Source organism: Thermodesulfobium sp. 4217-1, from assembly GCF_039822205.1.
GTDB lineage: Bacteria > Thermodesulfobiota > Thermodesulfobiia > Thermodesulfobiales > Thermodesulfobiaceae > Thermodesulfobium.
The window spans coordinates 1-111,982 of the sequence record NZ_JBAGBW010000003.1; the positions used below are offsets into that span (position 1 = coordinate 1).

Here is a 111,982-nt window from a genome sequence, read left to right on the forward strand (position 1 = left end):
GTTGGTGATAATGATGCGTCAAAAAATAAGAGTTAAAATAAAATCTTACGACCACAGAACTTTGGATCAATCAGTGAAGAGAATTGTTGATACCGTTCAAAGAACAGGCGCTGTAGTACAGGGCCCTATTCCTCTTCCGACAAGACGTGAGCTGTTTTGTGTTATCAGATCGCCTCACATAGATAAAGATTCACAGGAACACTTTGAGGTTTTAACCCACAAAAGGTTGATTGATATAGTTGATCCTACACCGAGAACTATGGATGCTTTAAGAGACCTTGATTTACCTGCAGGAGTTGACATAGAGGTAAAGGTGTAAGAGAGGAGGAAAACTTGTAATGGGCAAGATGTTTATGGGATTAATTGGAAAAAAATTAGGAATGACAAACTACATTACACCATCTGGTGTAGTGCCTGTCACAGTTATACAGGCTATCAAAGGAACTGTTGCTGATAAAAGAACAATAGAGAGAGACGGATATAGTTCAATTAGAGTAGCCTTTCAGGAATGCCCTGAGAAGAAATTGAACAGACCTCAATTAGGGCTATTTAAAAAATCTTCTTTAAAGCCACACAAGAAGATTGTTGAATTCCAAAATGATAGCTTGAATGTGGGAGATACATTGGATCTTTCAATGTTTTCTGTTGGCGAGAGCTTAAATATTTCTGGTGTAACAAGAGGTTTTGGGACGGCTGGAACTATTAAAAGGTGGAAATTCCATAGAGGACCAATGAGCCACGGCTCAAAGAATATCAGAAAAGTTGGTTCAACAGGAGTAGGTACAGGAATGAGCAAGATTATAAAAGGGAAAAAGATGCCAGGACATATGGGTAACACCAAAATAACAGTAAAAAATGTAGCTGTTATGGATCTTATGCCTGAGGATTACCTTATAGTTTTGAGAGGTTCTGTCCCTGGCCATAAAAATTCCTTTGTTGTCCTGTACAAAGGAGGAAATGTATGATTTCTGTATATGACTTAGAAGGGAACAAGCTTAGAGAGCTCGATTCATATTTGAGTGAAACTAAGGATAACTCGCATGTAGTTTATATGCAGGTTATTAGAGAACTTTCTGGAATGAGATCTGGCAGCGCATGCACGAAAACTCGTGGAGAAGTAAGCGGAGGCGGCAAAAAGCCATACGCCCAAAAGCACACCGGTAGAGCCAGACATGGATCAATTCGTTCTCCTATCTGGAGAAAGGGTGGCATAACATTTGGTCCAAAGCCAAGAAAATACAATTTCGATCTTCCTAAAAAGGTGAAAAAGCTTTCGAGAAATATTGCAATTAAAAATCTCATAGATCAAGACAGATTTATCGTGGTAGAAAACTTTTCCACAATCGAACCTAAAGTTAAAAATGCTTTTAGTTTTTCGACGAAGCTTCCTGGAGAAAATTGTAAAAGTTTGATCGTTATAGATGACTATTTTGAGAATGTTATACGTGCTTTTACGAACCTCCCAAATTTTAGGATTGTCGATGTGAATAATTTGAAGGTAGCTGATATTCTTTGGTCACAAAGGGTTATTATGACCCCAGAGGCTTTAGAGTGTTTGCAGACCTGGAGGTGATTGGGAATGTTTGATCCATATCGTTACGTAATTAAACCTGTAGTTACTGAAAAGAGTACAGATTTGGCTGGAAAGTTTAATCAATATACTTTTATTGTAAGTAAAGATGCAAATAAGACTTCTATTAGATTGTCTATTGAAGAGATCTTTAAAGTAAAAGTTAAGGATTTAAAGGTAATTAACGTTAAAGGTAAACCTAAAAGAATGGGAAAAAATGCTGGTCTAACCTCTTCTTTTAAGAAGGCCGTAATAACTCTAATGCCTGGAAACAAGATTGAGATTTTTGAAGGCGTTCAATAGGGAGGTTATAGAATATGCCTGTTAAAAGTTATAAACCATATACTGCAAGTAGAAGATTTATGACTGTTTCTTCTTTCGATGATCTATCTAAAGATAAGCCAGAAAAATCACTTGTAAAAGGGTTGACGAAAACTGGCGGAAGAAACAATTTCGGAAGAGTGACATCAAGATTTCGTGGCGGTGGACACAAGCGTTTGTATCGCGAAATAGATTTTAAAAGAGATAAAGATGGCATAGACGCAAAAGTTGTTTCCATCGAATACGATCCAAATCGTAGCGCTAGAATTGCTCTTTTAAGTTATAAAGATGGCGAAAAGAGATATATCATATCACCCGATGGTCTTAAGATTGGCCAAATCTTACTTTCTGGACCAGAGGCTGATATAACGGTAGGCTCTTGTTTACAACTTAAATATATTCCTTTAGGCACTGTTGTTCACAATGTTGAGCTTTATCCTGGTAAAGGGGCTCAGTTAATAAGAGCTGCCGGAGTAGGGGCTCAAATTATGTCTAAGGAAGGAAACCTTGTGAGTTTAAGGATGCCTTCTGGCGAGGTAAGACTTATTAATAGCAGTTGTAAGGCTACAATTGGTCAAGTGGGCAACTTAGATCACGAAAACGTTACCTTGGGCAAAGCTGGAAGAAAAAGATGGGTTGGCAAAAGACCTCACAATAGAGGCTCAGTAATGAACCCTGTAGATCACCCACACGGCGGCGGTGAAGGTAGGTCTCCTATCGGGCATCCAGGTCCTTTGACCCCTTGGGGAAAGCCAACTTTGGGTTATAAGACAAGGAAAAAACATAAGTCTTCTGATAAATATATTATTCGAAGAAGGAATAAATAATGATTTGCATAAGGAGAGGATAGTTTATGGGGCGTTCAAGTAAAAAAGGTCCTTATGTCCATCCAAAGCTTTTGAAGAAAGTGGATGCGATGAATAAAACAGGAGAAAAAAAAGTTATTAAAGTTTGGGCAAGAGCATCTGTGATTATTCCTGAGATGGTTGGCCATACTTTTGCAATACATAATGGGAAAAAACACGTTCCAATTTATCTGACTGAGGCTATGGTTGGCCACCGTTTGGGAGAATTTGTTCCAACAAGGACTTTTAAGGGTCATCCTGGCCATAGCACAGAGCGTTCTTGATATTTAGGTATAGGAGGAAACTATGGAAGTTCGAGCTGTATCAAAATATGTTCGAATATCACCAAAAAAGGTGCAAGAAATTATTCGTTTGCTTCCTGGTAAGCAGGTTGACGTAGCTTTAAATAGTTTAAGCGTTATGCCTCATAAGGCAGCGCGCATTCTTTATAAAGTTACGAAATCAGCCGTATCCAACGCAGAAAACAATTTTAATCTCGATAGAAAAGAGCTTGTTGTTTTGAAAGCTGTAGCTGATAAGGGACCAAGTATGAAGAGGTTTACGCCAAGAGCATATGGTCGTGCCTTTCCAATTTTAAAGAGAACTTCCCACATTACCGTAGTTGTGTCTAATGCTGATTCTAAGCAAAAAGGAGGTAAAAAATAAGTGGGTCAAAAAGTACATCCAAATGGATTAAGAGTTGGTATAACCAAAGATCATATAACTCATTGGTTTGCCCCAAAATCAAAGTTTGGTCCTGAACTTGTGCAGGATTATAAAATTAGAAAATTTGTGAAAAAAGAACTTAGCAATGCCTTCGTCTCAAAAGTTTTAATTGAGAGAAGAGGATCAAAAGGAACTGATAAAGTCAAAGTAATTGTAAAGACCGCAAGACCAGGAATGGTTATTGGTCGTGGTGGCCAAGGCAGAGAAGTATTGAGGAAAAAACTTGTAGATGAATTTAAGACAAATATTGATGTTGATGTTGAGGATATTCCAATGCCAGATCTCGACGCACAATTAATTGCTGAAAACGTAGCCGCTCAGATAGAGAGACGTGTTACATTTAGAAGGGCTATGAAGCAGGCAATATTTAGATCTAGACGTTCTGGCGCTAAAGGTATAAAGATTATGGTTGGCGGCAGACTTGGCGGAGCTGAAGTTGCAAGGAGCGAATGGTTAAGAGAGGGAAGAGTTCCTCTTCAAACATTGAGAGCCGATATAGATTATGGATTTGCTGAGGCACATACCATATATGGTCTAATTGGCGTAAAAGTTTGGCTTTATGTTAATGATTTTGCAGAGCATGCAAAGTTCGCTGCTTCAATCCTACCTTCTCCTGCTACCGCGAAACAAGCTAATTTACCCTTAGAGGAAGGAGAAATTAGTCATGTTGATGCCTAAAAGGACAAAGTGGAGAAAACCTCATCTTTTTCATCCAAGGAGAGTAGCTAAAAGAGGTACAGAACTGTTACACGGAGATTATGGTTTGGTCGCTATGGAAGGTGGATTTATCTCTGCCAATCAAATAGAGGCAACTCGTAGGGTCTTAGCAAGGAGTTTTAAAAAGGTTGGCAAAGTTTGGATTAGAATCTTTCCTCAGTTAGCAGTTACATCAAAACCAGAAGAGGTTAGGATGGGCGGAGGAAAAGGATCTCCAGAAACATGGATGGCAGTAGTGGATCCTGGCAAGATTATGTACGAAGTTGGCGGAGGCGTCGAACCATCTGTAGCAAGAGAAGCCCTTAAACAAGCACAATATAAGATTTCTATCAAGACAAAGATAATAGAGGCGAACAAAGGTGGTGACAACTCATGAGCTATAAAGATTCTGAAGAAGTGAAAGAATTATCTTCTATGGATGTCGAAAATTTAGAAAAAAAACTTTTAGAGGCTAGGCGTGAGTTGTTTAACTTTAGGTTTCAACAGGCAACCAGACAGTTAACTAATACTTCCAATATTAGTGATGTAAAAATAAGGATTGCTAGAATCTTAACCCTCTTAGCCGAAAAGAAGAGAGGTATCAGATAATGAAAAAGCGTTTAAAAGGCGATGTAATTTCTACTAAAATGAATAAAACTGTATTGGTAAGAGTCGTTGAAAATGAAAAACATGCGCTTTACAAGAAAACAATTAGAGTTTTTGCTAAATTTAAAGCTCATGATGAATTAAACGAATGTAAAGTCGGAGATACAGTTATAATTGAGGAGTGTAAGCCAATTAGCAAGGAGAAAAATTGGCGTCTGGTAGAAATTGTTTCAAGCAAGGAGGAAGATAAAGATGCTTTGCGTTCAATCGAGACTTAATGTTGCTGATAATACAGGTGCTAAAAAGGCAATGGTAATTAGAGTCATGGGAAAGAGTTTGGGCAAATATGCTGGCGTTGGCGATGTAGTTGTTGCTGTCGTAAAAGTGGCTCAACCTCATGGAATGGTCAAAAAATCAGATGTAGTTAAGGCTGTTATAGTTAGGACCCATAAAGAAATCAAAAGGGCAGATGGGTCTGTAATTAGATTTGATGATAATGCTGCTGTGATAATTGACAACCAAGGAAACCCCAGGGGTACCAGGGTGTTTGGTCCGGTAGCAAGAGAGCTTAGAGACAGAAATTATATGAAAATTATTTCTTTGGCTCCGGAGGTCTTATGAAAAACAATATAATTTCAAAAATTAAGCCAAGCGTTGTAAACGGTGACACTGTCCTCATACGGTCTGGCAAGGACAAAGGAAAACAGGGCAAGGTAATAAGGTCTATTCCTGTTAAAAATATGATTGTCGTTGAAGGTATGAATATTGTGACGAAACATGCAAAGCCTAATGCTAAAGGTCGCGGCGGTATTCAAAAAATTCCTGCTCCTCTTGCAATCTGTAAAGTAATGTTAATTTGTCCTAAGTGCAAGAAACCAACAAGAATCAAACACAAAATTGATTCTGAGGGCAATAAGCATCGTTACTGTTCACATTGTAATGAAGTGTTCGGTTAGGAGGCATTTATGAATTCAAGGTTAAAAGATCTATATGATTCAAAGGTAACTACCTACCTTAAGGACAAGTTCTCATATAATAATATTATGGAGGTCCCAAAGCCAGTTAAGGTAGTTATCAATATTGGTTTGGGTGAGGCTGTACAGAACGCTAAGGCAGTCGACGCAGCAACAAACGATCTAAAGATTATTAGTGGTCAAAAACCTATTATTAGAAGGGCAAAGAAATCTATTGCTGCTTTTAAAATTAGGGAAGGTATGCCAATTGGTCTTAAGGTTACAATGCGCGGTCAAAGAATGTACTATTTTCTTGACAAACTCTTTAATATTGCTTTTCCGAGAATAAGAGATTTTAAAGGGTATTCTGATGATCACTTTGATGGCAGAGGCAACTTAACTATTGGTTTAAATGAGCAACTTGTTTTTCCCGAAATTGAATATGATAAGATTGACAAGGTTAGAGGGATGAATATCACCATTGTAACTACTGCTAATACTGATAAGGAAGCTAAGGAATTGCTTAGCGCGCTTGGCTTTCCATTTAGAAAGAGCTAATCAAAAAATGATTTCATTTTTAAAAGTTTATCTTAGAGAAGGAGTGAAATAGTTGGCAAGAAAGGGTCTGTTAGAAACTTGGAAAAAGCCACCAAAATTTTCAACTCGAGAAAAAAATCGTTGTCTTTTGTGTGGGAGACCGCATGCATATTATCGTAAATTTGGTTTATGCAGGGTTTGTCTAAGGAAAATGGCTTATGAAGGTGTAATACCTGGTCTTAGGAAAGCGAGCTGGTAAGGAGGTTTATATGCATACTGATCCGATATCCGATATGTTAATAAGGTTAAAAAATGCAAATAATGCAAAACAAGATGTTTTTAGTTTTCCTGCTTCTAAAGAGAAAGAGGCTATTTTACTCATCTTAAAACAGGAGAATTTTATTGAGGGTTTTGAAAGAATTAAATCTAATCCGCAGGATATTTTAAGAGTAAAACTTAAATATATTAACGGTAAAAGAGTTATTAGAGACGTAAAAAAGGTTAGTAAACCAGGACTCAGGATTTACGTTGGCAAAAATGACATTCCAAGAGTCTTGGGCGGTTTTGGTCTGGCAATTCTTTCTACTCCACAAGGCATAATGAGCGATAACAGAGCAAGAAAAGAAGGAATTGGCGGAGAATTGCTTTGCATGGTTTGGTAAATAAAAGTTTTGCGATGAATGAGATTAATAGTTTCCAATCTTATTTTAGTTTTATTTTTCATAAGAAGGTAGGTGATTGACTTTGTCTCGAATCGGAAAAAAATTGATTGTTATCCCAAAAGGGGTTAACGTTAATATCAATGTGAATTTAGTAGAAGTAAGTGGACCTCTGGGTGAATTAAGTCAAATTTTACCACCAGAATTAGAGGTTAAGATCGATGATAATCAACTCGAAGTTCTAAGGAAAAGCGATTCTAAAAGAGCAAGAGCTTTTCATGGACTTTTTAGAAGTTTAATAGCAAATATGGTTACAGGTGTATCTGAGGGATTCAAAAAAGGTCTTGAATTGGTGGGAACTGGTTATAAGGCCCAGCTGCAAGGTAGCAAGCTTGTAATGCAACTGAGACATTCGCACCCTGTGGAATTTGTTCCTCCTCAAGAAATTAAATTTGAGCTTGAGGGAAATAATAAAATTTGGGTGAAGGGTAATAGCAAAGCGCTTGTGGGCCAAATTGCAGCAAATGTTCGAAAATCTCTTCCTCCTGATGCTTATAAGGGCAAGGGTATTCGCTATATTGGCGAGATTCTACATCTGAAGCCCGGTAAAGCTGGATCGAAGAAATAAAGGAGGCATATTGTGATAAAAGAGAAAACAAGATTAGTCGGTAAAAAATTAAGACAAAAAAGAACTCGTAAAACTGTTTTTGGCACTAAAGAAAGGCCAAGGCTTTCTGTTTTTAGAAGTCTAAATCATATTTATGCACAGATTATTGATGATGTTGATGGCAAAACTCTTGTGTGCGCTTCATCATTAGATCCTGAGATAAAAAATTCTTTATCTGGTGATAAAAAAGAGAAATCAAAGTCCATTGGATTGCTTATTGCCAAAAGGGCCCTTGAAAAAGGTATAGATAAAGTAGTTTTTGATAGAGCAGGATATAAATATCATGGTCGTGTTGCTATGTTAGCAGGCGCTGCAAGGGAAGCAGGATTAAAGTTCTAATGAGGAGGGAAATATGTTAAATAAATCTCAACACTCTTTAGAAGATGTAACTCTTCAAGAGCGTGTTATTGAAGTAAGAAGAGTAGCCAGAGTCGTTGCTGGCGGTAAAAGATTAAGATTTCGAGTTATTGTCATAGTTGGCAACGGTGATGGCAAGGTTGGAATTGGTATAGGTAAAGCCCAAGAAGTTCCTTCTGCTGTAAGGAAGGCTGTAGAGAAGGCTAAGAAGAATCTTATAGATGTTCCTATGAGAGGTCAAACTATACCTGTTTTCATACAGTCTAGATTTGGTTCATCTAATGTAATATTAAGACCTGCAGTTCCTGGAACGGGAATTATTGCAGGCGCAACTGTTCGTGCAATCCTTGAACTTGCTGGATATAAGGATGTGCTTACAAAAGTTATAGGTTCTACCAATGCTCTTAATACCGTTATGGCGACCATTAAGGGCTTGGAAGATATTAACAGTTCAATTCTCTTCTCAAAAATGAGAAGGGGGGTCGCAATAAATGAATAGTTTGTCAAATCTTAAACCAAATTTTGGCTCTACAAAAGAACCTAAGAGGTTGGGCAGAGGTAGGAGCTCAGGGCACGGCAGGACTTCTGGAAAGGGTCAGGCTGGCCAAAATTCTCGCTCAGGTGGAGGAGTAAGACCTGGTTTTGAGGGCGGTCAAATTCCTATATATAGGCGTCTTCCAAAATGGAAAGGTTTTAAGAATCTTTTATTTAAGAAGAATTATGAAGTGATAAATATCTCAAGATTTGCTGACTTTGAACCTGGAACTGTTATAACCCCTGAGCTTTTGTATGAAAAAGGCTGGGTAGGCAAAAATGCCTTGATAAAAATTTTAGGTGATGGCGAAATAAATGTTCCTTTAAATCTTAAAGCACATAAGTTTAGTTCTTCCGCCAAAGAGAAAATTGAAAAATCTGGTGGAACCGTAGAGGTGTTGTCGTGTTAGATAGTTTTATGGGAGCAATGAACTTTGGGGATCTACGTAATAAAGTAATTTTTACGATATTAATGATTGTTTTATTTAGGTTTGGAACCCATATTCCTGTTCCCGGAGTTAACCACGAATTGCTATCCAGGATAATAGAGCAATCAGGAATCTTAGGTTTTCTGGACCTGTTTTCTGGTGGTGCACTTGCCAAGTTTTCAATTTTTGCAATGGGTATAACTCCATATATTAACGCATCAATTATTGTTCAACTTTTGACACCTATTGTTCCAAAAATGCAGGCTATGCAAAAAGAAAGCGAGTCTGGTAGAAAGGCTTTGGCACAGTACACAAGGTATTTAACTGTGGTACTTGCAGCCCTTCAAGCTATCGGTATGAGCTATGTTCTTTCTTCCGCTATTCCTGTATTTACAATGTTTAACACGATAACTACTATCATAGTAATAACAGCTGGCTCTGTTTTTCTAATGTGGATGGGTGAGTTGATAACTGAAAGAGGTATTGGAAATGGTGCGTCACTTTTAATTTTTATAGGCATTATCTCAAGATTGCCTTTGTATTTTGGTCAAACCTTTTCTCTCTTAATGATCGGCGACATAAATCTGATTCAAGTTATCGCATTATTTGCAATCTTTTGTTTGGCAATAGTTGCAATTGTCTGGATTCAATTGGCTGAAAGAAAGGTTCCAATCCATTATGCCAAAAAAGTTGTAGGCAGAAAAGTTTATGGAGGGCAGACATCTTATCTGCCATTAAGAATAAATACCGCAGGCGTATTGCCAATCATATTTGCTGTTTCTATATTGATGCTGCCTAATACTATTTTTGGTTTTTTGAGAGGAGTTCCATCAGTACAGAATCTTGCGATTTACCTGTCAACTTTGTTTTCTCCAGATTCAATCTTGTATAATTTCATTGAATTTCTCTTAATTATATTTTTTGCGTTTTTCTACACAGCAATTATTTATAATCCAGTTGAGCTTGCAGGAAACTTAAAAAAGTATGGAGGCTTTATCCCTGGTATCAGACCAGGCAAGCCGACTTCTGAGTATTTTGATAAGGTTTTAACAAGGATTACTACTCTTGGCGGCTTATTCTTAGGCTTGATAGCGTTAATTCCTGCTTTATCTGAACTTTTGACAAAAGTAACTACATTTAGGGGTTTAGGGGCGACTGCTCTTCTTATTGTGGTCGGTGTAGCACTTGACACAATAAGACAAATTCAAGCGCAGTTGATGGCCAAACAATATGAGCATCTTGTTAAATAGAAAGAATTTAATCAAGTCAAAAGATGAAATAAAGGCATTAAAAAAAGCTGGCAGAGTTGTTGGCAAAATTTTATGTGAAATATCTAACATTGTTAAACCAGGTATTTCTACATATGAGCTCGAAGCGTTTGCCGAGGTCTTTTTTGAAAGAGAAGGAGCTCTTCCAGCTTTTAAGAATTATAAGCCAAATTTCTCAGCAAAACCTTTTCCTGCTATACTTTGTACGTCAATTAACGACGAAGTTGTACACGGCATCCCTTCTAAGAAGAGGATACTTAAAGAAGGAGATATTTTGAAAATTGATGTCGGTTCTATTGTTGATGGATGGTGCGGAGATAGTGCGAAAACCTATCCAGTTGGGAACATTTCAAGCGATGCCAAACTTCTTTTAGATGTGACTGAAAAATCTCTTTATGCGGGGATAAATCAAGCTGTTATTGGAGGTCATATCTCTGACATTGGCGCGGCAGTCCAAAGATATGTAGAAGCATTTGGATTTTCTCCTGTTAGAGAGCTTTCTGGTCATGGAATTGGTAGGAGTGTCCATGAGGATCCATGTGTCCCGAACTTTGGGACTTACGGTCACGGGCTTAAATTGGTCGATGGGATGACAATCTGTATTGAACCAATGATTAACATAGGCACCTATGAAGTTATTCTCTCAAGGGATGGTTGGACTGTGTCCACGAAAGACAAATCCCTTTCTGCTCACTTTGAACATATGGTTGCTGTCACTGAAGATGGACCAGCAATCCTTTCCTCTTGGGGGGGTGATGAAACTGGCTAAAGAAGAGGCTATTGAGGTTGAAGGCATAATTTTGGAAGCTTTGCCAAATGCAATGTTTAGAGTAGAGCTTGAGACTGGGCATAGAGTTTTGGCTTATGTTTCTGGAAAAATGAGGATGAATTTTATTAAAATTGTTTCTGGCGATCGTGTTAAAATAGAGCTTTCTCCTTACGATCTTACAAGAGGTCGTATTATTTATAGAATGAAATAGAATTTTGCTATAGGAGGCCGATATGAAGGTTCGTGCATCAGTAAAGAAGATATGTGAAAAGTGTAAGATTATTAAGCGCAAGGGAATAGTAAGAGTAATCTGTGAAAATCCTCGCCATAAACAGCGACAAGGATAAGGAGGTTAGTTAATGGCTAGAATTGCTGGAGTTGACCTAGCTGAGAACAAAAAGGCCTGGGTTGCATTAACCTATATTTTTGGGATAGGCAGACCGCTCGCTTTTAAAATTCTTAACGTAACAGGTGTAGATCCCGAAAAGAGAATAAAAGAGCTGACTGAAGAGGAACTCATAAAGCTCAGAGATGAAGTAGAGAAAAATTATAAAGTAGAAGGCGATCTTAGAAGAGACGTAGCCCAAGACATAAGAAGATTGATCGATCTTGGAGCGTTTAGAGGCCTTAGGCACAGGAGAGGTTTGCCAGTCCGCGGTCAAAGAACCAGGACAAATGCAAGGACTAGAAAAGGTCCAAAGCGTTTAATCGGAGCAAAGAAGAAAAAATAGATATATGTTTAATTGTCTAAATTTTGAAATTCGCTAATTAAAAAAGGAGGTATTGAGTTGGCAAGAAAGGGTAAAGTACAAACCCGAGTAAGAAAAAAGGAAAAGAAGAATATTCTATATGGGATAGCTCATATTCATTCAACTTTCAACAATACTATTATCGCAATCTCAGATAAACAGGGTGCATTAATATCCTGGGGCAGTGGAGGAACTGCTGGCTTTAAAGGAACCAAAAAAGGAACTCCTTACGCTGCTCAGCTGGCATCAGAAGTTGTAGCTAAAAAGGCAATGGATCATGGAATGAAACAGATCGACGTATATGTAAAAGGTCCTGGTCCTGGCAGAGAAACTGCTATTCGTTCCTTGTTGGCTGCTGGTCTGTCAATTGAGATGATTAAGGATGTCACACCTATTCCTCACAATGGGTGTCGTCCACCTAAGCGTAGAAGGGTATAGGAGGTAAAAATAATGAGCAGATATACTGGCCCTGTTTGTAGGCTTTGCAGAAGAGAGGGCATGAAACTATTTTTAAAGGGTGATAGGTGTTTATCTGAAAAGTGTGCTTTTGATAAGCGTCCAACTCCTCCGGGCATGCATATTAACACCCGTGTAAAAACCTCAGAGTATGGTTTGCGTTTAAGAGAAAAACAGAGGATGAAGCGTTATTACGGTTTAATCGGCGAAAGACAATTTAGAAGATATGTTGAGTTTGCAGAACAAATGGGTGGCGTGACAGGAGACAATCTTTACTTCTTGTTAGAGAGAAGGCTAGACAATGTTTTATTTAGGGCTGGATTTGCATCAAGTCGTCAGGAAGCAAGACAAATGGCTTCTCATGGTCACTTCAACGTTAACGGTCATCGCGTAAATATACCTTCTTATCGTGTGAAACCTGGAGATATTGTTTCTGCGAGGGAAAATAGTAAAGAACTTTTTGGTTCAGAATTTGTTGAGGTCATAAAGGAAAGAACTCCTGCCCCATGGATATTTGTAGATTATGATAAATTAGAAATCAAATTTGATCGACTTCCTCAACGTGAAGAACTTGATGCACCTATCAGAGAAAATCTAATTATCGAGTTCTATTCTCGATAGAAGAGGAGGCGTCCTTTGTTCGGATCAAAGGAAAATTATAAGCTTGAAATAAAAGAACAATTTGAAACTGACAATGGCGGTAAATATGGTAAATTTGTTTTGGAACCCCTTTCACCTGGTTATGGAGCCACCATTGGCAACGCAATCAGAAGAGTTCTTTTAACATCTATTCCAGGTAGTGCGGTAATTGGTATAAGGGTGGATGATGCTCCTCATGAATATATGACTTTGCCTGGGATGGTTGAAGACATATTGGAGTTTCATTTAAATATAAAAAAATTGGCTATTATTATTTCACCCGATGTCCCTGAGGAGGAAACAAGGAAGCTAATTCTTGATGTGAAAGGTCCCAAGATAGTCAAGGCATCTGATATCCAACCAAACGCTGAGGTAGAAATTGTTAACAAGGATCTATATTTAGCTACTTTGGAAGAGAATGGTGAATTGAAGGTTGAAATTACCGTTAAAAAAGGCAAGGGATATATCTCTATTGAGAAAATGAGAGAAAATTCTCGTTGGCTATCTCCTGGAAGCATTCCTTTAGATGCAAACTTTTTGCCTGTTACAAGAGTAAATTATTCTGTTGAATCTACACGTGTTGGACAAGAGACCGATTGGGATAAACTAATATTTGAGATTTGGACCAATGGAACCATTGAGCCTATTAATGCATTGAAAATTTCAGCAGAAGAGCTCATATCTCATTTTAGAATATTTGTAGAGTACGGCACATTTTTTGACTCAGAAAAGCCTGGTGCCGAGTATAAAGAGCCAAAAAGAGACTCTTATTTAAAATCGCAATCTAGAGTGGACTTAGAGCAATCTATTGAGGAGATTGGATTACAAACGAGAATTGCAAATGTTCTTAAGAGATCTGGCATTTCTACGTTGAACGATTTGATTTCAAGAACGCGTGAAGACATATTAAATGTACCAAGTTTTGGCAAGAAATCATTGGATGAGCTTGAAGAAATTTTGCTTTCCAAAGGCTTTCGACTTAAAGCTAGTGATGAAAATGGAGGTGATTAATATGAGGCATAGAATGGCACACAGAAAACTAAACATGCCAATTTCTAACAGAAAATCGTTGTTAAAAGGCTTGGCTTGTAGCCTCTTTATTAACAAAAGAATCACAACAACTATGGCTCGCGCTAAGGAAGCCCAGAAGATCATTGAACACATTATAACCATTTCAAAAAAAGATATTATGCCAAACAGAAGGCTGGCCTTTTCTTACTTGCAGTCTAAAGAGGCTTTAAAATCGCTATTTAGCGAAGAGTTGAACCCTGTTAGAGAAAGAAATGGCGGTTATACTAGAATTGTCAAGATCGGACCGAGAAAAGGCGATGGCGCTGAAATGGCAGTTCTGGAACTTGTTTTTTAACCTAAATTGAATATTTTGACAATTGGTTTTTTTGTGGGTCGGGGCTTTTTTGCCTCGATCTTTGTTTTTTTATCATGAATGTTGCAGCAATAATTTCCTATGATGGAACTAATTTTCACGGCTTTCAAATGCAAGAGGAATCTAGAACAGTACAGATGGTTATTGAACAAAAACTTAGAGAAATTTTTGGAGAGAGAATCTGTGTTAATCCTGCTGGAAGGACTGATGCTGGAGTTCATGCTCTTGGACAAGTTATCTCTTTTAAGTTAAAAGAATGTCCATTTAGTATTGAAAAGTTGCATAATATTTTGAATTTCCACTTGCCGAATGATATAAGAATTAATGAGTTAAAGATAATGCCTGAGGATTTCAACAGTAGATTTTCTGCAAAGTCAAGGGTTTATGTTTATGCTGTTTGTGCAAAGGGGAAAATACCTGCGCACTTGTCAAGATATTTTTGGCATTTAGATATATCCTCAGATGAGTTGCAGGTTCCCTTGTCACTAATATCTGATAGATTTTGTTTTAAATCGTTTTCGAGGTTTTCTTCAGACAGAAAATTGAATTTTGGAACAGTCATTTTCTCTAACACAATAGTAATTGGGAATTTTTTGTATTTTATAATAGAAGCACCGTCTTTTTTGTGGCATACAGTTAGATTTTTGTTTGGAGAAGCAGTTGCGGTTGCTCAAGGCAAGCGTCTTTTGAATGACTATAAAGAAGCCCTGGAAGGTGAAAAAAGATTGGTGCTGCATAAAGCTCCTCCAAGAGGTTTACATCTATGGGGAGTAAGTTATTTTGAACAAGTGCTTGGTGCTTTGTGCACAAAAAATATTGTTACGAATGGCTTGGACGGTTTTTTTAAAGGGCCATCATTCGTTGACATTGTAAAATGTGCATAATATAATGAATTTTCTAAAAAAGTATCTAGGAGGAAGGATATGAAAACTGAATTTCCGAATATATCTAATTCGAATAAGCAATGGTGGTTGATTGACGCAAATGGTCATACATTGGGTCGTTTAGCTACCAAGATCGCCATGATTTTAAGAGGAAAGCATAAACCCAGTTATGTTCCTCATTTTGATAATGGGGACTTTGTGGTTTTAATTAACGCCAGTAAGATTGTCGTTACTGGTAACAAAGAAAATGATAAAATGTATTACAGGCATTCACAATACCTTGGTAATTTAAAAACAGTAAACCTTAAAAAATTAAGGATTCAAAAACCTGAGTTTATTTTATTTCATGCCGTTAAAGGAATGCTGCCAAAGGGAACGCTTGGAAGAATAATGCTAAGCAAGCTGAAAATTTATAAGGACGAAAATTATAAAGAAGTTGCACAGAAACCTGTCTATTTGAAGATCGAGGCATAAGTTAAGCAATAAATAATTACACATAAATTAGTGAATTTTGATTTCTAAAATATTTTTATTTCTATTCATTAATTAACAATTAAGGAGGAACTTGATGAAGCTTAAGGAACAAGCTTTTGTTTGGGGATTGGGCAGAAGAAAAACTTCTGTTGCAAGAGTGAGAATATACCCTACTGATAACGGCAAGATTACAGTTAATGGCAAAGATTATCTTGAGTATTTCCCAAGAAAAACCCTACAGATAATCGTAGATGAGCCGCTTTTAACTGCTGGAATCTTAGGAAGAGTTGAAGTTAGGGCTAAAATTGTTGGCGGAGGCGTGTCTTCCCAGGCAGGAGCACTTTCACACGGAATTGCAAGGGCTTTGTATCTTTTTAATCCAGAGCTTAGGGCTGTACTTAAGGCCAAAGGGCTTCTAACGAGAGATTCAAGGATGAAAGAGAGAAGAAAATACGGCTTACAGAAAGCAAGAAAAGCACCTCAATACTCTAAGAGATAATTTGGGAGGAATAGATGGATCGTTTTTTAAATGATAATCATATGTTAATGATTCCTGGGCCAATTACTGTTCCACCTCGTATTCTGAGAGCTAACTCAAGACCTATGGTAAATCATAGAGGACCAATTTTTCAAAAGATTCATGAGTACTGCGTTGACGGCTTGAAAAAGATTTTTAAAACTGATGAGGGTGAAGTATATATATTTGCTTCAGTTGGAACTGGTGCTATGGAAGCATGCGTTTCTAACTTTTTCAGTAGAGATGATAGAGTTTTGATTTTGGTCAACGGCAATTTTGGTCAGAGATTCGTGCAAATTGCAAACATATATGGACTAAATGTTGATGTATTGGAATTCGTTTGGGGTCAATATTCTGATCCTGAAAAAGTAAGAGAGTATCTTTCAAAATATCCAAAGGGCACATACAAAGGAGTTCTTGTCCAACACAACGAAACTTCTACTGCCATATTAAACGATCTTGAAAAACTTTCTCCAATCATAAAAGAACACGGAGCCCTGTTCGTAGTAGATTCAATTAGCGGTATGGTAGCTGCCCCTTTTGAGATGGATAAGTGGAAGGTTGATGTGGTTGCGGCAGCTTCTCAAAAGGCGTTTGGGTGTCCTCCTGGCATTAGTCTCCTTGGAGTATCTAAAGAGGCTCTTAACAGGGCAAACAATGCCAATCTGCCCAGATTTTATTTTGATGTTAGAAAATATCACGAATCATATAAAAAAGGACAGCCTCCTTTTACTGCGCCTATCTCGTTGTATTTTTCATTGGAAGAATCCTTAAAGATGATTTTTGAAGAGGGGCTTGAGAATTTTCAAAAGAGGCATATTGTTCTCAGAGATTCAGTTAGAAGCGCTGTTAGGGCTCTTGGATTGAAACTTGTCTCAGATGACAATTGTGCAAGTCCTGTCGTTACGGGTGTTTTTGTGCCTGAGGGTATCAATCCTCAAGATATTATAAATATTATGAGAAAAGATTTTGGTATTGTTCTTGCTGGAGGTCAATCTCAGTTTAAAGGAAAAATATTTAGAATTGGCCATTTAGGATTTATAGGGGCAACAGAAATATTTGCAACTTTTGCTGCTCTTGAATTAACTCTTGATAAATTAGGCTATAAATTTGAAAAAGGCATATCAGTTAAGGCTGCACAGAAAGTTATTGAGGAGAGTATGTAAATGAATGAAAAAATATTGGTGGCTGATGAAGTTTCTCAACTCGGTATAAGAAGGTTAGAATCCGCTGGCTTTCAGGTGGATATAAAAACTGGGCTTACAGAAGATGAACTTTCAGAAATTATTGTTGATTATAATGCTATTATTATTAGATCCTCGACGAGGATTACGGAAAAGGTTCTATCTAATGCAAAAAATCTTAAGATTATAGGTAGAGCTGGTGTAGGTGTTGACAACATAAACGTCGAGGCTGCTACAAAGTATGGTGTTGTGGTTGTAAATTCTCCTGAGGGAAACATTATTTCAGCTGCCGAACATACATTCGGGTTACTCATATCTCTTCTTCGAAATATTCCTCAATCTGACAGATCTATTAGAAACCTTGAATGGAAAAGAAATAAATTTACGGGGCATGAACTGTATAGGAAAACGATAGGCATTATTGGCCTTGGTAAGGTTGGAAGTAACGTAGCAAAATACTCTAAGGCTTTTGGAATGAAAGTTATTGGATTCGACCCTTATATATCTTTCGATAGGGCAAAAGAAATGGGCATTTCTCTAATGTCTCTTGATGATGTTTTTAAAGAAGCAGATGTAATAACTGTTCATGTGCCAAAAACAAAAGAGACCTATCACTTGGTCAATAAAGAAAGAATTAGTTTAATGAAAAAAGGCTCATATATAGTAAATGCTGCTCGAGGCGGCGTAGTGGATGAAGCTGCTGTGGCTGATGCTTTGAAATCTGGATACTTAGCTGGTGTTGCTTCTGATGTGTTTGAGGTAGAACCTGTTACAAATGACAATCCTTATATTTCAATTGAAAATACAGTTCTGACTTCTCACATTGGCGCAGCTACAACGGAAGCCCAGGTTAACGTTATTCTTGACGTGGTAGAACAGGTAATCACTTTTTTTGAGGGAAGAGTTCCTCACGGAGCTGTTAATTTGCCTGCTTTTAGGGGAGTTTCTGACGATCTTTTACCGTGGATTGACCTTGCCGAAAGACTTGGAAAATTTATTAAAGATATGGTCTCACAAAGAGTCAATAAGATCGAAATCATATACTACGGCGATATTGCAAAGAAAAATATTAATCCTGTTTCAGTGAGCGTTCTTAAAGGATACTTAAGAAAAATAAAGGGCGATTATGTAAGTTTTGTTAATGCGCTGCCATTGGCAAATGACCTTGGCATTAAATATACCGAATCTAAAGAGTCAGAGGATGTTGATTTTAAGAGTGTAATAACTGTTAAAGTTATAACCGATAGCGGTGTAAGATCTGTTTCAGGGACAATATTGTCTGATCAGAAACCAAGAATAATCGGCATTGACGATTACCGTGTTGATACCTTTCCAGAAGGTTACCTTTTGATATCAAGACACAAGGATAAGCCTGGAATTATAGGAAGATTTGGAACTGTTTTGGGAGAAAACAAGATTAATATAGCTGGCATGCAGCTTGGAAGAAATTCCAAAAGCGGTCTTGCAGTTATGATTCTTAGCGTAGATTCTGATGTTCATGATGGCGTGTTAGAGAAATTAATAAGCGGAGGAGATATAGAAGAGCTCAGGTTAATTTATCTTTCATGAAAATATATTTAATAAGGCATGGCGAAACCGATTGGAATAAAGAAAGCAGATATCAAGGCGTAAAAGATATAGAGCTTTCTGCAAAAGGTATTGAGCAAGTAAGAAAGCTTGGAAAATATTTTTCTAGCATACCTCTTGATATCCTGGTTTCCTCTCCTCTTAGCAGAACAAAAGAAACTGCAAACTCGATTCTTGATTTCTATCCAAAAAAACTACAAGTCTTTTATGACGATAGATTTTTAGAAATATCACATGGACTATGGGAAGGAAAACTGGTATCTGAGGTAAAAAGGGAATTTAAAGAAATTTATAATTTCTGGAAAGTAAGTCCGTATGAAGCAAAGATGCCAGAAGGAGAAGGTTTGCACGATGTGTCTCTAAGAGCTACTAGTGCATTTAAAGAATGGGTTGACAACAATCGCGGTAATGATATTGCTTTTGTTACTCACGACGTCGTAATAAGGGTTATTTTGATGGACATATTTTCCCTTCCATATAGTTTTTTTTGGAAATTCAAGCTTGCAAATGCTGGGATAAATGTTCTGGAATTTGATGAAGAATTTAAACTCTTGTCAATAAACCTTATATGCCACCTGGAAGAATTTAGTGCAGAGGGCGTGATTTAGTTAAGGCTTCAGAGGACTTCACTACTACTGGGTGAAGATTGCGTTAATAGAATTAGAAACTCAAGAGTAGTAATATGTGGTCTTGGAGGGGTTGGAGGTTTTGCACTTGAGGCGCTTGCAAGATTGGGTGTTGAAAATTTTTTTCTTATTGACGATGATAAATTTGAATTATCCAATCTTAACAGGCAAGTGTTGGCCGAATTTGGCAACATTGGACTTCTTAAAGTTGACGTGGCTTTAGAAAGATTGAAATCTATTAGCGGTTCATGTGCTTTAGCGTCTCGAAAAAAAGCACAAGAAGTTATTTTTGAGATTGAAAACTTTAAACCTGATATAGTTGTTGACGCTATAGATGATTTGGATGCTAAAGCTTTATTGATTAAACAATTTTACAATAAAGCATATGTAGTTGTTAGTGCTGGAGCAGGAAACAGAATAGATCCTACTCTAGTAACTTATGCAGACCTATCTAAGACTTCTAATTGCTCTCTTGCTAGAGCTCTAAGGAAAAGACTTAAAAGTTTCGATATAGTTTCGGGAGTTGACGTCGTGTTTTCTAAAGAAGTTCCAAAAAAAGAATTTAATAATACACAAAGTATCGGAAGTGCAGTATTTGTACCTATGGCCTTTGGTAGCATTATTTCTTATTTGTGCTGTAAGTATATTTGTAATAAATTATAGTTTTTTAATTATTTTTTTGTATTGTGATATAATCACTTTTTGTGATCTGAAATAGGAGGTAGAGAATTGGAATCAATTGGAATGCATTACATTGTTGAGGCTTCAGGATGTGATCCTGATATTATTGGCGATCCTGTAAGAGCAAGAGAGATTTTTTTGGCTGCTGCAAAGGTAGCAAATATGGACGTAAAGGCAGTTCATTTTTACAAATTTTTTCCATCTGGCACTAGTGGCGTTGTAGTAGTATCTGAATCGCATATTTCTGTCCACACTTGGCCTGAAAATGGATATGCTGCATTAGATGTCTATACGTGCGGAGAGAAGGCACAGCCCGAGAAGGCAGTAGAGTTTATATTGCAAGCATTTAGGGTCAAGCACGCTCACATTACCGAGGTTCAAAGAGGCGTGAAAGATGAAGACACCTATACGCATACCACGATGACTTGGGAGGAAGATTATTCGGAGGATTAGTTTCACTAATTTAATGATTGTTCCCTCTCAAAGCAAAAGGTTATTTATTTTTTTGCTTTATTGGGTCTTTGTTGAGAGATCAAACATAAGGTATTTTTTCGCCAATAAAGTGCTCAGCTCGTTTAGATCTTCTACGTTTCCTATTTTCTCATAGGTAACACCTTTAGATATGTTCCATGGTTTATATTCTGACAATTGCCTTCTGTAAATATCCAAATCAGCGTCGCTTGAAGTATTTCTCTTCAGGGCTCTTTTCTTCAGCCTCTCTGCAATAATTTCAAAGTCAGCCTCTCTTTCAATTAAAACCATATCCGTTTCTAATTTTTTTGCTAAGTCTACGATCATGTTTCTATATACATCCGAGTTAAAAGTAGCGTCCAAGATTACAGATCTATTTGATTGTATTTCTCTCTCTGTTTGCTCAAGCATTCTACTGTAAACATTTTTAGTAAAATCAGGAGAATAAATTCCTGCGTTGTAATCAGCTTTTGCACTTTCATGTTTTGGAACTCCTGCTAATTCTTTTCTTATCTCATCTGACGACAGCCTTTTTATATCTGTCTGGGAACTCAACCTCTTTGCAAGAGCACTCTTTCCTGTTCCTGAGAGACCGGAAATAACAAATATGGTAGGCAGTGAATTGTTAAAGTATTTTGCAGATAGTCTAAAATATCTTTTTATCGCGTTTTCCAGGTCTTTATTTTTCTGATCGTTTATAAATGAAAAATACAGTACCTTACCTCTTACGTAAGCAAGGTAGGATTTAAAAAAGTCTAAGTATGGCAATATGTTCTTTTTACTTAGTTGCTGATAAGTATTTACATAGATAGCAGAAAGATCGCTTTTGTTGCTGAAATCTAAGTCCATTGAAAGAAATGACACCTCAGACGAGATATCTTGAATTCTAAATCTTTCATTAAATTCTATACAATCAAATATGTATATGTCATCTGGCATAATTGATATATTTTTTGAGTGTAGGTCTCCGTGTCCATCTACAAATAGGCCGTTTTTCATTCTATCTTCAAAGTCAGATTTGTGTGAGTTAAAAAAGTTTAGAGAATTATCCATTATCAAGTTGTAATTTTTTTTTGAAATTAGCCAACCAACAATATTTTCAGTCTGGCTGAAATTTTCTTCTAAATTATATTTTATTGAGTCAACAAATTGGGTGTCTTTAATTTTATTTGCTGCGTCATGAAATTGTACAACCTTTTGTGCGATCCTGTTTATGTCATCTTCAAACACCTTGTTCTGAATTAATAAATTCGACATTAGAGAGTCTTGAGGCAGTTCAACCATCTTTATACAATATTCCACTATATTTTCAGATGAATTTAAAACATATGAACTATTTATTAAGCTAATGGGCATAACGCCTAAGTATAAACTTGGGTTTATTCTTGAATTTAATTTTATTTCTTGTTCACAAAAATTTTTTCTTTTTTCAAGAGTGGAAAAATCCAAGAAACCAAAGTTAACTGACTTTTTTATTTTGTAAGCATATTTTCCAGTCAAAAAAACACAAGATATATGTGTTTCAATAAACTTTATTTCGGCTTCATGCGGATAGAATGAAGGGTTAAGCATTGCATTTACTAAATTTGGCATATCTCCTCCAAAGGGCTACATTTTATAGTTTATAATAATAATGTAAAAATTAAGCTCCAAAATTTCTTTAATAATAATATTATAAGTTACATATCAAAAATTACAAATTAGAATTAATTTAGAAAACTTTAAATTAAGAAATAGTTTTTATTCCAGCTTTTAGGAGGTTTTAACATGTCGTTCAAGGAAGACTTAAAAGAAGTTGCTGCCTTTAGATTTAAAGATGAAAAATTGACTCCTATACATAATGTCGGTTTTTGTGATATGGACAACTTTTTAGGAGTTGATGAGCAGATTGGCATATTGCTTAAGAATACTGTCAAATTTGTAAAAAATTTACCTGCCAGTGATGTCCTCCTATGGGGCGAGAGAGGTACTGGGAAGTCGAGCCTGGTAAAAGCTATGCTTGGCAAGTTTTTTTCAGAAGGTTTAAGGATTATTCAAATCTATAAATCTCAAATAAATGATTTGTCTCACCTTTATGGCTTACTAAGAGGGGAAGACTATCATTTCATACTATTTTTCGATGACTTATCCTTTTCTATTGGTGAAGAATCCTGGATGGTCCTAAAAGCGCTTCTTGATGGCGACATTGAAGAGAGACCGTCTAATATATTGATATATGCAACATCAAACAGAAGGCACCTTGCAAAAGAAGAAGATGTAAATGAAAGATTTGCAAATGATGCCTATAGAGAGATGATTTCTTTGGTAGAGAGATTTGGCATTAGACTTGCATTTTTATCTTTTAGCAAGGAACAATATCTAAATATAGTTAAGAATTATGCAAAGTTAAGAGGATTACAGCTCGATGAAGATATTTTAAATAAAAGTGCCATGGAATGGGTGCAAAGAGGAGGGAGCTTTACAGGCAGATCTGCTTTTCAATTTGTAGAATATCTATATGGTGAAGAGATGTTGAAAGAATTTGATTTTAGGTATATAATCAAAGATAAATATATAAATAGTTAGGGGTGTTTAAATGCCGATATTTGAGTATTTTTGTAAAGATTGTGGTGCAGACTTTGACATATATCTGCCTGCCTCTTCTGATGGCAGAAAGGTAGCGTGTCCGAGTTGTAATTCAGAAAATGTTAGAAAGGTTTATCATGTCAACCACTGTTCTTCTTCTGATAGTTCAGGAGATGATTCTGACTCTGGAAGTTGTTTTAGCGGTGGCTGAGGGTTTTAATTAAAGCTCAGTTTGAGCTTAAAAAGCCTGCGAAAGCAGGCTTTTTTTATTAAAGGATATATAATAATTTAAAGAGATACTACTTTGAGAGGTGGACACATTATGAAGGATGTTTTCTCTCCATTTAAGATTAAGAATTTAAATTTTAAAAATCGTTTCATCAGATCTGCAACACATGATTGGCTTGGGAATGATGACGGATCAATTTCTGAGAGGCAGCTATCTTTGTATAAGGATTTGGCTATAGGCGGAACAGGTCTAATAATGTCAGGGCATTCTTGTGTAGAGTTTCCAAGGGGAAGAGCAGGGATAAAGCAAAATAGAATAGATGATGACAGGTTTATCGATGGTTATAGAAAGATGTCTGATATGATACACGAAAACGGTTCGCTTTTTGCTGTTCAAATATCTCATGCGGGCGCGCAGACAAATAAAGATGCTATAAATAATTTAGAGCCAATAGATCACAACACTATGGATATAGATGACATTAGTGTATTGACAGATGCGTTTACAAAGGCAGCCCTTAGGGTCAGGCTTTCTGGAGCAGATGCTGTTTGCGTTCATATGGCTCATGGGTACTTTTTGTGTAGAACGCTTTTTTCTGATTCGAATAAGAGAGAGGACGAATTTGGCAAAAGCATCGCAAATAGATCAAAAATTGCTCTTAAAATAATTGACTCAGTTAGAACGGCTGTTGGCAAAGATTATCCAATTTTTGTAAAATTAAATTCTACTGGTGGAACTGGTGATGGCCATATAGGGATAGAAGAGCTTGTCGGCGTGTCAACGCTTCTCGACGAGCACGGCGTAGATCTAATTGAAATCAGCGGTGGCGCTGTCGGCTCAAAGGATAACCCAATTGATAGGCTAAACATCTTGAAAATTGAAGATGAGGGCTATTTCTTAGAAAGAGCAAAAGTTGTAAGAAAAAATGTCAGCTCTCCTATGAGTATTGTAGGTGGTATAAGGTCGCTATCTTTGATGAATGAGATTATTGGAAGTGGAGTCGCTGACTTTATGTCTTTAAGCAGGCCATTTATTAGAGAGCCAGATCTGGTCACAAGGCTTAAGAACGGTCAAGAAAAGGTTTCTTGTATATCTTGTAGCAAGTGCAGAAACTTTGATGGTATTCGATGTGTTTTCAATAAGTAAAATTTGACAGTTTTATATTAATATTATAGAATTAACCGTCTATGAAATGTATATGGAGGTTTTGGTATGGCTAAGGCCGGTGCAAAAGAAAAAAGATTAAGAATTACTTTGGCGTGTCAAGAGTGTAAGGAAAGAAATTATCACACTCAGAAGAATAGGATCAACGATCCAGACCGCCTACAGGTGAAGAAGTATTGCCCGAGGTGTAATAAGAATACTGTTCACAAGGAAACAAAATAGTATTATAATGCTTTTGTTTTAGGCCAGTAGCTCAATGGCAGAGCATCGGTCTCCAAAACCGGGGGCTGCAGGTTCAAGTCCTGCCTGGCCTGCCATTTTTATTGCGTAACCACATCGCCTGTTGTGGGAGCAAAAAGCTATTTTAATTTTTTAGTACCTCTTGGAGGTGTAATTTGCTGTCTTTTAACGATTTGAAAGAGAGGGTAAGATCTTTTTACTCTGAAATTAAAGTTGAATCCAGAAAGATATCATGGCCTGATAGAAAGACCGTGCTTTCTGCTACTGGAGTTGTTTTAGCATTTAGTCTAATCATTGCTCTTTTTGTGGGTTCACTTGACGCTATCTTTACTGCCATTTTTAATTTCTTAATATCAACATTTGGACATTGGTCAAATTCATGACAGATATAAATTTTAATCTTAAATGGTATGTAATAACAACTCTTTCTAATTATGAAAAAAGAGTTGAAGAAGCGATACTCGTAAGAGCACAGAGAGAGGGTCTTGAAGATAGGATAACGAGGGTTCTTATCCCTGTCGAAAAAGAAGTCAAAATGATTGGTCATCAGAAAAAAGAAAGTTCAAAGAAGGTTTTCCCTGGCTACGTATTGGTGGAGATGGATCTTGATGACGCTACATGGAACCTGGTCAGGACCACTCCTGGTGTTACGGGTTTCATCAGCAGCAAAAAGAAGCCTTTACCTCTTAGTCCAGATGAAGTGGAAAAAATTATGATGTACGCTAAAACAGACAAGCCTGTAATAAGAGTAGAATTTGACAAAGGTCAGGTTGTAAGGGTCACTTCAGGCCCATTTGCTGAGCAGACTGGAGTGATTGATGAAATATTTCCTGAAAAAGGAACGGTACGTCTTGTTATAAATCTTTTTGGTCGAGACACTCCTGCTGAGATTGCTCTTAGTCAGATCGAAAAGGTTTAATTTTGATTAATTTAATGGAGGTTGTAATAAATGGCTGCTCCTAAGAAAAAGAAAAAGAAGATTGTTGGAATTGTAAAGTTAGCTCTGCCTGCTGGCAAGGCTAATCCTGCTCCTCCTGTTGGTCCTGCATTGGGCCAATACGGCGTTAACATAATGGAGTTTTGTAAAGCGTATAATGCTCAGACATCATCTCAAGAAGGAACCATTATTCCTGTAGAAATTTCAGTATATGAAGATAGAAGTTTTGATTTCATCCTTAAGACTCCTCCTGCTTCAGTTTTGATCAGAGAAGCTTTAAAACTTGAAAAGGGTAGTGGCGAGCCAAACAAAAAGAAGGTTGGAAAGATTGCAAGATCTAAACTTGCTGAAATTGCCCAAGGGAAATTAAAAGATATGAACGCAAACAATGTAGAAGGTGCAGTTCGAATGTTAGAGGGCACTGCGCGTAGCATGGGCGTAGAAGTAATTGAAGGATAGGAGGATAGCATGCAAAAACGAAGTAAAAGATACACAGAAGCCTTAAATCTTTTTGATAGAAATCAAAAATATGATCCAGATGCTGCTCTTGCATTCGTTCAAAGTGGCGCAAAAGCAAAATTTGATGAAACAGTCGAAGTATCTATAAGAACTGGATTGGACGTAAAACATGCAGACCAGCAAATTAGAACTACTGTCTCTTTGCCTGCTGGCACAGGCAAGAAAACAAGGATTTTAGTTATCGCAAAAGGCGAAAAGGCTAACGATGCTAAGGATGCTGGCGCTGATTATATCGGGGCTGAGGATATCCTTCAAAAGATTCAACAAGAAAATTGGTTTGAATTTGACGTGATTATTGCGACTCCTGATATGATGGGCGCGCTTGGTAAATTGGGTAGAATTCTCGGTCCTAAAGGGCTAATGCCTAACCCAAAGACAGGTACGGTAACCTTTGAAATAGCAAGAGTAGTAAAAGAGTTTAAGGCAGGAAAAGTGGAGCTTAGAACTGATAAGACTGGTATTTTGCACATACCAATTGGCAAGGTATCGTTTTCAAAAGATGATTTGATTGCAAATTTTGCTGCCGTTATGGATACAATTTTAAGGTCAAAGCCATCTGCTGCAAAAGGGACATATTTGAAAAGCATTACTGTTTCTTCGACTATGGGCCCTGGAGTAAAGATTGATACAAACAAAGCCGCTGACTCTGTAAAGAAAGCAAATCTTTAAGACAATAAGTTAAACTGAATATAGGCCCAAGAAGCAGGTAATAAATGTAAATCCTGCGGAGGCAAAGGAAGCTAATACCCAGGTATTACCTTTGCCTGGGTATATTCATAATTATATTTAAGTAACTTTGAAAGGAGGTGAAATAATGATAAGTCAGATAAGAAAAGCTAAAGAGAATCTTGTAAACAATATCTTAGAAGATCTCTCTAATTCATCAGCCGTTTTTTTGATCGACTTAAAGGGAATGAACGTTAAAGAGAGCGTTGCATTGAGAGATAGGATAAGGGATACATCCTCAAGGCTCAAAATAGTTAAAAATACTCTTCTTGGCATAGCACTCGAAAAGCTTGGTAAAAAGAACTTGGTTGAAGATCTATTGTTTGGGCCAACTGCAGTTCTTTTTGTGCAGGGCGATATTAGTGCTGCTGCAAAAGTTTTGAAGACATCTTTAAAAGAATTTGAAAAAGGATCCATTAAGGGCGGATATATTGAAAACAGGGCTCTTAGCGCTATTGAAGTTGAAGCCCTTGCAGATATCCCATCCAAAGAAGTACTTTTGTCGAAAGTTTTGTATCTTTTGCAAAGTCCTTTGTCAAGGTTTGCGGGAGTGCTTGGCGCAGTGCCAAGAGATTTTGCTTATGCCCTGCAGGCTCTTAAAGATAAAAAAGAAGCTTCTTGATTACGAATATAGCTAAATGCGTTTATGAAATAAAATAAATTTGTAAAATTTTAGGAGGATAAAAATGGCTTTAAATAAGGAAGAAATTTTAGAGGCAATATCTCAAATGACCGTACTTGAGCTCTCAGAGCTTATTAAGGCTTTTGAAGAAAAGTTTGGAGTTACTGCAGCTGCTCCTGTCGCAGTCGCTGCTGGAGTTGCCGCAGCACCACAGGAAGAAGTTGAAGAACAGACAGAATTTGACGTAATCTTGACTGATGTAGGAGCAAAGAAGATCGACGTATTGAAAGTTGTACGTGAGATTACAGCTCTTGGTTTGAAAGAAGCAAAAGAGCTTGTTGACACTGTGCCAAAGCCTGTAAAAGAAAAGGTTAAAAAGGAAGAGGCTGCTGAAATTAAAGCGAAGATTGAAGCTGCTGGCGGCAAAGTCGAAGTAAAGTAATAGATATTATTTAAATAGTATTCTGGTCGGACTTAGGTCCGACCTTTTCTATTTTTGGGAAAATGTTAATCTGACTTTTGCAGCAAATAAAATAAAAAAAGCTCATAAATGCCTTTATATAAAGGTTTTATGGGCTTTTTAGTTTTACATAAAGTTGTTGTATGTTCAGGACTTCTTTATGTATAAAAATGATACTGCAAGATTAGATTGTTAATTTTATTTTATTGACAAATTAGAATTTATAACTAAGCTATTTGTATTATGTTAAGGCTAAAAAATACTGCAAATTCAATGAATGCATTTCATCAGAAATTTTATCCAGTTTTAATTGCAAGCGTTGCATTTTTTCTGAGCTATTATACCAGACTTACGTGGAGCATCTTGTCTGTTTATGTTCCCTTTAGGCCGTCTATAAATCAAGATGCCCATGTTTTCGCTATATATTTTTTCAGTTATATTATTGTTCAAATTCCAGCTGGCTTCTTATCTGATAAATATTCTGGTGGGAGGATAGTCTTTTTTTCTTTAATAGGTTTGGCAATAGCTTCCTTCATGTCAGGTTTTGCTTTAAATATAGAACAAGAATATGTTGCAAGTTTTTTGATGGGATTTAGCTCTGGTTGGGTTTATCCTGCGACTATAAATATTATGAATTATTATTACAAAGAAGATAGATCGATATATTTGGGTTACTATTCTATAGCCTGGCCTCTTGCTATTGTAGCAGCCGGGATTGTAATTGCTCCAATTGCAATATATTTTAGCTGGAGATGGATTTATTTTTTATCTGGATTTTTTAGCATAATATTTGCAATTTTGTCTTATCCGCTAAAGACTGACTATCAAAAAAAGAAAGTTGACCTATCGGTTATTAAAGATAAGAATGTTATTTTAATATCTATAGCCGGTTTTTTGTTCTTCTTTTCTTATTGGTCAATTGTTTTGTATGCCTATAAATATTTTGTGTCAATCGGTATAGATAAGGTGGTAGCTGGTTTTATTTTTTCAGCTATGGCTCTTGCTGGATTGTTTTCATCTGCGATTTCTGGTTTTATTACAAATAAATTTGGGTTAATGCGCACAATGATTTTAATGTTGCTTTTGTATTCAATTTTAACCGCTTCTTTTGCTTTTACTACTTCTACTGTTATGTTAATAATTATTTCGTTGTTAATGGGATTTGCAAGGTTTTCACTGGTTCCAATACAAGCAAATTTCTTAACTCTAATTGGCAAACAAAATACTGGCAGCGTTACAGGCATTGCGAATATGTTTTGGCAATCGAGTGGTATTTTTGGCCCACTATTGTCATCATTTTTAATAAGAAGCATGGGGTTTGAGTATTTCTGGACAGCCTTAGGCGCAATCGTTCTAATATCGATATTTTTTTATAAAACAATTAAATTTTGTTCATAGCAAAGTAGCTGAAAAAGTTTAAAAATTTAAAGTATTAAAGAATCTTTTGCAAAAATAACAGTAAAGATCGAAGCCGCTGATGGCAGGGCTAAGTTAAAAATTAAATATTAGTTAAATGTTTTTTCTGGTCGGGCTTAAATCCTACTTTTTTTTATTTTAAAAAAAATGTTAAACTAATATGAAATATTATAAATTGAGGTGTATTTGATGGAATATAAGGCTTTAGGAAGCACGAATATTATGATTTCAACTATTGGTATGGGCACCTGGGCAATAGGCGGATGGTCCTGGGGCGGCACCGACGAAGAGATGGCAATCAAAGCAATTCAAGCCTTTATTGACAACGGAGGAAATCTTATTGATACTGCTCCTGCTTATGGTTTGGGGCTTTCAGAAGAGATTGTTGGGAAGGCCATAAAGGGTAAGAGAGACAAAGTTGTTTTGGCTACAAAGTGCGGTTTAGTTTGGGATACAGAAAAAGGATCGTTTTTTTTCCAGGAGAACGATAAACCTGTATATAGGTATTTAGGCAGAGAGTCTATAAAGAATGAGATCGATCAAAGCCTCAAAAGACTAAACACTGATTATATAGATCTCTATCAGATTCACTGGCTTGATAGAACTACTCCTGCTGGAGAAGTAATTGATACGCTTCTTGAGATTAAAAAAGAGGGAAAAATAAGGGAAATTGGAATATGTAATGTTGGAAAGCTGGAAATGGAAGAATTTACAAAGTATAGCAAGCTTCAATCGGATCAAGAGAAATTTAGTATGCTTGATATGGAAGCAAGATTTGACAATATTCCATATTGTGCCAATAATAATATTTCTTTTATAGCTTATTCTCCTTTGGAAAAGGGTCTCTTGAGCGGTAAGGTTACTTTGGATAGAGTTTTTTCAAAAGACGACAATAGATCTCACGAATCAAGGTTTAGTCCGCAAGTAAGGGGTAAAATTTTAAACCTTTTGGCTGAATTTGATAAGTTTAAAATAAAATACAATATAACCACAGCACAGCTTATTTTAGCTTGGACCAGGATGATTCCAGGCGTTTCAAGCTTGTTAGTGGGGGCAAGAAATCCAGATCAGGTTTTAGAAAATATTAAATCTTCTGAGGTCTTTATTGATCAAAATGATTGGAACTATATTTTTGACTATGTAGAAAGAAAGACAGAAGGTATTTTCTAATCAGATTTTTAAAATCTATATTGATTAAATTTTTTTATATATTTTGCGAGGATTTTTTTGGAAAAATTAGATGTTATTAGAATAAATTTAAAAGCTGTAGTTATGGAAAAGATTCAAGATATACACGTTTATGCTTGGATTGATAATTTTTATGATATATTTATCTCATGGGATGAGTTTTTTGAAATATTAAATAGATATGATAACAATGCTGGTATAGGTATGTCTGATTTTTCGAATGAAGAATTGAAGATTATTGAAGAAGAAGTTGTCAAAATGACTGTAGATTGTTTAAAATATAGAATTACTGAAGAAATCGAGAAGGAACTTGAGAAGGTTGAAAGATTTTGGATTATTGTTGATAAAGAAGGTCTTAAACTTCCAAGATTTATAGTTTACGATGATAGTGAAGGGAAAACTGACTCTTTTAACGTTTTTGATTGTTTAAGGGCTTATGGTTTAATCCCAGAGGGTAGTGGTGAATGGGAAGGGGCTGCAAGAGCAATTTTGTTTTCGAAGGGGAATAAAAAAGATTGGGACTTAGATCTTTATGCTACTTATCTTGAAGCTGAGGATCAGGATTTAAATGAAGTCCAAAGTTGTTCTACAAAATATATGAATATAGTTTAAATTTCATTTATTAGTTTATATAATTTAGGGGGTTATATGAGGATTTTTCGTATTTTCTTAAACGCTGCTCTTCGTAAAAAGATGGGCATAATGGTTCTTGTTAGTTTTTTTGTTTTTGGCCTGCTCTTATCGGGTGGAGGTTTGATTCAAATATATAACTTTAGTAATGAAATTTTGTTTAATGATATATCAAACGCATCTAAAGGTCTTAATTTCTTCCTTGATTCAAAAATTACAGATTCAAGAAGAATTGCTTTGATACTTTCTAACGAGCACGATCTTGTTGCTGGCATAAAAAACAAAGATTTTGCCTCCCTATCTTCATTCATTGAAAAATTTTCTCAGCTTTATCCCGGATCATATGTGACCGTTACTGATTCTGATGGCAATGTACTTGCAAGAAGCAATGCGCCTACTGAGAAGGGCGATAACTTATCTGATTTACCAGAGATTTCAAGTGCTTTAGGTGGTAAAGTTGAATCTGGCATCGCGAAGGGACATACTACTGGACTCTCAGTAAGATCTGGAGCGCCTGTTAGAGACGAAAAAGGCAAAATTATTGGGGCTATTTCAACAGGCTTTAAAATTGCTGGAACTAAAGATATTTCAAATCAAATCAGAAATAACCTTGGAGTAGAGGTAGCCTTTTTTGATGGTGATAAAATGGTTTCTACTTCTATTAAGAGTAACGAGCTTCCCTACTTTGATAAATTTTTTAACTCTTCTATTTATGGAGCGGTTCTAAAAGATGGTAAACCAGTTGATTATGGTACTCCTAGAAATATCTCAGAAATGTATAACTTTATAAAGGAAATATTATTTGGTAAGCCTTATTTTGCATATTATTATCCTGTGAAGGATGCCAATGGAAAAATTCTTGGGATGTACTTTATTGCTAAAGATACAGCTTTTTATAATAATATGTTGAAGAGATTTACCATAGTGCAGTTTGCATTAAACATAGCAGCTATTATAATCGGCATATTCTTATTGCTATTGTCTATGGAGTTTTTCTTTATGAGACCGATAGGACTGTTGGTTAAGGATATAAAAAGAGTAGCCTCTGGCGATCTTAGTCAACCTCTTAATCCTGTTTACAACGATGAATTAGGGGTTGTTGTAAGGGCAGTAGAATCAATAAGATCAAACTTTATTAACGTTATTGGTAAGATAAATTATGCTATTAAAGACTTGGTAAACACTTCTGATGAGCTTATGTCGGTATCTTCTTTGGTAGCTACTTCATCGAGCGATGTATCTAAACTATCAGAAATTAATGCGAAGGGCGCTATGGACCTTTCAAACATATCGTCAAAATTAAATGAAGATAAAGATATTCTTCTAAAGAGTATTCAAGGCATATCTAAAGGCGTTGAAGATCAGGCAATAACTGCTTCGAATATTGCTCAAAATATTAATAAGATAGCTAAAAGTATAGAGATATTTAGCGATAAGCTTAAGGGTGTAACCGATATATTACAGGCAACTGACACCAAAATTAAAAATATGAATAAAGAAACAGATGAAAAGAAACCCGTTGTTGATGAGGTTGTTAACGTAATGTCAAGTGTAACCGATATTTTTAGCAATATAAAAAATAACTCAGACAAAATAAAATCGGCTTTTGTTCCTATACAGACGCTTGCGAATCAAATACAACTTTGGACTTCTAACGCGATTATTGAAACTGCTAAATTAGGCGATCAAGGGAAGGGTTTTGGGGCTATTATTGATGAAATAAGAAATTTATCTGAAAAACTTTTAAATACAACGAATGAAATCTTAAACAATCTTAATGAAGGTTTTACTGCATCAGATGGTTCTAAGATAAACTTTAACAAGCAAGATGAAAGTATTGATACTATTAAAAAATATTTTTCTTCGATTGAGGATTCGGCTAATAGTTTAGCAAAAAACGTTAATGAGCTTTCTGCAATGATTGAGAAGATTAAAGAGGATGCAACTGGGTTGCTATCTTCAAAAGATATTAAAAATATTGAAACAAGCTTGGCTAACTTAGCTGCTTTGGCTGAGGAAGACCTTTCAAATATTCACGATATCAATAGGGCATCCTTAGACGTCCAAAGAGCAATTGAAAGCGTTGCTGAAATATCAAAAGACGGAGTTTCATCAACTAGGAATATTTCAGAGAGAGCCAATGAACAGTTAACTGAAGCTAATAAGATGGAAGAGGTATCAAATGTTATTAAAATAAAGTCAAATGAACTTGAAGATGAGGTTAGAAAGTTTAAGATATAGAAAATGACTTTTTAAGGAGAATAAGATGCTTAAAGTAAACTTAAAGACTCATAGAAAAAGGTTGTTAGCTGATACTCCTGGGCAGAAACTTTTTGTTTTACTTGGCATTGAAGCAACAGGAGATTTTGAAGAACGTGAAAAGCTTTTCGTTTCTTTTGTCTTAGATACTTCTGGATCGATGAGCGAAAAGGTAAATGATAAATCAAAAATTGAAATTGTTGTTGAATCTTTGAAAAAAATATTTGAATCTGATATTTTTAAAGATGATGATGAAATAAGCATTGTTACTTTCGATGATGAAGTTAATACGGTTTTACCCTTCACTGTTGCGGCAGATAAGGAAAGTATAAATTTATCATTAGAAAAAATTAAAACAGGAACAGTTGGAACCAATCTTGGTGCTGGTATGAAGCTTTCATTGGAGCTTCTTAAAGATAAGGTTGGCATAAAAAAGATGGTGGTTTTGACTGATGGAAACGCCTTCGATTTAGATGTTGTTGAGAAGGTTTTGGATGAATTAGTTTTTTCTAATATATCTGTACTTTCTGTTGGGGTTGGCGATGAATGGAATGAAGACTTGTTGTGTAGGATTTCCGATAGGACATTAGGAAAACCACTACACCTTTGTGATAGTGAAGTTGGTCTGGATTATTCCAGTAGCATAAACATTAGCAAATTGCCTTATGTTTTCTTGAATGAATTGGGCCATGCAAGCCAGGAAGTAATTACAAATCTTGAGCTGGTAATTTCTCTTAAGGAAGGATTTTCTCTTGAGAGAATCACAAAAATTTTCCCCGTTCAATACGAGATTATAACTGATACTCAACCCTATTTAATGGGCAATCTTGAATCTAAAAGAAAGAATGTATATCTTTTGGAGTTTGATGTTCCTTTGATACCTGTATCAAAGATTGATATGGCTCAGGTTGAATTGTATTATCAACTCCCGAAAGGCGACACAAAAGAAAAAGTTGGCCCACTCGAAGTTAATATTGAGTTTACAAAAGATCAATTGCTTGCCGTCCAAACCGATCAAGAGGTTATGGATTGGGTTCAGCAAAGAAATATTGAAAGAATTGTAAACCAAGCAATTACTCATGCATATAACTCACCTGATGATTCAGAGAAAATCTTAGCTCTAGCAAGAAGTCTTACTATAAAATTAAAAAATGAGAACTTAACTGCGATGTTAGACAGGGCAATTGAAGAGCTAAGAATAAAAAGATATATTGGTTCTGGCACTGCTAAAACGCTAAAAATTGGAATGAAAACGCAATTATTAGATCATTCTAAGTCAGATTTGCCTTCTGATGACGACATCAGAAAGGCGACTGGTGAATAATTTGATAATAATTTAGGTGGGGTACATGGACGAAAATATTGTAAAAAGATTAGATCTTGAAAAGATGTTTAATCTGTTCGAAGTAATTGAAGATTTTGGGCAGGGTTGGAGTAAGTGTAGATATAATGGCGAGTTTTTTATATGTTACAATGGCGAAAAATTTGAGGCTTATGAGAAGATACTAAATTCAAAGATCTTTCCTGAAATATTGAGTTATTTTGAAAATACTATTGTTTTCAAATCTTATGATGCAAAGAAGCTAAGCGTACCTTTAGATCCAGAACACTCATTACTTCTTATAAAAGATATCAGTGAAGCTTCAATATTGCTAAAAGATCAGGGATATATGTTTAACGAGATTAATATTGCTGATCTGGTTAAAACGGAAAATGGTTTCAAGTTTTCTAAAATTCCCAATATTATAAGTTTTTCTGATTTCAAGTTTCCCAATCAATTATTTGAAATAGAAGATTACACAATTAAGCTATTAGGCTCTCTTCTTTACGAGTTATTAAGTGGAATTTCAATTAAAAATGGATTTGATATAAAGATTATCTCGCGCTACGATATTCCGGGTATACCACAATTTCTATCACTGGCACTTCCAGGCAGCAGGGGAAGAATTTCGCTTAAAGATGCTTTTAATATGCTTAGTCAAATTTGTTCTTCAATTGAGGCTCAACACTGTAAATATAGCATTGGATCTTCTTCTACTATTGGACTAAACGTTTCGAGAACGATTAATGAAGATTCTTTTGGTTATGCTCAAATGTATTTTTATAATCACTTTGGAAAGCACAATATCTTAAAAGCCTGTATCGCTGACGGTATGGGTGGCATGGAGGCAGGGGAAACTGCCAGTAAATCTGCTGTGGATGCATTTTTGACTGAAAGATTTGAACTTTTAGATGACGATGAACACATTGCAAATCAAACTATTGAGCTTGCATGGAAGGCAAATAAAGCTGTGTTTGACAGTTTAAATGGCAAAAACGGTGGTTGTACCTTTAGCGGCACTGTCATTTACAACGATAGGCTTTATATTGCACATGTGGGAGATACAAGAATATATCTTTATAAAAACGATAATCTTGAGAGATTATCGAACGATCATTCTTTGGTAGAAACGCTAATCTTAGGCGGAATTATGACAAGAGAAGAGGCATTGAATAGTCCAGATAGAAACAAGCTCTTAAGATCTATGGGATTTATAAAGGATAAACAAGAAAATTATATAGAAGGATTGTTCAAGAAGTTTGAAAAACATTCTATTCAATTAGTTAAAGGGGATGTTGTTCTAATAGTAAGTGATGGAGTATGGGGAGAGATTCCTGACGATGAGTTGCTGGCTGTTATTAGATCTTTGTCGCACAATCCAGACGATCTTGTGGATGAGTTGATTTCAGTTGTTTTGAAAAGAGGAGCACCTGATAATGCTACGGCAATTGCTATTTATAAAGAATTTTAAGAATAAGGAGAGAATATGATCTTTTGTAGAGTTTGTGGATATGGGCCTATTTCAGAGGAAGTAAAAGTTTGCCCAGTGTGTGGAACAGCAGTAGTTGATAAAGCTTTTTCTGGGACTAGAACTCTTTCAATAATGTCATTGGCTTCTGGTACAGTTCTTCAAAATGGCAAATATCGAATTGAGGATGTAATCATACAGGGTGGATTTTCTTTTACTTATTCTGCTACTCAAACCATGCTTGATTCAAAAGTAGCTGTTAAAGAGCTCTTTGCGCTTGGCGCTACAAGGCAAGGTAGCGTGGTAATCTTTGGTGGCGACTCTTCTGAAAGCATTGGTGAATTTTTAAATGAGGGAAGAATTCTTGCCAGATTAAATCATCCAGGTATAGTAAAAGTTCTTGATTTTTTTGAAGAAAATAATACGGCTTATCTGATAATGGAATTTCTTGAGGGAGAGTCCTTATCGTTACTCATAAATAGAGCAGGAAAAGTATCAGAAGATGAAGCTCTAAGTTATATAAAACAGGTTGCTCAGGCTTTAAAGGTGGTCCATGATGCGGGACTATTGCATCAGGATGTTAAGCCTGACAACTTGATATTAACAAAACAAGGAAGAATTGTGATTGTAGATTTTGGGTCAGCTAGACAATTTATAGCAGAAAAAACTGGAAATTACGATAGAATTGTGACTCCTGGTTTTGCACCACTAGAGCAATATGGTCAGAGGGTGAGAAGAGGACCTTATACAGATGTATATTCGCTGTGTGCAAATTTTTATACTTTAATTAAGGGCTTTCCTCCAGCTCCAGCTCCAGATAGATTGCAAACTTTAAAAGAATTAGACTTAGCAGAAATAAGCCCAAAAATTGCAAAAATTATTTCAAAGGGTCTTGAGGTAAATGTAAATAATAGAATTAAATCAATGGACGAATTTCTATCAATGATTGAAGAGGCCGAAGATCAAAGCTTCAAAGTGAACAAACCAGCTATAAAAGAAGATTCAGTACATCTTGATGAGATTTCTAATTTCAACAGTGAGAAAAGTACTTTAAGAAAAGATAAGATATACGAGAAAATTGATCCTATCGATGTTGAAAATCTGGACATAGATCATGAGGACCCAAAATCAATTTTTGAATTAGGTTTAAAGTATTTACTTGGATTTGGAGTTGTAAGGGATTTTGACATGGCTTTTAAATATTTCAAAGAGGCATCTCAAAAAGGCAGTGCAGATGCAACATACCATCTTGGCCTCATGTCTCTTCACGGCCAGGGCACATCTCAGGACGATAGCGCAGCTTTTAGATATTTCAAAGAGTCATCTGAAAATGGCAATCCAGATGCAATGTACAGAATCGGATGGATGTATGAGTATGGAAGAGGCGCATCTCAAGACGATAAAATGGCTTTTAAATATTTCAAAGAGGCATCTCAAAAAGGCAGTGCAGATGCAAAATACCATATTGGTCTCATGTCTCTTCACGGCCAGGGCACATCTCAAGACGATAAAATGGCTTTTAGGTCTTTCAAAGAGGCATCCGAAAATGGCAACCCAGATGCAATGTACAGACTTGGTTGGATGTATGAGTATGGAAGAGGCACCTCTAAAGATGTAAAAATGGCAAAATATTGGTATGAGAAATCCAAAGACTTAGGGAATATTGACTCGAAAAATAAGCTTGAGAATTTTTTGCCTGAATTTCATAACAAAAAAAATCAAGGCAATTTCTTTGGAAGACTTTTCAAAAGTTTGTTTGGAGGTTAAATTTTTTTAAACTTCACAAGTGTTTGACAACTTTAATTTAAAGTTTATTATATATAGAATTAACCGTTTTGAAAAATTAATATAGTTAAAAGCTGTGAACAGGAGTAGTAGAGAGCAAAACTTTCTTAGAGAGCCGAAGGTTGGTGCGATTCGGTAAAGGGCGCTTTTGAACTCGCCTGGGAGCTTTTCTGGTGAATCTTAGTAATCAGAAACGTTCGGCTGCGTTAATGCCTTGAGAGAACCGTCTTTTTTGATGGTTAATCGTGGTGGTACCGCGGAAATTCCCTCCGTCCTCGTGATGTGAGGGTTTTTTTTTAAAAATTTTGGAAGGAGGGATATTTGTGAAGATGAGAGGAACGGCTGCAATCTTAAAGACTCTTGAGTCTCAGGGTATCAAAAACGCATTTGGCATTACAGGTGGTGCAATAATGGGTCTTTATGACGAGCTCTATAAAAACCCAGTTTTTAATCATTACATGATGAGGCACGAACAGGGCGCAGCTCATGCTGCCGATGGCTATGCAAGAGCTTCAGGAGATGTTGGGGTTTGTATTGCAACTTCTGGACCTGGAGCGACAAATCTTGTAACTGGAATTTCAAATGCTTATATGGATTCAGTTCCTATTGTAGCTTTGACTGGGCAGGTATCTACAAATGTGATGGGTACTGACGCATTTCAAGAAATTGATATCTTTGGTATAACTCTTCCAGTTGTGAAACATAGTTATATTATCAAGAACCAACAGGAAATTCCTACCATCCTTAAAGAGTCCTTTTATATTGCTTCTACAGGAAGGCCTGGTCCTGTACTTATTGATCTTCCAAGAGACGTACTAATGAATGAAAATGAGTTTAATTTTTCTAAGCCAATTGATATTCCTGGTTATAAACCAACTACAGAGGGACATCCTTTACAGATTAAAAAGGCAGTTAAAGCTATACAGAAATCAAAAAGGCCTGTAATTTTGGTTGGCGGTGGAGCAAGGGACTGCGTTGATGAGATTAAAGAATTGGTTGAGAAAACTCATATTCCTGTTGCACACACTCTACACGGTAAAGGTGCGCTGGATCCAAACTCTATTTATCATCTTGGCATGCCTGGAATGCACGGATTGCCTTGTGCCAACAAAGCTCTAATGGAATCTGATTTGATTATTTCAGTTGGTGCACGTTTTGATGATAGAGTTACAGGACAGCTTGCCACATTTGCCCCGCATGCCAAGGTTATTCATATTGACATTGACCCTGCTGAGATTGGAAAAAATGTGCCGGTAATTGTGCCCATAGTTGGACTTAGCAAAAAAATATTAATACAGTTGAACAAAGAGCTTGAGCAAATGTCACCAAAAGATGATTGGATTAAGATGATTGGAGAATGGAAAAAGGAATTTTGTCTTGAGTACAAAGCTCAAAAGCCTCATGAAGGCATTTATCCTCAGGAGTTTTTTTCTGTATTTAGCCAAATTTTAGGCACAGATGGTATCGTAGCGACTGATGTCGGTCAGCACCAAATGTTTGCAGCCTTATATCTCAAAAGATTCGATCCAAGAACATTTATTTCTTCCGGAGGTTTGGGCACTATGGGGTTTGGACTTCCTGCTGCTATTGGGGCTCAAGTTGCAAAACCAAACCAGCTTGTAGTAAGTATTTCTGGTGATGGCGGGTTTCAGATGACTATTGAAGAGTTAGCTGTTTTAAATTCTTATAAATTGCCAGTTAAAGCGATCATAGTTAATAACGGTTATCTTGGAATGGTTCGTCAATGGCAGGATCTGTTCTTTGACAAAAGGTATGCTGAAACAGATTTGATATCGGGCAATCCAGATTTTACAAAAATTGGTGAGGCATACAATATCCCGGCGAAAACTGTAAAGAAAAATTCTGAACTGAAAAAGGCTATTGAGGAGTGTCTTTCCTCTTCGGGACCTTATATCTTGGACGTTTGGGTAGAAAGGGAAGAGAATGTGTTTCCAATGGTCCCCCCTGGTGTTGATATTTCAAAGATGATTTATGGGAGGGAAAAGAAATGAGACATACGCTTAGTTTAGTTGTTAGCAATAAATCAGGTGTGCTTGCTAGGATAGCAGGATTGTTTGCTAGACGCGGATACAACATTGAATCTTTAACCGTGGCTCCTATGGAAAATGAAGGATTTTCGAGGATGACTATTTTAGTTGAGGGAGATGACAACGTCGTTGAGCAGATAGCAAAACAGTTGTATAAACTAATAGATGTAATCAAAGTATTTGATTATTCCCAAGAAAATATAGTTGAGAGACAACTGGTTCTCATAAAAACGAAGGCAAGCGGGCCAGTTCGATCCGAAATTCTTCAAATAATAAATATTTTTAGATCACGTGTTGTAGATCTCTCTAAGGATACTTTAACTGTTGAAGTAACTGGTGATGAGGAAAAGGTTTATGCATGTCTAAACCTTTTAAAGCCTTATGGTATTATTGAGGTTTTGTTTAGCGGCAGAGTGGCGATGAAGAGAGGCTAAATTAAGAGTCAAACCTTTGAGACAAGTTGTAAATCAAACTTGTGATTAAAATAATTTTTGAGTTAAATGATAATAAATAAAATTAGGAGGCTTAATGCAAATGGTAAAAGCTTATTACGATCAGGATGCAGATTTAAAGTTTTTGAACGGTAAAAAAATTGCGATTTTAGGGTATGGCAGTCAGGGACATGCCCATGCACTAAATCTTAAGGATAGCGGTTTAGATGTAATGGTAGCCTTGAGACCAGATTCAAAAAGTGCTCATAAGGCTATTAGTGCAGGTTTGAAGGTGGTAACAGTATCTCAAGCGGCTCAGGATGCTGATATTATCGTATTTTTAATCCCAGATGAATTGCAGTCAAAGATATATACAAGTGAAGTAAAACCGTATCTAAAAGCTGGTAAGGCTTTGGTTTTTGCTCATGGTTTTAGTGTCCATTTTAATCAGATTGTTCCGCCATCTGATGTAGATGTCTTTATGATAGCGCCAAAAGGGCCTGGACATCTGGTAAGGAGACAATATGAAGAAGGCAAAGGTGTCCCATGCTTGTATGCTATTTATCAAGATGCAAGCGGTAACGCTTTTGATATGGCTCTTGCATATGCAAAAGGTATAGGCGGTACAAGAGCAGGAGTATTGAATACGACTTTCAAAGAAGAAACAGAAACTGATTTATTTGGTGAACAGGCTGTTTTGTGTGGCGGTCTTACTTCTCTGATAAAGGCAGGATTTGAAACTCTATGTGAGGCAGGATATCAGCCTGAGCTTGCATATTTTGAAGTTTTACATGAAATGAAACTAATAGTCGATTTGGTTTATGAAGGCGGATTTGGCTGGATGAGACATTCAATTTCGAATACTGCAGAATATGGGGATTTAACAGTAGGGCCATGTGTAGTTGGACCAGAAGTTAAAGAAAATATGAAAAAAGTCCTTAATGACATCCAAACGGGTGTATTTGCTAAAGGGTGGATTCTGGAAAATTCTGCTGGTCAGCCCATGCTCAATGCTCTTAGAAGAAAAGAAAGAGAGCACAAAATTGATGAAGTAGGGAAAAAGATGAGAAGTATGATGTCCTGGCTGCCAAAAGTAGAATATTAAGGAGTGATTCCTTTGAAAAGGATAAAATTATTTGATACGACGCTTAGAGATGGAGAGCAATCTCCAGGCGTAAGTCTTAACAACGAGGAAAAATGTGAGATTGCAAAGCAGTTGGCCAGACTCAATGTTGATATCATTGAGGCTGGCTTTCCTATAGCATCAGAAGGTGACTTTAGAGCTGTCCAGCAAATTGCAAGAGAGGTGAAGGGGCCTATCATTGCGGCCCTTGCAAGGGCAAAAAAAGAAGATATAGATAGGGCATGGGATGCCATAAAAGATAACGATAAACCAAGAATTCATACTTTTTTAGCTACTTCTGATTTACATCTGGAGAAAAAACTCCAAATTTCAAGAGAAGCGGCCCTTACTAAAATAAGAGAATCTGTAAAATATGCCAGTTCTCTTTGCACTGATGTAGAATTTTCTGCGGAAGACGCATCTAGAAGCGATATGGAATTTCTTGCTCAATGTGTTAGTGTGGCCATTGAATCGGGTGCCAAGACAATCAATATACCAGATACGGTAGGTTATTCTACTCCAAATGAAATGGTTGAAATGATTCGTTATCTAAAAAATAATGTGCCAGGAATAGAAAACATAGATATATCAGTTCACTGTCATAACGATCTTGGCTTAGCTGTCGCCAATTCTTTAGCATCTATTGAAGCTGGAGCGACCCAGGTCGAATGTACTATTAATGGAATTGGTGAAAGGGCAGGGAACGCGGCTCTTGAAGAGATTGTGATGGCACTCTTTGTTAGAAAGAATTTTTATCAAAGTTATACCAATATAGTCACCCAGGAAATTTATAGAACTAGCAGGCTTGTATCATCCTTAACTGGAATGAATGTACAAGCAAATAAGGCTATCGTTGGTGCAAATGCCTTTGCCCACGAGTCAGGGATTCATCAGGACGGAGTCCTAAAGGATAAGAGGACATATGAAATACTCGATTCGGAGCTTATTGGGCTTACTGGTTCGCAGATGGTTTTGGGCAAGCATTCTGGAAGGCATGCCTTTAGAAAAAAAATAGAAGACTTGGAATTTGAACTCTCTCCAAACGATCTTAATAAAGCATTTCTTGCTTTTAAGGAGATGGCTGACAAAAAACAACAAATTCATGATATGGATCTCATAACGCTTATTAATGACATCCTCTTCCAGGGAGAAGAATCTTATAGAGTTCATTATGTGGGCATTTATTCTGGTACAAATTCTTATCCAACAGCTACTGTGGTATTGGAAAATAGTTCTGGGGAAAGGCTTTTGGATTCAGGAATAGGCAATGGTTCTGTGGATGCAATTTATAAGACTATAGAAAAAATGGTTAAAATGAAGCTTAATCTAATGGACTTTAACATTAAAGCAATTACGGGCGGGACAGATGCTCTGGGAGAAGTTACAGTAAGAGTTCAAGATTCCAATGACAGGGTGTTTATTGGCAGAGGATCTGATACCGATATTCTTGTGGCATCTGCTAAAGCTTTTGTTAGCTCAGTTAATAGAATAATCGGGTATAAGTCAATGCAAATGTAAAAAAATTGGCGGGGGTGGGGTATAATGATTACAAATAATATTATTGACAGAATATTTTTAAAAGATTATTATTATTGCGCTGGTCAAATAAACTTATTGTGGGTGGAGGATAATTGTCTCTTTTTAAAAAGAAAAAATTTTTTTGTGGGATAGAAATAGACGGCAACGTATTGAGATTTTCGCAGGTTGATAATCTCAAGTCTTCTTTTGTTTTGAAAAAATACCAAGATGTTTTGCTGCCTCAGCCTTATACTAAAGACTCGAATATCGAAAGTATAAAGTCTTTTTCTTCATTGCTCGAGCAGCAGTTTGGGGTATTTAAAAATGTTAATTTTGTTTTAGGGCTTCATGGCACGCAAATTATTTTAAAAAACATCAGGCTCCCAATGCTTCCCGCAGATGAGGTCTCCCTTGTAGTAAAATCTGAGGCTGATAGATATTTGCCAATACCGCCAGAAGAGGCATACATTGACAGTTGTTTTTTGAGGGATGTCCATATTGGAAATGACAATTTTGTTGATGCACTTTTGGTTGCAGTTCCAAGAAGAATTGTCGATCCGTTTATAGACTCTTTTAATAGAGCCGGTTTGACTCTTAGCAAGATAGATCTTTCAATCTTAGCTCTTGCAAGGGCGATGGGTGAGCAAATAACTTCTGGAATTCAGATGGTTATGAAGATATTTTCTGAGGGAGTTAACATCTTGATCCTTGACGATGGTTATCCAGTATACCAGCGTTTTATTCTGATTTCATATGATAACCTTATAAAAAATGATACTGGTAGTCTGGAATTGCTCCTGTCCGAGATTGAAAGAACGATTAGTTTTTATCTTTCTGATAAAGTTAACAAGGATGTCAGTAAGTTAAGCTATGTCGGTAGAAGCGAAGCCGACAAGCCACTATTTAACTATATAAAAGAGAAGGTTAGCGTCCCGTTTGGTGAGGCAAGGATTGTTCCAAGCAAGGTTTTGAAGGGAAGCTTTGATGAAAATGCAGTAAAATACTCTGGTATTTCAGTAGGGTTGGGGATGAGAAATGAAGGATAATGTTTATTTAGGATATATAATAAATTTACTGCCAGAGGAATTTGTAGAAAAAGGTAGTGATTTTAATCAAAATCTCGTTTTTCTTATTCCTGTAGCTGTTTTTTTTGTTCTTTTAATTTTAACAGGAGCAGCGTTTGCCTTAAATTTTTATATTTCATCTCAGATTACTAGCGTAAATAATCAGATTACAGTGCTTATGCCTGATGCGCTAAATTACGACGTTCTATTGAAGAGAAAAAATGAATTGCAAGAAGCCAATAAAGTTTTGCAAGGTATTGATCAAAGATCTAAAAGAGATATTGGAGTCTTGGAGGAGCTTAGATCTTCAATACCTGCAGATACGTGGATTACATCATTAAAGATTGACGGTTTGCATTATACTCTGAATGGTTCTTCATTAAGTTCTACCTCTCCGCCTTACTTTTACTACTTGATATCGAAATCCAAAATTCTTTCCAACCCCAGGCTGGATGAAATTATAAGAGTTCCCGGTAAAGACAAAGAAAATTCGAATAATGCCTTTAATTTCATTTTTGATTTTGAGGTTTCAAGATGAAAAACACCATATTAAACTACTTTAGAAATTTAACTTTCAGAGAGAAAAAGCTACTTTCTGCAATGCTTTCATTCTTGTTTATTGTGTTTTTTGGAGTCTTCTTTTTGTTTCCTCAGGTCCAACAATTTTTAGCCCAAAAAACAACTCTTGATGCTAAACAATTGCAGTTAAACGAGTATAAGAACAAATCTCTTGCTCTGGCTGCATTAAGAAAAGATTTTAATCAAGCAAACACTGAAGTTGAGAAAATAAGATCGAGATTTATAGTTCAAAACGATATGGCCAAGATGTTTGTGGATTTGTCGAATTTGATTGAGGCATCTGGCGGAACCCTTGTGGAATTTAAGCCAGAAGGGATATCTCAAGCTCCTATCGCTCAGCAAAAGCCTCAACAGCAGTCTAACAGCGGTGCGACTTTTAGCAAAACCGTATTGCAACCAGCAAATCAGCAGAATCAATCTAACAACAAAGTTGCCCAGCCTTCCTCAGGCAATCCTTATGCAGATGCTGAGAGAATACTTAATATTAGGACAATAAAGTTTGCGCTTAAGGTAGACTTTCACGGATACGATGCGATGAAGAAATTTATGGAAAGCTTAAGCACTTTCCCAAAGATAATTACTTTGGGTGGATTTCAAATAGTTGGATATTCTGAAAAAGAAAAAACTTTGAGACTTGATATGACTTTAGACGGGTTTTACGATCTGTCAAGGTCCAAATAGGGAGAAATAAATATGGATAAGCAAAAGAAAATGAAAATTTTACTAGGTGTTCTAATCATAATCCTTTTGTTAGTAGCTGGCATTTACGTTTATCCTCAATTATTTCAATCAAATGTCAATAAACCTCAAGTTGTTCAAACCCCTAAGCCTTCTGTGACCAATAAGGAGGCTAATGTGTCAAATAGTATTATCAACCCAGAAACTCTTGAAAAGCCAAAAGTCCAAATAGGCAGGTCTGATCCATTTATCCCACTTATTGGTTCCGAGGGGAACTCCTCAAACGCGCAAGGTTCATCAGGTTCAAATACTAATTTCCCTATGATTAAAATGAATCCATTTCCAACGAGTTTAAGATTGGTGGGGATTATGAGAGTTAACGATAAAATGACAGCCATTATAGAAAATGGACAACAAACATATACAGTTAGAAGTGGCGATATTATACTGGGCAACATAAGGGTTGTAGATGTTTACCTAAACAGTGTAGTGCTAACTTCTTCGGGGCAAACAAAAACCTATGAATTATAAAATATGTGAGGTGAATTTTATGAAATGGATCTTAAGATCTTGTTTATTTTTATCTTTTTTATTTTTTGCAACCATATCGTATGCCGCTGATAAGACTGCGCTTGTTAACATAGGTACAAACAACCAAAGTACATACGATGAACTGACGCTCACCTTTTCTGGTCCCATAGATCTTAACAGTGTCCTCCAGGAAAGGCTTAATTATCCTGATTCCATAAAATTCACATTTAAAAATACTTCGCTTTCCCTAAAACCAGGACAGAAAATTTTTGCCGATCTATCAAAAATTGATTATCTTTCTTATTATGTTGTTCCAGAGGGCGTAGAGCTTTATGCTTATCTTAGAGATCCTGACGTCAGCGTAAGCATCCAAAAGACGGCAGATAATGTTTTGGTCTTAAAATTCCAGCCAAAAGAAGCTGCTAAATCTGCAACAAATGAAAGTGCTCAGAATACAGTTTCTAATCAAAATAATTCAAGTTCTGGAAATATAAACAATTTAGATTCTGGCTTATACCCAAAGGGTTATAACCCTTCAAGTCTTAATTCGAATATTGATAATACGCAGCAGGTTCAGGCTCAATCAGATAATTCTCCTATGATATCGTACATGGCATTTAAGGGAGCTGATATAAGGGATGTTTTGGCTACTCTTGCGAGGTTAGGCGGATATAATCTGGTAGCATCTGATTCTGTTAAGGGATCCGTTACCGTAGATCTTAAAGATATAAGCGTTGATGATGCAATTAAACTTGTTACGAAGATTAACAATTTTTCAATGCAAAAGGTTGGGAATGTTCTTGTGATTGGTAACAATAAAGATCTGAGTAACTTTGGTGTGATCAGGGTATATAAGTTATATAATGTCGGGAATAAAACTGTTATAGAGACTTCTACTTCTGCAACTTCTGGCGGAGGCAGCGGTGGAGGAGCCTCTGGGTTAACTATAAACAAGGTAACCACAATGAGACAGGGAGCTGATGTGGCAAAGCTGATAGCAGAGGGTATTGGCGCATCATTCTCTTCAACAAAGATTGCATCATCTTCTGGCGGGGGCGAGTCAGCATCCACATCTAACTCTACTGACAGCTCGGGTAAGGTACTCTATGATGATAGAACCAATACCATTACTGTAATAGCACCAGAAGATAAACAAAAAATTGCAGAAAATTTGCTCCAAAATCTTGATACACCGCTTAAACAAATTGAAGTTCAGGTAATGGTTATTGAGCTTGATAACCAAGGGATTAAAGAGATTGGCATAAATTGGCCAAATAACGTTCAGCTCTCAGGAACTGCTACTGCGACAAGGACTTATGGAACGTCTAAGAGCAAATCTAGTGTTTATACGGGTACTATTTCTAATATCACTGCATCTCTTTATGCTCAGCTAAATAATAGCAATGGGAAAATACTTTCTGATCCAAGAATTCTTGCATTAGACGGTCAGGATTCTTATGTATTTGCAGGTGATAAATTGTATATACCTCAGGTATCTTCTGCTACTGGCGGAAACGTGACCTACACTACAAATGAATATGACGTAGGTGTTTTGCTAAAAATTACTCCCTTTGTAGGCGAAAATGGTGAGATAACGATTCATGTTACGCCTTCTGTTTCTGCGTTTAATGGTGATATTTCTCAACTTCAGATCAATCAACCATTTACTACAACCATTAGGGAGGCTGATGTAACAGCAAGAGTAAAGGATGGACAGACTTTCTATATCGGTGGTCTTATAAGCGATGAAGATAGAAAACAAACTATTTCTGTGCCAGGATTGGGCAATATGCCACTACTTGGACCTATGTTTAGATATGATTATCGTCTAAAGAGCAAGACAGAAGTAATATTTTTACTTACACCTCATGTCGTAAAAAGTAGCTTGTGATAAAAAAGTTCTTTATTGTTCTTACTATAGCTTTAGCTATAGGTTTGGTTTTTTATCTTGTTAAAGGTAGAGTTGGAAGCGTTGATAAAGTTCAAAACAGTAGTAAAACTGTTGAAAAAAATATTTCTGATGTTCAAAACAATAGTACATCTTCGAATACAAGCAACACAAAGGACAAGACAGATAGGAAAATTGATGAAACATCTAAAACTTATAGTTCAAGATATGAGATTGATAGGGCAAAAGGCAAAACTGTCGTTCTAACCTTTGATGCAGGTGCGGACGGAAGCAGATTGCCAGATATTTTAGATATTCTATCTGAAAATCATGTCAAAGCAACCTTTTTCCTTACAGGTCCGTTTTGTGAAAAATATCCGAATCTTGTTAGTATGATTACTAAGCATGGTTTTGAAGTTGGAAACCATTCTTATGCGCATCACGATATGACAAAAATGTCCGATGAGGCGATCAAAGAAGATATTTTAAAGGCCCAAAATATTATTATTGAAACTACTGGTCAGGATCCAAGGCCTTGGTTTAGACCACCTTATGGAGCACGAAACGATAGGGTGAGAGGGGTATTGAAATCTTTGGGATATGAGACAGTGTATTGGACTATTGACTCTCTTGATTGGGAGGATAATATGACTGTTGATAGAGAGAAAAAGAGAATATATAATAATTTAAAAGATGGGAGCATAATATTGCTTCATATTGGTAGCAAAACTACTCCTGTGATTCTTTCTGAGATGATAAAGTATTTTAAGAGTCAAAATTATAGAGTTACTGATTTATCTGGAGCTCTGCGATGAATAAGGAGGATAAATATGAAAATTCTTGTTGCTGTCGATGGTTCTAAATATTCTAGAGAGGCAGCACTTTGGGCAGTAAAGATAGCTAGGAAAGAAGTTGAATATAAGATTATTGCAGTTTATGTAGAAAAGATACTTTCGAGAAACGATTATTCTTTATCAGATGAGGATCTTGATCTTAGAATCGATAAAAATGCAAAAAATGTGTTTGAAAAGTCTTTTGAAAACATAGAGCTTGATGGTATAAAAATTGAAACAAGAGTTGAAAAAGGCAGTCCCGCTTCGAAAATTTTGGATATTTCTGATAAAGAAGATGTCGATTTAATAATTGTCGGCAGTAGGGGGAGATCTGGTGTAAGCCATTTCTTTCTGGGCTCTGTGTCTGACAAGGTTTTTACTTATTCTGTAAGGCCGGTGCTTGTCGCTAAGGTTAGAGAGATAGAGCCAATAATAGAAACGGTGGCTATAACTTAGATTTAAAGATACTTTCTGACTCTTTATAAAGTTCAATTAGCGATGATGTAATTTTTTCCCATGAAAAATTTATTGCATAAGGTCTTGCCTTTTTTTCTAAATCTACTCTTACGTCTTTATTTTTGATTAAATAGCATATCTTATTCGAAAGATCGATGTGGTCGTTTGGCTCTACTAATAATCCATATTGACCGTTTTTTAACAGGGTTCTGTAACCAGTAATGTTCGATGCAATTACCGCAGTGCCACAAGAGAGCGCCTCTAAAATAGTCATACCAAAGCTTTCTCCTCCCAATGCTGGCGAACAAAATATCCAAGCTTTGGAATATTCTTTTGCAAGGTCTTCTTCGCTTAATTCTCCCAGAAATTTTATGCTTTCTAATTCTTGAAATTTACTAATTTTCTTTTCGGTAGAATATCCTGCAATTCTGAGCTGGGCATCGGGAAAGTTTTTAGAAATTTTGTTCCATGATTTTAATATTACGTCAAGGCCTTTTCTTTTTTCAAGCCTACCTACAAAAAGGACTGTAGGGTTCTGATATTTTTCACAGGGTGCAAATATATCAATATTGACTCCGTTTGGTACAATTTTGAAATCACCAGATATATATTGTTCGGCAAAATGCATTGACGCTTCGGATACAGCAATTTTGACAGCTACCTTGCTTGAAAATCTTTTTGATATTGGTTTAAACCATTCGAAAGGAAATGGGATATCTGAGTAGGCATGAAACGTTCCCACTATAGGTTTGTTAAGTGCGAATACTGAAAAAAGAGATGGACCTGGTGCGAATGGTTCATGTATATGCCAAATATCAAAACTTTCTTTAAGCAAGAGTATTTTTCCTAATGCGCCTGGAGTTGGGGCGAGCCTTGCTATTGAGCCATTTGTCATAAATGGAAGTGAACGCCCCACTGTGTGAAATCTCGCGTGATCTATATTATATGCGAGTATTTTTCCTGGTTCAGCAGGCGCAATTATATGAGTTTCGATATTCTGCTTGTCGAAAAATTTTTGTAGAAAAAAGAGATGGGTGTTAACTCCACCTTTAAAGGAAAAAGAGTATGGACTAACAAGCGCTATTCTCAACTATAATCATCTCCAATCCAATTCGGTTGAAAGATAAACCATTGAGTTGGGCTAATTGTTACCAAGTTTTCTATATGTTTTATTATCAAATTTGTGATTTCTTCTTTTGAGCATTCAACATTGTACTCTATTTCTTTAAAATATACTTGATATTTATTATTAGATTTATATAAAGCAGCTACAAAAAATTTTGGATTTGTTTTTTTAATCAAAATTGATGGGCCATCATTGAATATGCACTCTCTGCCAAAGAAAGTGGTCTTAATTCCGTGGCTGGTTAGATTCCTATCGACCACAAGAGCTATTACATTGCCATTTCTTAACTCCTTTAATGACTTTATAGCAGTAGCTTTGTTAAGAGGTATTATTTCTAGTCCAACTTTCTTCCTAATTCTCTTGAAGAAGTTAAATAGCCAATTTGGTTTTATGGATTCTACCACTGCAAATGCTTCTTTATTACATTCTCTTGCTGCAGAAGCTATCAAAAAGGACCCGAGATCCCAATTTCCAAAGTGTGCTGTAGTAACTATTATCCCTTTGTCATTCGCTCTCTTAAAACACTCTTTGATGTTTGAATATGAAGCATCAAAATCATTTATAAAATATCTAATAAATTTAACCATAAACGGTAAAAAAATTACTTCAAGATAATAAATTGAATAGTTATAAAAATTTTGGGCTACCATAGAATCTAGCTCTTTTTCGCTTAAGGATGGAAATTGTGACTTAAACCTAAGCCTGGACATTTGGCACCCTTTTTTGTGAAGAGACATCATAATATGTGAAATTGGATGCGCTAAAAGATTTATAGTTTTAAGGATAAGACTGCATAGAAAAATTTGAGCCCTTTCTTTATAGAGCACTATCTTACATTAACCTTAAATTAATTTGAAATTAAAAATTTTATAACTTTTCAAACTATCTGTATCCTTTAAATGCAATAAAAATCCTTTGAAAAGTTGTAAAAATTGATAGAGCTGTAAGTATTATAAGGCCCAGCAACAAATATCCTGATGCTAAAGATACGATTAACAATATTAACCTCTCTGGTCTTTGCATAAGCCCACCTTTTATTGGGACGTTATCGCACTCAGATCTTGCTTTCGCATAAGAAATCATATATGAAAAGATCATTGCTAAAAAAGAAAAAATTATAATCAGGTTATTGTTATTTAGTATTCCATATATCGCTATAAAGGAGAAAATAAAGCCTTCTGAAAGCCTATCGAGTGTAGAATCTAAAAACCCGCCAAATTTGGTTATTTTACCAGAGATTCTTGCTACTGCGCCGTCTAATGAATCAAAAGAAACAGCAATTAGTAAAAATATTGCGCTAAATAGTCCTGGTAGAAAGATGATTGAGAGAGATGCTGCAAAAGTTAACAGAGTACAAAAAATAGTTAATGAATTTGGAGAAATATTCATTTTTGAAAGGAAGCTCGCTATGGGATAAATAATAGGTTTTACTAATTTTCTCTTATCTATTTCCATTTATTAACCTGCCACCTATTTTTTGTGCAATATTTTTAATGTCTGAGTTTAGCCTTGTTCTTGCAATTCTCAAATGTTCTTTTATGCTCCAAAATTCTCCACATGCTATAGTTTGTCTATTTATTATAGCTCTTTTTACGTCTTCAAGCGTTTTTACGTTGTCTGGAAACAGCGTATACGCACTTCCTATTGTGTCTAGTGTATGAGAATCGGTTCCTGCGAGTTCTGCTAAATTTAATGTCTTATTTAAATCTATCACCTTTTGTCTAATCACTCTGCCAGCAAGTGTAGGATTTATTATTTCTATTGCGTCTGGTTTCGGAAAGTTTTCTTTTTTAAATATATTTTTTATACAACGAAGTGGGATGCTGTATGTTAGGGGGCTCATTGGGTGGGGGAGAACTATTATTCCTCCTGATTCATAGGTTATTTCTATAGTTTTGTAAAGGCTAGTGAATTTTCTAATATGCCTGTCTATAAAAAGGCATATTATATGGCCCTGGAGCGTAGTTACTTCGACTCCTGGAACGACAATTATGCCATATTTTTCGCCTAATTCGGCTGCTTTTAGAGAGCCCTTTATGTTGTCGTGATCGGTTATGGCTATTATTTTAAGATCAGTATTTCTTGCTGCATATTTTACAATCTCTTCTGGCGAAGCTATTCCATCACTAAAGCTGCTGTGTATGTGAAGGTCGCCTTTAATAAATTTTTTATCCATTTTTTATCTCCATAGGCAGAAAGATGTACCACTGATTTGGGTACTTGATTACATATTTTTCGAAAGAGTTTGCCCATTCTTGCATAGCTATCCTGTAATCTTTCTTGGGTTCAATATAATTTTCTATATAACAGTCAAAGTCAAATGGTTTTTTTCTGATTATAAAAACTGGTAAAATTGGGCAGTTTCTTGATGACGCTATTTGAAACGCTGCCTTTGGAAAAGAAACTTTGTGATTTAAAAAATCTACATATTCTGAAGGAAAATTTGATGATATATCGCTTAGCATACAAAGAGGACGATTTTGTTTAAGAGATGTTATTATTTCTCTTAAGCCATTTTTTGCAGGGATTACATCAAAGCCTATTCTTGAACGAATTAGCTTTATGATATAGCCGGCAAGTGGAAAGTCTAGATTGGCCACAACTTTGAGCTTTAAGTCTTTATGGTCAAGTAGACTTCCAATATCCCAATTGCCAATATGTGCCGTACTTACAATTGCCCCTCTTTGAAGTGAAAGCGCCTCATCAAGATATTCTAAATTTAAAAACCTCACGTTAAATTTTTTCTTGTTAAAAATTAACGTGATAACTTCGTATATATAGTCGCTAAATGAAACAAGGGCTTCTTTGGCAAGTTGTTCTGGGTTTTGCTGACCTGATGCGCTGCTTATTAACTTATAATTGTCGAGTACGACTTCTCTTTTTTTCTTATTGTCCCAGTAGATGCCAAAGATTACCCTTTTTATTAACTTTTTCAGTAAAGACAGATTATTCTCCCTTTATAAAATCTTCAAGCATTGCTCTTGCTTGGGTGTCTGGATATTGTACAGGTGGACTTTTCATCAAGTACGCACACGCGCTGACTATCGGGCCTCCCAATTTTCTATCTTTTGCCAATTTTACTAACCTTACTGCATCGACTATTATTCCGGCAGAATTCGGAGAATCCCAAACTTCTAGCTTGCACTCAATATTTAATGGAACTTCACCAAAGGCTTTGCACTCTATTCTTACGTATGCCCATTTTCTATCGTGTAGCCACGGAATATAATCTGATGGCCCTATATGTATATTTTCTTCTGACATTGGCTCTGGCATTAGAGAATTTACCGCATTGGTTTTGCTAATTTTTTTTGATTCCAATCTCTCTCTTTCGAGCATGTTCAAGAAGTCTAAATTGCCGCCAACATTAAGTTGGAATGTCCTCTCTATCTCAAGTCCTCTATCAAGGCAAATTTGTGTAAGTGCTCTGTGCAGTATTGTGGCTCCCAATTGAGATTTTATGTCGTCGCCTATTATGGGCAAGTTTTTATCCTTGAATTTTTTTGCCCATTCTTCTTTGCTTGCTATAAAAACTGGTATTGCGTTTATTACACCAAGATTTGCTTCTAACGCACAGTTCATATAGAATTCGGCGGCTTTTTGGCTGCCCACTGGTAAGTAATTTATCAACACATCTGCTTTTGCTTCTTTTAGAACTTTTACAACGTCGACAGGTTCTGCTTTTGATTCTATTATTGCTCTAGCTGCGTATTTTCCTATACCATCGTTGGTATGCCCTCGCATAACTGTTACGCCGAGATTTGGAACGTCATGGATTTTTATTGTGTTGTTTGGCTCTGCAAATATGGCCTCTGAGAGATCTTTGCCAACTTTTCTCTCATCAATATCAAAAGCAGCAACAAAACGAATGTTTTCTAATTTATATGGCCCTATCTCATCATGGATTAATCCTATAGGGTTTTTTTCTGAATTTCTATAAAATTCAACGCCCTGTACCAGAGATGAGGCGCAATTTCCAACCCCTACTATTGCAACTCTTATTTCTTGCATTTTAAAACTCCTTTCTTTTTTTGAAAACTTGCTGATATTTTATAAAAAATATTTTCCACAAAAAAATATCTTCCAAAAATTGTAGATTGGCTTAAGATTTTGACTAAATTGTCCCTACAAAAGTTTAAATCTGTTTCAACATAAGAATAAGTTCTACCAAATCCCTCTATCGAATGTGCATCACTTCCTGCTGCGTCCACCTTTCTGTATTGACTCGCAAATCTCTTTGCAACAAAATTTTCATATGGTAATGATTTTGCATTAAACGATTCAATTATATCAAATTGATCTATTAGTAGTTTCTTGGCATTACTTTTTAGGGCACTTCTAAAGACAGAAAATGGATGGGGTATATATACAAGCCCTCCCTGTTCCCTGATTTGGTTGATGGTATCTTTTGCGCTTAAAAAAGGTTTAATTTCACTATGCAAAAAAAGCCCAATTATTTCTCCTTCTGAAGTAAGGATTTCTTCACCTACTATGACTTCAATCTCTTTTATTTTCTTCTTTGCAAGTAGTGCTCCTTTTATTGTATTGTGGTCTGTGACAGCAATTACGTTTATGCCATTTAACAGCGCTTTTTTACGTAAATCTTCAATTGATATATTTGAATCCTTTGAAAAGTTAGTGTGAATATGCAAGTCAATTTTATATTTCATTTATTTATTGATATGCCTACCTTTGGGCAAATGTCATATAAAACGCATTCTGGACATTTGGGTTTTTTTGCGGTACATATCGTTCTTCCGTGTTGGTTTAGAAAATAAGAAAACTTAAACCAATCTTTTTCTTCAACATTAGAGGCTATTTCTTTTTCAACAATTAATGGGTCATCCTTTTTGGAAAGGGACAATCTTACTGCCAGCCTTTTCACGTGTGTGTCAACAATTATAGCGCTTTTATTAAATACATAGCCTAAAATGGCATAGGCAGATTTCCTGCCTATGCCTGGAACTTTAATTAGATTGTCAAAGTCATTGGGCAAATTCCCCCCGAAATTTTCAAGTATAAATTTTGCTCCCTCTTTTAGAGACCTTGCTTTGTTGTGATAAAATCCAGTTGAATGGATTGCCTTTTCTAAACTATCTAACGAAATACTGTTTAAATCATCAAAATTTTTCAGGTATTGAAATAAGTCTTTTGTAACAAAATTTACCTTTTCATCGGTACATTGTGCAGATAGAATTACAGATACATAGAACTCAAAAGGGCTATTAAAAATCAATTTACTTTTTATTTCTGGATAAAGCTTTTGAAGCCTGATTAATATTTCAGAATAAGTATTGCTATTATTTGAGATCATTTTAGTTATCTATTTACCCTTTTTTGCTTTCCTTGATATCTATCGCCTTTACTCTCTGATGGGTCTTCTGAAAGGGCTTTTATGCTGAGATTTATCTTCCCATTGCTTTCAAGATCGAGTACCTTTACAGTTACTTCGTCACCCAAGCTTAAAACTTCCTCAACATTTTTTACCCTTGTTTTCGAGAGCTCAGATATGTGAACGAGTCCTTCTTTGCCTGGTGATATTTCAACTAAAGCTCCAAAATTAAAAATCTTTGTTACCTTTCCTGTATAAATTTGTCCTGGGATTATCGGTTTTACAAGATTCTGTATAATTTCAATGGTTTTATCCAGGCTCTCTCCAGAATTAGATGCTATAAAAATTTTGCCATCTTGTTCAATGCTTATCTTGGATCCTGTCTCTTCTATAATTTTTTTAATTATTTTGCCGCCCTGGCCAATTACGTCGCTTATCTTTTCTGGATTAATTTGAATCATTTCTATTCTAGGAGCATAGTTTGAAAGCTTTTCTCTTGGGCTTGATATTGTGTTTGTCATCTTGTCTATGATAAATTTTCTACCCTTGTTTGCTTTGGCAATTGCTCTTACGAGCGCATCAAGAGGTATGCCCGGGACCTTTACGTCCAATTGGAGTGCGCTAACTCCATCAACAGTACCTGTGACTTTGAAGTCCATATCGCCTAAAGCATCTTCTAACCCTGTGATGTCAGACAGAATAATGCTGTCTTCCTTTTCATAAATAAGACCCATTGCTATTCCGCCAACGTGTTTTGATATTGGCACTCCTGCATCCATTAGCGAAAGAGAAGATCCACATGTAGATGCCATAGAGGATGAGCCGTTTGACTCAAGTATCTCAGAAACCACCCTAATAGTGTATGGGAAATCTGATTCTTTGGGTAGAACTGGAACCAATGCCTTTTCTGCAAGAGCTCCGTGCCCAATCTCTCTTCTTCCTGGACCCCTGGAGGGTCTAGCTTCGCCTACACTAAATCCTGGAAAGTTATAATGATGCATATATCTTTTTCTTATTTCGCTATTTGTTTGGTAAAGTGTATCGATTATTTGAGAGTCCTCTTGAGTCCCCAATGTAGCAATACTAAGGGCTTGCGTCTGACCTCTGGTAAACAAAGCCGAGCCGTGTGCCCTAGGTAATATGCCTACTTGAATTGTAATGGTCCTTATTTCGTCGAGATCCCTGCCATCGAGCCTTTTGTTGTTTTTTATAATATAGCTTCTGACTATTTTTTTAAATTTACTCTGAAACGCTTGATTCAACAGCAATATATTTGATTCTACGAATTCTATTCCGAATTTTTCAGAGATTTTCGAGATCATCTCTTCTTTTAATGCTTTTTCCAAGTTTTCATAATCTATTTTGGCTTTGAGCGGGAAGTTATTGGTGATTTCATCCGTTAGAATTTTATCTAAAGCGTCTATAATTTCTTTTGTAGGCTCTTGAATGTAAACAGAGCTCTTGGATGGATTTATTTTTGAAACGAGGTCTCTTTGTAGATCGCATATATTTTTTATAACAGGGAGCGAAAAGTTTATTGCTTCAATTATCTCTTGTTCAGGTATTTCTTTGAATCCTCCCTCAATCATCAATATATTCTCTTCTTTTCCAACGATTACAATGTCTATATCGCTATTTGCAATTTGATCTATTGTGGGGTTTAAAATAAACTTTCCATCAATCTTGCCTACTCTAACTGCGCCTATCGGACCGCCAAATGGGATGTCTGATATACAAAGGGCTGCGCTGGTTGCGATGATAGTAAGTACATCTGCTGGAAAATCATTGTCAATTGAGAGCGGGAAAGCTGATATACAGACATCATTTCTAAGTCCCTTGGGAAACAACGGTCTAATAGAACGGTCTATAATTCTGCTATAAAGTATAGCTCTTTCGCTAGGCCTTCCCTCTCTTTTAAAGAAGCCGCCAGGAAACTTGCCTGCTGCATACATCTTTTCGTCGAAATCGACTACGAGAGGCATAAAATCTAAATCACTGCGTGCTTCTTTGGACATAGTTGCTGCACTAAATACGATAGTATCACCAGATCTTACTGTAACTGAGCCATTAGCTTGTTTTGCCAATAGACCCGTTTCTATATTGATCGTAATGCCTTCTGCGATTTCCTTTGTAAGGCTATATACCTCACTCATTATGCAGTTTCTCTAAGGCCAAGTTTGCCAATCAGCTTTCTGTATCTGTTTATGTCTTTGCCCTTTACATAAGATAGTAGTCTCTTTCTCTGATTGACCATTTTCAAAAGCCCTCTTTTTGAGTGAAGATCGCTTTTGTGCTCTTTCAAGTGTTCTGCAAGTTTCTCAATACGATAAGTTAATATTGCTACCTGTACTTCTGCTGAGCCTGTGTCGTTCTCATGCAAACCGAAATCTTCTATTACCTTCTTCTTAAGTTCCTTTTCTAACATAAAATCCTCCTTAAATAATAAATCCACTATCCAAGCAATGTCGTTTGTAATCTTGCAATGCCTAGATAGGGTAAGTTTGAAAACATATGATATTAGTAGTCAAACATTTAGATCTATTCTATCATAAATGTATAATATTCAAAAAGTGAGGTTAAAATTTTGATTTTAGGGATTGACGCAGGGAGATATAAGGTTGGTTATGCAATCTTAGGCAATGATTATAAAGTTTTTGTCAAAGGGATAATATTATTTGATAATTTTAAAAGTGAATTCTCCGAGATTATCCATAATTATGAAATCGAAAATATAATTGTTGGAAGTGGCACGGGGCACAATGAAATCGTAAGCTTGATAAAGGAAGTCGATCCTGATTTAAAAGTTATAATAGTATCAGAGATAAATAGTTCTGTAGAGGCAAAGTGGAGATATATAAATTCACTAAAAGGGATTAAAGGACTGTTTTATAGAATAATTGGTTATGCTGATAAGCCTGTTGATGACATTTCAGCAGTAATAATAGCTGAAAGATATTTGAAAGAAAAGGAGAAAAATAATTGAGACCAGATTGGGATTCTTACTTTATGCAAATCGCCAATTTAGTAGCCACACGTTCAACCTGTATAAGGAGGAAGGTTGGCGCAGTCATTGTTAAGGACAAGAGAATATTGTCAACTGGATACAATGGTGTTCCTTCTGGGCTCCAACATTGTTTGGATATAGGCTGTTTAAGGGATAAACTGAAGATTCCGTCTGGGGAGCGGCAAGAACTTTGCAGAGGTTTGCATGCTGAGCAAAATGCTATTATTCAAGGGGCGATGTACGGTGTTAGCTTGATGGGCTCAGTGATATATGTTACCAATCAACCATGTATAACCTGTGCAAAGATGTTAATTCAATCAGGAATAATTAAAATATATTATCAAGGAGACTATCCCGATCCTCTTTCTTTGGAGATGTTAGGTGAGGCAAGGATTGAAACGATAAAATTTATTCCTGATGAAAAAGAGGTGTAGTTTATTTTGTTATTTCTTATGTGCTTAATATCTTTTTTATTTTCACTGCTAAATACAAAATTTGTAATTTTTTTCTCTGAGAAGCTAAAAATCTATGACAAGCCTGATAGTAGAAAAATTCATAATGAATTAATCTCTCGACTTGGCGGAGTAGGTTTTTTTATACCTTTTTTAATTTCTATGTTTATGTATTCTTTTTTTGTAAAAGGTTTTGAGATTGTTGATTTTTTAATTTGTATTCTTCCAGTTTTTCTACTTGGGTTATATGACGATCTATTCGGAATTAACCCTCTGGTAAAATTGGCGGCTCAGATTTTCGCTTCGGTAGTGGCTTTCAATTTAGGATTTCGTATTGATTATATTTATTTTCCCTTTATAGGGTATCTTTTTTTTGGGGGACTTTCCCTTTTTTTTACAATATTTTGGTTGGTGGGACTATCTAACGCTCTTAATTTAGTAGATGGCATGGATGGACTTGCGTCTGGAGTCGCTATATTAATATTGTTATCTATGGCAATCGTTTCATATGTTCTGGACAGAAATTTTGTTTTTGTAATATCGGTATTGCTTCTGTTTTCAATGACAGGTTTTTTTGTCTTTAACATAAACCCTGCAAGGATATTTATGGGCGATAGCGGTTCCTTGACGGTAGGATTTATAATAGGGTTGCTTTCTGTGTCTGGTTTTATGAAGGGGCTTACGCTGGTGACACTCTTTTCTATAATAATTATGTTAATAATTCCTGTAGCGGATACCTTATGGGCTATAATAAGAAGATCTATATCAGGGAAATCGATTTTTTCCCCGGATAAAGGACACTTTCATCATGTACTTTTAGAAAAAGGATGGAGTGTCAGAAAGATTAATTTTTTATTTAGAGGTATAACTGTGGTAGGATCTTTGGTCTTCTTCTTTGTCTTTCTGCCTCAGGAGTACTTTTTGTTTACTGCTTCTTTTTTGATTTTTGGATATTTCTTTCTGTTTTTAATTGAATCTATTGTTATTGGAGTGAGAAAAAGTGCATAAAGCATTGCTAATTTTTGGTACGCGTCCTGAGGCTATTAAAATGGCTCCTCTTTTTTTGGAGTTAAAAGAATCAAAGAATTTTGAACCAATCGTAGTGGTTACCGCCCAACACAGAGAGATGTTGGATCAGGTTTTAAAGATTTTCAATATTGAGCCCGATTTTGATTTAGACATCATGAAACCAGGCCAGAGCCTTGAGGGCATAACTATTAGAGCTTTGGAGGGTCTCTCCACCATCATGAGAAAGGTTAGCCCTTCTATCGTTCTTGTTCAGGGAGATACTACGACGACTTATGCAGGTGCGCTATCGGCTTTTTACCATAAAGTGCCAGTAGGACACGTGGAAGCAGGACTGAGAACTTATGACAAATTCAACCCTTACCCCGAAGAGATCAATAGAAGGATGACGACTTGCCTTGCTGATTTGCATTTTGCTCCAACTATTACATCTTTTAACAATCTAATTAGAGAAAACGTTAAAAAAGATGATATATACATCACTGGAAACACCGTGATCGATTCTTTACTAAATATATCCAAAAGAGATTATGATTTCCCACCTGCATTAAACCCAATAATAAACTCTTCACTAAGGAAGATTTTGATTACTGCCCATAGAAGAGAGAATTGGGACGAGATGAAGAATATTTTTTCAGCAGTTAAAAAGTTAGTTGAAAATTTTAATGATATACAAATAGTTTTTCCAGTTCATATGAATCCAAAAATAAGACGTGATGCACAGGATATTCTGGGCAATAATCCAAGAATATCCTTGCTTGAGCCCCTTGACTATGAAACATTTATCCATGTTATGAAGAGCTGCTATCTTATACTTACAGATTCGGGAGGTGTCCAGGAAGAGGCTCCTTCATTGGGCGTGCCCGTGGTCGTTATGAGAAAGACTACAGAAAGGCCTGAGGCCCTGAAAGCAAATGCTGTAATATTAAGCGGGACAGATGGAGAAAAGATTTATGACACCACAGCAAAACTCTTGAGCGATTCTGTTTTTTACTCTTCAATGAAAAAGAAGCTCAATCCTTATGGTGACGGAAGAGCCTCTTTTAGAATATTGAAATCTTTAGAATACTTTTTTGAGCTTAGTCAAGAAAAGCCTGAAGATTTTCACTATGACTATGAAGAATAATCTTTAAAAACCCAACTCCTCGTTTATTATAAACACGCTAAAAGGGGTAAGGCTTGGCCTCTTTTCTAATATTGTAGTGATGTTACATGTTCTTGTTGGACCCTGACAATCCATGCATTCACCTGTTACGGTGCACGGATTTGGCCTATTTAGCCTCTTATTGTTGATTGGGGCTGCGATTGTTTTAATTCTTCTTCTGGCTTCTTCTTCGTCTTTTACTATCTTGTTTGTGCCGGCCAGGATTATAACTTGCTTTGGTCCAAATATCATTGATGCAACTCTGTTTCCCACTCCATCAGTGTTTACAAGTTTTCCATCAAGAGTTATTGCGTTTGATCCTGTCATAAAAGTATCGCAAGTTAGCTGTTTTCTTCTTAAGTTTAAGACTTCTTCTGAGGAAAGACCAGCTTTATTGTGATCTAAAATTAGATTGCCTCTTTTAGCTAAAATTTCGAGTATTCCGAGATTTTGTACTGTGGTAGATCCACCAACGCCTATGATGTCTTTCTCAGGAATCAGTTCTAAGAGCCTTTTTATAAGCTCTTCTCTTGTGCTAAAAAAATCAGCGTTAAAATTATTTTTTTTCAAAGCTTCTACAACCCGTTTCCCAAACACTTCACCGTGCCATTGCAAATTTGAATCCATTTTCTTCCCTCCAATTAAAAATTGTTATAGTTAATGATATCACTAAATATAATTGTTTTTTTAAATTTAAAGGCTTTATATCATAAATAAATTTTTATTAATTTGAGAAATAAAGTTTCTATTAATATAAATCTTATTTATTTAGAAAATTAAGATTGTTCTGACAAAAGTAGTGACATTTGACAATATTAAAATTACAATGTTGGAGATCTAATTAGTATGTAAAATTTTATTATTGACATGATAAGAAAAATCTATTAACCTATAAGTGATTTTTGTAGTTAGGGGTGAGTTCTATAAAAAAAATTAAAAAAGAACAAATCCCGCCTTTACATGTAGCTCAGTTGGGCTTTAACGTTTTAGGATCAACTTTAGGAGGGCTTTTATTAGGGTGGTTTTTGCAAGAGAAATTAGGATTTGGAATAGTAGGTTTTCTGTTTGGGCTCTTACTAGGAGTTTTTTCTGGATTATGGATTATTTTAAAGCAAATTTTAAATCAAAAATGAAAGGGGGTGAAAAGAGTTGCATATCGCAGAAGAATTTATGTTACACAAGATCATTCCAATAAACATTGCTGGTTTTGATTTAAGCATTACACAGGCAGTTTTATGGATGTGGATAGCGTCTGTTATTATGCTGCTGTTTTTGTTTTATTGCAGCAAGAACATGACGGTTATACCTTCTAATAGGCTGGTTACAATGTTTGAAGTTTTTGTCGACTTTGTCAAAAAGGACATGGTAGAGAGTTTTATGCACGGGCAAGATGTAGAGAGATTCTTCCCACTAATAGCATCTATGTTTTTCTTTATTTTTGCATCAAACTTCATAGGAATTATCCCTGGGACTTATACTCCGACGAGCAACATCAATACAACTGCTGTCCTGGCTATATTTGTGTTTATCCTTTATAACGTTCTGGGAGTTATTAGGAACGGTGTAGGCGGATATCTAAAAAGTATAGTTGTTCCTGGTCTTCCTGCTCCTATTATTCCGGTTGTTTTTGTCATAGAGGTATTTAGCCACTTTGCAAGGCCTCTTTCATTGGCAATAAGGTTATTTGCCAATATGATGGCTGGACACATTATAATCGGTGTTTTGATTTATCTTGCACTGCTTGCGACAGGAGCATTTATGGGTGGCATAATGCTCGGGTCTGTTTCTTTCGCTGCTTCTGTGGGAATGTATTTCTTGGAAGTTTTTGTAAAATCACTTCAAGCGATAATCTTTGCTGTTTTAACATCAATGTATATTGCTGGTGCTGTTGCACCTGAACATTAGTTTTTGTTTCACAACTTTAATTAAAAATTTTTGGAGGTGTTTTTAAATGGATGCAGTAAGTATAAATCTTGGTTTGGCTCAGTTGGGCGCAGGTGTTGCTATTGGATTTGCCGCTGCTGGTGGTGGCGCAGGAATGGGTATATTGGGTGGATATTTTTTGACCGCTCTTGCAAGACAGCCAGAACTTCTTGGACCACTACGTACCTATATGATTTTGGTATTGGTCTTTATTGAAGCTCAGGTTCTTTATGGTTTTACTGTTTCTATGATCCTTTTGTTTGCTGCTCCTAAGCATTAGTCTTTTATTCTTTTAAGGGAGATCTAAAAAAATGATGAATTTTGAATTTGGTCTGGAGTTCTGGACTATTGTCTCCTTTTTTATATTCTTCTTTCTATTTGCAAAGTTTGTTGTTCCACCAATAAATAATGCTCTTAAAGAGAGAGAAAAGGCTATTGCAGGGGCGATAGAGCAGGCTCGAAATGAAAGAGAAGAGGCAGAAAAGCTCTTACAAGAATCAAAAAAAGAACTTGAGGAAACAAGGGCTCGTTCTTCAAAGATTGTAGAAGAGGCAAGAGCTTATGCTGATGATGTTAAGAATGACATTGTTAAAAAAGCAAAAGATGAAGCACAGAAAATAGTTGAAAATGCTTCCAAAGATCTTGATAGAGCGAAGGCAGAAGTAATAGCTGAGCTAAAAGTGGAAGTTGTTAATCTTACCATTACTCTTGCAGAAAAACTCCTTGAGAAAGAAATGGACAAAACCGTACAAACAAAATTTGTTACAGAATATTTACAAAAAATGGGTAAGAACTAAGATGGACAATAGCTATGTCTTAGCAAAGAGATATGCAAGGGCTTTTTTGTCTATTCTTAAGGAAAAGAATTCAGACTTGCAAGGTGTGGTAGACGAAACACAAACTCTTCTTCAAAGCTTTAAGGATACAGGTCTTGACAAAATAATTGTGAATCCTGTTCTCGATTTAAGCATGAAGAAGAGTCTAATTGAACCTTTAAAAGATAAGATTTCACAAGATATTTATGCTTTTGTGGAATTTCTTATCGACAAAAATAGATTTACATTGCTCCCTTTCATTTTAGAATCTCTTGAAGAAACGTTAAATGAGGAGCGTGGCAGGATTATTGCCAATCTTGAGGTTGCTTCGCCATTGACTGACGATTTGAAATTAAATTTTTCAAATTATTTCAAAACAAAGTTTGATGCGAAAAGCGTCGAGATTATAGAAGTTGTCAACGAAAAGATCATTGGTGGTTTTAGGGCAAAAATTGGAGATTATCTTATTGATGCAAGCGTTAGGGGGTCCTTGGAAAAAGCCAAGAGACTTCTTTTAGCTAACTGAAGGGAGGTGTTGTTTTTTTGAAGATAAGGGCTGAAGAAATTACTGATGTAATAAAGAAACAGCTTTCAGCTGTTAAAGCCGAACCAGAATCAGCACTGGTGGGCACAATAATATCTGTTGGTGACGGAGTTGCAAGGATTTGGGGTTTGAAAGATGCAATGATGTCCGAGCTTTTGGAATTTCCAAATGATGTTTATGGAATCGTATTCAACCTTGAAGAGGATTCAGTTGGTGCAATTATTTTGGGTGATGACTCCAAATTAAATGAGGGTGATACCGTTAAGTCGACTGGTAGAGTTATATCTGTTCCAGTTGGGCCAGAGTTGGTAGGTAGAGTGGTAGATGCCTTAGGAAGACCTCTTGATGGCAAGGGTCCCATAAATTCAAAAAAATTCAGGGTGATTGAGAGGGTGGCTCCTGGTGTAATTACCAGACAGTCAGTTAATCAGTCTGTACAGACAGGGATTAAGGCTATCGACGGTATGATTCCTATTGGAAGAGGCCAGAGAGAGCTGGTAATTGGCGATAGACAGACTGGTAAAACGGCAATTTGTATAGACACAATTCTCAATCAAAAAGATCAAGACATGATATGTATTTATGTGGCTGTTGGCCAAAAAGCCTCAACTGTTGCAACAATCATTAAAACACTTGAGGATAACGGTTCATTGGATTACACAATTGTCGTAGTAGCTAATGCTTCTGACGCTGCTGCTCTTCAGTATATTGCTCCATTTAGCGGTTGTTCTATGGGTGAAGAATTTATGGAACAGGGCAAAGATGCTCTAATAATTTATGACGACCTTTCAAAACATGCATGGGCTTATAGACAGGTTTCACTTCTTCTCAGAAGACCTCCTGGCCGTGAGGCATATCCTGGCGATGTTTTCTATTTGCACTCCAGGCTTCTTGAAAGGGCAGCAAAACTTAACAAGAATTATGGTGGAGGAAGCTTAACTGCTTTGCCTATTATTGAAACTCAGGCGGGCGACGTAACAGCATATATTCCTACAAACGTAATTTCTATTACGGATGGACAGATATATTTGGAGCCAGAACTCTTTTATGCGGGCGTAAGACCTGCTGTAAACGTTGGTCTTTCTGTATCTCGTGTAGGCGGTGCTGCTCAAACTAAAGCTATGAAACAGGTTGCGGGCAGATTGAGATTAGAATTGGCACAATATCGTGAGTTAGCTGCTTTTGCTCAGTTCGCATCAGACCTTGACGCATCTACAAGACAGGTTTTAACTCGTGGTGAGAAGTTGGTAGAGCTCTTAAAACAGCCTCAATATTTAACTTTCCCACTATGGAAAGAGGTTTGTTCGATATTTTCTGGCGTAAGAGGATTTTTGGATGATTTGAACACCGATGACATTCAAAGATTTGAAAAAGAGCTTCTTGCTTATATTGAGGCTCACAACCAGAACATTATCGAATCAATAACCAAAGAAAAAGCAATATCAAAAGAGACTGAAGAAATGCTTGAAAAAGCTATAAAAGATTTCAAGTCTCTTTTTGCGGGCGGTAAGTAAAAATGCGCCCTAATGACGTAAAGAGAAAGATTAAGGCTGTACAAAATATTCAAAAGATTACAAAGGCAATGAAATCTGTTGCTGCTGTTAAGGCAAGAAAGGCTGAAGAAAGAGTCAGGAAAGTCAAGGACTATTCTCGAGAGATGTTTGAACTCACGAAAAGACTTTCTACCGAAATTGCTGGTTTTCAACATCCATTATTAGAGAAAAGAGAAATCAAGACTGTAGGCATACTTGTTGTAACCTCTGATAGAGGTCTTTGCGGCTCTTTTAATGCAAATATCCTAAGAGAAGGTCTAAAGCTTTATAACAAATATAAAGCAGAGGGAAAAGAAGTTAGACTTTTTGCCGTTGGGAGAAAAGCTAAACAGTTCTTTGAGCGCAGATTTCCTGTAGTAATAGCAAGTTTCACAAAATTACCTCAACCTCCTACTCAGGCTGAAGCTTCTCTAATAGCATCAGAAATTACCAAGTATTTTTCTGATGGAACAATAGATGCGTTAAAAGTTCTTTATTACAATTACAAATCAATGGCTAAATATTCAATTGTTGAAGAGGATGTTTTGCCATTGTTAAACATTCAAGAGAAAAATGAACCAAAGGCAACATATATCTTTGAACCTGAAGAAGATGTTGTAGCTTCATATTTACTTGAAAGGGGCTTGATGGCTGAGATATTGAGGGTTATTCTTGAAACGGCCGCTTCAGAGCAGGCAGCAAGAATGACAGCTATGTCACAGGCCTCAGAGAACGCTCAAGATCTAATTAAGCAACTTACACTTGCCTTTAACAAGGCGCGTCAGGCAATAATTACCCGTGAGCTGAGTGAAATTATTGGAACCACTACAGCTCTCGGTTCTTAGGAGGTGGACATTGGCGAACGTTGGTAAAGTCGTTCAAATTTTAGGTACTGTTGTAGATATAGAATTCGAACCAGGTAAGATTCCAGCACTTTTAAATGCCCTTAAAATTGAGGGAAAGAATCAATATGGGCAAGAATTAAACATTACCTTAGAGGTAATGCAACAATTGGGTGATAACCGTGTCAGAGCTATTGCTATGTCTTCTACAGATGGTCTTGTAAGAGGAACAGAAGCTACTGATACAGGCTCTCCAATTATGATTCCTGTTGGCAAGGAAACTCTTGGCAGAATTTTTAATGTCCTTGGCAAAGCTGTAGATGATGGACCAAAGGTAGAAGCAAAGCAGTTCTCACCTTTACATAAGGCACCCCCAAGTCTTAAAGACATTAACCCTGTTCCACAACAACTGGAAACAGGAATTAAAGTTGTAGACCTTTTGGTTCCATTCCCAAGAGGCGGAAAAATAGGTCTATTTGGTGGTGCAGGTGTAGGCAAAACAGTTATTTTGATGGAGCTAATTAGAAATATTGCTGCAGAGCATGGTGGCAAATCTGTTTTTGCAGGAGTCGGAGAGAGAACTCGTGAGGGCAACGACCTCTATCATGAGATGAAAGAATCTGGCGTTATAGACAAAACTGTTATGGTATTTGGCCAGATGAATGAGCTGCCTGGAGCCCGTATGAGAGTGGGTCTTACCGGTCTTACCATGGCTGAGTACTTTAGAGATGTTGATAAAGGAGATGTTTTGCTGTTTATAGACAACATTTTTAGATTCATACAAGCTGGGTCTGAGGTTTCCACACTTTTGGGCAGGTTGCCATCTGCTGTAGGTTACCAGCCAACATTAGGAACTGACGTAGGAACATTGCAAGAGCGTATTGTAACCACGAAAGATGGTTCTATCACGTCAGTTCAGGCCGTTTATGTTCCAGCAGACGACTTGACAGACCCTGCACCTGCTACAACCTTCGCTCACCTTGACGGTACTGTTGTTTTGTCAAGGCCTCTGGCTGAGCTCGGAATTTATCCTGCTGTTGACCCTCTTGACTCATCGTCTCGTATTCTGGATCCAAGAGTAGTCGGCGACGATCACTATCTGGTAGCTCGTGGAGTACAAAAGGTTTTGCAAAAATATAAAGATCTTCAAGATATCATTGCAATTCTTGGTATGGAAGAGCTGTCTGAGGATGATAAACTGGCAGTTTCCAGAGCTAGGAAAATCCAAAGATTTTTGTCTCAACCATTCTTCGTTGCCGAGACATTTACTGGGATGGGCGGAAAATACGTAAAGCTTGAAGATTCTATTAAAGGCTTTAAGGAAATTCTTGATGGTAAGTGTGATGAGTTGCCAGAACAGGCATTCTATATGGTTGGAACTATTGATGAAGCTCGTGAGAAGGCAGCGTCTATGCAAGCATCACAAGCAAGTTAGGGGTGGGATAAATGAAAATGTTAATTTTGACCCCTGAGGGTGTAATAGCTGACGAAGAAGTTACATTCGTTTCGGCTGTTGGAGAGGAAGGATCTCTTGGTATTTTGCCAAGGCATGCACCTCTGGTTACCACTTTGAAGATAGATGTGGTAGAATTTGTTAAAGAGAATTCTGATAGAGAAGTGGTTGCTGCTATTGGAGGCATCCTTGAAGTTAAGGATAACAAAGTTACTATTTTAAGTGATGCTGCTGAGTTCTCTGTTGACATAGATGAGCTAAGGGTAAAAGAAGCTGAGAAAAGGGCTAGAGCACGTTTGACTATGAAAACGGAAGAAGTTGATGTAAAGAGAGCAGAAGCTGCTCTTGCAAGAGCCCTTGCAAGGCTTAAGGCTGTAGAGCTATTAAATAGAAGAACTGGAAGTAGGAAAAGAGGTGTGTAAGAGGTATTTTAGGAACAAATAACTGTAATGGAAATTTTTCTAAACAATATTATAGGATTTGTGGCGGCAAATCGTTATCTGGTTCTGTAAAGACTAGCGGTTCAAAAAATGGGTCGTTGCCTGTTATGGCAGCGACCTTGCTGTTCGATTCTCCTGTATTTCTATCAAACGTCCCTTATTTGCTTGATGTCGATACGATGGGCAAGATAATTTCAAGCCTTGGTGGTAAAGTAGATTTCAAAGGCGATTCACAGGTCTTGATTGATCCTTCTAATATATCCAATTATGAGCCTCCTTTGGAGCCTGTTATTGCAATGAGAGCCTCGTTTTTAGTAGCAGGAGCGCTTCTTGCTAGATTTGGCAAGGCAAAAGTAGCCCTGCCTGGCGGCTGTGCTATTGGTTCTAGGCCTGTCGATATTCATCTTAAGGGTTTTGAAGCCCTTGGTGCAAAAAGATCAATCGAACACGGGTTTGTAAATTTAGAGTGTGAGAAATTGCGGGGAGCCAATATATATCTCGCTTACCCAAGCGTTGGTGCTACTGAGAACTTAATAATGGCATCTGTATTTGCTGAAGGAATGACTGTTATTGATAATGCTGCTAAAGAACCTGAGATATTTGGCCTTGCTGATTTTTTAAATTTATGTGGTGCGAAAATTAAAGGCGCTGGTTCAAGAACTATCGAGATTGAAGGTGTAAAATCTCTTAAGCCAGTTGATAACTACAGGATTATTCCCGACAGAATTGAGGCTGGCACTCTGATGCTTGCTGGGGCGATCACAAAGGGCGATATATTTGTAGAAAATATAAACTATGACTTTATGGGATCCGTGATAGATAAGATGGTTGAAGCTGGAATTGACATAGCTTCTGAGAAAAATGGTATTAGGGTAAGGTGCAACATTAGACCAAAACCTATAATGATAAAAACTTCTCCACATCCCGGTTTCCCTACTGATATGCAGGCACAATTTATGGCGCTTCTATCTGTGGGGGAGGGCACTTCTGTGATTACTGAAATGGTTTTTGAAAACAGATATCTGCATGCTGAAGAGTTAAGCAGGTTGGGGGCAGATATAAGGATCGATGGAAGAACGGCTGTCATATTTGGAACCGATCACCTATCTGGTGCACCAGTGAGAGCTCTTGATTTGAGGGCAGGGGCAGCACTTGTTATTGCTGGGCTTGTAGCTGAAGGCGAGACAAGAGTATTTGGACTCTCACACTTGAATCGTGGTTATGAAAATCTGGAGTTTAAACTTAGAGGACTCGGTGCTTCTATTTCTAGAGAGGTGTTGCCTTAATGAATTTTTTTATAAACAATAATTGTATAAAAAATACTATTTCTTTATTTAAGACCTTTACAAGTTCTTCTATGTTTTCTATCAAGACTTTTACTTGCTTATTTTTTGTCTTTTCTATATTGTTTTTTTATCAAAGCAACTGCTTTGCTTTTACTAAAAGTGAATACAGTATTAATAGCTCACACCTTTATATATTTAAATTTAAGCCAACTGAAGTTAGACTGATACCTTATTTAAACGATTACCCAATAAGGGCAAGGGATGTGGTTAACTACTACAACCCATTTATATTGGTAAATGGCACTTTTTTTTACTCTAATATACTTCTAGGCGCTTTATATATGCATGGTGAACCCTTATCCTATATGGGGGATAAGAGAGCAACTTTTTACTATTATAAGAACAATACAGCAAGCATAAATTATTTGAAATACAGAGTTAGGCTTGATATTTGTAGCTCAACTTCAAAGTGTAAAGTTCTATATCTTGACGGGGTTAATAGACCTCAGAACTATTATGAAAACATATTGTATACAAATGGTTATTCCAGACCAGTGCTGCCAACTTCTGGCATATTATTGAAGATAAATGAAGATGGGACTTTTGAGTATCTCTATACCAGAAGTGCCATTCCTTCTCCTGGAGAATATGTATTGTTGGCCAATCACGATCTCGATGTCTTAAACAACCTTGCTCCTACAGACAGAATTAGTGTGAGCATTGAACCTGAGATAAACAACAATCTTGACTTTTATATTTCTGGTGGCCCAATGCTTTTGTTTAACGGCCAGAATGTTGCGCTTCAATCAAGTAAAAATGAATATATTGTAAACGATATAAAAATGGGCAACCATATGAGGACGGGTTTAGGAATTGATTCAGCTTCTAATATCTACGTTTTTGCTGTTTCATATCCAGGGTGTACTATTGATGAGCTTGCAAATGTATTGCAGAATCTTGGATTAAAAAATGCTATGCTTTTGGACGGTGGATATTCAACTACACTTTATGAAAAAGATAAATTTCTTGTCGACAGCGATGCAAGGGCTAATATTTCTTATTTAATGTTCTTTATCAATTAATTTGTATAATATTTATATGATTTCTCTAAGTAAAGGAGAGTGAATAGTTTGAGTATAAAATTTGGAACGGATGGCTGGAGGGCAAAAATTGCACAGGATTTTACCTTTGAAAGCCTTGAAAAGGCGACATTGGCTTTAGCTATAACACTTGAAGAGGAAAACGTTTCAAAAAAAGATTGTGTTATTGGCTATGATACAAGATTTTTTTCTGAAGATTTTGCAATGCACTCTGCTGAAATATTATCGGGAGTTGGTTTTGACGTGACTATTTCCGAAAATTTTGTTCCAACTCCTACACTTGCCTTTTCAGTTAAAGATATGAGCTGCGCTGTTGGTATTATGATTACTGCAAGTCATAATCCATATAAATATAATGGATTTAAAATAAAACAAAGCTTTGGCGGATCGGCTTCTGGAGATTTCACATCAAAGGTTGAGTCAAATTTATCTAAAATAAAAAACTATAAATTCAGCAACGAAAAAAAGAAGGTTACTGTAAAAAACCTTTTTGAAAACTACAGAAATTCTTTATTGAAATTTGTCGATGTAGATCTCATAAAGGGCTCAGATCTTAAGGTTGCTATAGATTGTATGAATGGCGCTGGATCTGGATATCTTGCAAAACTTTTATCCGATCTTAATATCAAAGTATTTCCTGTAAGAAATGAAAGAGATCCTTATTTTAAAGGTTCTAGGCCAGAGCCGATTCCTCAATTACTTGGGCCTTTGTCATACGAAGTCTTTTCTAACTCTTTAAATCTGGGCACTGCCCTTGATGGCGATGGAGATAGAGTTGCGTCCTGTGATTCATCTGGCACTGTTTTTACTTCTCAGCAAACTTATGCCCTCTTACTCAATCACCTTGTTACAAACAGGAAGATGAAAGGGAAGGTTTTAAAGAATTTTGCCGTAAGCGTTTTGATAGATAAGCTTTCTAAATTATACGATATCGAGTTTGAAGTGTTGCCAATCGGATTCAAATATATTTGTTCAAAGATGATTAGTGAGGGCAATGTTTTAATGGGAGGCGAGGAAAGTGGCGGATTTGGTTTTTTCGGCCATATACCTGACAGGGATGGCTTTTTATCCTCGCTATATCTAATAGAATCAGTTGCTGTTACAAAGAAATCTTTAATGGATCAGCTAGATGAAATATACGATAAAGTTGGATTTTTTGAATATGATAGATATGATCTAAAATTAGAAACTTCAGTTGATGAGGTAAGAAGAAAAATAAAAGACCTTGTCGATAATCCGATGAAGACAATTAACGACAAGTTGGTTATTAAAATTTCCACTATTGATGGAATAAAATATATATTAGAAGATGAAAGCTGGCTTTTAATAAGGCCATCTGGGACTGAGCCTTTAGTTAGAATTTACGCAGAAGGAACAAGCATCCATGAGGCTAAAGCTCTAACAAGATTTGGCAGAAGTCTTTTTCATTAAGTTAAAAGACTAAATAAAATTATCTATTTTAATGCTATAGCCTGGATGAATATTCCTGGGCTTTTCCTATAGCGATTGAAAATCGAGTCTTTTATGTAGTTAGAAATTTTTTCTTCGAGTTTTTCTTCATTTTCTATTTTCTGGCTTTTTAAGAAAAATGAATAGATGGACGTTTCAATCTCCTTTTGGAGCATATTTTCTTGATTGCTTAATCCTGATATCTTGATCTTTGGAGATGATAATATTTTGAATTTCTCAGGGTCAAACAAAATTGAAATAAGCACCAACCCTTCTTCTGACAACTTCTTTCTTTCTAAAAAAGAGGTTTTATTGAATTCAATTATTTCTGGGCCGCTTGTAATCATATTTTTCATTGGGAGTTCATCAATTATTTTTACTTGACCCTCGTTTAACTCAACTACTGTTCCATTTTTTGCTAAAATTACATTTTCTTTTTTAAAATCAAGTGTAAGAGCTAAGTCTAAAAAGTGTTTCATATGTCTATACTCACCGTGGAAAGGCAGCAAATTTTTTGGTTTTACTAAGTTTATGAGAAGCTTTATGTCTTCTTTTGAACCATGTCCAGATACGTGTACCTTGTAATTTGGTTCATATAAAATTTCTGCGCCCAATTTAAAAAGTTTGTTTATTGTCTTGTTCACAAGCGTTTCATTGCCTGGAATTGGTGACGCTGAAATTATGACAGTGTCATCTGAAAATATCTTAACGTCTTTGTGATTGTTGTTTGCAATTCTAGTTAACACAGAGAGGGGTTCTCCCTGACTGCCTGTGGTTATTATTGTGGTTTTTTCGAGAGGATGAGTTTTTAGCTCGTGTTGTTTTAGGTGATACTCTTCCGGGAAAGAAAGATATCCCAATTCCTTTGCTATTGATACAGTGTTTATCATGCTTTTGCCAAGTATGCAAAACTTTCTGTCAAAAGCAATTGATGCGTTTATTGCTTGCTGTACCCTGTGGACATTTGAAGCAAATGTCGTGAGTATTATCCTGCCGTTTACTTTTCTGAAGACATCGAAAAACTTTTCACCAACAATTTTCTCAGAAGGGGTAAAACCTTCCCTTTCAACGTTTGTGATATCAAGCATCAGTAAGTCTATACCTTTTGAGCTAATTGAAACCAGTTTTGAATATTCTGTTACTTTTTTATCTATTGGAGTCTGATCGAATTTGAAATCTCCAGAATGAATAATTGTTCCGTGGGCAGTATGGATTGCATAACCTACACCGTCGGGAATACTGTGATTAACGCGGAAGGATTCTACAAATATATCATCTACAAAAATAATTTCGCCTGAATTAATTTCATGAAAGACTATATCCTTTGAAGATATTTTGTAATCTTTGAGTTTTGCCCTTACCATACCAAGCGTTAACTTGGTTCCATATATTGGTAAGTTCACTTTTTTCAGCAAAAAAGGAATAGCCCCTATGTGATCTTCGTGACCATGGGTGATAAAAAGAGCTTTTGCCTTGTCTTTTTTATCGATTACGTATTGGAAGTCTGCTATTAAAAGGGATGACCCAAAATTCGAGTCTGGAAACTTTATTCCACAATCAAGAACTATGAGCGCCTTGTCACTTTCGAACAGTGTCATATTTCTTCCAATTTCTTCAATTCCACCTAGTGGAATTATCTTGATAGGTGAGCTTTTTTTAGTAAAATTAAAAATATATATCCTCCTGATTAAATTTTAACTATTATGTTATAATAACTAAAAATAAGTTAATTTATTATAGCATTTTAATCTTGATTTAGAGTGGGTAAGCACCCACTCTTTGTGTTTTTAAAAAACCGAAGGGATGATATTCTTGAGGGCTAAAGATATAAAGGAAAAATTGATTAATATCGTTGAAAAAGTTTTGCTTAATTTAGGCTTTGAAATGTATGATTTGGAGTACTTTAAACAGGGCAAAAGATGGGTATTGAGAGTATTTATCGATAATATCGAAAGACCCATTTCTGTAAATGATTGCGAGGTTGTTTCAAAAGAGTTGAGCGCTATTTTAGATTATTACGATATAATCCCCGATAGTTTTTTGCTTGAAGTATCTTCGCCTGGAATAGAAAGAAAATTAAAGAAAAATTCTGATTTTATAAGGTTCAAAGGTGAAGAAGTAGTAGTAAGCTTTTCAAAATCAAGTCTTAATCCTATTATTGGTGTACTCGAGGGGATTGATGATGCTGGAGAATATATTTTTATTAATACAGGGAAATCTGAAGAAAAGATAAACCGAAATGATGTTAAAGAGGTAAGAATACATTTCAGGTTTAAGGGAGATAAATGATGAAAATAGATTTACACGTTCTTGAACAGTTAGAAAAGGAAAAAGGGATTACCATGTCTGCGATGATTTACGTTTTGGAGTCAGCCCTTTTGGCTTCATACAAGAAATATTATCCATCGAAAAGCGTTTCGTTAAAAATAGATCCACACAGTGGAGATTTAGAAATTGTTGTTAAAAAGACGGTTGTTGAAAAGGTGAACAACCTCTTTGATGAGATAAGTCTTGCTCAGGCTCGTGAAGTTGAACCACAAATCAACATAGGGGAGACCTTAGATGTTTTGGTAGATCCTAAAAATTTTGGAAGAATTGCAGCTTTGACTGCAAAACAAGTTTGGCAACAAAAGATAAAAGAGGCCGAGAGAGATGCAGTATTTGAAGAATTTAAAGACAGAGTTTTTGGAGTTATATCTGGCAAGATTTTAAGACAAGAAGGAAAGAATTGGTATGTCCAGCTTGGAAGAGCCGAGGGCATATTGCCCCAAAAAGAAACTGTATATCAGGATAAATACAGTGCAAATGAAAGATATGTGTTTTACGTTTTGTCTGTGAAAAAGCTACAAAAAGAAGTTGAAATAGTCTTATCAAGAAGTCACCCAAATTTAGTTAAAAGAATATTTGAGCTTGAATCTGCTGAAATTAGATCTGGAATAGTAGAGATAATATCTATTGCAAGGGATCCTGGCAGTAGATCTAAGATTTCTGTTCTTTCTAGGGATACTCATATTGATCCACTGGGTGTTTGTTTGGGTTTAAGGAATGCCAGGATACAAAATGTTACAAAAGAGCTCAGAGGAGAAAAGATTGACGTAATTTTATACAATGACGATCCGAAAATTTATATTGCTAGCGCTCTTTCGCCTGCTAAAATTAAAAGAGTAGATATTTTGGATCAAGCTAAAAAGGAATCAAGAGTTTATGTAGATAAGTCTCAGCTTTCTTTGGCTATTGGGAGAGATGCCCAGAATGTTCGATTGGCGCATAAACTCACGGGATACAAAATAGATATAAAAATAGAAGAATAGCCTTAAAATATATGTTAAAGGGATATAGAAAATGCATTTGTTGTGGCAGCTTCTTGCCTAAAGAACAAATGCTGAGGTTGGCAAGGACCAAAGCAGGGGAAGTTCTAATTGACATAGATAATAAAATTTACGGAAGAGGAAGCTACATTTGTTTTTCTTGTAATGATATTTCTAAATTTAAAAAGAGAAATGTTATCTCAAGATCTCTTAAAACAAATGTTGATATAAAGTTTTATAATGAAATTGAGGAATATTTAAAAAATTTATCAATTAAGATCAAGGAGGTGAGCGCTGATTGAAAAGAATATATGAACTTTCAAGAGAATTAGGCATTTCATCTAAGGAAATTATGGAAATATTATCAGGTTTAGGAGTTGCTGTAAAATCTTCCTTATCTTCAGTAGGTGAGGAGGAGGAATTTATGGTAAGAGCCGCTACAGAACCTGAAAAGAAGGCTGAAGTAAGCGAAGAAACAAAAAAAGTTGAGGTTGAAAATAGAGATTTGGAAAAAGAAGATGTAACAAATGTTACGGTAGTTGATGTACCAAAGGCTGTTCCCCAGGAGAAAGAAACTGTCCAAATAGAAAAACCAATGCAAGAGGAAAAAAATATTTTATATATATCTGATGGCATGACTCCAAGAGAAATTGCCCAAAAGATTAAGGTTAAAGAAAGTGACATTATAAGAAAGCTCATACAGCTTAAAACACTTGCTACTATAAATCAAGCATTAGGCATTAACCTAATTGAAAGCATAGCAAGGGAATTTGGCTATGAACCAGTAATAAAAGAAGAAGAATCTTTATCCTTTGTTGATGAGGATATTGAAAAAGAAGATGATTTGAAACCGAGACCTCCTATTGTTACGATTATGGGGCATGTAGATCATGGTAAAACTACCCTTTTAGATAAAATTCAGAAAACCAAGATTGCATCAAAAGAGTTTCGTGGAATAACACAAAAGATTGGTGCATATCAGGTAGAAATTGATGGTAAGAAGATTACCTTTATTGATACACCAGGTCACGAAGCATTTACTGCTATGAGAGCAAGGGGCGCTAATGTAACAGATATAGTTATCTTAGTAGTAGCTGCAGATGATGGTGTAAAACCTCAAACAATTGAAGCCATACAGCATGCAAAGGCAGCAGGTGTTCAGATAATGGTTGCGATAAATAAAATTGATAAACCTGGAGCGCAGCCAGAGAAAATAATGCAACAACTTACTGAGTACGAACTTGTCCCCGAAGAATGGGGTGGGAAGACTATATTTGTTAAAGTTTCTGCAAAATCTGGAGAAGGCATTGATGAACTTTTAGAGATGACCTTGCTATTGGCAGAAATGATGGAATATAAATCTAATCCAAAAGCTTTAGCCAGAGGTCTTGTGCTTGAGGCAAAATTAGAGAAAAATAGAGGTCCTGTGGCATCTGTCCTTGTCCAAAAAGGAACTTTAAAAACGGGTGATTTTGTATGTGTTGGCTCTGCTAGCGGCAGGGTGAGGGCACTGATTAATGATAGAGGCAAGAGGATAAAAGAAGCAGGACCATCAACCCCTGTTGAGATTTTAGGAATAAATTTAGTGCCAGAGGCCGGAGATAGTTTGTACGCTCTAAAAACCGATAAAGAAGCAAAAATGATGGCCGAGAAGATGTTAAATAAGAAAAAAGAGTTGCAAATTCAAAGGATGAAGAAACCAACCCTTTCTTGTTTTGTGCAGGGAGGAGATCTGTCTGAAATTAAAGAATTGAAGCTTATATTAAAGGCTGATTCTCAAGGCTCGCTGGAGGCAGTCCTTAGTTCTTTGTCAAAAATTAAAGAAGATAACGTAACTATAAATATTCTTTCATCTGGCACAGGCGGTATTTCTGAGTCAGATGTAATGCTTGCGTCTGCTTCACAGGCTATTATAATTGGTTTTAATGTAAGACCTTCCAATACAGCTTTCAAGCTTGCTACAGAAGAGGCAATTGATGTAAGGACTTATAGGGTTATATATGACCTTATAGAGGATATTTCAAAAGCGATCAAGGGTCTTTTGCCACCAAAGTATGAAGAAACGATTCTTGGTAGGGTTGAGGTAAGACAAACCTTTAAAGTCCCAAAGATTGGTCTTATTGCAGGGTGTTATGTTATAGACGGTAAGGTTACAAGAGATTCAAAAGTAAGAGTTTTGAGGGATAATGTTATTATTCATGAAGGCGAGCTCTCATCGCTTAAGAGATTTAAGGATGACGCGAAGGAAGTTAATCAGGGATATGAGTGTGGAATTTCGATAAAAGACTTTCATGATGTTAAAGAAAATGATATTTTTGAAATATATAAAATGGTAGAGATAGCTTGTTAAGTGTCTTTGAATCATTTTTTAAGGTTGAACTGAGTATATTGCTTTAGTTTAATAAAATTATTTATAAAAATTTTAACAATGTTTATGTTTAAAATAAATATAAATTTTTAATTGCTATGGTAAGAGCAGGCTTAATTATTTTTAAATTTTATTTTCCATATATTGTTAGCATAAAAGAACATAGAAAGATTATGCTAACAATCATTTCAGATATAAAAAGACACAATATAAGCGTAGTTGAAGTTTTAAGTGATAATATTAGATCAAGCTCTCTGTGTCTCTCTTTGGTAAGGGAAAACGAAAATGATATACGCAAACTTTATGATTTTTATATTAATTTTTTTCTCGATAGGTCTGATATAAGCCTTATTTCTTATAATATTGAAATATATTAGACTCTTTTGATTTTGTAAGTTTCTTGTCTTCAGTCTTAACTTTTACAGGAGGTAATAAAATGAATGTAAAGATAGAGAGATTGAGAGAAACCATTAAGAAAGAACTTGCTGTTTTGATATATGAATTGAAGGATTCAAGGATTAAAGGTTTGGTTTCAATTATGGAAGTAGATATGTCAAATGATCTCAAAAATGTTAAAGTTTGGGTGAGCATATACGGAGATGAAAAATCAAAAGAAGAAACTTTGAAGGGTCTTGCTTCTGCTTCAAGGTTTTTAAGAGGCGAGTTGACTAGAAGGATTGGCTTGAAATACGCTCCGCAAATTCTTTTTGCAATTGATAACTCTCTTGAGAGAGGCGGCAAGATATTTGAGATTCTCAAGAAAATTGACAATATTGACAATGAAGAAGGTGAACAGGACTGAGTAATATTCCAGAAAGAATATTAAAATTTCTAGATAGTTATAATTCTTTTGATATATACACACATCTTGAGCCTGATGGAGATGCTATAGGGTCTAGCCTTGCGATGTATTTTTTCTTGAAATCAATTGGCAAAGATGTAAGATTTATAAAGCCTTATAAAACTCCAAACAGCGTGTTGGGTTTTCCAGGGATGGAAAATACTTATTCTCTTGATAAATTTGACCCATCAAGGGTTGCTATCTTGCTTGATGCATCTTCTTTAAAGAGAATTGGCAAGCCCTATGAAGAGCTTTTTTCTAAGTACGAGCACTCTTTCATTATTGATCATCATCATGGTCCATATTTTGACTCTGATATTTATGTGGACACTACAGCTAGTGCTACTGCGGTTTTGGTTTTTGATGTTATGGAGAAGATGGACTGTAGGGTAAGTAGTGTTGTTGCCACTTATTTGTATCTGGCTTTGCACTATGATACAGGTGGTTTTTATTATACGAATACTAACAAAAAATGTTTGCAAACTGCTGGAAAGTTGATCGAATTGGGTGCTGACATGAACCTTGTTATGCAATATTATGAGAGAGACGCCAATAGCATAGCAAAAATGGGTTTTCTGTTGTCTAGATTAAAGGCTTCTGATGGAATCTCCTGGTTACCTATATCGTATAATGATTATGTAGAATTTTCATTAGAACCCGATGTCACGAAAGGTTTAATTGAGTGGCTAAGGAGGATAAAAGACTGCAAGGTTTCTATCGTCTTCAGAGAAGATCAGCCTGGTAAAGTAAAAATGAGCTTTAGAGGTAAAAATACAGGGAAACTTCACCTTATTGCAGAACATTTTGGTGGAGGCGGGCATCCAGAGGCTTCTGGTGCTATTATTGAAGGGAAATTTGATGAAATTGTAGATTTAGTTTTACTTTATACGAAAAAAGAGGTATTTGGCGATTAACGGTTTTTTAAATATATTCAAAGACAAGTCGAGAAGTTCTTTTGAAATAGTTGATACAGTAAAAAAAATGTTTAAGGACATTCTGGATATTGATATAAAAGTTGGTCACTTAGGAACCTTAGATCCTTGTGCTGTTGGCGTTTTGCCAATGGCAATAGGTAAGGCTACCAGACTTTGTGAGTTTATGGAAAATAATGATAAAAAATATCTCTTCGAATTAACTTTAGGGATCAAGACGACTACTGGAGATCAGGAGGGCGAGGTTTTAGATATTCAAACCCCACCTATTTTTTCTGATGAAAAAGTGATATCTGTTTGCTCTGAATTTATTGGACATTACAAACAAAAAATACCTTCATATTCTGCAGCTAAAGTTGATGGTAAAAGATTTTATGAGCTTGCAAGGTCGAACCAAGCTGTTCCAGAGAGATACAAGGATGTAGATATTAAAAGGCTTCAGTATATAAAGCGTGATAAAAATTCTTTTTGGTTTGAAGTTGTGTGCTCTTTTGGGACATACGTTAGATCTCTATGTGAAGATATTGCATCAAGTTTGGGGACTATTGGGACGATGACCTACTTGCTAAGAGAGGCATCAGGAAGTTTTTTCCTTAAAGATAGCCTCAGCCTTGAAAATTTAGAATATTTAATTTCAAAAAAGGAGTATTTTAAGATTTTGACTTCTGTAAATAAAATGCTCTCACATATACCCGTCGTAATTTTAAACTATGATAATTCAAGAAAGTTTGTGAATGGCGGTGAAATTTGGATTAATAAAGATTTTGAAAATTTGGATATTTTAAGAATATTTTGTACTTCTGGTACATTTTTGGGTTTAGCTGAAAGACATAATGGAAGCAAAAAAATTTGGAAACCTAATAAGGTGATAGTTATATGATAAGGGGAATTTATAGAAAAGAAGATAAAAAAGGATCAAGATTTTTAACTATTGGTACTTTTGACGGAGTGCACCTTGGTCATCAGAAGTTATTTAGTCAACTTAAAAAAATGAAAAAAAATGATGATGACATAATTAGCGTTGTAACCTTCGAGCCCCACCCACGAATATTTTTTAAAAGTATGGAAAATCTATCCTTAATTACTATTATTGAAGAGAGAGTAAGACTTTTACTAGAGCATGTGGACGAGGTAATAGTTCTGAAATTTGATGAATCTTTATCCAAGCTTTCTCCAGAAGAATTTATTAGCTTTCTTTGTAGTAATTTCAAAATTGATACAATCATAGAAGGTGACAATTTTCATTTTGGTCACGGAAAGGGCGGAAACGTTAATCTTTTAAAAACTTTGGGGAGACAATTTGGGTTTAGCTTAGATATTTCAGACCTATATATTTTTGATGGGTTGCCAATTTCAAGTTCTAGGATTAGAAGACAAATCATATCAGGTAAAATTGAGGAAGCAAATAAGCTTCTGGGCTGGAATTTTTTTATTTCTGGAGAAGTAGTTCACGGAGATCGCATAGGAACATTTTTGGGTTTTCCAACCGCAAATCTTAGATTGCCTGACTATAAGATAATACCCCAATCAGGAGTTTATTCGACCGATGTTGAAGTCTCTGGGAAAAAATATTTAGGAGCCTTAAATATTGGAGTCAAGCCGACTATTGGTGGAAAAAAGAGGACAGTTGAAGTTCACCTGATCGATTTTGATGGGAACCTTTATCAGGAAGTTGTTACTGTCAATTTTAAATTTAAAATTCGAGATGAGGTCAAGTTTGATTCTATTGCTGCTCTTAAAAAACAAATTAAATTGGATATAGAGAAAATTATAGATATAAGCCATAAGGAAAATGAATAAAGGCAGTTCGCCAGTGTTACATATTTTCTATTGTTTTATAAGATCTGGTCTTAACTTCATGGCTTCATTAAGAAAAATATGATTTACTTGGGATTTACCTTTTTTACTATAGCATTGAATAAGAATTCTTATGCACAATTTAGGAGCGTTTGTAACATTAGCCTCTACAGCCCCGAAAACAGGGGTTTCAGGAAACCTTATTCTAAGGAATTTTCCAGCAAATTCAGAATGAATATCCTGGGTTACTGAGATAATAAAATTAACGATGTCCTCTTCTTCTATACTGTTTTCTTCAACCATCTTGTTTACAAGTTCAATAGTTTTTTCCATTATTTCATTGGGTTCATCTTTTGATAGAGTAGTGGCTCCTCTAATTGCTAATAATCTTAAGTTTTCTTTGTCCTCTTTCATTTTTCCTCCCATTTCCCATAGTTTTTTATTATGATAATTTAAAATATATTATTTTGCCTTATAATAAAGTATCATAAAAATTTGGAGATGATAAAGTTGAGTGCAATTATCTTAAATGGTAAGGACGTTGCTAGTCAATGGGAGCAAAAAAACAGATTGAGAGTTCAGAACCTTAAAAACAAAGGCGTTAACGTTTGTCTTGCTGTAGCAAGGTTCAATGATGATGAGGGATCAAAGGTTTACGTTAAGAAAAAGGTAGCTATGTGCGAAAAATTGGGAATAAGACCTATTTTATTAGAAGAAGAGGGATTAGATCAAGTACAGATACAAAATAGAGTTTCCAATTTAAATCAGGATAAAGAAGTAAACGGAATAATAGTCCAACTCCCATTGCCAAAAGGCATTGATAAGGAGAAAGTTTTGTCTTTAGTAAGCCCAGAAAAAGATGTTGATGGTCTAAATGTTTTTTCATGCGGCTTGTTATATAAAAATTTGCCCGGTTTGAGGCCGTGCACCCCTAGTGGAATAATTCACCTGTTAAAAGAATATAAGATAGACATGGTTGGCAAGAAGGCCGTGGTCCTTGGGAGGAGTCAGCTTGTAGGACTTCCAATTTTCCTAATGCTTTTGCATGAGAATGTAACTCCAACGATTGTTCACTCGAAAACAAAGGATTTAAAGGCTGTTTGTAAAGATGCAGATATATTAATTGTTGCCACTGGAAGAGCAAAAATGGTCAACAGAGAATATGTGAAAAAAGGTGCAGTTGTGGTAGACGTGGGCATATCCAGACTGGAAGGCAAGATTGTGGGAGATGTGGACTTTGATGATGTAGTAGACGTGGCGGGCTACCTTACTCCTGTACCAGGAGGAGTGGGGCCTCTTACTATAATGTCTTTAATGGAAAATGTTATTCAGGCGGCATCTGTTCAAGCAGGTATAAAAGATGACGTTGTTTAGAGAAGATCTTTTAAAGGTAGAACCGTATAGGCCAGTAGAAGTAGATGACGCTATAAGGCTTGATAGAAATGAAAGCCCTTTTAATTTACCCTTACAAATAAAAGAAGAAATAATTAGCGCCTTTTCCAATCTGCGACTTAATCAATATCCAGATGCATGGTGCGGTTCTGTTAAAGAAGCTTTTACAGGTTATATCGGCAAGATCAGATCCGAAGAGGTTACTGTGGGAAATGGCTGTGATGAGGTAATACAAAACGTTATCATGGCTTTTGCTTTAAATAATGGGCCCATTCTTTCTTTTTGGCCGACATTTCCTACTTATCGGATAGCATCGAGAAATTTAGGACTCGAATATATTGAAATTCCTTTAAATGAGGACTTTACTTTGCCCTTAGAGAAAACAATAAATTTTATAAAAGAGAAAAAACCATCCATAGTTATTTTATGCAATCCAAATAACCCAACAGGAAACTGTTTTCCGAGTGAGGATATAGAAGAAATAATTAATAGCACAGATGGAATTATATTGATTGATGAAGTATATTGTGAGTTTAGTAAAAAGAGCTTTGTCGACAAATTTAGATCTTATCCAAATGTTTTAATACTGAGAACTCTATCAAAAGCTTTTTCGGGTGCTGGAATAAGGATGGGTTTTGCTTTTGGAGACAAATCGCTTATTGATGAGGTTGAAAAGGTTAGATTGCCATATTTGTTGTCTCATTTTTCCCAGATAGCTGGAAATATTATTCTAAAGAATAGCAATTTATTTATTCCAAATATTGAGGCTATTAACGTTGAGATAAAGAGAATTTATGAAGGCTTAAGAGAGATGAATATTCAAGTATATCCAACTGAAGCCAACTTTTTATTGGCAAATTTTAACAAGCCAACTAAAAATATTGTTGAGAGGCTTAAAGAGAGAAAAATTTTAGTTAGATATTTTCCATATTTGCCTAATCATATAAGAATTTCAGCAGGGTTTAAATCTGATACTGATGTTTTATTAAAGGAGCTAGGTAAAATAATAAATGAGTAACTTTATAGTTTTTGATATAGACGGAGTCCTAATACAGACCAATGGTTCTTTTGTTGAATCTACAATTAAAACTTTTGAGTTTGTTAGGACGATGTATAATAAACCTGCAAAATGTAATATTGACCATATAAGTTTTTTAAAGTCATTAGGCGGTTATAATAACGATTGGGACTTAACTTTTGCTCTTTTAACGATTAGTTGGGCTTACGAAAAGTTTGACGATAATGAACTTTTGGCAATTCTAAAAAATCATTTTAAGAAAGATAACATCTTACCAAAGATAGAAATAACTTTTGAGTTTGTTAAGAGAATATTTCAAGAATACTATTTAGGCGAGAAACTTTTTTTTGAGATGTATGGAGAGAAGCCAAAGTTTGTTTTATTTAAAGGGTTTATTTATCAAGAAAAGCCAGTAATAAATTTTTGTAATTACTCTTTAAACTTAGAAAATATAGGAATTTATTCTGGCAGGTGTTTTAAAGAAGCTGAGGTGGCCTTGAGAGCAGTTAACTTGATGCCATTGAAAGAATTTTATTTTACTGACGATAGCGGTTTTAAGAAACCCGATCCTACCCCTCTAGAAAAGATGTTTATAATAAATAATTGTTCAAAAATGATTTACGTGGGTGATACCCTTGATGACCTTGAATTGGTTAAGAGAGCGCGCGAAAATGATTTGCCTGTAGAATTCATTGGAGTTGAAACTGGCACTTATTCAAACCAGCTTTTTGAAAGCGTGAAAAACCTTTCCTTTGCCAAAATGTTTCAGGATGTAAGAGTATATTTAGATAGTATTACTTAAAGTATCTGATATGCTAAGAAGTTAGTAGGAGCTATTCAAGTTGAGTTTGATTTTAGAGTATATAATTATTTGTTTAACAAACAAGAGAGAGGTAGGTTTTTTGGATGAGCGATGAAGCAAGTGTGAAAAAAATAATCAGGGCCTCAAGCGTAAAAAGGAAAACTAATGAAACCGATATCGAATTGGAGATAAATTTAGATGGTATTGGTGATAGCTCAATTCAGACTGGCATTGGTTTTTTCGATCACATGCTTAGCACTCTTTCAAGACACTCTAATATCGATATGAAGCTAAAATGTAATGGAGACTTGTTTGTCGATTACCACCATAGTATTGAAGATGTGGGGATTGTTATTGGAGAGGCGATTTTGAAAGCTTTAGGAAATAAAGCTGGCATAAAAAGATTTTCTGATAAGATTTTGCCAATGGATGATGCTTTGGTCTTGTGTGCTATTGATATTTCTGGGAGATCTTATTTTTCATATGACGTTGACTTTGAATGTGAAATGATTGGGAAGTTCAATACAGAGCTTGTTGAAGTTTTCTTTAATTCTCTTGCAATGAATTTAAAAATTAATCTTCATTTAAAAAAATTATCTGGCTTTAATAGCCATCATATTGCAGAGGCTTGTTTTAAATCGTTTGCTCTGTGTCTAAAAGATGCTCTGTCGCTAACGAATTCTGAATCTATTCCTTCTGTTAAGGGGTGCATCTAATGATAGGAGTATTGTGCTATAAAGGCGGAGGTAACTTAGGCAGTGTGTTTAAGGCAATAAAATATCTTGGATACGATTTTAAAGAGGTTTGGAGTCCTGAAGAGCTAAAAAAGGTTGATGCTATAATCTTTCCTGGACAGGGTTCTTTTGCGCAGGCATATAGGTCTCTTAAAGAGGTGAATCTATGGGATTCCCTCAAGGAATTTATATCAGAAAACAAACCCTTTTTCGGAATTTGCTTAGGGTTGCAATTGCTTTTTGACTATTCCGATGAGTATGGCTTTACTGAAGGCTTAAAGATTATTTCTGGTAAGGTTGTGGAGTTTGGCCCAGAATTTATAAAGCCGCATTTGGGTTGGAATCAGGTTTTCAATACTGCAGAATTCAGATTTTTTGAAGATATTCCTGATGCCTCTTCTTTTTATTTTGTTCACTCATATTATCCTGAAGTTCTTGATCTTTCTTGTAAAAAGGCTTTCTCTGAGTATGACGATAAGAAGTTTGCATGTGTTATTGAAAAAGATAATGTGTTTGCATGCCAGTTTCATCCCGAGAAAAGTGGTCGTTGGGGGCTGAAACTTTTGGATAATTTTTTGAGATCTACAAAGTTTTAAGATTATTTATAGATTGATTATAAAAGACTGTACCAAGGTTTGCCAATGATTTTTATATACGTAACATGCTTGCAGCGAAAATATAAATTACTAAATATTTTGGAAAATTTAAAGGCGTTATTATAATATTTTTTGGCATATAGTGTTGAGAAATGTGATGAGGAGGATTAATGTTTGAAATAGTGCCTGCAATTGACATATATCATGATAAAGTGGTCAGACTTTATCAGGGTGATTTTGATAAGGTGAAGGTATATGGAGACGCTGAAGAATTTCTTGATAAGCTAAAGTCTTCTGGAATAGGTTTTGTTCATATAATTGATCTGGAGGCCTCTAAAATTGGCAGATTTACTGCCTTTAACGTTCTGGAAATGGCTAAATCAAAAGGTTTTGTTGTTCAATGGGGAGGAGGGGTAAGAAGATACGAAGACGTTAAGGATTTGGTAAAGTTGGGAGCAGATAGAATTATCATTGGTACGGTTGCATTTACCGATGAAGAGACTCTTGAAGCAATTTTAAGAGACTTTGGAAACAAAATTCTAATTTCTTTAGATTTCAGAGATGCGAAACTTTGTTTTCATGGATGGACTTCTTCAATTTCTATAGAATTAAAAGACTTGCAAAATAAGTTCGTTAATAGAAATAATCTGGGTTTTTTGGTTACAGACATAAATAGAGACGGAACTCTTTCTAACCCTTCATTGGAGCTATTTGAGAGTATTAGAAATATATTCCCAAAACACAATTTGATTGGCGCTGGCGGCATATCCAAGAAAGAACACGTTCAAACCCTTGAGGATATAGGTTTTAACGGTGCTGTAATAGGTAAAGCATGGATGGAAGGTCATATAAAATTTTTTGACGGAAAGGTAGTTTAACTATGTGTGGTATATTTGGAATTCTTTGTCCCGCTAAGAGAGATGTAGCAAAGCATACATATTTTGCGTTGTACTCTCTTCAGCATAGAGGACAGGAAAGTTGCGGAATAGCTGCAACTGATGGTACAAGTATGATGATACAACGTTCTATGGGTTTAGTGTCATCTGCATTTTCGGAAAGAGAGCTTCAAGAGTTATATGGTTATGCTGCACTTGGTCACGTTAGATATTCTACTACTGGAAGACCAAATATAGAAAATGCTCAACCGCTGAAAATGAGATATAAGGGCGGAACATTTGCTTTGGCTCATAACGGAAACATTGTAAATATCAAAGAGCTAAGGGAACAAGTTTCTAATTTGGGCATCTCACCGCACACATCTTCTGATACAGAGCTTATGGGTCACATAATAGCAAACAACTTTAAAAGTGATTTTAAATCGACCCTTGCCGACGTGTGCAACAGGTTTATCGGAGCATACTCTTTGGTATTTTTGACTGAAGAAGAGATATATGCTATTAGAGACCCTTGGGGCTTTCGACCGCTTTGTATGGGTTCTTATGAGGACGGATACGTTGTGTCTTCTGAAACTTGTGCTTTTGATATTATCGGAGCAAAGTTTATCAAGGAGATTGGGCCAGGAGAGATGGTAAGAATTCATAAAAATGGTTATGAGATAGAACAAATATTGGAGCCAAAAGGTAACTTTCTGTGCTCCTTTGAATATATATACTTTGCAAGACCTGACTCAGTGGTTTCAGGGAAGAGACTTTATGAAGTTAGGAAAAAATTTGGTGAGCTTTTGGCTGAAGAGTCTCCAGTTGATGCCGATATTGTTGTAAGTGTCCCAGACTCGGGTACTCCCGCTGCGATTGGTTTTGCCCAAAAGTGTAAAATACCTTTCAATGAAGTTTTTATAAAAAACAGGTATGTGGGAAGAACCTTTATCCAACCTACAAAGGATTTAAGAGAAAGGGGTGTTCGTTTAAAGTTAAACCCTATATCAGAATTGGTAAGAGGAAAAAGGGTTGTGGTTGTGGATGATTCTATTGTACGAGGCACAACAAGCAAGGAGATTGTTAAAATGTTATGGGAATGTGAACCCAAAGAGATTCACTTTAGAGTGAGCTCGCCAATGGTGAGCCACCCATGTTTTTATGGTATTGATACGGCATCAAGAGGAGAGCTTTTGGCAAGCAAGATGAATCTAGAGCAAATCAGAGATTTTTTGGGAGTAAACAGCCTGGCATATCTTTCAAGAAAAAGCACTGTTGAGGCCATTGGTATTGATTATCCCTGTTTGGCATGTTTTGGAGCTGATTATCCCACTTATATACCGAGTGAGGAAGTGAGAGAAAAATATGCGCTTGAGAAAAATGAAAAGTAATGTATTTATAACTTTTTTGGTAAAAATTTTACTTTTCAAAAACAATCATAATTGGTTGGTTTTAAACTGTGAGGAGGCGTATGATGTCGGAAAATGAATTTACATATGCAAAATCTGGAGTCAATATTGATAGTGCAAACAAGTTTATTGAAGAAATAAAGAAAATAACCAATAAAGCCTTTGGTTCATTTTCAGAAAATTTAGGAGATGGTTTTGCAGGTTCTTACCCACTTGATAATTTTGGCTCTGACTTTGTCTTATTGTCATCTTGTGATGGAGTAGGGACTAAGGTTTTGGTGGCAAAAAAGGCCAATATTTGGAATGGTATCGGACAAGATCTGGTGGCTATGAACGTAAACGACATATTGGTACATGGCGGGAAGCCTTTGTTCTTTTTAGATTATATTGCCTGTTCAAAGTTGGACAATAAAATTGCTCTTGAAATTGTTTCTTCTATAGTAGAGGCATTAAAACCTACTGGCGGTGTACTATTGGGCGGAGAGACTGCTGAAATGCCAGATCTTTATAAAAAAGGTGATTGGGATCTCTCTGGATTTGTAGTAGGGGTGGTAAAAAGAGCCTCTCTTTTGCCAAAAAATATTAAATCTGGCAATATATTAATAGGGTTATCTTCGAATGGAGTCCACAGCAATGGATTTTCATTGATAAGAAAGATAGTTAAAGAAAACAAAGTTGATATATTGAAGACCAACACCCCTAAAGGTATCAGTTTGGCAAGGGAGCTTCTAAAACCTACAAAAGTTTATTATTCTGATGTTTTTCCCTTTATCGAAAAGGGTTTGATTAATGGACTTGCACATATTACTGGAGGTGGTATAGAAGGCAACTTAATAAGGATTTTGCCTAAGAATCTAAAGGCAGTGGTAAAAAGGGATTTCGATATACCCTGGATTTTCAAGTGGATTTCAGAATACGGTGTAAGTGAAGATGAAATGTATAAGGTTTTTAATATGGGAATAGGAATGATATTAGTCGTAAACCCCGCTAATGTGGAAGAAATTTTAAAGTCTTTGGGTTCAAATGCTAAGATTATAGGTAAAATTGTTGCCTCTGATGAGAGGAGAGTTGAATTTGCATAGACTTAAAGTTGGGGTTTTAGCTTCAGGCAGAGGATCGAATTTTAAAGCTATAGCCCAAAAAGCTGAAAATGTTGAGATAGTTTTATTGGTGGTTGATAAATCTGATGCAAAGGCTATTGAAATAGCAAAGGACTTGAATATTCCTTATAAAGTTATCGATAGAAAAAATTTTGGCAATAAAGAAGATTTTGAAAGAGAAATAATTAACGTTTTAGATTCCTACAGCGTAGAGTTGGTCGTTTTAGCTGGTTTTATGAGAATTTTGGGCGCTGAATTTGTAGAGCATTTTAAGTGGAGAACAATGAATATACATCCTTCATTGTTGCCATCTTTTCCTGGACTTCACGCTCACAATCAAGCTCTCGAATATGGTGTTAAGGTTAGCGGATGCACCGTTCATTTTGTAGATACTGGGACCGATACTGGGCCAATAATTTTGCAGTCTGCCGTATGTGTACTTGAAGATGATAGTGAAGAGAGCCTGTCTTCGAGAATCTTAGAAGAAGAACACAAGATTTACCCTTTTGCTGTTTCATTATTTGCTCAAAATAGGTTAATAATTGATGGAAGAAAGGTAAAAATTAAGAATATATAATATATATAATAAACTTTAGGGAGGTCAATATGCAAAGAGCCTTGATAAGTGTTTACAATAAAAGTGGAATTGAAGAATTTGCTAAGGAGCTAAACAAGTTAGGATTTGGTTTACTTTCTACAGGTGGTACTGCAAAATATCTTAAATCTTTTGACTTTCCTGTGATTGAAGTTTCTGAGTATACACACTTTCCTGAGATTCTGGGTGGTAGGGTAAAAACTCTTCATCCAATTATTTTTGGTGGCATTTTAGCTCAAAGAGACAATCCAAATCACATACAACAAATAAAGAATTTAGACACCATTGATGTGGTTGTTGTAAATCTTTATCCATTTTTAGAAACTATGAATAGAGGGGCACCTATAGAAGAAATAATTGAAATGATTGATGTTGGAGGGGTTGCTCTTATAAGGGCTGCTGCAAAAAATTATAAAGATGTTCTCGTTTTGATTGATCCAAATGATTACAACAAGACTATTGAACTTTTAAGAAACAATACAATGACACTTGAATATAGAAAATATCTTGCTGCTAAAGCTTTTCAGCATACAGCTTCTTATGACTCTCATATAGCAGCATATTTTTCTGATGACCTGTTTCAAGAGCAGTTTACTCTCACTGGTAAAAGGATTCAGAGTCTTAGATATGGCGAAAATCCTCATCAGAAAGCCTTTCTTTACAAGACCGAGGATGGATATCCCCTTGATGCTGAATTTCTAAGCGGCAAAGAGCTTTCTTTTAACAATATTGTAGACATAGACGCCGCCCTGCGCTTTCTAAACGATTTTATAGATGAAAAGGCGATAGTGGTTATAAAGCATAACCAAGCTTGCGGATTCGCCGTTGCAGATGATCTTTTAACTAGCTATGCCAAGGCTTATGAGGGAGATAAAGAATCAGCTTTTGGTGGCATTTTAGCTATAAATGGGGATGTGGATGAAGTTCTTGCAAGAGAGATTTATAAAAACTTTTATGAAGTGATATATGCTAATGACTTTAGCGAAAAGGCTTTAGAAATTTTGCGAGAAAAGAGGAATCTTAGGATTTTAAGAGGGTCTACAAAGAGAACCAACTGGAATTTTAACATAAAACAAATTGGTGCTGGCTTCTTACTACAAACGGAAGACTTCCTTAAAATGGACAATTTTGAAGTAGTGACAGAGGTAAAACCCGATGAAAAAACTATGAAAGATTTGATATTTGCATGGAAATTGTGTAAAAACTTTAAGTCTAATTCTATTGTTTTTGCTAAAGACGGCCAATTGGTTGGTTCTGGTGCAGGACAGACAAGTAGAGTGATGTCTGTAAAGATTGCAGGTATGAGAGCTATGGATAAATCTGCTGGTTCAAGTCTTGCTTCTGATGGCTTTTTCCCGTTTAAAGATTCAGTGACCCTTGCAGGTGAATATGGCATTAAGGCAATTATTCAACCAGGCGGCTCTAGGAGAGATGAAGAGGTTATTGAAGAAGCAAATAGATTGGGAATACCCATGATCTTTACTCACAGAAGACATTTCTATCACTAAAACATAATGTTTAAGTTTCATATCTTTAGATCGATATTTAAAAGATTTTAATAGCATAACTTATCAATTAGGAGGTATATGTGGGTTCAATTTTAGTTATAGGAAGCGGCGCAAGGGAACATGCAATTGCCTGGAGACTTAAAAAAGAAGGAAAGGATGTCTTTCTTTCTCCAGGAAATGGTGGTACATCCCTAAATTGGATAAACAAGATCCTTGCAAAGGATGACATAGAATCCTTTTGTAAAGTAGTAGGCGTGGACATGATAGTTATAGGTCCAGAAAAACCTCTTACTGAAGGAGTTTCTGATTTTTTGAGATCAAAAGGTTTTTATGTTTTTGGTCCTGGTGCTGAAGCGGCAAAATTAGAAGGCAGCAAGGTTTTTGCAAAATCTTTTATGAAGAGAAATAATTTGCCAACAGCAGATTTCGTCTTCTATGAAGATGAGGAATCATTGAATAAATATTTTGATCATTGCAAATATCCGGTGGTCATAAAGGCAGATGGTCTTGCATCTGGCAAAGGAGTAGTAGTTGTAGATGATAAAGAAGAGGCTAATAACGCAGTGACTTTTCTTAAAAAAAACTTTCCAGAAGCTTCTAAATACATACTTGTAGAAAAATGTCTGACAGGCAAGGAACTTTCTGTATTTGTGTTAATAAATGACAAAGGATATGTTGTTTTAGATAATGCAAGAGATTACAAGAGACTAAATGATTTTGATGAAGGACCGAATACGGGTGGTATGGGGTCTTATTCTCCTGTTGACGATCTGCCCGATTTTCAGGTTAACAAAATTGAAAATGATATAATTATACCCACTATTAATGCTTTAAAGAATGAAAAAATTGCTTATCAGGGCGTTTTATATTTTGGCATAATGTTAACGAAAAATGGGCCATCGATTCTTGAGTTTAACTGTAGATTTGGTGATCCAGAAACCCAAGTGCTTATACCAAGGATTCTTAATTTGTCTGAACTTTTGTATGCTATAGCTAAAAACGAACAAATACCTGAACCAAAAATTTCAAGTAAAAAAGCACTATCAGTTGTTCTTGCTGCCAGAGGATATCCTGATAACCCTGAAACTGATAAAAAGATTGATATTGATAAAAAAGTATTTGAAGATGAAGATACTGCAATTTTCTTCGCAGGGGTAAAAAGAGACAATAATGATCTCTTAACTTCTTCTGGCAGAGTTTTGAACGTGGTAGGCATGGGAGAAACCTTTGAGAAGGCAAGAGAAAAGGCTTATAGCTTGGTTAGATATATTAATTTTGAAGGAATGTATTTTAGGAGGGATATCGGTTTATGATTTCAATAGTAATAGGAAGTTACAACGATTATGAAACTATCATTCCAGCAATCAAAGAACTTAAAAAATTTAATTTAAAATTTGAACTGGTAGTGAGCTCTGCTCACAGAAATACTGAAGAAACAATAGAATGGGCAAAAAAAGCTGAGAGTAGGGGCGTAGAGGTTATTATAGCTGTTGCAGGCCTTGCTGCTCATCTGCCGGGCGTCTTAGCTGCGGTAACAACTTTGCCTGTTATAGGAGTTCCTCTTGCTAATTCCCCAGTCTCAGGCATGGATTCGATGTTTTCTATAGTCCAAATGCCGTCAGGGGTGCCTGTTGCAACAGTTGGGCTTGGAAACGTTAAAAATGCAATTTATCTTGCTATGAGAATTCTTGCAATAAAATATCCTGATATAAAGAGTAAGGTTTTAAAAAATACAGAAGATATGAAGAAAAACATTCATGAACAAAACAAGGTTCTTCAAGAGAAATTAAAGGATCTTTAATTGCTCTTTTTAATAATGCTTTTTGATTTTTCTATTCACCTTTCAGAGGCTACTGCATCATCTTTGCGCTTAGCTGGTCTAAGGACTGGTAAAATAACTACTTCCATATCTTTTTACAACATCATCGCTTTAATATCAAGGATGTCAAATATGTTTCAGGCACCACTTTTAGGGGTATTAGTTGATACCGCTGTTTTAACAGGAAATATTGACAGATTAGGATTTAATTTTAGAACTGTTATATTTTGTGGAGCATTGGGAGACGTTCTGGCAATAGTACTTATGCCATATTCTATAGCTTTTTTTTCGAGAATAATTCTTTGGTTTGATGAAACTGGTTCTGTGCCAATGGCACTACTCAAATTGCTGAGGTTTAAAAATTTAAAGTTAATTTATAAAGACTTATCAAGTGTAAAATTTTTAAAAAGATTTGAAGAATTTGATTTCCATAAGATACCGAAAAGTTTTATATTTTTTAATATAATTGTTGTTGCAGTATATACAGTTGGGGTAATGTCATCTCTATTTGCTGGAGCTCATCTGGCTGCTTACAGGGTGACAGCTACTCAGCTTTCGGGAATTGTAAATGGCGTAGCTACTATATTGATGGCCTTTGTCGTAGATCCTACTGCTGCTTTGATTACCGATGATGCGCTGCATAAAAGAAGAACATATAATAATGTCGAGTCAATGGTTTATTTGCTGCTATTCACAAGAGTATTGGGATCTCTTGTTCTGGCTCAGATAATATTTTTGCCAGCAACCTGGTATATAATGAGTGTAACGACTTTTTTACATAAATAAATTTATATTAATAACTTTTTAAGGAGGAGAGTCTTGATTGATAGGGAGACAATACTGCATGTAGCCAATCTAGCAAGATTGGAACTAAAAGATGATGAAGTAGACAAGCTTAAAGAGGATCTTGGCAATATTTTGAACTATTTTATTACATTAAACGACGTAAATACCGATAATGTGGCTCCTACTTTTCACCCCTTTCCCATAAATAATATATTTAGAGAAGATATCGTGAAAGAGTCCTTTTCTGTGGATGATATTCTGTCGAATGCCCCAAGTAGCGCTACGACCTACTTTTTAGTTCCCAGAATTGTGGAGGAAAAAAATGGAAACTAAAAAATTTACAATTGGCCAACTAATTAAGGGTTATAAAAATAAGAGTGTTAGCCCAAGAGAAGTATTAGATTATGTTTTCAGTAATATAAAACTTTATGAACCAAAGATAAATTCTTTTGTTACTTTAATGGAAGAATATGCTTACAAAAGCGTTGAATCCCTGAGCTTTGACGAAATTGATTCAAAACCTTTATGGGGAGTGCCAGTGGCAATAAAGGATAATATGTGTGTCAATGGTTTCAAAACCACTTGCAGCTCTAAAATTCTTGAACCTTTTACTCCGATATATACCGCTACGGCTGTCCAAAGGTTGATTGATGCAGGTGCAATTGTTGTTGGAAAAACCAACCTAGATGAATTTGCTATGGGTTCTTCCACTGAAAATTCCGCATTCTTCACTACCTCAAACCCATGGGACATAGATAGGGTTCCTGGAGGAAGCTCAGGAGGATCGGCATCTGCTGTTGCAGCGAGATTTGTCCCGCTTGCTACAGGTTCAGATACTGGTGGCTCTATAAGACAGCCTGCCTCTTTTTGTGGTGTAGTAGGATTTAAGCCAACTTATGGCACTGTATCAAGATATGGTTTAGTGGCTTTTGCATCATCTCTTGATCAGATAGGACCTTTTGCTACAAAAGTGAAGGATGTAGAGGCTGCTTTTTCTGTGATTAGCGGAAAAGACGAAATGGATTCCACTTCTCATCCTTACGTATTTTCTCCGGTAGATAAGAATATAAAAGAATATAAGATAGGTATTGTCAAAGAACTTTATGAAACAGAGGGGTTTGATTCTGAAGTTTTGGATTCTTTGAACAACGTTATAAGACTTCTTAAATCAGAGGGCTGCAAAGTTGATTTTTGTTCTCTTCCGCATCTACAGTACTCACTGCCAGTTTACTACCTAGTAGCCACTTCTGAGGCTAGCTCAAACCTTGCAAGATTTGATGGTGTGAGATATGGACTGAGGGTGGAAGGCAAGGATATTATTGAGACCTTCCTTCAAACAAGAGGGCGTGGTTTTGGTAGTGAGGTAAAAAGAAGAATAATGTTGGGAACCTATGCTCTTTCGAGCGGCTATTACGATGCATACTATTTAAAGGCATCAAAAGTTAGAACTCTTATAGTCAATGATTTTGAGAAAGCCTTTGGAGAGTATGACTGCTTAATATGTCCAACTTCCCCGACAACTGCTTTTAAAAAAGGTGATAAGACGAACGATCCACTTTCAATGTATTTATCTGATATAGCTACCATCCCCGTAAACCTTGCAGGGCTCCCTGGAATTTCTATTCCAGTTGGTCTTGATAAAAAAGGTCTTCCTATCGGATTGCAAATTATTGGTAAACCCTTTAACGATAACGATGTTCTAAATTTTGCAAGTAAGATTGAATCAATTATAAATTTTGAGGCTGAGCCTTCTCTATTGGGAGGTAGATAGATTTATGAATAATAATGTCGTAATTGGTTTGGAGATTCATGCTCAATTGAAAACAAACACAAAGATGTTTTGTGGCTGTAGGACATCTTTTGGCGATAAACCAAATTCTAACGTGTGCCCTGTATGTATGGCTCTGCCTGGCTCTCTTCCTGTCTCCAACAAGAAGGCAGTTACATATACCGTTATGAGTGGTTTAGCTCTTAATTGTACAATTTCTAGATATTCCAAATTTGATAGAAAACAATATTTTTATCCCGATATGCCCAAAAATTATCAGATTTCACAATATGATTTGCCCTTTTGCAGGAATGGATATCTTGAATTTTTCTGTGATGATGAGCTTAGAAAGGTAAGAATTCATAGAATCCATCTTGAAGAAGATACTGGAAAACTAATACACACAGGCGATATAATGGAATCAGAGCAGAGCATGGTGGACTATAACAGAGCTGGTACACCTCTGATGGAGATCGTTACTGAGCCTGATATTTCGTCTCCAAAAGAGGCTAGACTTTTTATGTTCGAGCTCAGGAATCTCTTGAGGTACCTTGACGTTTCAGATGGAAATATGGAAGAAGGATCTATGCGCTGTGACGCAAATATATCCCTAAAAAATCCTGATGGTACTCTTGGAACTAAAGTCGAAATTAAAAATATGAACTCTTTGAAATCTCTTGAAAAGGCATTAGAATTTGAAATTAACAGGCAGTCACATGTTATAAGTTCTGGTGGAATTATAATTCAAGAGACAAGACATTTTGATGAACGTGATAGTACAACTCATTCTCTGAGAACGAAAGAGGAAGCTCACGATTATAGATATTTTCCTGAACCAGATCTCTTGCCTGTAGTTATTACCGATGAAGAAGTTATGAGCATATCGTGCAACTTGCCCGAACTTCCATTGAAAAAATATTTTAGGTTTATTGAAGAGTTAGGTATTGGTAAAAATGATGCCTCCACACTTATTTTTGATTTGAAATTAGCCAACTTTTTTGATGAGTGTGTGAAATGTAAGTGCTCCCCTAAAGAGGCTGTAAAGTGGATACTGGGTGACTTAACTTATTTTTGGAACGAGAAAAAAATAGAACCTGATAGTAATGTTTTTACCCCGCTCTATCTAAAAGAAATTCTCGATCTTATTGATGAGAAAATAATAAGCATTAGACAAGCGAAGGAAGTTGTTGAAAAGGTTTTCGAAATGATTGAGTCTCCAAGAAATATTATTGAAAAGCTTGGGATTAAACAGATTTCTGATGAGGGATTCTTGATCGATACTGCTAAAAGGATCGTAGAAGAAAATCCAAAAGCTGTCCAAGACTTTCTTAAGGGAAAAAAGAATGCAGTAGGATTTCTTGTCGGTCAACTGATGAGGGAGACTAAGGGTAAGGCTTCTCCAGAGATGTCTAATAAAATAATTAATGAAATTTTGAATGAGTTAAGCCCCAAGGAATAGTAGATTTATTTTGTATTATTATAAAGGAGGATCATAAAGTGTCTTACAAAAAAATTGTTCTAATGTTTGTATGCATTACTATATTTTTTTGCGGGAGATCCTTTGCAAATTGGGGGGATAGGACACACGAATATATTCTTGAGACTATAAATAATAGCGGTCTTTACAAAAGCTCACTTGAATATTCTAGTTCTTTTAAAGACAACAGCGATAACGTGTTAAAAATCAATCTAAGATCGGCTGCTCTTAGCTTAGATGAATCGTTGATTGAGAGAACCTTAGAATCGACTCCAGTCTCTTTAATGAATTCAAGAGAATATTTTCTTGCTGAGGGAATAAAGTATTACTTGCAAGGCAATTGGGCCCAAAGCATTGGCGCACTGAGTATTTGTATTGATAAAGATCCCCTTGATATTTATAGTTGGTATTATATGGCTAAAGATTATGAATTGAGAAATGATTATAATAGCGCTAATTATGCTTATCAAAAGGCACTGTCAATAGATCCAAATAGCGTTGGTGTTTTGAAGAGCTATGCGAGATTCTTGAATCTAGCTGGTTTAACTGATCAATATAAAGTTGTTAAAAATCACATTAAAGATATTTATTCGAGAGATAGCAATCTTGAGATATTTGGGAATTGATTGGGGAGTTAGCCATCTGGGATTAAGCATAAGCGATCCTGATGAAAAGATTGTTTTTCCAATGGGTTCAATTACAAGAAACACCTGGAAGGAAGACTTAATTAAAATTAAAAAAATAATAGAAGAAAAAGGCATACAGGCAATAGTTCTTGGAGACCCTATAAGGACAGATGTAGCTTCTGCTTCATCTAAGTCAATTCTTAAGGTTAAGAGAAAATTGGAAACTTTGGGAGTTGGCGTTTTCCTCTTTGACGAAAGATATTCTTCTAAGGAGGCACTAAAACTTCAGGAGATTCTTGGCAACAAAGATAAAAATAAAGTTCATGAGATTGCTAGTTCGATTATTTTGAAGTCATATCTGGAACACAAAGCAAATGTTGCAAAGAACTTGGGTTAAATTAATATAGTCTATGGATTTTTTAAAATCTATATCCTTCTTGCCTGAAAAGTGTAATATGTGTGGTAGGTGTTCTTTAGAGTGTCCTAGGGGTGTAATCTATCTCAATGGTTTTTTTAGGCCAATATTTGTTGACCTGTCAAGGTGCGATGCTTGTAAAAAATGCGAAAAAGTATGTAAAAATAATGCGATTGAGGTTTTATCTTAGTGAAGAAAAATTTTAAAAAAATTTTAATTTCCGCTCCATTTGGCCGATCTGGCAAAACATCCTTTTCAATAGGACTAACTCGTGCGCTTTCAAGAAAAGGATACACAGTTCAAACTTTTAAAAAAGGGCCTGATTTTATAGATCCTAGCTGGCTTTCTATGTCTTCGGGAAGATCATGCAGAAATTTAGATTTATTTATGATGGATAAAGAAACAATTTTAGATTCTTTCATCAGAAACTCTTCTGATGCAGATATTTCAATAATAGAGGGGGCAATGGGACTCTATGACGGAATTGACTATTTGGGTACGGGTTCAACTGCTGAAATTGCAAAAATAATTGATAGTCCTATTCTCTTTGTTATGCCTGTTCAGAGAATAACAAGAAGTTGTGCCGCACTTATAAAGGGCTATGTCGAATTCGATAAAGAAATAGATATAAAGGGCGTAATACTAAATAAAGTTGCAAGAGACAGGCAGAAAAACTTAATTATCAATGCATTGGAACACTATAATTTACCAGATGTCTTAGCCTCTTTCCCTAAGGATGACAAACGATTGTCCATTCCAGATAGACATTTAGGGCTAATACCTGCTAAAGAAAGATTGGAACTAAATTCTGTAATTGACAGATTTGCTGATGCTGTAGATGAACATATGAATTGGGATTTGTTTTTCGATATAGCCAAAGATCCTGTAGAACCAATCAGTAAGCTTATTGATAATCTAACTGGATACGATCTTTTGTCTGACGTTAAGATTGGTATTTTACAGGATATATCTTTTTCATTTTATTACCCTGAAGTATTTGATTTTTTGAAAATGTCAGGTGCAAAAGTAGAAATCATAAATTCTTTAACGGATAAGCGTCTTCCAGATATAGATGTGCTTTATATTGGCGGAGGGTTTCCTGAAGTTTTTGCTAAAGAGCTTGAGGGAAATGATTCGCTAAGGAGATCTATTAAGGATTTTGGCGAGAACAATAATCCAATTTATGCTGAATGCGGCGGGTTAATGTATTTATCTGATTTTATTGAAAACGACGGTAATAAATATAATATGGTTGGGCTCTTGCCATTTGGCATTCATATGGATAAAAAACCTGTGGGACATGGTTATGAAGAGGTTGAGGTATTTGAAGAGAATCCATTTTTCCCAAAAAGGACAAGGATTAGAGGACATGAATTTCACCATAGCAGCGTATCTATGAATAGAAGTGAAGATATTAAATTTTCTATGAAAGTTCTTAGGGGAAATGGCATAATGAATAAACTCGATGGCGTGGTGTATAAAAGGGTTATGGCATCATATCTTCACATTCATCCATTAGGTTTTAAAGATTTTATAGCCGATTTGCTAAAGTCTGCATGTATTTCTAAGTAGAGCAAGACGATTGACTTTTCTTGTTTTTAAGATATTAAATTTAGTGTATAATATTATATGATTTTTTTTGGAGGTGGAGGGTCTTGGACCGCAAAGAACATTTTGTAAAGACAGGAAGAAAGCTTATGCTACCTGCATCGTTTGTGTATATTGTGTTTTTTCTATTTAGTTTATTTTTTGCTATGAGAAGGTTTGATTCTTTTGGTTGGGGGACTTTAAGCTGTGTTTTTTGGATTTTGATTGTTTTATCAGTAGTTTTTACTAAAGATCTCTTCGTAAAATATTTTCTAGCTCTATTGGAGAAGGTTTCTTTTTCAATTGCCAGGCGCTTTAATTTGCTTGCTGGAGATATTAACTCAAACGAATATTGTGATTCGGAAGTTATCGAAAAGTAGTTAGATTGATATCAGACTAATTATTCCAAAGCCCAAAATTACCAGGGCTGAGAGCTTGTTTACAAGAACGAGATTATTTTGACTTAACTTTTCGCGCATTAAGTTTGTTGTTGAACAAAGAATTATCCACCAAAAAGTTGAGCCTAAAAAAACTCCGATAGTTGGAAATATTGAATAGCTAAATTCTATATTGTTATTGAACAAACCGACCCCTGCAAAGATAGCCCCAAATGATAATATTGTCATTGGATTGATTACTGTTAAAAAAAGAGTTGATAAGTATGAGCTAATAAATCCTATGCGTGATTCTTTTTTTGAATCCTTTACTGGTATTGATTTAAAAATAGTATAACCAAGATAGATTAAAAATATCCCCCCTACTAAGTGAATAATATATTGACTGTCAAGGAGCCATTTTGATATTTTTGAGATGCCAATTATCGCTAAAAAAGAATATGCACTGTCAGCAGTTGCAGCTCCCAATCCTGATATAAGACCATTTGAGAGCCCATTTGATAAGGTTCTTTTTATGCAGAGTATGCTTATCGGTCCAATTGGGGCTGCAACTGAAATTCCTATAAAAAACCCTTTAGTTAAGAAAGACAGATTAGACAACATTTACATTAACTGGAAGCGATGAGACTTCTTTTACGGTTGATAGAACTACCATTGTTTTTGTTTTTATACCAGCTATAGATTTAAGTTCGTTGCTGATAATTTTTTCTAAATCATTTGTATTTGAACAGCGGATCTTAACCATGTAGTCAGCGTCTCCAGTAATATGATAACACTCTAAGATCTCTGGTATAGTTTTAGTTTTTTGTAAAAAGTAGGCTCTTCCTTCGGGATTTTCTATTGTGATAAATATCAAAGCTGTTAATCCCAATCCAACCATATTGGGATCGATTATTGCTGAATATCCCTTTATAACCCCTGAAATTTCCAATTTATGAACCCTCTCTGCTGCTGCGGGAGGTGACATATTTAACAAACTTCCTAACTGGGACCAGGATGAACGGGCATTTGACATTAGCTCCCTTATAACTTTTAAATCAATGTTATCTAACATAAAAAACCTCATAATCATAAGTATTATGATTATAATAGATTGTTTTTGAAACTATGTCAAGGATACAGGTTAAATGGCGTTATGGTTTTCTTTTACATTTAGGGCACATAGACAAATGTTTTGGGATTGGTTTTCCCTCACCAAACAATTTGTTTGCTATAAGCGTCATATCTGGTATAAAGGCGTCACATTTTGCGCACTTTATAAGGTTTATTTGATGATCGACCTTAAAATCATCGAGATTGGTGGTAACAAAATATGGGTTTGGCATGTGCTTTATTGCATTAGTAGGACAATAATCTATACACTGTCCACAACAGGTGCACTGATCTAAGTCCATATGATAGTTTATTTTGTCATCTATCTGTGATATTTTTATAACCTTTGCCGGGCAAAAGTACTGACATATACCGCATGCAATACATCTGGTGGGATCGTGTTCTGGATAGCCGTGAAATCCCTTTGGATGCTTTGGCAAGTTAACACTCGATATATCTTCTGTTATGGGTGGCTTAAAAATATTCTCAATTAAGATTCTTATCAGTGGAAGCATGGCGTCTCCTTTCTAATATACAATTTAAACATGTGTGAAAAATGCTAATAAAAGCCCTAATATAGAAATTGGCCAGGTAAATTTTACAAATATATTAATTGCCTGATTAAGCTCAATTCTTGCTGTTGCGGCTTCTAATAATGAGAGCAGCGATGCGAATACAAAGCATATTAATATTATTGAGATTAATATAAGATTTGTTGGTATGATGAATATTGGTAAAAATAGATAAGAAAATAAAAATCCCAAAATAACCCACTCCATAAAATGCGAGATTTCAAAAAGCGCAAGGGCAGGCCCGCTTGCCTCTACCGTAGGTCCCTCCAATATTTCTTGTTCAGCATTTGGTATTGAAAAGGGATTAAGCTTTAGCTTCGCAAGTGAACACAAAATAAATATCGGAATAAATATGATTTTTAAAAAGATTGATGTGGTATTAAAACCCTTTGCAGCAAGGTCAAATAAATTAAAAGTTGGGGATCCGTTTACGCTAAAAGCTAGTGCCGTAATGATCAATATCATTGGCACGTTGTATGCAAAAAGAAGTTGGGCCTTTCTTGATGCTCCTATTTGACCAAATATAGAGTTCGTAAAGTATCCAAATAAAAGATAACAAATAGTAGGCACTTCAGAGAGATAAAATATTACTATAAGATCGAATGGTATTTTGTGTGAGTTAAACTTGACAAATGGTAATGGAATAGGAAAAAGAGAGAGAGCAATTGATATGGACACTACGCCTATAATTGGGGTTATAAAATACAGAACCCATGGCATATTTTCTGGGATTAAGGTTTCTTTGCTAAATAACTTTATAATATCGTAGAAGCCTTGTGTCAGTGGAGGACCAATTCTAAGCTGCATTTTTGCCTTTAACTTTCTTCTAAATGAGTCCATAAGACCTCCAAGCAAGAATGAAAAGAGAAAACCGGGAAAAATTAAAATTGAAAGTATATATGAAATCATCTTCCCTCCTTAAAAACCTCTATGGCTTTTTGTAATCCCAAAAATATATTCTTAGGATGAGCAGAGCATCCTCCGACATAAGCGGTTACAGGAATTAAATTATGGGCAGGACCTACAATGCTATATCCATCTGTAAATACCCCAGAACTTATAGAACACGCGCCAATGCACACAATTACCTTTGGGTTTGGCAGCATATCGTATATTCTTAAAAGAGGTTCCTTAGATCTTGCTGTTACAGGGCCAGTGACCAGACATATATCTGCATGCTTTGGGCTGCCAACTAATTTGCAGCCCAGTCTCTCTACATCGTATCTTGATGCAAGAAGAGCTACAATTTCTATGTCGCAGCCATTGCAAGAACCTGTATTCAAATGAAACAACCAGGGTGATTTACTTCTTCCAATCTTAAAAATCATTTTAATTTACCACCTTAATCAAGCTATTGATGACGTTTATTAAATAGTTTGGGTATATACCAAAATATAAAATTGCTATACATAAAATTGTGAGCGAGATATTTGTAACAAATTTTTCTTCAAAACTTATCTTGTTTTTTGCCATGCTTTCTTCACTTCCCCAAAAAATTTTATGATAGGCACGGATATAGTAAATAAGAGTCAAGCAGCTTGCAATAATTAGAAAGATGCTAAGCAACAAGCTTTTATCAAAAGCTGCCTGATAAAGTAACAATTTTCCAGAAAAACCAGGCAAGAAAGGAGCGCCTATTAGGCTAAGTGAGAAAATCAAAAATGTTATTGATAAAAATGGATATTTTTTTGCAATGCCGCTTAATTCTGATATATTTGTGGTGCAAAAAATACTTTCAATTTTGTCAGTTATAACGAATAGCCCAAATTTTGAAACAGAATGATTTATTAATATTATTATGGCTGCGATTAATCCTAAACTATTTCCAATTGCAAGCGCTAAAAGAAAGTAGCCGGTGTCATCAATTGTCGAATAAGAGAGAAGTCTTTTTAGATCTTTTTCAAGGTATGCCATTATTGCTCCGACAACAATTGATAATATTGCCACGAAGAACAGTATATTGTTTAGATCTTGATATGTTATAAATGATATCGACTTAACTTCTTGCAATATGAAGAACAATAGGTAAAAGTCTATTACTTCTCCGACACATACAACTGCAGATGATATTATAGGATTTGTGATGCTAACGAATTTTGGTTGCCACCAGTGAAATGGTGTGGCAGCTAACCTTAAAGATATTGCAATTATAGCTAGAAGGCCAGTAAATGAAATAAAACTTGTGCTATTTAAAATAAAAAGTAAATAATAGATTATGTTAACAATAAAATATATTTTGTAAGAGTTAAAAGATTTAATTTTCATAAATAGGAAGCCAAATGTTATTAAACTTAAGAGTTCTAACACAATGCTGTAAAGCAATGCATCGTGATTTAAGAGTGCGAATAACTGAAAGATAAATGCTATTACGTACAAAGGTGAAACTGATTTCTCGAAATCCTTAACTGACAATATGATAGAAATCATAGCAGAGACGATAAATACCGTTATTATAAAAAATGCCCTTAAGTCAAAAGGTGAAAAAATTCCTAAGTTAATTAGATCGTATCCTAATGAAGAAAATGCAATCAAAACTAATATAAATCTTATAATTTTATTTTTTGCATTTGAAAGTAATATTAGACATATTGCTAATAATAAATCAGATATTAATACCAAGTTAACACCTCCTTGTCATCTAACTAGTTGGACAATAGCTATTACTATTATCATTGAAACTATGCTCGTCACCAGCCACATCTCGTTTTCAAGCCACTTTATAGGTATATATATAATTTCAAATGCAGTTTTTAACAAATCATTTGAAAAGTCATACCACTTGTCAGAATCTGTAAATCTGTAAAAGTTTTTTGAAAGGCTTTCAACATCGAATATGTAATCAAATGCATTGATGTTTTTTAATGAGCTTGTTTTTACCTCTCCACCGGTAAAGCTTTGAACTCTTTTGAACTTTTTGTTTGTGGCGAAAATTATTATGATAGGAGCAAAAATAGCCACTATTGCGAATATGGCGGTAAAGCTTGCAAGGTAGCCTCCTCCAGAGGATAACAAGACCCCTAGGTTAAAGTTGAATATTTCCTGGTTTAAATTTAAGTTAAGGCTATGAAGAGCTGGAACAAGAAGATATGAAATCAAAAATTGCGGCAATATTCCAATTAGTATGCAAAAGATTGCGAGCAGAGAAATTGAGAATATTTCAATTTTATATTTGCCTTCTTGTATATTTTTAAATTCTTCTTTTTGGAATCCAAAAAAGGCTGTTGAAGATGCCTTTATGAAAGAAAGCAGGGTAAGAGTGCTTGCAATAAGACCAATAGCCGCAGCAAATGGATAATTTGCTTGAATTGCTGCATAATAAAACATCCATTTACTTATAAATCCATTAAAACCCGGCACGCCTGATATTGAAAACGATCCTATAAGAAAGAGGGCAGCTGTAAATGGAAGTTTTTTAAAAAGTCCACCCATCTTTGTAAGGTCTTTGCTGCCTGTAGCGTTTTGCATTATCCCAGAGCATAAAAATAGAGTGCATTTAAATAGCCCATGATTAAGCGCGTGAAAAAGTGCGCTTGCAATCCCAAGGGGGGTTCCAAGTCCAATTCCCGCAACCATATATCCAATTTGAGATACGGTATGAAAGGCAAGAAGTTTTTTTATCTCTGTCTGTTTTAGCGCATACATTACGCCAATTAGTGATGTTAACGAGCCTACAGTAACTATCAGTGCGTTCCATGGTAGCGGATAGGGATACAATATTACATACATCTTTACAAGGATATACACACCAGCTTTAACAAGGCATGCAGCATGTAAAAGTGCGCTAACAGGAGTCACAGTGTTCATGGCGAAGGGTATCCATGTGTGAAGCGGCCATTGAACAGATTTTGCCATACATGCAATTAATATTCCTAGAAGGATTATATTGGTATATATGCCAAAACTACTTCCTTCAAGTTTTGAGATAATTAGATTTCCATGTGTACAATATGCAATAGCAATAATACCAAGTAACAGCCCGTATCCAGCAATGTGTGTCATAAGATATGCCTTTTTCGCAGAGTAGCTTGAAAGATCTCTTTCATACCAAAAGCCGATTAGTTGATAAGAACAAAGTCCAATAAGTTCAAAGAAAATATACGTCCAGATTAAATTATCACTCAATACTACTCCAAGATATCCACCAATAAAGAGCTGCATAAGACCAAAAAATCGGCCCATTCCATTTTTTTCGTGAGACATATACTCAATAGAATAAATGCAAACGCAAAAACTAATAAAGGATCCAAAAAGTGCAAAAAATAAGTTAATTCCATCGGCTCTTAGTATTAAGTTCAAATTAATAATGTTGAAAAGGTTTTGGCTGAAGGGACTGGTAGAAAAAGGATGATTAATAAAATTTATGCAAAGGTATATTATGGTTAGTAAAGAAATTAGAGAAGTAATTATCGAAATAGATCCATGAAACTTGCGCGAATTTATTTTGTGAAATAGGAAAGAGATTATACTTCCAGAAAAAAGAATTCCTATGCTTAGAAAAATTATAAAATTTTTGTCTAACAAATTTCTCCTCCTTTACTCTTATTCTGTAGAAATTGTTGCTGCCTGTTCGATTGCCCCTGTTGGACAGGCCTGAGCGCACGCAGCAACGAAATTATTTTTTTCACAAAGATTACATTTTTGAGCTATTATTTTTACATAATGTGTGCTTTGTCTTGATATCATTTCGATTGCGCCAAATGGGCACATATAGTAGCAAGTTTTACAGCCAACGCATGCATCAGGATTTATATCAATTACTCCCTTTCTCCTATCTATAGCTTTTACAGGGCAAACCTTTTCACATATTCCACACATTGTGCAATATGTGATTTTGAAGCTTTCTGTAGATTCATTTTTTGATATAAAAATTCTTGGTTGAGATGAATTGTTTATTTCTTTGCACGCATCCATACATTTTTGACATCCAATACATTTTTTTTGATTTATTCTAAGTCTCACATCTTCCTCCTATCTTTGAGTACATGAGAGGCATGGATCTACGCTGGCAACTATTAAGGTAGCATTTGCCAAATCGTTATTGGGCAGCATTGCTGAGAGGGCTGGAAGATTGACAAAGCTCGGGGCTCTAATCTTGTGCCTAAAGGGAACATCCGAACCATCAGATACCAGAATGTGAACGTCCTCGCCCCTTGGCGCCTCATGCCTACCTATTGCTGTACCTTCGGGAATTATTGGTCTAATTTCTTTAGCAATTGGGCCATCTGGCATAATTTTTAGAAGTTCTTTGATAATGTGTATGCTTTCCAAAATTTCTAAGAGCCTCACTTCTACTCTTGCAAAAACATCACATCCATCAGAGACGATTACTTGCCAGTCGACCATGTCGTAAGCAGCTCCTGGCTCGTCAACTTTTCTAATATCTTGTGGCATTCCAGATGCTCTTGCGACAGGTCCTACGACTGAATATGTAATTGCATCTTCTTTTGTGAGGACCCCAACCCCTTTGGTCCTGAGTTCAATTGTTTTGTCATTCATAACTACGTCAATAAATGATTTGCAATCTTCTTCCACTTCGTTTAATACCTTAAAAATTTGTTCTAAATCTGTAATATCCCTTCTTACTCCGCCTATCGTATTAAACGAATAGTTTGCTCTGTGCCCGGTGGTTAATTCCATTAGATCTTTTACTTTTTCCCTCGAATTCCATATTAAATAAAATACGCTTATAAAACCAATTACATGTGCTGCTATTCCTGCCCAAAGAAGGTGTGAATGAATTCTTTCAAGTTCGCTAACTACTGTTCTTAAACATTTAGCTCTTGGGGGTACGTTAACATTTCCAAGTTTTTCTACTGCCTGGACCCAGGCCATTGGATGGGTCATACTTCATATTCCGCAAACTCTTTCGACAAGTGGAATTATTTGCCAGAAATTTTTGGTTGCAGATAGATATTCAATACTGCGATGTACGTGACCTAAATCTATTGTAGCGCTCTTTATTCTGGAACCTTCTGCTTCAAGAGTGTATGTGGCTGGTTCTTCGAGGGCTATGTGAATAGGCCCAATCGGTAGAGAAAAACCCTTTTTTATCTCACTTTCAGACAATTTTGTCCTCCTGAACTTTATTTTTTCTTATTAAAATTTTTTCTGTTTCTTGTTTAAGAAGAGGCATTTTTAATTCTTTTTGTGATGTAAGTAGAAGTCCATTTTTTACGTCTTTATTGTCAGTAAAATCAATGCCAAACATTTCAAAACACTCACTTTCTCCCCAATTGGCATTTGGATATATTGAAGTTATACTGTTATATGTGGCAGGGAGGTTTTTCTTGAATTGGAATGAAAATAAATGACCCTCAATATCGTATAGATTTTCCAAAATTATTGATTTTTCATCTTCAAGATCCAAATGCGCATTGACCAGCACGAACCTTGCATCAATTGACCTCATCACAATAGCAATTTCTAAAGGATTTTCGTCAGTGGTGTTTCTATAAATGCCTTTGTCTAAGACACAGGAATTTTTGATCTTTTCAAAGATAATGCTTAAGTTTTGTTTTTTCATAAAGTTACTCTCGCCCCTCATTAAAATTTATTTATAAATATTACTTTTTTATAGCAATGCATTTCATAATCATTTTATAATAAAAAATACTTATTTTTTAATAAATTAAATTTACTAATTTCTTAGACAATTCTAAATTTTCTCAATCTTGTAAATGGTTACACTTTTAAGTTAATTTAGTAAAATTCATAAATAGTTAGGAGGTAAATTGAATGAATTTTAGAGTTGAAGAAGATGTGATTGGTCAGGTAAGGATCCCAGAAGAAAAGCTTTGGGGGATTCAAACTCAAAGGGCTATTGAGAACTTTAAAGTTGGGAATGAAGTTATGCCATTTGAAATTATTAAGTCTCTTGGTATAGTGAAGAAGGCTGCTGCAAAGGCGAATTTGAAGTTAAAAATTCTTGAAGAGAAAAAGTCTAAAGCGATAGTTGAAGCAGTCAATGAAATAATTGACGGAAAATTCCTTGATCAATTTCCATTGCATATATGGCAAACTGGCAGCGGAACAAGCACTAATATGAATATAAACGAAGTTATAGCAAATAGGGCTAATCAGATTCTAAAGGAAAATATTGTAGATCCTCATGACGACGTTAATATGTGTCAAAGCACGAATGATATTTTCCCTACTGCAATGCACATTGCCTTTGTATCGGAAATTAAAAAATTTCTTTTCCCTGCACTGGATAAATTTAGCGAGACTCTTAAGGATAAATCAAGTCAATATAAAAATATAATAAAAGTAGGTAGGACTCACCTTCAAGATGCCGTCCCTATAACTCTTGGCCAAGAGATTTCTGCTTGGCAGACAATGATTGACAGGTCGAAAAGCATGATTGAGAGTTCATTGGATCAATTAAAGGATCTGGCTCTGGGTGGTTCAGCTGTTGGCACAGGATTGAACGTTCATCATGGTTTTGAAGATATCGCTGTTAGGGAAATAAATAAAATTACGGGTGAAAATTTCTCTCCATCGGCAAATAAGTTTTACTCTTTGAGTAGCAGAGAACAAATAGTATTTTCACATGGTGCTTTAAAATCTCTTGCAACCGATCTCATGAAGATTGCAAATGATATTAGGCTGTTGTCAAGCGGACCAAGATGCGGTATAGGTGAAATCTCTATTCCTGCAAATGAGCCAGGCAGTTCAATAATGCCTGGAAAGGTTAATCCAACTCAGTGTGAAGTAATTACAATGGTTGTTTGCCAGATATTTGGGAACGACTTAACAATCTCTTTTGCTTCTAGCCAAGGAAACTTTCAATTAAATGTTTTTGCACCGGTAATTGCTTATAATTTTTTGCAATCTGTAAAGCTTTTATCTGATTCAATAAGCTCATTTGATAACAAGTGTGTGAAGGGCCTCACTCCAAATATTGAGAAGATAAATTATTATCTGAAAAATTCTCTTATGAGTGCTACCTTTCTCAATCCATATATCGGTTATGATAAAACAGCGAATGTTGTAAAGGAAGCTTTTACAGAGAATATATCAATAAAAGAGGCTGTTTTGAAGCTTGGATATTTGGAAGAGAGTGAATATGACTTACTTTTTGATTTAAGAAAAATGGTAGGATTGGAATAAAATTTAGGGTGCAAATTTCTTGCACCCTAGTAAATTTACTGTAATTCTTTGCCCATTGTTTCTGGCAAGAAAAATATTAAGATCGCACCGAGAAAGAAAAAGATAGAAGTAATTGTTAGTGACGCGCCAAGACCATAGCTAATAGCAAAGAAACCTACTACTGTAGGAGCAAATGCGCTTAGCGCTCTGCCTGTATTGTAGGTGAAGCCTACCCCTGCACCCCTTGCTTTTGTGGGGAAGAGTTCTGAGATGAATGCTCCAAATCCGCTAAAATACCCTGATCCAAAGAATCCAAGGAAAGGACCGAGCAACATTAGCGTATTAGCATCCTTTGTGTGTCCATAAAAATATACCAAAATTGCTGATATTATGAGGTAAAAAGAAAATGTAGGTCTTCTTCCCAATCTATCTGCTATAAATCCAAAACTAACGTATCCTAAAAAGGCACCGACCATAGTTGGCATCATAAAGTTCGAACTCTTTACTATACTAAGTCCTGCTCCGCCTTTTTCTACTGGAGAGCTTAAAAATCCAGGTAGCCAGACAAATAATCCCCAATAAGCAAACATAACTGCTGAGCTAATTAAAGTGGTAATTAATGTATATCTAAGCAGGTATGGCTTAAATATTTCTACAAATGAAGACAGAAAAGCTCTGTTCTTATCAGTTTTCTCAATCCATATCTTTGGTTCATCTACAAATTTTGTTACATAAAATATAAATAGAGCTGGAAGTATGCCTATAAAGAAAAGTACCCTCCATCCATGTGCTGGAATAACATAAGCAGCTACTAATGCGGCTAAGAAGTAGCCTATCGCCCAACCGCTTTGCATAATGCCTATTGCCTTTCCTCTGTGTTTGGTTGGCCAAGATTCGCTTACAAGCAGGGCACCAGTAGCCCATTCGCCGCCCATTCCCAGTCCAAGAAGAGTTCTTGCTATTGCAAGCTGCCAAATGTCTTGAGAGATACCGCTTAAACCAGAACAAATTGAAAATATTAATACAGTTGACATCAAAGCCTTTTTCCTACCAATTTTGTCGGCGACAATGCCCCATATTATACCGCCAACAGCTGAAGAAAGTAGAGTAAGTGAAGCCAAGAGTCCTAAAATTGCGGTGTTTATGGACCACTCTTTCATGATACTTGTGAGAGCGAAGGCATAAAGCATAACATCAAATGCATCTAACCCCCATCCCATAAAACCTGCAAAAAGAGAATACCACTGGCTTTTGTTGATCTCTAAGTACCATGGAACGCTTTTTTCTGACATAGTTTGCACCCCTTCCACTATAAAAATTATTATAATAATACCATTAAGCGTTAGAA

General features: G+C 35.8%; 138 protein-coding genes, 1 tRNA gene and 1 other annotated feature. Of the genes, 113 read left to right on the forward strand and 26 right to left on the reverse strand.

Translation table 11 applies throughout. The features are described from left to right. The first annotated feature begins 10 nt into the window (after positions 1 to 10). The 37 genes from rpsJ to speD all read left to right on the forward strand — a co-directional run bounded on the left by rpsJ (position 11) and on the right by speD (position 20,570). Complete coding sequence (rpsJ, locus tag V4762_RS01885) at positions 11 to 319, forward strand: 30S ribosomal protein S10 (protein WP_347314205.1); 309 nt, start codon at positions 11 to 13, stop codon at positions 317 to 319. Positions 320 to 338: 19 nt separating this feature from the next. Then, complete coding sequence (rplC, locus tag V4762_RS01890; RefSeq protein WP_347314079.1) at positions 339 to 965, forward strand: 50S ribosomal protein L3; 627 nt, start codon at positions 339 to 341, stop codon at positions 963 to 965. Further along, complete coding sequence (gene rplD, locus V4762_RS01895; RefSeq protein ID WP_347314080.1) at positions 962 to 1,573, forward strand: 50S ribosomal protein L4; 612 nt, start codon at positions 962 to 964, stop codon at positions 1,571 to 1,573. Before rplC ends, rplD begins: the two co-directional genes overlap by 4 nt. A gap of 6 nt (positions 1,574 to 1,579) precedes the next feature. Beyond that, positions 1,580 to 1,873 (forward strand): 50S ribosomal protein L23, encoded by a 294-nt coding sequence (rplW, locus tag V4762_RS01900; RefSeq protein WP_347314082.1) that lies wholly within the window; start codon positions 1,580 to 1,582, stop codon positions 1,871 to 1,873. Positions 1,874 to 1,887: 14 nt separating this feature from the next. Then, positions 1,888 to 2,718, forward strand: a complete 831-nt coding sequence (gene rplB / locus V4762_RS01905; protein ID WP_347314083.1) for a 50S ribosomal protein L2 — start codon at positions 1,888 to 1,890, stop codon at positions 2,716 to 2,718. A gap of 26 nt (positions 2,719 to 2,744) precedes the next feature. Then, the gene (rpsS, locus tag V4762_RS01910; protein ID WP_347314084.1) at positions 2,745 to 3,020 is read left to right on the forward strand and encodes a 30S ribosomal protein S19; all 276 of its coding nucleotides are present in this window, start codon (positions 2,745 to 2,747) and stop codon (positions 3,018 to 3,020) included. A gap of 22 nt (positions 3,021 to 3,042) precedes the next feature. Continuing rightward, positions 3,043 to 3,402 (forward strand): 50S ribosomal protein L22, encoded by a 360-nt coding sequence (rplV, locus tag V4762_RS01915; protein ID WP_347314085.1) that lies wholly within the window; start codon positions 3,043 to 3,045, stop codon positions 3,400 to 3,402. Further along, complete coding sequence (rpsC, locus tag V4762_RS01920) at positions 3,403 to 4,140, forward strand: 30S ribosomal protein S3 (protein WP_347314086.1); 738 nt, start codon at positions 3,403 to 3,405, stop codon at positions 4,138 to 4,140. It abuts the gene before it with no gap. Then, the gene (rplP, locus tag V4762_RS01925) at positions 4,127 to 4,555 is read left to right on the forward strand and encodes a 50S ribosomal protein L16 (RefSeq protein ID WP_347314087.1); all 429 of its coding nucleotides are present in this window, start codon (positions 4,127 to 4,129) and stop codon (positions 4,553 to 4,555) included. The genes rpsC and rplP overlap by 14 nt, the downstream gene beginning before the upstream one ends. Continuing rightward, positions 4,552 to 4,767: a 50S ribosomal protein L29 gene (gene rpmC, locus V4762_RS01930; protein WP_347314088.1), complete on the forward strand. Its 216-nt coding sequence runs from the start codon at positions 4,552 to 4,554 to the stop codon at positions 4,765 to 4,767. The genes rplP and rpmC overlap by 4 nt, the downstream gene beginning before the upstream one ends. After that, positions 4,767 to 5,042 carry a 30S ribosomal protein S17 gene (rpsQ, locus tag V4762_RS01935; RefSeq protein ID WP_347314089.1) on the forward strand — a complete coding sequence of 92 codons (276 nt, stop codon included), beginning with the start codon at positions 4,767 to 4,769 and terminating at the stop codon, positions 5,040 to 5,042. Before rpmC ends, rpsQ begins: the two co-directional genes overlap by 1 nt. Further along, a complete protein-coding gene (gene rplN / locus V4762_RS01940; RefSeq protein WP_347314090.1) occupies positions 5,017 to 5,385 on the forward strand; it encodes a 50S ribosomal protein L14 in 369 nt (122 codons plus the stop codon). Before rpsQ ends, rplN begins: the two co-directional genes overlap by 26 nt. Next, entirely contained in the window at positions 5,382 to 5,720 is a 339-nt protein-coding gene (gene rplX / locus V4762_RS01945; RefSeq protein ID WP_347314091.1) for a 50S ribosomal protein L24, read from the forward strand. Before rplN ends, rplX begins: the two co-directional genes overlap by 4 nt. Positions 5,721 to 5,729: 9 nt before the next feature. Further along, positions 5,730 to 6,275 carry a 50S ribosomal protein L5 gene (gene rplE, locus V4762_RS01950; RefSeq protein WP_347314092.1) on the forward strand — a complete coding sequence of 182 codons (546 nt, stop codon included), beginning with the start codon at positions 5,730 to 5,732 and terminating at the stop codon, positions 6,273 to 6,275. A 52-nt stretch (positions 6,276 to 6,327) separates the two neighbouring features. Beyond that, positions 6,328 to 6,513, forward strand: coding sequence for a type Z 30S ribosomal protein S14 (locus V4762_RS01955; protein WP_347314093.1), 186 nt, complete (start codon positions 6,328 to 6,330; stop codon positions 6,511 to 6,513). Positions 6,514 to 6,523: 10 nt separating this feature from the next. Continuing rightward, positions 6,524 to 6,916 carry a 30S ribosomal protein S8 gene (gene rpsH / locus V4762_RS01960; protein WP_347314094.1) on the forward strand — a complete coding sequence of 131 codons (393 nt, stop codon included), beginning with the start codon at positions 6,524 to 6,526 and terminating at the stop codon, positions 6,914 to 6,916. Between the two features lie 82 nt (positions 6,917 to 6,998). Beyond that, positions 6,999 to 7,541 (forward strand): 50S ribosomal protein L6, encoded by a 543-nt coding sequence (gene rplF, locus V4762_RS01965; RefSeq protein WP_347314095.1) that lies wholly within the window; start codon positions 6,999 to 7,001, stop codon positions 7,539 to 7,541. A 12-nt stretch (positions 7,542 to 7,553) separates the two neighbouring features. Further along, positions 7,554 to 7,919 (forward strand): 50S ribosomal protein L18, encoded by a 366-nt coding sequence (rplR, locus tag V4762_RS01970; protein WP_347314096.1) that lies wholly within the window; start codon positions 7,554 to 7,556, stop codon positions 7,917 to 7,919. A gap of 13 nt (positions 7,920 to 7,932) precedes the next feature. Next, positions 7,933 to 8,436, forward strand: a complete 504-nt coding sequence (rpsE, locus tag V4762_RS01975; protein ID WP_347314097.1) for a 30S ribosomal protein S5 — start codon at positions 7,933 to 7,935, stop codon at positions 8,434 to 8,436. After that, positions 8,429 to 8,881 (forward strand): 50S ribosomal protein L15, encoded by a 453-nt coding sequence (gene rplO / locus V4762_RS01980; protein WP_347314098.1) that lies wholly within the window; start codon positions 8,429 to 8,431, stop codon positions 8,879 to 8,881. Before rpsE ends, rplO begins: the two co-directional genes overlap by 8 nt. Continuing rightward, positions 8,875 to 10,149 (forward strand): preprotein translocase subunit SecY, encoded by a 1,275-nt coding sequence (secY, locus tag V4762_RS01985; protein ID WP_347314099.1) that lies wholly within the window; start codon positions 8,875 to 8,877, stop codon positions 10,147 to 10,149. The genes rplO and secY overlap by 7 nt, the downstream gene beginning before the upstream one ends. After that, positions 10,130 to 10,936: a type I methionyl aminopeptidase gene (gene map / locus V4762_RS01990; RefSeq protein ID WP_347314100.1), complete on the forward strand. Its 807-nt coding sequence runs from the start codon at positions 10,130 to 10,132 to the stop codon at positions 10,934 to 10,936. Before secY ends, map begins: the two co-directional genes overlap by 20 nt. Further along, positions 10,929 to 11,147, forward strand: a complete 219-nt coding sequence (infA, locus tag V4762_RS01995) for a translation initiation factor IF-1 (RefSeq protein WP_347314206.1) — start codon at positions 10,929 to 10,931, stop codon at positions 11,145 to 11,147. The genes map and infA overlap by 8 nt, the downstream gene beginning before the upstream one ends. A 22-nt stretch (positions 11,148 to 11,169) precedes the next feature. Then, entirely contained in the window at positions 11,170 to 11,283 is a 114-nt protein-coding gene (gene rpmJ, locus V4762_RS02000) for a 50S ribosomal protein L36 (protein ID WP_013755894.1), read from the forward strand. Between the two features lie 12 nt (positions 11,284 to 11,295). Next, entirely contained in the window at positions 11,296 to 11,667 is a 372-nt protein-coding gene (gene rpsM / locus V4762_RS02005) for a 30S ribosomal protein S13 (protein WP_347314101.1), read from the forward strand. A gap of 57 nt (positions 11,668 to 11,724) precedes the next feature. Further along, positions 11,725 to 12,123 (forward strand): 30S ribosomal protein S11, encoded by a 399-nt coding sequence (gene rpsK / locus V4762_RS02010; protein WP_347314102.1) that lies wholly within the window; start codon positions 11,725 to 11,727, stop codon positions 12,121 to 12,123. A 12-nt stretch (positions 12,124 to 12,135) separates the two neighbouring features. Next, complete coding sequence (gene rpsD / locus V4762_RS02015; RefSeq protein WP_347314103.1) at positions 12,136 to 12,762, forward strand: 30S ribosomal protein S4; 627 nt, start codon at positions 12,136 to 12,138, stop codon at positions 12,760 to 12,762. 15 nt (positions 12,763 to 12,777) lie between these two features. Beyond that, a complete protein-coding gene (locus V4762_RS02020; RefSeq protein WP_347314104.1) occupies positions 12,778 to 13,791 on the forward strand; it encodes a DNA-directed RNA polymerase subunit alpha in 1,014 nt (337 codons plus the stop codon). 1 nt (position 13,792) lies between these two features. After that, the gene (gene rplQ / locus V4762_RS02025) at positions 13,793 to 14,146 is read left to right on the forward strand and encodes a 50S ribosomal protein L17 (RefSeq protein WP_347314105.1); all 354 of its coding nucleotides are present in this window, start codon (positions 13,793 to 13,795) and stop codon (positions 14,144 to 14,146) included. A gap of 74 nt (positions 14,147 to 14,220) precedes the next feature. Continuing rightward, on the forward strand, positions 14,221 to 15,048 hold the full coding sequence (gene truA / locus V4762_RS02030) for a tRNA pseudouridine(38-40) synthase TruA (protein ID WP_347314106.1): 828 nt from the start codon (positions 14,221 to 14,223) through the stop codon (positions 15,046 to 15,048). Between the two features lie 39 nt (positions 15,049 to 15,087). Continuing rightward, positions 15,088 to 15,522, forward strand: coding sequence for a 50S ribosomal protein L13 (gene rplM / locus V4762_RS02035; protein ID WP_347314107.1), 435 nt, complete (start codon positions 15,088 to 15,090; stop codon positions 15,520 to 15,522). 94 nt (positions 15,523 to 15,616) lie between these two features. Beyond that, on the forward strand, positions 15,617 to 16,021 hold the full coding sequence (gene rpsI, locus V4762_RS02040) for a 30S ribosomal protein S9 (RefSeq protein ID WP_347314108.1): 405 nt from the start codon (positions 15,617 to 15,619) through the stop codon (positions 16,019 to 16,021). Between the two features lie 14 nt (positions 16,022 to 16,035). Then, positions 16,036 to 17,205 (forward strand): pyridoxal-phosphate-dependent aminotransferase family protein, encoded by a 1,170-nt coding sequence (locus tag V4762_RS02045; protein WP_347314109.1) that lies wholly within the window; start codon positions 16,036 to 16,038, stop codon positions 17,203 to 17,205. Then, positions 17,206 to 18,792 carry a phosphoglycerate dehydrogenase gene (serA, locus tag V4762_RS02050; RefSeq protein ID WP_347314110.1) on the forward strand — a complete coding sequence of 529 codons (1,587 nt, stop codon included), beginning with the start codon at positions 17,206 to 17,208 and terminating at the stop codon, positions 18,790 to 18,792. Next, the gene (locus V4762_RS02055) at positions 18,789 to 19,418 is read left to right on the forward strand and encodes a histidine phosphatase family protein (RefSeq protein ID WP_347314111.1); all 630 of its coding nucleotides are present in this window, start codon (positions 18,789 to 18,791) and stop codon (positions 19,416 to 19,418) included. Before serA ends, V4762_RS02055 begins: the two co-directional genes overlap by 4 nt. Positions 19,419 to 19,445: 27 nt before the next feature. Continuing rightward, positions 19,446 to 20,099, forward strand: coding sequence for a tRNA threonylcarbamoyladenosine dehydratase (locus V4762_RS02060; RefSeq protein ID WP_347314207.1), 654 nt, complete (start codon positions 19,446 to 19,448; stop codon positions 20,097 to 20,099). A 66-nt stretch (positions 20,100 to 20,165) separates the two neighbouring features. Continuing rightward, positions 20,166 to 20,570 carry an adenosylmethionine decarboxylase gene (gene speD, locus V4762_RS02065; RefSeq protein ID WP_347314112.1) on the forward strand — a complete coding sequence of 135 codons (405 nt, stop codon included), beginning with the start codon at positions 20,166 to 20,168 and terminating at the stop codon, positions 20,568 to 20,570. A gap of 57 nt (positions 20,571 to 20,627) precedes the next feature. On the opposite strand, the gene V4762_RS02070 is transcribed toward speD, so the two are convergent. Continuing rightward, positions 20,628 to 22,181, reverse strand: a complete 1,554-nt coding sequence (locus V4762_RS02070; protein ID WP_347314113.1) for a bifunctional aminoglycoside phosphotransferase/ATP-binding protein — start codon at positions 22,179 to 22,181, stop codon at positions 20,628 to 20,630. Positions 22,182 to 22,355: 174 nt separating this feature from the next. Between V4762_RS02070 and V4762_RS02075 the strand changes: the two genes are divergently transcribed. From V4762_RS02075 to V4762_RS02215, 29 genes are all read left to right on the forward strand, one after another. Beyond that, the gene (locus tag V4762_RS02075; RefSeq protein WP_347314114.1) at positions 22,356 to 23,153 is read left to right on the forward strand and encodes an ATP-binding protein; all 798 of its coding nucleotides are present in this window, start codon (positions 22,356 to 22,358) and stop codon (positions 23,151 to 23,153) included. 10 nt (positions 23,154 to 23,163) lie between these two features. After that, positions 23,164 to 23,364, forward strand: a complete 201-nt coding sequence (locus V4762_RS02080; protein ID WP_347314115.1) for an FmdB family zinc ribbon protein — start codon at positions 23,164 to 23,166, stop codon at positions 23,362 to 23,364. Between the two features lie 111 nt (positions 23,365 to 23,475). Then, on the forward strand, positions 23,476 to 24,528 hold the full coding sequence (locus V4762_RS02085; protein WP_347314116.1) for an NADH:flavin oxidoreductase: 1,053 nt from the start codon (positions 23,476 to 23,478) through the stop codon (positions 24,526 to 24,528). Positions 24,529 to 24,594: 66 nt separating this feature from the next. Next, on the forward strand, positions 24,595 to 24,768 hold the full coding sequence (gene rpmG, locus V4762_RS02090; protein ID WP_347314117.1) for a 50S ribosomal protein L33: 174 nt from the start codon (positions 24,595 to 24,597) through the stop codon (positions 24,766 to 24,768). 20 nt (positions 24,769 to 24,788) lie between these two features. Continuing rightward, a tRNA-Trp gene (locus V4762_RS02095) sits at positions 24,789 to 24,863 on the forward strand. Between the two features lie 78 nt (positions 24,864 to 24,941). Further along, positions 24,942 to 25,169: a preprotein translocase subunit SecE gene (gene secE / locus V4762_RS02100; protein WP_347314118.1), complete on the forward strand. Its 228-nt coding sequence runs from the start codon at positions 24,942 to 24,944 to the stop codon at positions 25,167 to 25,169. Further along, on the forward strand, positions 25,166 to 25,705 hold the full coding sequence (gene nusG, locus V4762_RS02105; protein WP_347314119.1) for a transcription termination/antitermination protein NusG: 540 nt from the start codon (positions 25,166 to 25,168) through the stop codon (positions 25,703 to 25,705). Before secE ends, nusG begins: the two co-directional genes overlap by 4 nt. A 30-nt stretch (positions 25,706 to 25,735) precedes the next feature. Then, positions 25,736 to 26,182, forward strand: a complete 447-nt coding sequence (rplK, locus tag V4762_RS02110) for a 50S ribosomal protein L11 (RefSeq protein ID WP_347314120.1) — start codon at positions 25,736 to 25,738, stop codon at positions 26,180 to 26,182. Positions 26,183 to 26,191: 9 nt separating this feature from the next. Then, a complete protein-coding gene (gene rplA / locus V4762_RS02115; RefSeq protein WP_347314121.1) occupies positions 26,192 to 26,911 on the forward strand; it encodes a 50S ribosomal protein L1 in 720 nt (239 codons plus the stop codon). A gap of 145 nt (positions 26,912 to 27,056) precedes the next feature. Continuing rightward, the gene (rplJ, locus tag V4762_RS02120; RefSeq protein ID WP_347314122.1) at positions 27,057 to 27,590 is read left to right on the forward strand and encodes a 50S ribosomal protein L10; all 534 of its coding nucleotides are present in this window, start codon (positions 27,057 to 27,059) and stop codon (positions 27,588 to 27,590) included. A 64-nt stretch (positions 27,591 to 27,654) separates the two neighbouring features. Next, a complete protein-coding gene (gene rplL, locus V4762_RS02125) occupies positions 27,655 to 28,032 on the forward strand; it encodes a 50S ribosomal protein L7/L12 (protein ID WP_347314123.1) in 378 nt (125 codons plus the stop codon). 261 nt (positions 28,033 to 28,293) lie between these two features. Continuing rightward, positions 28,294 to 29,448 carry an MFS transporter gene (locus V4762_RS02130; RefSeq protein WP_347314124.1) on the forward strand — a complete coding sequence of 385 codons (1,155 nt, stop codon included), beginning with the start codon at positions 28,294 to 28,296 and terminating at the stop codon, positions 29,446 to 29,448. Between the two features lie 207 nt (positions 29,449 to 29,655). After that, the gene (locus V4762_RS02135; RefSeq protein WP_347314125.1) at positions 29,656 to 30,636 is read left to right on the forward strand and encodes an aldo/keto reductase; all 981 of its coding nucleotides are present in this window, start codon (positions 29,656 to 29,658) and stop codon (positions 30,634 to 30,636) included. A 57-nt stretch (positions 30,637 to 30,693) separates the two neighbouring features. Further along, positions 30,694 to 31,266, forward strand: a complete 573-nt coding sequence (locus V4762_RS02140) for a hypothetical protein (protein WP_347314126.1) — start codon at positions 30,694 to 30,696, stop codon at positions 31,264 to 31,266. A gap of 36 nt (positions 31,267 to 31,302) precedes the next feature. Then, on the forward strand, positions 31,303 to 33,525 hold the full coding sequence (locus V4762_RS02145; RefSeq protein WP_347314127.1) for a methyl-accepting chemotaxis protein: 2,223 nt from the start codon (positions 31,303 to 31,305) through the stop codon (positions 33,523 to 33,525). Positions 33,526 to 33,550: 25 nt separating this feature from the next. After that, the gene (locus V4762_RS02150; RefSeq protein ID WP_347314128.1) at positions 33,551 to 34,867 is read left to right on the forward strand and encodes a vWA domain-containing protein; all 1,317 of its coding nucleotides are present in this window, start codon (positions 33,551 to 33,553) and stop codon (positions 34,865 to 34,867) included. Between the two features lie 25 nt (positions 34,868 to 34,892). Beyond that, positions 34,893 to 36,335: a PP2C family protein-serine/threonine phosphatase gene (locus V4762_RS02155; protein WP_347314129.1), complete on the forward strand. Its 1,443-nt coding sequence runs from the start codon at positions 34,893 to 34,895 to the stop codon at positions 36,333 to 36,335. 15 nt (positions 36,336 to 36,350) lie between these two features. Next, positions 36,351 to 38,099, forward strand: a complete 1,749-nt coding sequence (locus V4762_RS02160) for a protein kinase domain-containing protein (RefSeq protein ID WP_347314130.1) — start codon at positions 36,351 to 36,353, stop codon at positions 38,097 to 38,099. An 85-nt stretch (positions 38,100 to 38,184) separates the two neighbouring features. Next, positions 38,185 to 38,397, forward strand: a binding site (T-box leader). 49 nt (positions 38,398 to 38,446) lie between these two features. Continuing rightward, entirely contained in the window at positions 38,447 to 40,129 is a 1,683-nt protein-coding gene (gene ilvB / locus V4762_RS02165) for a biosynthetic-type acetolactate synthase large subunit (protein ID WP_347314208.1), read from the forward strand. After that, a complete protein-coding gene (gene ilvN / locus V4762_RS02170; RefSeq protein ID WP_347314131.1) occupies positions 40,126 to 40,599 on the forward strand; it encodes an acetolactate synthase small subunit in 474 nt (157 codons plus the stop codon). Before ilvB ends, ilvN begins: the two co-directional genes overlap by 4 nt. 100 nt (positions 40,600 to 40,699) lie before the next feature. Then, on the forward strand, positions 40,700 to 41,701 hold the full coding sequence (gene ilvC / locus V4762_RS02175) for a ketol-acid reductoisomerase (protein WP_347314209.1): 1,002 nt from the start codon (positions 40,700 to 40,702) through the stop codon (positions 41,699 to 41,701). A 12-nt stretch (positions 41,702 to 41,713) separates the two neighbouring features. After that, entirely contained in the window at positions 41,714 to 43,237 is a 1,524-nt protein-coding gene (locus V4762_RS02180) for a 2-isopropylmalate synthase (RefSeq protein WP_347314132.1), read from the forward strand. 113 nt (positions 43,238 to 43,350) lie between these two features. Continuing rightward, positions 43,351 to 44,283 carry a type IV pilus biogenesis protein PilM gene (gene pilM, locus V4762_RS02185; protein ID WP_347314133.1) on the forward strand — a complete coding sequence of 311 codons (933 nt, stop codon included), beginning with the start codon at positions 43,351 to 43,353 and terminating at the stop codon, positions 44,281 to 44,283. Next, on the forward strand, positions 44,273 to 44,839 hold the full coding sequence (locus tag V4762_RS02190; protein WP_347314134.1) for a PilN domain-containing protein: 567 nt from the start codon (positions 44,273 to 44,275) through the stop codon (positions 44,837 to 44,839). The genes pilM and V4762_RS02190 overlap by 11 nt, the downstream gene beginning before the upstream one ends. Further along, positions 44,836 to 45,561 (forward strand): hypothetical protein, encoded by a 726-nt coding sequence (locus V4762_RS02195; RefSeq protein ID WP_347314135.1) that lies wholly within the window; start codon positions 44,836 to 44,838, stop codon positions 45,559 to 45,561. The genes V4762_RS02190 and V4762_RS02195 overlap by 4 nt, the downstream gene beginning before the upstream one ends. 12 nt (positions 45,562 to 45,573) lie before the next feature. Beyond that, positions 45,574 to 46,089: a hypothetical protein gene (locus tag V4762_RS02200; RefSeq protein WP_347314136.1), complete on the forward strand. Its 516-nt coding sequence runs from the start codon at positions 45,574 to 45,576 to the stop codon at positions 46,087 to 46,089. Positions 46,090 to 46,108: 19 nt separating this feature from the next. After that, entirely contained in the window at positions 46,109 to 47,980 is a 1,872-nt protein-coding gene (locus V4762_RS02205; protein WP_347314137.1) for a type II secretion system protein GspD, read from the forward strand. Beyond that, a complete protein-coding gene (locus V4762_RS02210) occupies positions 47,977 to 48,792 on the forward strand; it encodes a polysaccharide deacetylase family protein (RefSeq protein WP_347314138.1) in 816 nt (271 codons plus the stop codon). Before V4762_RS02205 ends, V4762_RS02210 begins: the two co-directional genes overlap by 4 nt. A 15-nt stretch (positions 48,793 to 48,807) precedes the next feature. Further along, a complete protein-coding gene (locus V4762_RS02215) occupies positions 48,808 to 49,266 on the forward strand; it encodes a universal stress protein (RefSeq protein ID WP_347314139.1) in 459 nt (152 codons plus the stop codon). Here the strand turns inward: V4762_RS02215 and V4762_RS02220 are convergent. From V4762_RS02220 to rpsO, 10 genes are read right to left on the reverse strand one after another with little or no spacing between them, the layout of a single operon-like run. Continuing rightward, positions 49,256 to 50,356, reverse strand: coding sequence for a glycosyltransferase family 4 protein (locus V4762_RS02220; protein ID WP_347314140.1), 1,101 nt, complete (start codon positions 50,354 to 50,356; stop codon positions 49,256 to 49,258). The genes V4762_RS02215 and V4762_RS02220 overlap by 11 nt on opposite strands. Next, positions 50,353 to 51,219, reverse strand: a complete 867-nt coding sequence (locus tag V4762_RS02225) for a lysophospholipid acyltransferase family protein (RefSeq protein ID WP_347314141.1) — start codon at positions 51,217 to 51,219, stop codon at positions 50,353 to 50,355. The genes V4762_RS02220 and V4762_RS02225 overlap by 4 nt, the downstream gene beginning before the upstream one ends. Positions 51,220 to 51,274: 55 nt before the next feature. Then, on the reverse strand, positions 51,275 to 51,847 hold the full coding sequence (locus tag V4762_RS02230; protein WP_347314142.1) for a CDP-alcohol phosphatidyltransferase family protein: 573 nt from the start codon (positions 51,845 to 51,847) through the stop codon (positions 51,275 to 51,277). Then, positions 51,834 to 52,568, reverse strand: coding sequence for a CehA/McbA family metallohydrolase (locus V4762_RS02235; protein WP_347314143.1), 735 nt, complete (start codon positions 52,566 to 52,568; stop codon positions 51,834 to 51,836). Before V4762_RS02235 ends, V4762_RS02230 begins: the two co-directional genes overlap by 14 nt. Next, complete coding sequence (locus V4762_RS02240; protein ID WP_347314210.1) at positions 52,561 to 53,337, reverse strand: lysophospholipid acyltransferase family protein; 777 nt, start codon at positions 53,335 to 53,337, stop codon at positions 52,561 to 52,563. Before V4762_RS02240 ends, V4762_RS02235 begins: the two co-directional genes overlap by 8 nt. 1 nt (position 53,338) lies before the next feature. After that, complete coding sequence (locus tag V4762_RS02245) at positions 53,339 to 54,403, reverse strand: inositol-3-phosphate synthase (protein WP_347314144.1); 1,065 nt, start codon at positions 54,401 to 54,403, stop codon at positions 53,339 to 53,341. Further along, the gene (locus V4762_RS02250) at positions 54,391 to 55,062 is read right to left on the reverse strand and encodes a PHP domain-containing protein (RefSeq protein WP_347314145.1); all 672 of its coding nucleotides are present in this window, start codon (positions 55,060 to 55,062) and stop codon (positions 54,391 to 54,393) included. The genes V4762_RS02245 and V4762_RS02250 overlap by 13 nt, the downstream gene beginning before the upstream one ends. Beyond that, entirely contained in the window at positions 55,059 to 55,706 is a 648-nt protein-coding gene (locus V4762_RS02255) for an endonuclease III domain-containing protein (protein ID WP_347314146.1), read from the reverse strand. Before V4762_RS02255 ends, V4762_RS02250 begins: the two co-directional genes overlap by 4 nt. 5 nt (positions 55,707 to 55,711) lie before the next feature. Further along, complete coding sequence (locus V4762_RS02260; protein ID WP_347314147.1) at positions 55,712 to 57,877, reverse strand: polyribonucleotide nucleotidyltransferase; 2,166 nt, start codon at positions 57,875 to 57,877, stop codon at positions 55,712 to 55,714. Beyond that, a complete protein-coding gene (gene rpsO / locus V4762_RS02265) occupies positions 57,877 to 58,149 on the reverse strand; it encodes a 30S ribosomal protein S15 (protein ID WP_347314148.1) in 273 nt (90 codons plus the stop codon). Before rpsO ends, V4762_RS02260 begins: the two co-directional genes overlap by 1 nt. Before the next feature lie 159 nt (positions 58,150 to 58,308). On the opposite strand from rpsO, the gene V4762_RS02270 reads away from it, so the two are divergent. Genes V4762_RS02270 through wecB form a run of 4 tightly spaced genes read left to right on the forward strand, consistent with a single transcriptional unit; the run spans position 58,309 to position 61,332 of the window. Next, positions 58,309 to 58,707 carry a RuvC family protein gene (locus tag V4762_RS02270; RefSeq protein ID WP_347314149.1) on the forward strand — a complete coding sequence of 133 codons (399 nt, stop codon included), beginning with the start codon at positions 58,309 to 58,311 and terminating at the stop codon, positions 58,705 to 58,707. Continuing rightward, positions 58,704 to 59,162: a deoxycytidylate deaminase gene (locus V4762_RS02275; protein ID WP_347314150.1), complete on the forward strand. Its 459-nt coding sequence runs from the start codon at positions 58,704 to 58,706 to the stop codon at positions 59,160 to 59,162. Before V4762_RS02270 ends, V4762_RS02275 begins: the two co-directional genes overlap by 4 nt. 6 nt (positions 59,163 to 59,168) lie before the next feature. Then, a complete protein-coding gene (locus tag V4762_RS02280; protein WP_347314151.1) occupies positions 59,169 to 60,188 on the forward strand; it encodes a glycosyltransferase family 4 protein in 1,020 nt (339 codons plus the stop codon). Next, positions 60,181 to 61,332 carry a non-hydrolyzing UDP-N-acetylglucosamine 2-epimerase gene (gene wecB / locus V4762_RS02285; protein ID WP_347314152.1) on the forward strand — a complete coding sequence of 384 codons (1,152 nt, stop codon included), beginning with the start codon at positions 60,181 to 60,183 and terminating at the stop codon, positions 61,330 to 61,332. Before V4762_RS02280 ends, wecB begins: the two co-directional genes overlap by 8 nt. A gap of 3 nt (positions 61,333 to 61,335) precedes the next feature. On the opposite strand, the gene V4762_RS02290 is transcribed toward wecB, so the two are convergent. After that, a complete protein-coding gene (locus V4762_RS02290; RefSeq protein WP_347314153.1) occupies positions 61,336 to 61,977 on the reverse strand; it encodes a lactate utilization protein in 642 nt (213 codons plus the stop codon). 287 nt (positions 61,978 to 62,264) lie between these two features. Between V4762_RS02290 and V4762_RS02295 the strand changes: the two genes are divergently transcribed. The 12 genes from V4762_RS02295 to V4762_RS02350 are packed head-to-tail and all read left to right on the forward strand — an operon-like array spanning position 62,265 to position 72,716. Then, a complete protein-coding gene (locus V4762_RS02295; RefSeq protein WP_347314154.1) occupies positions 62,265 to 62,483 on the forward strand; it encodes an AtpZ/AtpI family protein in 219 nt (72 codons plus the stop codon). Between the two features lie 16 nt (positions 62,484 to 62,499). Further along, positions 62,500 to 63,255 carry a F0F1 ATP synthase subunit A gene (gene atpB, locus V4762_RS02300; protein WP_347314155.1) on the forward strand — a complete coding sequence of 252 codons (756 nt, stop codon included), beginning with the start codon at positions 62,500 to 62,502 and terminating at the stop codon, positions 63,253 to 63,255. A 46-nt stretch (positions 63,256 to 63,301) separates the two neighbouring features. Next, positions 63,302 to 63,553 carry an ATP synthase F0 subunit C gene (gene atpE / locus V4762_RS02305; RefSeq protein WP_108308769.1) on the forward strand — a complete coding sequence of 84 codons (252 nt, stop codon included), beginning with the start codon at positions 63,302 to 63,304 and terminating at the stop codon, positions 63,551 to 63,553. 31 nt (positions 63,554 to 63,584) lie between these two features. Next, positions 63,585 to 64,070: a F0F1 ATP synthase subunit B gene (gene atpF / locus V4762_RS02310; protein WP_347314156.1), complete on the forward strand. Its 486-nt coding sequence runs from the start codon at positions 63,585 to 63,587 to the stop codon at positions 64,068 to 64,070. A 1-nt stretch (position 64,071) separates the two neighbouring features. Next, complete coding sequence (atpH, locus tag V4762_RS02315) at positions 64,072 to 64,614, forward strand: ATP synthase F1 subunit delta (protein WP_347314157.1); 543 nt, start codon at positions 64,072 to 64,074, stop codon at positions 64,612 to 64,614. 17 nt (positions 64,615 to 64,631) lie between these two features. Beyond that, positions 64,632 to 66,146 (forward strand): F0F1 ATP synthase subunit alpha, encoded by a 1,515-nt coding sequence (atpA, locus tag V4762_RS02320; protein ID WP_347314158.1) that lies wholly within the window; start codon positions 64,632 to 64,634, stop codon positions 66,144 to 66,146. Between the two features lie 2 nt (positions 66,147 to 66,148). Beyond that, complete coding sequence (atpG, locus tag V4762_RS02325) at positions 66,149 to 67,009, forward strand: ATP synthase F1 subunit gamma (protein ID WP_347314159.1); 861 nt, start codon at positions 66,149 to 66,151, stop codon at positions 67,007 to 67,009. After that, the gene (atpD, locus tag V4762_RS02330) at positions 66,981 to 68,441 is read left to right on the forward strand and encodes a F0F1 ATP synthase subunit beta (protein ID WP_458646930.1); all 1,461 of its coding nucleotides are present in this window, start codon (positions 66,981 to 66,983) and stop codon (positions 68,439 to 68,441) included. Before atpG ends, atpD begins: the two co-directional genes overlap by 29 nt. An 11-nt stretch (positions 68,442 to 68,452) precedes the next feature. Continuing rightward, positions 68,453 to 68,881 (forward strand): ATP synthase F1 subunit epsilon, encoded by a 429-nt coding sequence (gene atpC / locus V4762_RS02335; protein WP_347314161.1) that lies wholly within the window; start codon positions 68,453 to 68,455, stop codon positions 68,879 to 68,881. A 56-nt stretch (positions 68,882 to 68,937) separates the two neighbouring features. Next, complete coding sequence (gene murA, locus V4762_RS02340; RefSeq protein WP_347314211.1) at positions 68,938 to 70,185, forward strand: UDP-N-acetylglucosamine 1-carboxyvinyltransferase; 1,248 nt, start codon at positions 68,938 to 68,940, stop codon at positions 70,183 to 70,185. Continuing rightward, on the forward strand, positions 70,185 to 71,267 hold the full coding sequence (locus V4762_RS02345) for a phosphodiester glycosidase family protein (RefSeq protein WP_347314162.1): 1,083 nt from the start codon (positions 70,185 to 70,187) through the stop codon (positions 71,265 to 71,267). Before murA ends, V4762_RS02345 begins: the two co-directional genes overlap by 1 nt. Positions 71,268 to 71,315: 48 nt before the next feature. Beyond that, positions 71,316 to 72,716, forward strand: coding sequence for a phosphohexomutase domain-containing protein (locus V4762_RS02350; protein ID WP_347314163.1), 1,401 nt, complete (start codon positions 71,316 to 71,318; stop codon positions 72,714 to 72,716). A 23-nt stretch (positions 72,717 to 72,739) separates the two neighbouring features. Here V4762_RS02350 and V4762_RS02355 read toward each other — a convergent pair whose 3' ends face one another. Further along, the gene (locus V4762_RS02355) at positions 72,740 to 74,422 is read right to left on the reverse strand and encodes a ribonuclease J (RefSeq protein WP_347314212.1); all 1,683 of its coding nucleotides are present in this window, start codon (positions 74,420 to 74,422) and stop codon (positions 72,740 to 72,742) included. Between the two features lie 124 nt (positions 74,423 to 74,546). Here V4762_RS02355 and V4762_RS02360 point away from each other — a divergent pair, with 124 nt between their 5' ends. From V4762_RS02360 to V4762_RS02395, 9 genes are all read left to right on the forward strand, one after another. Further along, positions 74,547 to 75,023, forward strand: a complete 477-nt coding sequence (locus V4762_RS02360) for a ribosome maturation factor RimP (protein WP_347314164.1) — start codon at positions 74,547 to 74,549, stop codon at positions 75,021 to 75,023. Next, positions 75,023 to 76,045, forward strand: coding sequence for a transcription termination factor NusA (nusA, locus tag V4762_RS02365; protein ID WP_347314165.1), 1,023 nt, complete (start codon positions 75,023 to 75,025; stop codon positions 76,043 to 76,045). Before V4762_RS02360 ends, nusA begins: the two co-directional genes overlap by 1 nt. Before the next feature lie 11 nt (positions 76,046 to 76,056). After that, positions 76,057 to 76,344 (forward strand): YlxR family protein, encoded by a 288-nt coding sequence (locus tag V4762_RS02370; RefSeq protein WP_347314166.1) that lies wholly within the window; start codon positions 76,057 to 76,059, stop codon positions 76,342 to 76,344. Further along, entirely contained in the window at positions 76,341 to 78,392 is a 2,052-nt protein-coding gene (gene infB / locus V4762_RS02375) for a translation initiation factor IF-2 (protein WP_347314167.1), read from the forward strand. Before V4762_RS02370 ends, infB begins: the two co-directional genes overlap by 4 nt. 116 nt (positions 78,393 to 78,508) lie before the next feature. Continuing rightward, positions 78,509 to 78,787, forward strand: coding sequence for a DUF503 family protein (locus V4762_RS10030; protein ID WP_458646931.1), 279 nt, complete (start codon positions 78,509 to 78,511; stop codon positions 78,785 to 78,787). A gap of 59 nt (positions 78,788 to 78,846) precedes the next feature. Next, the gene (gene rbfA, locus V4762_RS02380; protein ID WP_347314168.1) at positions 78,847 to 79,212 is read left to right on the forward strand and encodes a 30S ribosome-binding factor RbfA; all 366 of its coding nucleotides are present in this window, start codon (positions 78,847 to 78,849) and stop codon (positions 79,210 to 79,212) included. Positions 79,213 to 79,265: 53 nt separating this feature from the next. After that, complete coding sequence (locus tag V4762_RS02385) at positions 79,266 to 80,165, forward strand: DHH family phosphoesterase (RefSeq protein ID WP_347314213.1); 900 nt, start codon at positions 79,266 to 79,268, stop codon at positions 80,163 to 80,165. Further along, the gene (gene truB, locus V4762_RS02390) at positions 80,155 to 81,063 is read left to right on the forward strand and encodes a tRNA pseudouridine(55) synthase TruB (RefSeq protein ID WP_347314169.1); all 909 of its coding nucleotides are present in this window, start codon (positions 80,155 to 80,157) and stop codon (positions 81,061 to 81,063) included. The genes V4762_RS02385 and truB overlap by 11 nt, the downstream gene beginning before the upstream one ends. Next, a complete protein-coding gene (locus tag V4762_RS02395; protein WP_347314170.1) occupies positions 81,060 to 81,983 on the forward strand; it encodes a bifunctional riboflavin kinase/FAD synthetase in 924 nt (307 codons plus the stop codon). Before truB ends, V4762_RS02395 begins: the two co-directional genes overlap by 4 nt. Positions 81,984 to 82,010: 27 nt before the next feature. Here the strand turns inward: V4762_RS02395 and aroH are convergent, their stop codons facing one another. After that, on the reverse strand, positions 82,011 to 82,394 hold the full coding sequence (gene aroH, locus V4762_RS02400) for a chorismate mutase (protein WP_347314171.1): 384 nt from the start codon (positions 82,392 to 82,394) through the stop codon (positions 82,011 to 82,013). Between the two features lie 96 nt (positions 82,395 to 82,490). Here aroH and V4762_RS02405 point away from each other — a divergent pair, with 96 nt between their 5' ends. From V4762_RS02405 to V4762_RS02500, 21 genes are all read left to right on the forward strand, one after another. Further along, positions 82,491 to 83,354, forward strand: coding sequence for a bifunctional 5,10-methylenetetrahydrofolate dehydrogenase/5,10-methenyltetrahydrofolate cyclohydrolase (locus V4762_RS02405; RefSeq protein ID WP_347314172.1), 864 nt, complete (start codon positions 82,491 to 82,493; stop codon positions 83,352 to 83,354). Continuing rightward, positions 83,341 to 84,390 (forward strand): histidinol-phosphate transaminase, encoded by a 1,050-nt coding sequence (gene hisC / locus V4762_RS02410; protein WP_347314173.1) that lies wholly within the window; start codon positions 83,341 to 83,343, stop codon positions 84,388 to 84,390. Before V4762_RS02405 ends, hisC begins: the two co-directional genes overlap by 14 nt. Further along, entirely contained in the window at positions 84,383 to 85,192 is an 810-nt protein-coding gene (locus tag V4762_RS02415) for an HAD family hydrolase (RefSeq protein WP_347314174.1), read from the forward strand. Before hisC ends, V4762_RS02415 begins: the two co-directional genes overlap by 8 nt. Before the next feature lie 104 nt (positions 85,193 to 85,296). After that, on the forward strand, positions 85,297 to 85,908 hold the full coding sequence (hisB, locus tag V4762_RS02420) for an imidazoleglycerol-phosphate dehydratase HisB (RefSeq protein WP_347314175.1): 612 nt from the start codon (positions 85,297 to 85,299) through the stop codon (positions 85,906 to 85,908). Beyond that, the gene (hisH, locus tag V4762_RS02425; RefSeq protein WP_347314176.1) at positions 85,908 to 86,522 is read left to right on the forward strand and encodes an imidazole glycerol phosphate synthase subunit HisH; all 615 of its coding nucleotides are present in this window, start codon (positions 85,908 to 85,910) and stop codon (positions 86,520 to 86,522) included. The genes hisB and hisH overlap by 1 nt, the downstream gene beginning before the upstream one ends. 170 nt (positions 86,523 to 86,692) lie before the next feature. Next, complete coding sequence (locus V4762_RS02430) at positions 86,693 to 87,400, forward strand: 1-(5-phosphoribosyl)-5-[(5-phosphoribosylamino)methylideneamino]imidazole-4-carboxamide isomerase (protein WP_347314177.1); 708 nt, start codon at positions 86,693 to 86,695, stop codon at positions 87,398 to 87,400. A 2-nt stretch (positions 87,401 to 87,402) separates the two neighbouring features. Next, on the forward strand, positions 87,403 to 88,788 hold the full coding sequence (gene purF, locus V4762_RS02435) for an amidophosphoribosyltransferase (protein WP_347314178.1): 1,386 nt from the start codon (positions 87,403 to 87,405) through the stop codon (positions 88,786 to 88,788). A gap of 80 nt (positions 88,789 to 88,868) precedes the next feature. Continuing rightward, the gene (gene purM, locus V4762_RS02440; protein WP_347314179.1) at positions 88,869 to 89,888 is read left to right on the forward strand and encodes a phosphoribosylformylglycinamidine cyclo-ligase; all 1,020 of its coding nucleotides are present in this window, start codon (positions 88,869 to 88,871) and stop codon (positions 89,886 to 89,888) included. Beyond that, positions 89,881 to 90,483, forward strand: a complete 603-nt coding sequence (purN, locus tag V4762_RS02445; RefSeq protein WP_347314180.1) for a phosphoribosylglycinamide formyltransferase — start codon at positions 89,881 to 89,883, stop codon at positions 90,481 to 90,483. The genes purM and purN overlap by 8 nt, the downstream gene beginning before the upstream one ends. 29 nt (positions 90,484 to 90,512) lie before the next feature. Then, on the forward strand, positions 90,513 to 92,009 hold the full coding sequence (gene purH / locus V4762_RS02450) for a bifunctional phosphoribosylaminoimidazolecarboxamide formyltransferase/IMP cyclohydrolase (protein ID WP_347314181.1): 1,497 nt from the start codon (positions 90,513 to 90,515) through the stop codon (positions 92,007 to 92,009). A gap of 80 nt (positions 92,010 to 92,089) precedes the next feature. Next, the gene (purD, locus tag V4762_RS02455) at positions 92,090 to 93,322 is read left to right on the forward strand and encodes a phosphoribosylamine--glycine ligase (RefSeq protein WP_347314182.1); all 1,233 of its coding nucleotides are present in this window, start codon (positions 92,090 to 92,092) and stop codon (positions 93,320 to 93,322) included. Next, complete coding sequence (gene purE, locus V4762_RS02460; protein ID WP_347314183.1) at positions 93,319 to 93,810, forward strand: 5-(carboxyamino)imidazole ribonucleotide mutase; 492 nt, start codon at positions 93,319 to 93,321, stop codon at positions 93,808 to 93,810. The genes purD and purE overlap by 4 nt, the downstream gene beginning before the upstream one ends. Then, positions 93,811 to 94,614, forward strand: coding sequence for a lipid II flippase family protein (locus tag V4762_RS02465; RefSeq protein ID WP_347314184.1), 804 nt, complete (start codon positions 93,811 to 93,813; stop codon positions 94,612 to 94,614). Positions 94,615 to 94,647: 33 nt separating this feature from the next. After that, complete coding sequence (gene gatC, locus V4762_RS02470) at positions 94,648 to 94,947, forward strand: Asp-tRNA(Asn)/Glu-tRNA(Gln) amidotransferase subunit GatC (protein WP_347314185.1); 300 nt, start codon at positions 94,648 to 94,650, stop codon at positions 94,945 to 94,947. Next, positions 94,937 to 96,385: an Asp-tRNA(Asn)/Glu-tRNA(Gln) amidotransferase subunit GatA gene (gatA, locus tag V4762_RS02475; protein WP_347314186.1), complete on the forward strand. Its 1,449-nt coding sequence runs from the start codon at positions 94,937 to 94,939 to the stop codon at positions 96,383 to 96,385. The genes gatC and gatA overlap by 11 nt, the downstream gene beginning before the upstream one ends. Before the next feature lie 4 nt (positions 96,386 to 96,389). Continuing rightward, positions 96,390 to 97,841, forward strand: a complete 1,452-nt coding sequence (gene gatB, locus V4762_RS02480) for an Asp-tRNA(Asn)/Glu-tRNA(Gln) amidotransferase subunit GatB (protein WP_347314187.1) — start codon at positions 96,390 to 96,392, stop codon at positions 97,839 to 97,841. A gap of 38 nt (positions 97,842 to 97,879) precedes the next feature. After that, the gene (locus tag V4762_RS02485) at positions 97,880 to 98,485 is read left to right on the forward strand and encodes a tetratricopeptide repeat protein (RefSeq protein WP_347314188.1); all 606 of its coding nucleotides are present in this window, start codon (positions 97,880 to 97,882) and stop codon (positions 98,483 to 98,485) included. Then, positions 98,466 to 98,882 (forward strand): Holliday junction resolvase RuvX, encoded by a 417-nt coding sequence (gene ruvX, locus V4762_RS02490; RefSeq protein WP_347314189.1) that lies wholly within the window; start codon positions 98,466 to 98,468, stop codon positions 98,880 to 98,882. The genes V4762_RS02485 and ruvX overlap by 20 nt, the downstream gene beginning before the upstream one ends. A 13-nt stretch (positions 98,883 to 98,895) precedes the next feature. Beyond that, positions 98,896 to 99,090: an ATP-binding protein gene (locus tag V4762_RS10035; protein WP_458646932.1), complete on the forward strand. Its 195-nt coding sequence runs from the start codon at positions 98,896 to 98,898 to the stop codon at positions 99,088 to 99,090. After that, a complete protein-coding gene (locus tag V4762_RS02495) occupies positions 99,090 to 100,472 on the forward strand; it encodes a cobyrinate a,c-diamide synthase (RefSeq protein ID WP_347314190.1) in 1,383 nt (460 codons plus the stop codon). Before V4762_RS10035 ends, V4762_RS02495 begins: the two co-directional genes overlap by 1 nt. An 83-nt stretch (positions 100,473 to 100,555) precedes the next feature. Then, a complete protein-coding gene (locus V4762_RS02500) occupies positions 100,556 to 100,867 on the forward strand; it encodes a hypothetical protein (RefSeq protein WP_347314191.1) in 312 nt (103 codons plus the stop codon). Here the strand turns inward: V4762_RS02500 and V4762_RS02505 are convergent, their stop codons facing one another. The 11 genes from V4762_RS02505 to V4762_RS02555 form a co-directional block, all read right to left on the reverse strand. Then, complete coding sequence (locus V4762_RS02505; protein ID WP_347314192.1) at positions 100,868 to 101,485, reverse strand: LysE family translocator; 618 nt, start codon at positions 101,483 to 101,485, stop codon at positions 100,868 to 100,870. After that, positions 101,475 to 101,936 (reverse strand): Lrp/AsnC family transcriptional regulator, encoded by a 462-nt coding sequence (locus V4762_RS02510; RefSeq protein WP_347314193.1) that lies wholly within the window; start codon positions 101,934 to 101,936, stop codon positions 101,475 to 101,477. Before V4762_RS02510 ends, V4762_RS02505 begins: the two co-directional genes overlap by 11 nt. 79 nt (positions 101,937 to 102,015) lie before the next feature. Beyond that, the gene (locus tag V4762_RS02515) at positions 102,016 to 102,489 is read right to left on the reverse strand and encodes a 4Fe-4S binding protein (RefSeq protein ID WP_347314194.1); all 474 of its coding nucleotides are present in this window, start codon (positions 102,487 to 102,489) and stop codon (positions 102,016 to 102,018) included. A 24-nt stretch (positions 102,490 to 102,513) separates the two neighbouring features. Continuing rightward, positions 102,514 to 103,455 (reverse strand): respiratory chain complex I subunit 1 family protein, encoded by a 942-nt coding sequence (locus V4762_RS02520; protein WP_347314195.1) that lies wholly within the window; start codon positions 103,453 to 103,455, stop codon positions 102,514 to 102,516. Then, the gene (locus V4762_RS02525) at positions 103,452 to 103,874 is read right to left on the reverse strand and encodes an NADH-quinone oxidoreductase subunit B family protein (RefSeq protein ID WP_347314196.1); all 423 of its coding nucleotides are present in this window, start codon (positions 103,872 to 103,874) and stop codon (positions 103,452 to 103,454) included. The genes V4762_RS02520 and V4762_RS02525 overlap by 4 nt, the downstream gene beginning before the upstream one ends. A 1-nt stretch (position 103,875) precedes the next feature. Continuing rightward, positions 103,876 to 105,165 carry a proton-conducting transporter transmembrane domain-containing protein gene (locus V4762_RS02530; RefSeq protein ID WP_347314197.1) on the reverse strand — a complete coding sequence of 430 codons (1,290 nt, stop codon included), beginning with the start codon at positions 105,163 to 105,165 and terminating at the stop codon, positions 103,876 to 103,878. Positions 105,166 to 105,180: 15 nt separating this feature from the next. Beyond that, complete coding sequence (locus V4762_RS02535; protein ID WP_347314198.1) at positions 105,181 to 107,067, reverse strand: NADH-quinone oxidoreductase subunit 5 family protein; 1,887 nt, start codon at positions 107,065 to 107,067, stop codon at positions 105,181 to 105,183. Positions 107,068 to 107,085: 18 nt separating this feature from the next. Next, positions 107,086 to 107,505, reverse strand: coding sequence for a 4Fe-4S dicluster domain-containing protein (locus tag V4762_RS02540; protein WP_347314199.1), 420 nt, complete (start codon positions 107,503 to 107,505; stop codon positions 107,086 to 107,088). Positions 107,506 to 107,514: 9 nt separating this feature from the next. After that, positions 107,515 to 108,390: a hydrogenase large subunit gene (locus tag V4762_RS02545; RefSeq protein WP_347314200.1), complete on the reverse strand. Its 876-nt coding sequence runs from the start codon at positions 108,388 to 108,390 to the stop codon at positions 107,515 to 107,517. Between the two features lie 3 nt (positions 108,391 to 108,393). Then, positions 108,394 to 108,612: a hypothetical protein gene (locus V4762_RS02550; protein WP_347314201.1), complete on the reverse strand. Its 219-nt coding sequence runs from the start codon at positions 108,610 to 108,612 to the stop codon at positions 108,394 to 108,396. Then, positions 108,605 to 109,069 (reverse strand): NADH-quinone oxidoreductase subunit C, encoded by a 465-nt coding sequence (locus V4762_RS02555; RefSeq protein ID WP_347314202.1) that lies wholly within the window; start codon positions 109,067 to 109,069, stop codon positions 108,605 to 108,607. The genes V4762_RS02550 and V4762_RS02555 overlap by 8 nt, the downstream gene beginning before the upstream one ends. A 212-nt stretch (positions 109,070 to 109,281) precedes the next feature. Between V4762_RS02555 and fumC the strand changes: the two genes are divergently transcribed. Continuing rightward, positions 109,282 to 110,655 (forward strand): class II fumarate hydratase, encoded by a 1,374-nt coding sequence (gene fumC, locus V4762_RS02560; protein ID WP_347314203.1) that lies wholly within the window; start codon positions 109,282 to 109,284, stop codon positions 110,653 to 110,655. A gap of 35 nt (positions 110,656 to 110,690) precedes the next feature. Here fumC and V4762_RS02565 read toward each other — a convergent pair. After that, positions 110,691 to 111,982 (reverse strand): MFS transporter (locus V4762_RS02565; protein WP_347314204.1); only part of this gene is annotated, 1,292 nt, incomplete at its 5' end.

What these genes read in the sequence shown, in the direction of transcription:
- rpsJ (WP_347314205.1), top strand. Translation starts at nt 11, where the DNA reads ATGATGCGTCAAAAAATAAGAGTTAAAATAAAATCTTACGACCACAGA.
- rplC (WP_347314079.1), top strand. Translation starts at nt 339, where the DNA reads ATGGGCAAGATGTTTATGGGATTAATTGGAAAAAAATTAGGAATGACA.
- rplD (WP_347314080.1), top strand. Translation starts at nt 962, where the DNA reads ATGATTTCTGTATATGACTTAGAAGGGAACAAGCTTAGAGAGCTCGAT.
- rplW (WP_347314082.1), top strand. Translation starts at nt 1,580, where the DNA reads ATGTTTGATCCATATCGTTACGTAATTAAACCTGTAGTTACTGAAAAG.
- rplB (WP_347314083.1), top strand. Translation starts at nt 1,888, where the DNA reads ATGCCTGTTAAAAGTTATAAACCATATACTGCAAGTAGAAGATTTATG.
- rpsS (WP_347314084.1), top strand. Translation starts at nt 2,745, where the DNA reads ATGGGGCGTTCAAGTAAAAAAGGTCCTTATGTCCATCCAAAGCTTTTG.
- rplV (WP_347314085.1), top strand. Translation starts at nt 3,043, where the DNA reads ATGGAAGTTCGAGCTGTATCAAAATATGTTCGAATATCACCAAAAAAG.
- rplP (WP_347314087.1), top strand. Translation starts at nt 4,127, where the DNA reads ATGTTGATGCCTAAAAGGACAAAGTGGAGAAAACCTCATCTTTTTCAT.
- rpmC (WP_347314088.1), top strand. Translation starts at nt 4,552, where the DNA reads ATGAGCTATAAAGATTCTGAAGAAGTGAAAGAATTATCTTCTATGGAT.
- rpsQ (WP_347314089.1), top strand. Translation starts at nt 4,767, where the DNA reads ATGAAAAAGCGTTTAAAAGGCGATGTAATTTCTACTAAAATGAATAAA.
- rplN (WP_347314090.1), top strand. Translation starts at nt 5,017, where the DNA reads ATGCTTTGCGTTCAATCGAGACTTAATGTTGCTGATAATACAGGTGCT.
- rplX (WP_347314091.1), top strand. Translation starts at nt 5,382, where the DNA reads ATGAAAAACAATATAATTTCAAAAATTAAGCCAAGCGTTGTAAACGGT.
- rplE (WP_347314092.1), top strand. Translation starts at nt 5,730, where the DNA reads ATGAATTCAAGGTTAAAAGATCTATATGATTCAAAGGTAACTACCTAC.
- rpsH (WP_347314094.1), top strand. Translation starts at nt 6,524, where the DNA reads ATGCATACTGATCCGATATCCGATATGTTAATAAGGTTAAAAAATGCA.
- rpsE (WP_347314097.1), top strand. Translation starts at nt 7,933, where the DNA reads ATGTTAAATAAATCTCAACACTCTTTAGAAGATGTAACTCTTCAAGAG.
- rplO (WP_347314098.1), top strand. Translation starts at nt 8,429, where the DNA reads ATGAATAGTTTGTCAAATCTTAAACCAAATTTTGGCTCTACAAAAGAA.
- map (WP_347314100.1), top strand. Translation starts at nt 10,130, where the DNA reads ATGAGCATCTTGTTAAATAGAAAGAATTTAATCAAGTCAAAAGATGAA.
- rpmJ (WP_013755894.1), top strand. Translation starts at nt 11,170, where the DNA reads ATGAAGGTTCGTGCATCAGTAAAGAAGATATGTGAAAAGTGTAAGATT.
- rpsM (WP_347314101.1), top strand. Translation starts at nt 11,296, where the DNA reads ATGGCTAGAATTGCTGGAGTTGACCTAGCTGAGAACAAAAAGGCCTGG.
- rpsD (WP_347314103.1), top strand. Translation starts at nt 12,136, where the DNA reads ATGAGCAGATATACTGGCCCTGTTTGTAGGCTTTGCAGAAGAGAGGGC.
- rplQ (WP_347314105.1), top strand. Translation starts at nt 13,793, where the DNA reads ATGAGGCATAGAATGGCACACAGAAAACTAAACATGCCAATTTCTAAC.
- truA (WP_347314106.1), top strand. Translation starts at nt 14,221, where the DNA reads ATGAATGTTGCAGCAATAATTTCCTATGATGGAACTAATTTTCACGGC.
- rplM (WP_347314107.1), top strand. Translation starts at nt 15,088, where the DNA reads ATGAAAACTGAATTTCCGAATATATCTAATTCGAATAAGCAATGGTGG.
- rpsI (WP_347314108.1), top strand. Translation starts at nt 15,617, where the DNA reads ATGAAGCTTAAGGAACAAGCTTTTGTTTGGGGATTGGGCAGAAGAAAA.
- V4762_RS02045 (WP_347314109.1), top strand. Translation starts at nt 16,036, where the DNA reads ATGGATCGTTTTTTAAATGATAATCATATGTTAATGATTCCTGGGCCA.
- serA (WP_347314110.1), top strand. Translation starts at nt 17,206, where the DNA reads ATGAATGAAAAAATATTGGTGGCTGATGAAGTTTCTCAACTCGGTATA.
- V4762_RS02055 (WP_347314111.1), top strand. Translation starts at nt 18,789, where the DNA reads ATGAAAATATATTTAATAAGGCATGGCGAAACCGATTGGAATAAAGAA.
- V4762_RS02070 (WP_347314113.1), bottom strand. Translation starts at nt 22,181, where the DNA reads ATGCCAAATTTAGTAAATGCAATGCTTAACCCTTCATTCTATCCGCAT.
- V4762_RS02075 (WP_347314114.1), top strand. Translation starts at nt 22,356, where the DNA reads ATGTCGTTCAAGGAAGACTTAAAAGAAGTTGCTGCCTTTAGATTTAAA.
- V4762_RS02080 (WP_347314115.1), top strand. Translation starts at nt 23,164, where the DNA reads ATGCCGATATTTGAGTATTTTTGTAAAGATTGTGGTGCAGACTTTGAC.
- V4762_RS02085 (WP_347314116.1), top strand. Translation starts at nt 23,476, where the DNA reads ATGAAGGATGTTTTCTCTCCATTTAAGATTAAGAATTTAAATTTTAAA.
- rpmG (WP_347314117.1), top strand. Translation starts at nt 24,595, where the DNA reads ATGGCTAAGGCCGGTGCAAAAGAAAAAAGATTAAGAATTACTTTGGCG.
- nusG (WP_347314119.1), top strand. Translation starts at nt 25,166, where the DNA reads ATGACAGATATAAATTTTAATCTTAAATGGTATGTAATAACAACTCTT.
- rplK (WP_347314120.1), top strand. Translation starts at nt 25,736, where the DNA reads ATGGCTGCTCCTAAGAAAAAGAAAAAGAAGATTGTTGGAATTGTAAAG.
- rplA (WP_347314121.1), top strand. Translation starts at nt 26,192, where the DNA reads ATGCAAAAACGAAGTAAAAGATACACAGAAGCCTTAAATCTTTTTGAT.
- rplJ (WP_347314122.1), top strand. Translation starts at nt 27,057, where the DNA reads ATGATAAGTCAGATAAGAAAAGCTAAAGAGAATCTTGTAAACAATATC.
- rplL (WP_347314123.1), top strand. Translation starts at nt 27,655, where the DNA reads ATGGCTTTAAATAAGGAAGAAATTTTAGAGGCAATATCTCAAATGACC.
- V4762_RS02130 (WP_347314124.1), top strand. Translation starts at nt 28,294, where the DNA reads ATGTTAAGGCTAAAAAATACTGCAAATTCAATGAATGCATTTCATCAG.
- V4762_RS02135 (WP_347314125.1), top strand. Translation starts at nt 29,656, where the DNA reads ATGGAATATAAGGCTTTAGGAAGCACGAATATTATGATTTCAACTATT.
- V4762_RS02145 (WP_347314127.1), top strand. Translation starts at nt 31,303, where the DNA reads ATGAGGATTTTTCGTATTTTCTTAAACGCTGCTCTTCGTAAAAAGATG.
- V4762_RS02150 (WP_347314128.1), top strand. Translation starts at nt 33,551, where the DNA reads ATGCTTAAAGTAAACTTAAAGACTCATAGAAAAAGGTTGTTAGCTGAT.
- V4762_RS02155 (WP_347314129.1), top strand. Translation starts at nt 34,893, where the DNA reads ATGGACGAAAATATTGTAAAAAGATTAGATCTTGAAAAGATGTTTAAT.
- V4762_RS02160 (WP_347314130.1), top strand. Translation starts at nt 36,351, where the DNA reads ATGATCTTTTGTAGAGTTTGTGGATATGGGCCTATTTCAGAGGAAGTA.
- ilvB (WP_347314208.1), top strand. Translation starts at nt 38,447, where the DNA reads ATGAGAGGAACGGCTGCAATCTTAAAGACTCTTGAGTCTCAGGGTATC.
- ilvN (WP_347314131.1), top strand. Translation starts at nt 40,126, where the DNA reads ATGAGACATACGCTTAGTTTAGTTGTTAGCAATAAATCAGGTGTGCTT.
- ilvC (WP_347314209.1), top strand. Translation starts at nt 40,700, where the DNA reads ATGGTAAAAGCTTATTACGATCAGGATGCAGATTTAAAGTTTTTGAAC.
- V4762_RS02190 (WP_347314134.1), top strand. Translation starts at nt 44,273, where the DNA reads ATGAAGGATAATGTTTATTTAGGATATATAATAAATTTACTGCCAGAG.
- V4762_RS02195 (WP_347314135.1), top strand. Translation starts at nt 44,836, where the DNA reads ATGAAAAACACCATATTAAACTACTTTAGAAATTTAACTTTCAGAGAG.
- V4762_RS02200 (WP_347314136.1), top strand. Translation starts at nt 45,574, where the DNA reads ATGGATAAGCAAAAGAAAATGAAAATTTTACTAGGTGTTCTAATCATA.
- V4762_RS02205 (WP_347314137.1), top strand. Translation starts at nt 46,109, where the DNA reads ATGAAATGGATCTTAAGATCTTGTTTATTTTTATCTTTTTTATTTTTT.
- V4762_RS02215 (WP_347314139.1), top strand. Translation starts at nt 48,808, where the DNA reads ATGAAAATTCTTGTTGCTGTCGATGGTTCTAAATATTCTAGAGAGGCA.
- V4762_RS02230 (WP_347314142.1), bottom strand. Translation starts at nt 51,847, where the DNA reads ATGGAAATAGATAAGAGAAAATTAGTAAAACCTATTATTTATCCCATA.
- V4762_RS02235 (WP_347314143.1), bottom strand. Translation starts at nt 52,568, where the DNA reads ATGGATAAAAAATTTATTAAAGGCGACCTTCACATACACAGCAGCTTT.
- V4762_RS02245 (WP_347314144.1), bottom strand. Translation starts at nt 54,403, where the DNA reads ATGCAAGAAATAAGAGTTGCAATAGTAGGGGTTGGAAATTGCGCCTCA.
- V4762_RS02250 (WP_347314145.1), bottom strand. Translation starts at nt 55,062, where the DNA reads ATGAAATATAAAATTGACTTGCATATTCACACTAACTTTTCAAAGGAT.
- V4762_RS02255 (WP_347314146.1), bottom strand. Translation starts at nt 55,706, where the DNA reads ATGATCTCAAATAATAGCAATACTTATTCTGAAATATTAATCAGGCTT.
- V4762_RS02260 (WP_347314147.1), bottom strand. Translation starts at nt 57,877, where the DNA reads ATGAGTGAGGTATATAGCCTTACAAAGGAAATCGCAGAAGGCATTACG.
- rpsO (WP_347314148.1), bottom strand. Translation starts at nt 58,149, where the DNA reads ATGTTAGAAAAGGAACTTAAGAAGAAGGTAATAGAAGATTTCGGTTTG.
- V4762_RS02290 (WP_347314153.1), bottom strand. Translation starts at nt 61,977, where the DNA reads ATGGATTCAAATTTGCAATGGCACGGTGAAGTGTTTGGGAAACGGGTT.
- atpE (WP_108308769.1), top strand. Translation starts at nt 63,302, where the DNA reads ATGGATGCAGTAAGTATAAATCTTGGTTTGGCTCAGTTGGGCGCAGGT.
- atpF (WP_347314156.1), top strand. Translation starts at nt 63,585, where the DNA reads ATGATGAATTTTGAATTTGGTCTGGAGTTCTGGACTATTGTCTCCTTT.
- atpH (WP_347314157.1), top strand. Translation starts at nt 64,072, where the DNA reads ATGGACAATAGCTATGTCTTAGCAAAGAGATATGCAAGGGCTTTTTTG.
- atpG (WP_347314159.1), top strand. Translation starts at nt 66,149, where the DNA reads ATGCGCCCTAATGACGTAAAGAGAAAGATTAAGGCTGTACAAAATATT.
- atpC (WP_347314161.1), top strand. Translation starts at nt 68,453, where the DNA reads ATGAAAATGTTAATTTTGACCCCTGAGGGTGTAATAGCTGACGAAGAA.
- V4762_RS02345 (WP_347314162.1), top strand. Translation starts at nt 70,185, where the DNA reads ATGAATTTTTTTATAAACAATAATTGTATAAAAAATACTATTTCTTTA.
- nusA (WP_347314165.1), top strand. Translation starts at nt 75,023, where the DNA reads ATGAAAATAGATTTACACGTTCTTGAACAGTTAGAAAAGGAAAAAGGG.
- V4762_RS02370 (WP_347314166.1), top strand. Translation starts at nt 76,057, where the DNA reads ATGTTAAAGGGATATAGAAAATGCATTTGTTGTGGCAGCTTCTTGCCT.
- V4762_RS10030 (WP_458646931.1), top strand. Translation starts at nt 78,509, where the DNA reads ATGGTAAGAGCAGGCTTAATTATTTTTAAATTTTATTTTCCATATATT.
- rbfA (WP_347314168.1), top strand. Translation starts at nt 78,847, where the DNA reads ATGAATGTAAAGATAGAGAGATTGAGAGAAACCATTAAGAAAGAACTT.
- V4762_RS02395 (WP_347314170.1), top strand. Translation starts at nt 81,060, where the DNA reads ATGATAAGGGGAATTTATAGAAAAGAAGATAAAAAAGGATCAAGATTT.
- aroH (WP_347314171.1), bottom strand. Translation starts at nt 82,394, where the DNA reads ATGAAAGAGGACAAAGAAAACTTAAGATTATTAGCAATTAGAGGAGCC.
- hisC (WP_347314173.1), top strand. Translation starts at nt 83,341, where the DNA reads ATGACGTTGTTTAGAGAAGATCTTTTAAAGGTAGAACCGTATAGGCCA.
- V4762_RS02415 (WP_347314174.1), top strand. Translation starts at nt 84,383, where the DNA reads ATGAGTAACTTTATAGTTTTTGATATAGACGGAGTCCTAATACAGACC.
- hisB (WP_347314175.1), top strand. Translation starts at nt 85,297, where the DNA reads ATGAGCGATGAAGCAAGTGTGAAAAAAATAATCAGGGCCTCAAGCGTA.
- hisH (WP_347314176.1), top strand. Translation starts at nt 85,908, where the DNA reads ATGATAGGAGTATTGTGCTATAAAGGCGGAGGTAACTTAGGCAGTGTG.
- V4762_RS02430 (WP_347314177.1), top strand. Translation starts at nt 86,693, where the DNA reads ATGTTTGAAATAGTGCCTGCAATTGACATATATCATGATAAAGTGGTC.
- purF (WP_347314178.1), top strand. Translation starts at nt 87,403, where the DNA reads ATGTGTGGTATATTTGGAATTCTTTGTCCCGCTAAGAGAGATGTAGCA.
- purM (WP_347314179.1), top strand. Translation starts at nt 88,869, where the DNA reads ATGATGTCGGAAAATGAATTTACATATGCAAAATCTGGAGTCAATATT.
- purH (WP_347314181.1), top strand. Translation starts at nt 90,513, where the DNA reads ATGCAAAGAGCCTTGATAAGTGTTTACAATAAAAGTGGAATTGAAGAA.
- purE (WP_347314183.1), top strand. Translation starts at nt 93,319, where the DNA reads ATGATTTCAATAGTAATAGGAAGTTACAACGATTATGAAACTATCATT.
- gatA (WP_347314186.1), top strand. Translation starts at nt 94,937, where the DNA reads ATGGAAACTAAAAAATTTACAATTGGCCAACTAATTAAGGGTTATAAA.
- gatB (WP_347314187.1), top strand. Translation starts at nt 96,390, where the DNA reads ATGAATAATAATGTCGTAATTGGTTTGGAGATTCATGCTCAATTGAAA.
- V4762_RS10035 (WP_458646932.1), top strand. Translation starts at nt 98,896, where the DNA reads ATGGATTTTTTAAAATCTATATCCTTCTTGCCTGAAAAGTGTAATATG.
- V4762_RS02505 (WP_347314192.1), bottom strand. Translation starts at nt 101,485, where the DNA reads ATGTTGTCTAATCTGTCTTTCTTAACTAAAGGGTTTTTTATAGGAATT.
- V4762_RS02510 (WP_347314193.1), bottom strand. Translation starts at nt 101,936, where the DNA reads ATGTTAGATAACATTGATTTAAAAGTTATAAGGGAGCTAATGTCAAAT.
- V4762_RS02515 (WP_347314194.1), bottom strand. Translation starts at nt 102,489, where the DNA reads ATGCTTCCACTGATAAGAATCTTAATTGAGAATATTTTTAAGCCACCC.
- V4762_RS02520 (WP_347314195.1), bottom strand. Translation starts at nt 103,455, where the DNA reads ATGATTTCATATATACTTTCAATTTTAATTTTTCCCGGTTTTCTCTTT.
- V4762_RS02525 (WP_347314196.1), bottom strand. Translation starts at nt 103,874, where the DNA reads ATGATTTTTAAGATTGGAAGAAGTAAATCACCCTGGTTGTTTCATTTG.
- V4762_RS02545 (WP_347314200.1), bottom strand. Translation starts at nt 108,390, where the DNA reads ATGACCCATCCAATGGCCTGGGTCCAGGCAGTAGAAAAACTTGGAAAT.
- V4762_RS02555 (WP_347314202.1), bottom strand. Translation starts at nt 109,069, where the DNA reads ATGAAAAAACAAAACTTAAGCATTATCTTTGAAAAGATCAAAAATTCC.
- fumC (WP_347314203.1), top strand. Translation starts at nt 109,282, where the DNA reads ATGAATTTTAGAGTTGAAGAAGATGTGATTGGTCAGGTAAGGATCCCA.